86 protein-coding genes and 1 pseudogene (2 of these 87 cut by a window edge) are annotated in these 115,343 nt (G+C 46.4%); 34 read left to right on the top strand and 53 right to left on the bottom strand.

Translation table 11 applies throughout. The annotated features are described in order from the left end of the window. Both DFQ00_RS13495 and DFQ00_RS13490 read left to right on the top strand, forming a co-directional pair. Positions 1-2,165, top strand: the 3' portion of a protein-coding gene (locus DFQ00_RS13495; RefSeq protein WP_110897004.1) for an AraC family transcriptional regulator. Its footprint begins 172 nt before the window's first position; 2,165 of the gene's 2,337 nt are visible here — the last part of the coding sequence; the start codon falls outside the window, past its left edge; its stop codon occupies positions 2,163-2,165. Between the two features lie 25 nt (positions 2,166-2,190). Then, positions 2,191-3,840, top strand: coding sequence for an extracellular solute-binding protein (locus DFQ00_RS13490; RefSeq protein ID WP_244213832.1), 1,650 nt, complete (start codon positions 2,191-2,193; stop codon positions 3,838-3,840). A 307-nt stretch (positions 3,841-4,147) separates the two neighbouring features. On the opposite strand, the gene DFQ00_RS13485 is transcribed toward DFQ00_RS13490, so the two are convergent. Together DFQ00_RS13485 and DFQ00_RS13480 are read right to left on the bottom strand one after the other, a co-directional pair. Further along, on the bottom strand, positions 4,148-5,023 hold the full coding sequence (locus DFQ00_RS13485) for a hypothetical protein (protein WP_110897003.1): 876 nt from the start codon (positions 5,021-5,023) through the stop codon (positions 4,148-4,150). Between the two features lie 724 nt (positions 5,024-5,747). Beyond that, positions 5,748-7,865 carry a TerD family protein gene (locus DFQ00_RS13480; protein ID WP_110897089.1) on the bottom strand — a complete coding sequence of 706 codons (2,118 nt, stop codon included), beginning with the start codon at positions 7,863-7,865 and terminating at the stop codon, positions 5,748-5,750. 452 nt (positions 7,866-8,317) lie between these two features. Here DFQ00_RS13480 and DFQ00_RS13475 point away from each other — a divergent pair, with 452 nt between their 5' ends. After that, positions 8,318-8,662 (top strand): hypothetical protein, encoded by a 345-nt coding sequence (locus DFQ00_RS13475; protein ID WP_110897002.1) that lies wholly within the window; start codon positions 8,318-8,320, stop codon positions 8,660-8,662. A 132-nt stretch (positions 8,663-8,794) separates the two neighbouring features. On the opposite strand, the gene DFQ00_RS13470 is transcribed toward DFQ00_RS13475, so the two are convergent. From DFQ00_RS13470 to nikA, 6 genes are all read right to left on the bottom strand, one after another. Beyond that, positions 8,795-10,300, bottom strand: coding sequence for a malate:quinone oxidoreductase (locus DFQ00_RS13470; RefSeq protein ID WP_110897001.1), 1,506 nt, complete (start codon positions 10,298-10,300; stop codon positions 8,795-8,797). A 369-nt stretch (positions 10,301-10,669) separates the two neighbouring features. Continuing rightward, a complete protein-coding gene (locus DFQ00_RS13465) occupies positions 10,670-11,584 on the bottom strand; it encodes an ABC transporter ATP-binding protein (RefSeq protein WP_244213831.1) in 915 nt (304 codons plus the stop codon). Next, positions 11,581-12,381 (bottom strand): ABC transporter ATP-binding protein, encoded by an 801-nt coding sequence (locus DFQ00_RS13460; RefSeq protein ID WP_110897000.1) that lies wholly within the window; start codon positions 12,379-12,381, stop codon positions 11,581-11,583. The genes DFQ00_RS13465 and DFQ00_RS13460 overlap by 4 nt, the downstream gene beginning before the upstream one ends. Further along, positions 12,378-13,223 carry a nickel transporter permease gene (nikC, locus tag DFQ00_RS13455; RefSeq protein WP_425271023.1) on the bottom strand — a complete coding sequence of 282 codons (846 nt, stop codon included), beginning with the start codon at positions 13,221-13,223 and terminating at the stop codon, positions 12,378-12,380. Before nikC ends, DFQ00_RS13460 begins: the two co-directional genes overlap by 4 nt. Before the next feature lie 5 nt (positions 13,224-13,228). Then, positions 13,229-14,176 (bottom strand): nickel ABC transporter permease, encoded by a 948-nt coding sequence (gene nikB / locus DFQ00_RS13450; RefSeq protein ID WP_110896998.1) that lies wholly within the window; start codon positions 14,174-14,176, stop codon positions 13,229-13,231. Then, the gene (nikA, locus tag DFQ00_RS13445; protein WP_110897087.1) at positions 14,176-15,702 is read right to left on the bottom strand and encodes a nickel ABC transporter substrate-binding protein; all 1,527 of its coding nucleotides are present in this window, start codon (positions 15,700-15,702) and stop codon (positions 14,176-14,178) included. The genes nikB and nikA overlap by 1 nt, the downstream gene beginning before the upstream one ends. A 638-nt stretch (positions 15,703-16,340) precedes the next feature. Between nikA and DFQ00_RS13440 the strand changes: the two genes are divergently transcribed. From DFQ00_RS13440 to DFQ00_RS13385, 12 genes are all read left to right on the top strand, one after another. Further along, positions 16,341-18,860, top strand: a complete 2,520-nt coding sequence (locus tag DFQ00_RS13440) for an EAL domain-containing protein (RefSeq protein WP_167433704.1) — start codon at positions 16,341-16,343, stop codon at positions 18,858-18,860. A gap of 228 nt (positions 18,861-19,088) precedes the next feature. Next, positions 19,089-19,667: a GTP cyclohydrolase I FolE gene (gene folE, locus DFQ00_RS13435; RefSeq protein WP_110896996.1), complete on the top strand. Its 579-nt coding sequence runs from the start codon at positions 19,089-19,091 to the stop codon at positions 19,665-19,667. A gap of 38 nt (positions 19,668-19,705) precedes the next feature. Continuing rightward, on the top strand, positions 19,706-20,521 hold the full coding sequence (locus DFQ00_RS13430) for a 6-carboxytetrahydropterin synthase (RefSeq protein WP_110896995.1): 816 nt from the start codon (positions 19,706-19,708) through the stop codon (positions 20,519-20,521). Positions 20,522-20,524: 3 nt separating this feature from the next. Continuing rightward, on the top strand, positions 20,525-21,250 hold the full coding sequence (locus tag DFQ00_RS13425; RefSeq protein ID WP_110896994.1) for an SDR family oxidoreductase: 726 nt from the start codon (positions 20,525-20,527) through the stop codon (positions 21,248-21,250). A 20-nt stretch (positions 21,251-21,270) separates the two neighbouring features. Further along, a complete protein-coding gene (locus DFQ00_RS13420; RefSeq protein ID WP_110896993.1) occupies positions 21,271-22,197 on the top strand; it encodes an ATP-binding protein in 927 nt (308 codons plus the stop codon). Further along, the gene (locus tag DFQ00_RS13415; RefSeq protein ID WP_110896992.1) at positions 22,194-23,267 is read left to right on the top strand and encodes an alpha/beta hydrolase; all 1,074 of its coding nucleotides are present in this window, start codon (positions 22,194-22,196) and stop codon (positions 23,265-23,267) included. The genes DFQ00_RS13420 and DFQ00_RS13415 overlap by 4 nt, the downstream gene beginning before the upstream one ends. A gap of 101 nt (positions 23,268-23,368) precedes the next feature. Next, complete coding sequence (locus tag DFQ00_RS13410; RefSeq protein WP_208643781.1) at positions 23,369-24,889, top strand: HAMP domain-containing protein; 1,521 nt, start codon at positions 23,369-23,371, stop codon at positions 24,887-24,889. 21 nt (positions 24,890-24,910) lie between these two features. Next, positions 24,911-25,222, top strand: coding sequence for an STAS domain-containing protein (locus DFQ00_RS13405; RefSeq protein ID WP_110896990.1), 312 nt, complete (start codon positions 24,911-24,913; stop codon positions 25,220-25,222). A gap of 2 nt (positions 25,223-25,224) precedes the next feature. Further along, positions 25,225-26,049, top strand: a complete 825-nt coding sequence (locus DFQ00_RS13400) for a PP2C family protein-serine/threonine phosphatase (RefSeq protein WP_110896989.1) — start codon at positions 25,225-25,227, stop codon at positions 26,047-26,049. A 65-nt stretch (positions 26,050-26,114) separates the two neighbouring features. Then, the gene (locus DFQ00_RS13395) at positions 26,115-28,193 is read left to right on the top strand and encodes a FapA family protein (RefSeq protein WP_110896988.1); all 2,079 of its coding nucleotides are present in this window, start codon (positions 26,115-26,117) and stop codon (positions 28,191-28,193) included. A gap of 17 nt (positions 28,194-28,210) precedes the next feature. Beyond that, a complete protein-coding gene (locus DFQ00_RS13390) occupies positions 28,211-28,642 on the top strand; it encodes an STAS domain-containing protein (protein ID WP_110896987.1) in 432 nt (143 codons plus the stop codon). A 22-nt stretch (positions 28,643-28,664) separates the two neighbouring features. Next, a complete protein-coding gene (locus DFQ00_RS13385) occupies positions 28,665-30,512 on the top strand; it encodes a putative bifunctional diguanylate cyclase/phosphodiesterase (protein ID WP_174812195.1) in 1,848 nt (615 codons plus the stop codon). 34 nt (positions 30,513-30,546) lie between these two features. Here the strand turns inward: DFQ00_RS13385 and DFQ00_RS13380 are convergent, their stop codons facing one another. From DFQ00_RS13380 to DFQ00_RS13355, 6 genes are all read right to left on the bottom strand, one after another. Next, complete coding sequence (locus DFQ00_RS13380; protein WP_110897086.1) at positions 30,547-31,692, bottom strand: immunity 26/phosphotriesterase HocA family protein; 1,146 nt, start codon at positions 31,690-31,692, stop codon at positions 30,547-30,549. Between the two features lie 175 nt (positions 31,693-31,867). Then, positions 31,868-33,568, bottom strand: coding sequence for a histidine kinase N-terminal 7TM domain-containing diguanylate cyclase (locus tag DFQ00_RS13375; RefSeq protein ID WP_110896985.1), 1,701 nt, complete (start codon positions 33,566-33,568; stop codon positions 31,868-31,870). 461 nt (positions 33,569-34,029) lie between these two features. Beyond that, positions 34,030-34,800, bottom strand: a complete 771-nt coding sequence (locus tag DFQ00_RS13370; RefSeq protein ID WP_110896984.1) for an AAC(3) family N-acetyltransferase — start codon at positions 34,798-34,800, stop codon at positions 34,030-34,032. A 270-nt stretch (positions 34,801-35,070) separates the two neighbouring features. Further along, entirely contained in the window at positions 35,071-36,495 is a 1,425-nt protein-coding gene (araA, locus tag DFQ00_RS13365) for an L-arabinose isomerase (protein WP_110896983.1), read from the bottom strand. Between the two features lie 197 nt (positions 36,496-36,692). Continuing rightward, positions 36,693-37,388 (bottom strand): L-ribulose-5-phosphate 4-epimerase, encoded by a 696-nt coding sequence (locus tag DFQ00_RS13360; protein WP_110896982.1) that lies wholly within the window; start codon positions 37,386-37,388, stop codon positions 36,693-36,695. A gap of 2 nt (positions 37,389-37,390) precedes the next feature. Beyond that, entirely contained in the window at positions 37,391-39,058 is a 1,668-nt protein-coding gene (locus DFQ00_RS13355) for a xylulokinase (protein WP_110896981.1), read from the bottom strand. A gap of 441 nt (positions 39,059-39,499) precedes the next feature. Between DFQ00_RS13355 and DFQ00_RS13350 the strand changes: the two genes are divergently transcribed. Next, the gene (locus tag DFQ00_RS13350) at positions 39,500-40,591 is read left to right on the top strand and encodes a GntR family transcriptional regulator (RefSeq protein WP_110897085.1); all 1,092 of its coding nucleotides are present in this window, start codon (positions 39,500-39,502) and stop codon (positions 40,589-40,591) included. A gap of 130 nt (positions 40,592-40,721) precedes the next feature. Here the strand turns inward: DFQ00_RS13350 and DFQ00_RS13345 are convergent, their stop codons facing one another. The 4 genes from DFQ00_RS13345 to DFQ00_RS13330 form a co-directional block, all read right to left on the bottom strand. Then, complete coding sequence (locus DFQ00_RS13345; protein WP_110896980.1) at positions 40,722-41,933, bottom strand: sensor histidine kinase; 1,212 nt, start codon at positions 41,931-41,933, stop codon at positions 40,722-40,724. A 204-nt stretch (positions 41,934-42,137) separates the two neighbouring features. Further along, positions 42,138-45,863, bottom strand: coding sequence for an InlB B-repeat-containing protein (locus DFQ00_RS13340; protein WP_244213838.1), 3,726 nt, complete (start codon positions 45,861-45,863; stop codon positions 42,138-42,140). A 210-nt stretch (positions 45,864-46,073) separates the two neighbouring features. Continuing rightward, positions 46,074-46,943: a response regulator gene (locus DFQ00_RS13335; RefSeq protein ID WP_110896978.1), complete on the bottom strand. Its 870-nt coding sequence runs from the start codon at positions 46,941-46,943 to the stop codon at positions 46,074-46,076. Then, a complete protein-coding gene (locus tag DFQ00_RS13330; protein ID WP_174812196.1) occupies positions 46,918-49,284 on the bottom strand; it encodes an ATP-binding response regulator in 2,367 nt (788 codons plus the stop codon). Before DFQ00_RS13330 ends, DFQ00_RS13335 begins: the two co-directional genes overlap by 26 nt. A gap of 48 nt (positions 49,285-49,332) precedes the next feature. Between DFQ00_RS13330 and DFQ00_RS30155 the strand changes: the two genes are divergently transcribed. After that, positions 49,333-49,455, top strand: a complete 123-nt coding sequence (locus tag DFQ00_RS30155; protein ID WP_279630409.1) for a hypothetical protein — start codon at positions 49,333-49,335, stop codon at positions 49,453-49,455. Positions 49,456-49,602: 147 nt separating this feature from the next. Here the strand turns inward: DFQ00_RS30155 and DFQ00_RS13325 are convergent, their stop codons facing one another. Continuing rightward, positions 49,603-50,148, bottom strand: coding sequence for a 50S ribosomal protein L25 (locus DFQ00_RS13325; RefSeq protein ID WP_110896976.1), 546 nt, complete (start codon positions 50,146-50,148; stop codon positions 49,603-49,605). Positions 50,149-50,486: 338 nt separating this feature from the next. Here DFQ00_RS13325 and DFQ00_RS13320 point away from each other — a divergent pair, with 338 nt between their 5' ends. Both DFQ00_RS13320 and DFQ00_RS13315 read left to right on the top strand, forming a co-directional pair. After that, on the top strand, positions 50,487-51,950 hold the full coding sequence (locus tag DFQ00_RS13320; protein WP_244213830.1) for a hypothetical protein: 1,464 nt from the start codon (positions 50,487-50,489) through the stop codon (positions 51,948-51,950). Between the two features lie 159 nt (positions 51,951-52,109). Next, entirely contained in the window at positions 52,110-52,961 is an 852-nt protein-coding gene (locus DFQ00_RS13315) for a hypothetical protein (protein ID WP_110896974.1), read from the top strand. A gap of 151 nt (positions 52,962-53,112) precedes the next feature. Here the strand turns inward: DFQ00_RS13315 and DFQ00_RS13310 are convergent, their stop codons facing one another. The 4 genes from DFQ00_RS13310 to DFQ00_RS13295 all read right to left on the bottom strand — a co-directional run bounded on the left by DFQ00_RS13310 (position 53,113) and on the right by DFQ00_RS13295 (position 60,024). Next, positions 53,113-54,972, bottom strand: coding sequence for a hypothetical protein (locus DFQ00_RS13310; RefSeq protein WP_110896973.1), 1,860 nt, complete (start codon positions 54,970-54,972; stop codon positions 53,113-53,115). An 11-nt stretch (positions 54,973-54,983) separates the two neighbouring features. Continuing rightward, positions 54,984-57,275: a glycosyltransferase family 2 protein gene (locus DFQ00_RS13305; RefSeq protein WP_110896972.1), complete on the bottom strand. Its 2,292-nt coding sequence runs from the start codon at positions 57,273-57,275 to the stop codon at positions 54,984-54,986. After that, positions 57,275-58,369, bottom strand: a complete 1,095-nt coding sequence (locus DFQ00_RS13300; RefSeq protein WP_110896971.1) for a bifunctional glycosyltransferase family 2/GtrA family protein — start codon at positions 58,367-58,369, stop codon at positions 57,275-57,277. Before DFQ00_RS13300 ends, DFQ00_RS13305 begins: the two co-directional genes overlap by 1 nt. Before the next feature lie 383 nt (positions 58,370-58,752). Further along, a complete protein-coding gene (locus tag DFQ00_RS13295) occupies positions 58,753-60,024 on the bottom strand; it encodes an L-lactate MFS transporter (protein ID WP_110896970.1) in 1,272 nt (423 codons plus the stop codon). Between the two features lie 230 nt (positions 60,025-60,254). Here DFQ00_RS13295 and DFQ00_RS13290 point away from each other — a divergent pair, with 230 nt between their 5' ends. Further along, positions 60,255-60,983 carry a YheC/YheD family protein gene (locus DFQ00_RS13290; RefSeq protein ID WP_110896969.1) on the top strand — a complete coding sequence of 243 codons (729 nt, stop codon included), beginning with the start codon at positions 60,255-60,257 and terminating at the stop codon, positions 60,981-60,983. A 158-nt stretch (positions 60,984-61,141) separates the two neighbouring features. On the opposite strand, the gene DFQ00_RS13285 is transcribed toward DFQ00_RS13290, so the two are convergent. Further along, entirely contained in the window at positions 61,142-61,474 is a 333-nt protein-coding gene (locus tag DFQ00_RS13285) for a hypothetical protein (RefSeq protein WP_110896968.1), read from the bottom strand. Between the two features lie 185 nt (positions 61,475-61,659). Here DFQ00_RS13285 and DFQ00_RS13280 point away from each other — a divergent pair, with 185 nt between their 5' ends. Beyond that, positions 61,660-65,538 carry a chitobiase/beta-hexosaminidase C-terminal domain-containing protein gene (locus tag DFQ00_RS13280; RefSeq protein WP_110896967.1) on the top strand — a complete coding sequence of 1,293 codons (3,879 nt, stop codon included), beginning with the start codon at positions 61,660-61,662 and terminating at the stop codon, positions 65,536-65,538. Positions 65,539-65,659: 121 nt separating this feature from the next. On the opposite strand, the gene DFQ00_RS13275 is transcribed toward DFQ00_RS13280, so the two are convergent. Beyond that, the gene (locus tag DFQ00_RS13275; RefSeq protein ID WP_110896966.1) at positions 65,660-67,789 is read right to left on the bottom strand and encodes a 5'-nucleotidase C-terminal domain-containing protein; all 2,130 of its coding nucleotides are present in this window, start codon (positions 67,787-67,789) and stop codon (positions 65,660-65,662) included. Positions 67,790-68,275: 486 nt separating this feature from the next. On the opposite strand from DFQ00_RS13275, the gene DFQ00_RS13270 reads away from it, so the two are divergent. Then, entirely contained in the window at positions 68,276-68,902 is a 627-nt protein-coding gene (locus DFQ00_RS13270) for a hypothetical protein (RefSeq protein ID WP_110896965.1), read from the top strand. 117 nt (positions 68,903-69,019) lie between these two features. Here the strand turns inward: DFQ00_RS13270 and DFQ00_RS13265 are convergent, their stop codons facing one another. From DFQ00_RS13265 to DFQ00_RS13240, 6 genes are all read right to left on the bottom strand, one after another. After that, entirely contained in the window at positions 69,020-70,414 is a 1,395-nt protein-coding gene (locus DFQ00_RS13265) for an ADP-ribosylglycohydrolase family protein (RefSeq protein WP_110896964.1), read from the bottom strand. 1 nt (position 70,415) lies between these two features. After that, positions 70,416-71,378, bottom strand: coding sequence for a nucleoside hydrolase (locus DFQ00_RS13260; protein WP_110896963.1), 963 nt, complete (start codon positions 71,376-71,378; stop codon positions 70,416-70,418). Positions 71,379-71,388: 10 nt separating this feature from the next. After that, positions 71,389-72,324, bottom strand: coding sequence for an ABC transporter permease (locus DFQ00_RS13255; RefSeq protein ID WP_110896962.1), 936 nt, complete (start codon positions 72,322-72,324; stop codon positions 71,389-71,391). Then, complete coding sequence (locus DFQ00_RS13250; RefSeq protein ID WP_110896961.1) at positions 72,317-73,366, bottom strand: ABC transporter permease; 1,050 nt, start codon at positions 73,364-73,366, stop codon at positions 72,317-72,319. The genes DFQ00_RS13255 and DFQ00_RS13250 overlap by 8 nt, the downstream gene beginning before the upstream one ends. Next, on the bottom strand, positions 73,363-74,919 hold the full coding sequence (locus tag DFQ00_RS13245) for an ABC transporter ATP-binding protein (RefSeq protein WP_110896960.1): 1,557 nt from the start codon (positions 74,917-74,919) through the stop codon (positions 73,363-73,365). Before DFQ00_RS13245 ends, DFQ00_RS13250 begins: the two co-directional genes overlap by 4 nt. A gap of 132 nt (positions 74,920-75,051) precedes the next feature. Next, positions 75,052-76,137, bottom strand: coding sequence for a BMP family ABC transporter substrate-binding protein (locus DFQ00_RS13240; protein WP_244213829.1), 1,086 nt, complete (start codon positions 76,135-76,137; stop codon positions 75,052-75,054). 304 nt (positions 76,138-76,441) lie between these two features. Here DFQ00_RS13240 and DFQ00_RS13235 point away from each other — a divergent pair, with 304 nt between their 5' ends. Beyond that, a complete protein-coding gene (locus DFQ00_RS13235; RefSeq protein WP_110896958.1) occupies positions 76,442-77,203 on the top strand; it encodes an AraC family transcriptional regulator in 762 nt (253 codons plus the stop codon). 242 nt (positions 77,204-77,445) lie between these two features. On the opposite strand, the gene DFQ00_RS13230 is transcribed toward DFQ00_RS13235, so the two are convergent. The 3 genes from DFQ00_RS13230 to DFQ00_RS13220 form a co-directional block, all read right to left on the bottom strand. Next, positions 77,446-78,936: an aldehyde dehydrogenase family protein gene (locus DFQ00_RS13230; RefSeq protein WP_110896957.1), complete on the bottom strand. Its 1,491-nt coding sequence runs from the start codon at positions 78,934-78,936 to the stop codon at positions 77,446-77,448. A 153-nt stretch (positions 78,937-79,089) separates the two neighbouring features. Beyond that, positions 79,090-80,175: a 5-methyltetrahydropteroyltriglutamate--homocysteine S-methyltransferase gene (locus DFQ00_RS13225; protein WP_110896956.1), complete on the bottom strand. Its 1,086-nt coding sequence runs from the start codon at positions 80,173-80,175 to the stop codon at positions 79,090-79,092. 291 nt (positions 80,176-80,466) lie between these two features. After that, positions 80,467-82,206: an ABC-F family ATP-binding cassette domain-containing protein gene (locus DFQ00_RS13220; protein ID WP_110896955.1), complete on the bottom strand. Its 1,740-nt coding sequence runs from the start codon at positions 82,204-82,206 to the stop codon at positions 80,467-80,469. 253 nt (positions 82,207-82,459) lie between these two features. Between DFQ00_RS13220 and DFQ00_RS13215 the strand changes: the two genes are divergently transcribed. From DFQ00_RS13215 to DFQ00_RS13205, 3 genes are all read left to right on the top strand, one after another. Further along, entirely contained in the window at positions 82,460-83,434 is a 975-nt protein-coding gene (locus DFQ00_RS13215; protein WP_110896954.1) for a YndJ family transporter, read from the top strand. A 155-nt stretch (positions 83,435-83,589) separates the two neighbouring features. After that, a complete protein-coding gene (locus DFQ00_RS13210) occupies positions 83,590-84,042 on the top strand; it encodes a HEAT repeat domain-containing protein (protein ID WP_110896953.1) in 453 nt (150 codons plus the stop codon). A gap of 223 nt (positions 84,043-84,265) precedes the next feature. Beyond that, positions 84,266-86,290 (top strand): right-handed parallel beta-helix repeat-containing protein, encoded by a 2,025-nt coding sequence (locus tag DFQ00_RS13205; RefSeq protein ID WP_110896952.1) that lies wholly within the window; start codon positions 84,266-84,268, stop codon positions 86,288-86,290. Positions 86,291-86,616: 326 nt separating this feature from the next. Here DFQ00_RS13205 and DFQ00_RS13200 read toward each other — a convergent pair whose 3' ends face one another. Beyond that, positions 86,617-86,805 (bottom strand): hypothetical protein, encoded by a 189-nt coding sequence (locus tag DFQ00_RS13200; RefSeq protein WP_110896951.1) that lies wholly within the window; start codon positions 86,803-86,805, stop codon positions 86,617-86,619. A 461-nt stretch (positions 86,806-87,266) separates the two neighbouring features. Further along, positions 87,267-88,211, bottom strand: a complete 945-nt coding sequence (locus DFQ00_RS13195) for an MBL fold metallo-hydrolase (protein WP_110896950.1) — start codon at positions 88,209-88,211, stop codon at positions 87,267-87,269. A 171-nt stretch (positions 88,212-88,382) separates the two neighbouring features. Between DFQ00_RS13195 and DFQ00_RS13190 the strand changes: the two genes are divergently transcribed. The 3 genes from DFQ00_RS13190 (at position 88,383) to DFQ00_RS13180 (ending at position 90,373) form a co-directional block, all read left to right on the top strand. Continuing rightward, complete coding sequence (locus DFQ00_RS13190) at positions 88,383-88,796, top strand: MerR family transcriptional regulator (RefSeq protein ID WP_039310460.1); 414 nt, start codon at positions 88,383-88,385, stop codon at positions 88,794-88,796. Between the two features lie 847 nt (positions 88,797-89,643). Then, positions 89,644-89,865 carry a hypothetical protein gene (locus DFQ00_RS13185; RefSeq protein WP_110897084.1) on the top strand — a complete coding sequence of 74 codons (222 nt, stop codon included), beginning with the start codon at positions 89,644-89,646 and terminating at the stop codon, positions 89,863-89,865. A 106-nt stretch (positions 89,866-89,971) separates the two neighbouring features. Continuing rightward, a complete protein-coding gene (locus DFQ00_RS13180) occupies positions 89,972-90,373 on the top strand; it encodes a 23S rRNA (pseudouridine(1915)-N(3))-methyltransferase RlmH (protein WP_110896949.1) in 402 nt (133 codons plus the stop codon). Positions 90,374-90,387: 14 nt separating this feature from the next. On the opposite strand, the gene DFQ00_RS13175 is transcribed toward DFQ00_RS13180, so the two are convergent. Beyond that, on the bottom strand, positions 90,388-91,755 hold the full coding sequence (locus DFQ00_RS13175; protein WP_110896948.1) for a hypothetical protein: 1,368 nt from the start codon (positions 91,753-91,755) through the stop codon (positions 90,388-90,390). 168 nt (positions 91,756-91,923) lie between these two features. Between DFQ00_RS13175 and DFQ00_RS13170 the strand changes: the two genes are divergently transcribed. Together DFQ00_RS13170 and DFQ00_RS13165 are read left to right on the top strand one after the other, a co-directional pair. Next, complete coding sequence (locus DFQ00_RS13170; protein WP_110896947.1) at positions 91,924-93,177, top strand: hypothetical protein; 1,254 nt, start codon at positions 91,924-91,926, stop codon at positions 93,175-93,177. 2 nt (positions 93,178-93,179) lie between these two features. Continuing rightward, positions 93,180-94,382, top strand: coding sequence for a hypothetical protein (locus DFQ00_RS13165; protein ID WP_110896946.1), 1,203 nt, complete (start codon positions 93,180-93,182; stop codon positions 94,380-94,382). A gap of 40 nt (positions 94,383-94,422) precedes the next feature. Here DFQ00_RS13165 and DFQ00_RS13160 read toward each other — a convergent pair whose 3' ends face one another. From DFQ00_RS13160 to DFQ00_RS13140, 5 genes are all read right to left on the bottom strand, one after another. Further along, the gene (locus DFQ00_RS13160) at positions 94,423-95,532 is read right to left on the bottom strand and encodes a BsuBI/PstI family type II restriction endonuclease (protein WP_110896945.1); all 1,110 of its coding nucleotides are present in this window, start codon (positions 95,530-95,532) and stop codon (positions 94,423-94,425) included. 1 nt (position 95,533) lies between these two features. Then, on the bottom strand, positions 95,534-97,429 hold the full coding sequence (locus tag DFQ00_RS13155; RefSeq protein WP_208643780.1) for an HsdM family class I SAM-dependent methyltransferase: 1,896 nt from the start codon (positions 97,427-97,429) through the stop codon (positions 95,534-95,536). 22 nt (positions 97,430-97,451) lie between these two features. Beyond that, entirely contained in the window at positions 97,452-98,525 is a 1,074-nt protein-coding gene (locus DFQ00_RS13150) for a protein NO VEIN domain-containing protein (RefSeq protein ID WP_110896943.1), read from the bottom strand. Positions 98,526-98,659: 134 nt separating this feature from the next. Beyond that, entirely contained in the window at positions 98,660-99,997 is a 1,338-nt protein-coding gene (locus DFQ00_RS13145; RefSeq protein ID WP_110896942.1) for a hypothetical protein, read from the bottom strand. Between the two features lie 75 nt (positions 99,998-100,072). Next, positions 100,073-100,825: a restriction endonuclease gene (locus tag DFQ00_RS13140; RefSeq protein ID WP_167433700.1), complete on the bottom strand. Its 753-nt coding sequence runs from the start codon at positions 100,823-100,825 to the stop codon at positions 100,073-100,075. A 736-nt stretch (positions 100,826-101,561) separates the two neighbouring features. On the opposite strand from DFQ00_RS13140, the gene DFQ00_RS13135 reads away from it, so the two are divergent. Both DFQ00_RS13135 and DFQ00_RS29840 read left to right on the top strand, forming a co-directional pair. Further along, positions 101,562-102,161, top strand: a complete 600-nt coding sequence (locus tag DFQ00_RS13135) for a helix-turn-helix domain-containing protein (RefSeq protein ID WP_167433699.1) — start codon at positions 101,562-101,564, stop codon at positions 102,159-102,161. Positions 102,162-102,258: 97 nt separating this feature from the next. Further along, positions 102,259-103,296: pseudogene (locus DFQ00_RS29840) on the top strand (recombinase family protein); the annotation flags it as partial. A gap of 636 nt (positions 103,297-103,932) precedes the next feature. Here DFQ00_RS29840 and rlmH read toward each other — a convergent pair. From rlmH to DFQ00_RS13115, 5 genes are all read right to left on the bottom strand, one after another. After that, on the bottom strand, positions 103,933-104,412 hold the full coding sequence (rlmH, locus tag DFQ00_RS29835; protein ID WP_244213837.1) for a 23S rRNA (pseudouridine(1915)-N(3))-methyltransferase RlmH: 480 nt from the start codon (positions 104,410-104,412) through the stop codon (positions 103,933-103,935). A 703-nt stretch (positions 104,413-105,115) separates the two neighbouring features. After that, complete coding sequence (locus tag DFQ00_RS29510; RefSeq protein ID WP_146236164.1) at positions 105,116-105,361, bottom strand: hypothetical protein; 246 nt, start codon at positions 105,359-105,361, stop codon at positions 105,116-105,118. A 55-nt stretch (positions 105,362-105,416) separates the two neighbouring features. Beyond that, the gene (locus DFQ00_RS13125; RefSeq protein ID WP_090923561.1) at positions 105,417-105,584 is read right to left on the bottom strand and encodes a CxxH/CxxC protein; all 168 of its coding nucleotides are present in this window, start codon (positions 105,582-105,584) and stop codon (positions 105,417-105,419) included. Between the two features lie 344 nt (positions 105,585-105,928). After that, complete coding sequence (locus DFQ00_RS29830; RefSeq protein ID WP_244213827.1) at positions 105,929-106,450, bottom strand: hypothetical protein; 522 nt, start codon at positions 106,448-106,450, stop codon at positions 105,929-105,931. Between the two features lie 453 nt (positions 106,451-106,903). Next, complete coding sequence (locus DFQ00_RS13115; protein WP_110896938.1) at positions 106,904-108,187, bottom strand: S1C family serine protease; 1,284 nt, start codon at positions 108,185-108,187, stop codon at positions 106,904-106,906. Between the two features lie 603 nt (positions 108,188-108,790). Here DFQ00_RS13115 and DFQ00_RS13110 point away from each other — a divergent pair. After that, complete coding sequence (locus tag DFQ00_RS13110; protein WP_110896937.1) at positions 108,791-109,003, top strand: hypothetical protein; 213 nt, start codon at positions 108,791-108,793, stop codon at positions 109,001-109,003. Here DFQ00_RS13110 and DFQ00_RS13105 read toward each other — a convergent pair. The 6 genes from DFQ00_RS13105 to DFQ00_RS13080 form a co-directional block, all read right to left on the bottom strand. After that, positions 108,972-109,778 (bottom strand): MBL fold metallo-hydrolase, encoded by an 807-nt coding sequence (locus tag DFQ00_RS13105; protein WP_110896936.1) that lies wholly within the window; start codon positions 109,776-109,778, stop codon positions 108,972-108,974. The genes DFQ00_RS13110 and DFQ00_RS13105 overlap by 32 nt on opposite strands. Before the next feature lie 6 nt (positions 109,779-109,784). Beyond that, complete coding sequence (gene yycI, locus DFQ00_RS13100; protein ID WP_110897082.1) at positions 109,785-110,528, bottom strand: two-component system regulatory protein YycI; 744 nt, start codon at positions 110,526-110,528, stop codon at positions 109,785-109,787. A gap of 545 nt (positions 110,529-111,073) precedes the next feature. Further along, positions 111,074-112,363 carry a YycH family regulatory protein gene (locus DFQ00_RS13095; protein WP_244213826.1) on the bottom strand — a complete coding sequence of 430 codons (1,290 nt, stop codon included), beginning with the start codon at positions 112,361-112,363 and terminating at the stop codon, positions 111,074-111,076. Continuing rightward, on the bottom strand, positions 112,338-114,188 hold the full coding sequence (gene walK, locus DFQ00_RS13090) for a cell wall metabolism sensor histidine kinase WalK (protein WP_110896934.1): 1,851 nt from the start codon (positions 114,186-114,188) through the stop codon (positions 112,338-112,340). The genes DFQ00_RS13095 and walK overlap by 26 nt, the downstream gene beginning before the upstream one ends. After that, on the bottom strand, positions 114,188-114,910 hold the full coding sequence (gene yycF / locus DFQ00_RS13085) for a response regulator YycF (RefSeq protein ID WP_110896933.1): 723 nt from the start codon (positions 114,908-114,910) through the stop codon (positions 114,188-114,190). The genes walK and yycF overlap by 1 nt, the downstream gene beginning before the upstream one ends. A 268-nt stretch (positions 114,911-115,178) precedes the next feature. Then, positions 115,179-115,343: the 3' end of a peptidoglycan DD-metalloendopeptidase family protein gene (locus DFQ00_RS13080; protein ID WP_110896932.1), read on the bottom strand. 1,368 nt of this gene lie beyond the right edge of the window; the window shows 165 of its 1,533 coding nt (coding positions 1,369-1,533); its start codon lies beyond the right edge, outside the window; its stop codon occupies positions 115,179-115,181.

Here is a 115,343-nt window from a genome sequence, read left to right as displayed (position 1 = left end):
AAGGAACGGTACTAAAGCGAGTACAGCAGCTATATGTTGACCTGTCTCTTGATAAATCAGCGAATATTCGCCTTTTTGCAGACCAGTCAGATCGAAATGGATTAAATCAGGTGTTAGACCTGCAAGAGCTGCTTAAAGCCAAGGTGGCCGCAAACACCGATATCGTGCAAGGCATCCATCTCTATTATCCAGCACGTAATATTATGCTCTCTTCTCTCTATGGGCTGCGTTATAACGCGGACCGGAGTGAAGGGTCTGTTTATTATGCAGACTGGCTTCAGGAGATGCGCACCAGCAAACATAACAGTCTCTGGACGCCAGCGCGTCATATTCCAAAGGACATCTTCTCCAGCCAGACGAGTGAGAGTACCAATGACTTGTTTACGTATGCGCACAGCTATCCATTCCGCTCTACAGGGGAAACCAGTGATGTCATCATTGCCATTGATGTCAAGGAAGATGCAATCCATACGATTGTTGAAAATATGATGCCCTCCCGGTACCAGCATACCGTGATCGTGAACGCGGCTGGACATGCGGTCAGCAGGTTACAGCAACAAAGCTCCGGGCAAGCTGACATATACGCAGCAAGCCTTAGCAAAGTTCTTGAGCTAGGGCATGGCAAGGGCAGCTTTGATGAGAAGATTGGTGATGCACCTTATGTTGTATCTTATCAGACGTTACCATCAACCGGGTGGACCATCTACAGTGCAACCCCGTCCAGCTACTACTATGAGCAATCCATATTGATCCAGAAGCTTATTCTCGGGATCTGTTTAGCCGCGCTTTGTATTGGGCTGATCTTATCCGCTGTGCTTGTCCGGGCTAACTACAGTCCAATTAAACGTCTGGTGGGTCGAATCAAGGATCTATCTGTTGGCACCCCGAACGAGGTAACGAATGAATTCAGCCTGATCGACAATGCATTTCTTCATCTCAAGGATAAGGTGAACAACCTCGAAGAGACGATGATGGCGAACAGCCCGGCGGTCCGGCACAAAGCAGTGCTTAACCTGCTGCAGGGTAACCCGGAACAACGTCCCTGGAAAGAGGAACGAGCTGCTCTTGGCATCGCCAGACTGTACGCTGACTATTGCTGTATGCTGATGAATACAGGAGCGTCTGTTGCGAAAGGAGCGCTCGCTTCCCCTGAGGCCATTGCCAGATTAATGCATGGACTGGAATGCCTCTCGCTGCAAGATAGCCGCCTGATTGTGGAAGAACTTCCTGACAAAAGGCTTGCGGTCATACTCTGTACCGATGTAGCTTCAGAAGCATTATTAGACAAATTCTCGCAGCTGCTGCTCGCAGAGACACGCCAACTGCAGCAGCCGGACATTCAGCTGTCTACAGGCTGCTGGGTTAAGGACATTCGAGATATCCATCTAAGCTTCAACGAAGCACAGACACTGATGAAATATGCGTATTTCCTGCCCGAGGTGTCTATTCTCAAAGATGATTCTCTGCTTGAGCGGGAACACAGTCTGGAAGAGATTCCCCAACATCTGCTTGCGAGATTCAGGGACAAGCTTCAGAGCAGACAGCTTGGTGAAGCGACAGACACCATGGTTCAGGTGATTGAGCATATGCGGGAAGGAAAGTATCCCGCTGATTATTGCCACTTCATCTTGTCGAATATGGTATTTATCTATTCTGATGTAGCCAAGAACGTGCGCTACAAGCACCCCCTACAGTTCGGGCATCCTGACCTGTATCACGAATATACAAATATGCATGATATTCTGGCGTACCGTAGATGGCTGACCGACTCCATTACTACATTTATGGAGGAGACGGAGAATCGCAACAGTGATCGGGCCATCTCGACCATTGAGCTGGCGAAGCAATATATTGAGGCTAACCTGTCCGAAGACCTCTCCCTTGAGGCGGTTGGCACCAAAGTATTCCTCAGTCCCAAATATTTGAGCAAGCTCTTTAAGGAAGAGATGGGTGTCACCTACACCGACTATGTAACATCCCGGCGGATGGAGCAGGCTAAACATCTGATCGAAAATAACAACATGACGATCGACCGGGTTGCAAGCTCGGTCGGATACGGCACAACGGCTTATTTTATTAAACGATTCAAGGAAATGTATGGCTGTACACCAGGCAATTATGTACGCAGTCTCTCTTCGGCAACGATATCCGAGGCCAGATCATGAGCATGAGAAGGAGGGTGGGAGGAAGATGAAGATACAGCAGATGAAGGTGAATTATCGCTATCGCGCGTTCCTCACTACAGCACTGCTGACGATGCTGGGCGTTATTCTTGGCGGATGTAATCTGCTGAACGGAGCCACCGCCAAGGTTGAATCGCAGGAAGGCAGCACTTTATCCCCTCTTTCGAAACAATCCATAACCCATATCTCCTGGACGATGCATCAGAATCTTCCTGTTCCACAAGATGCCGAGATGTTGAAGCAGATCGAAGAACAATTCGGTGTGGATGTGGACATCTGGAATATGGAAAACAATAAATACGAGTCCCTTCTCGACATGAAGCTGGCTCAAGGCAGCATCCCTGACCTGTTTCGCATCCGGCAACCGCAGGATCTATTGAAGTACCAGCAGCAAGGGGTTCTTGCCGAAATTCCGGTGAAGACGCTGAACGATTATGCTCCGAACCTCATGCGTATCATCCACGAACAAGCTCCGGCTTACGAAAAGGCAGGAGTGATTGACGGTAAATATTACGGCATTCCCGTAATTAATCCTACGAACATTTACCGTACCCCTGTGGTGTATCGGCAGGATTGGCTGGATAAGCTGGGCTTGCCCGTTCCGCAGACACTGGCGGAGTTCGAGAAGGTCATCTATGCCTTTACCTTCGATGATCCAGATGGCAACGGCATTCAGGATACGTATGGCTTGTCCAGCGAAGGCATGAACGTGCTGTTTGGAGCCTTCGGTCAGATTGTTTTTGCCGATCAGCTGTACTTTGGAACAAAGGACGGAAAGAAGGTTATCGGTGCGCTGGACCCCGAGATGAAGGAGGCGCTGGCCTACCTGCGTAAATGGTACAAAGACGGCGTCATTGATCCTGAATTTGTGACGGGCGAGAATAAAGGCGGGTACAAACATCTGTCTCATGCGTTCATCAACGGTAAAATCGGGATGACCTCGATGGGCAACTACTACCACTGGATTCAGGATGGCGATTATGAGGATTGGCGCGCTGATCGTGAAGGGCATCTGGTGAAAAGTCCAGTACAAGCTGCATTTAATGTCAAAGAGCTAACAGCCAAGTTCCCAGATGCGCGAGTTGTATTGGGCAGGCCGTTTGCAGGACCACACGGACAACGCGGCTCCAAAGGGAACGACATGTTAATGAGCTTCACAGCAATTGGCGCTGATGCGGTTAAAGAGCCGGGCAAGCTGGAGTTGATTTTGCGCATTTTAGATGAGGTTAGTGCAAGTCCTGATCCAGATAAAGCGGCGAGCATGACCTACGGCGTGCAAAATAAACACTGGGTGTGGACACCCACCGAGCCCCGTAACATCGTCATCATGCCGCCCTATGACACCATGTTCGGATATCAGAATACGATTGGAGCCAATATCGGCATGACCGTTCCGCTGAAAGAGACGGGAGAGCGTGAGCAATGGGCCGCTACGCTACACCTCGATCAGGACGGCATTTATAATGCGCTGGAGGTCGCTACACCCGCTCTGGCTAAATATGGGGATTCGTTGATCCGATTAAAAAACAAAGCCTATATTGCGTTTATTACAGGCGAGCGACCGCTCAGTGAATTCGAAGAGTTCGTACAGGAGTTTATGTCCGCGGGCGGTGCAGAAGTGGTGAATGAAGCGAATGCACTCAGTCACACGCAGTAACAAAGAAAAAAGCAAACCGAACTACAGTGATGCCGAAACGCCAAAAACGCGCAAATAGCGCGTCACTAGCTCATTACATCTTAAACATACGAAACAATATTAATAGCTTTAATTGTGTTATGTTAGAAGCAGTATATTCATACAAAATATCAGAACAACAATAATTGCAAAACTGATACTAGCCCAAATTATATTCTTTGCTGAAGCTTGAGGATTAATAACTTTCGAGAAAAAATGAATAAATAAATAACTAAATACAGCAACTATAGCTAGAATCCAAGGTGCGTCTGTCATAATCCCAACCCTCTCATTTTAGAAAATCAGACTGTGTCCATGTCCATGTGTACGAAGTAGGTCTTGCTTCATCATAACTAGATCCTATGCCTATAGAAACTGAAGGCTCTTTAGAAAACGTGAATTCAGGGTCAGTTACAGCAAGCCTTTTATGAAAATAATTTCCCACCATAGAACTTGTAATCTTATTACCACTATTATCATGCCCTACTTGAAGTGTCATAGAAGCTGCTCCCTGATGCTCTTGTTGAAGACCTCTACTCACCAAGTTTACATTCCATCCAATTCCTGTACCAGGTTGAATCGTCTCATATCCCGATTGTGTTACACCTCCGGATGTATTCTTTTTATCCGTATAATATATTAACTTGTACCAATGTTTTGCAGAATTATTTACCACGGAATAGTTATTGTTCCATGCCAGCCCGTACTTATCCACCCTTGAGAATGAGGGAGTATACTTCCAATTCCAGTTATAATTCACTGTAAACTGCGCTATTCCTTTAGTGGCAGTTCTTATACGGCTAACAACAAGTGTATGAGAAAAATTCGTATCTTGTAGAGCTTGAAGACTAATTGAACCTGCTTTATCATCTAAGTCTGTAATGTTGTCCTTTGCTGTCTTGCTGCCCACATAAACTGCACCGTCGTTAACCAATTCTTTTTTCTGCTCAACTATAAGAAGGTTAATTATACTTTCTGGGTAACCATTCTCTCTTAGGTATTCATTTAATGTATCCTCATCCTCGTGTTCAATATTTCCAGGGCTTTGCCCCGCAGACGAGCTGGAGTCTATCCCTTGAGATGGAAAACCATCAGCAGCTAGTGCGACATTTGAGAAAGATAAACAAATTATTAATACCAGTAATAATGACTTGCGCAATTTCATAATTAATTCCTCCAATTCATTCATCATAAACTCATCTAAAAATAATGACTCCTGATGAAAAAACCTGCTTTTAAAACAACATTTAACACTGTATCAAAAGGAAAACTATAAATCATGATTCTAACATCCTAAATTTATCCATTATAAAGTGAGATGAAATTTAAGAATAAAGTACTATAAACATGCTACTACAGACTGTAAACATTACCTCTGATTAGAAAGTAATAATCACCCATATAACCCATGTGAATGACGATCTCATACTAAAAACAAGTAGCACTTCTCATAATCGTTAGGTTCTTAAACAAGTGGATTACTCGTTAAAATGCATACTGGCCGAGAATGGAATCCACGCTTGTATTTATACTCGCGTCTATGCTTACGTCTATACATGATTCTGCCTTTGAAATCGCTCTCGCATGTTGACCTGTGTTTTTGTTCATCATAGATCACTCCTTTGGAGAAGACAGTACCCCCCCTAGAGGCACGCCAAGGTTACTATAAAATGGAACTCATCGTCAATCAAGCGAACCTCTTGTTCGGTTCCTTGATAACTTCTGAGCCCGCCAAAAAAGAGCAGACCAATGGCTGCTCTTTCCTATCTGTCTACATGCTTCCACACGTATACTTCGTACACTCCATACGCCCTACTCACCGCTCACTATACTCTCTATAACTACAGATACAACCACTTCGCTCCCATCCATACCACACCGCACACCGTTCAAGCCAGATATTCCGCCATAATCTGCTCAATATCATACGGCGTTACCCCTTCATCGACGGCATAGATGGTGTCAGCCTGCTCCTTCGTGTCCACCAGTTCACCTCTCGCCTTCGCGTGCAGCAAAAACAAGTCGTACAAATCGGGTTTGCGTAAGGTCGTCATCGCTCTGCCCATCAGCACAATACCTTTCTGATGCCCCTCTACATTATTGTAGTAGTCCGGGTATCTCTTCAAAGCCAGATCGGTCCAGATGATCGTGCGTTCCACCAAATCCAGAATAACGGGAATGGCAATCTGCGTATCTGCGGTGATGTCAATCTTGTTCTCAACCGTGGATGGCTCATAGATTTCGCCCGAGCCGGGCTTCTTGCGCATCATCCAGCCTGCAAAACATTCCGGCAAGTTGCAATACGGATGGCTGGTGAAGGAGTGCAGTGTCGTCACCACATAACGCCCGCCATAATTCACAATGGACGGCATATGCAGATCAATAAACTCACTCGCCCCATAAGGCGCAGTCACTATATCACCGCTATGGACAGCCTTATATTTTACAGACCGCAGATTCGTGTACGAGATATGCTCAACGTAATTCCAGTGCTCGTCATACATTACCGCCGATAGGTCAATATCGACACGCCCTGTAGGTGTACCGTCCACCTCGCCCTCCTTCCACCAGCTGAAGAAACGAATCGTATCTCCCTCCCCCATCGGGATGCGGCTTCCTCTCACAATGGTTCGTAAGGCTTTGCTCGCAGATCGTTGTGAAAAAGGAACCAGATAGCTCTGCAACCGTTCATCCACATACGTCTTGCCAAGTGAAGGGAATTCAGCAAATCGCGTGATCAACGCCTGCTCACAGAGCTGCACCACTTCCTGACAGACCGCCTCGCTCACCATAGGCAGCTCATTCGGGATGCCAAAGGCCTTCGCCACATGGCCTTTCGGGAAAAAGACCCTCAGATCTGACGCTTCATTTCGCTGGGCGAAATGCCGCCTCACCTGTAATAACACGGGCGTGGATACCTGTGCAGCGACCTCGCCAAAGGCCAGCAATACATATTCTTCATCCTCTGTGATGCGCAGCATATGATCCAGCTTTCGCGCGAACTCACCCGGACGCTGGGATAACAGGTCGATCAGGCTCCAGATATTACGGTACTGGAATGCTAATTCCACGCTACCGTTGAAGGTTGAGAACGGCTTGTTGTTTCGCAGGATATCAAAAGCCGCCTGGCTCCGCGGATACCGAAGCTTGTATTCGGATGGGTGCAAAATTTCCCCAAGCCGAATCCAGCGATCCTTGTAGCGCAGCATATCCTCCGTGATGAAGCCGCATTGCTCCAGCAAGCCGAGGAGCAGGCGGCGCTCACGGCGTTTGAATTTACGAAAAGGCGTGGCGGTAGCCAGACTGACGTCCCCCTCCGACCAGGATACCGCGAGTCGGAGCACATCGCTTGCCGTTTTAAAATAAGACCCGATGCGTTCTATGCTTGCCAATTCATATTTCAACAGCACCGCAACGACAAAACCGACATTCTCCTTAAACGGAATCTCTGCAGGCAGTATGGCCTGGGTATCACTCGGCTCAGCATGCTTGAGCACACGCTGGATATCTTTCTTGTCTGTATCAGAGATGGAGCCCTTCGCTTCAATTAGCTGACGAATCAGCTTCAGGAACGCTGGCTTGCTTCCCAGGTCAATGACTTTCAGCTTCCTCTTCTCCAGCAAAGGAGATCGCTCACCAGCAGCCCTAACGGAAGGCTCAAAATCGTCCATCGTAAGATGTGTCAGATAATGAAAAATAGCATTCAAGTACAGCTCCGCTTCGTGCTCGTTCATGACCTGTTCCGGGAATCCCGCGTACATCGGTTTGTACTCCACATGGGCACCGACCATCACTTTAAGGTCTTTCACAAGTTGCTCCACCAACGCTTCAAACTGCTCCCGGGACAGTGTCCGCATGCCCTGCAGCAGCTCACTAGAAAAGGTAAACCCGAGAGACTCTATATTTTTGAGCGCGGTTGCCAGCACTTGATTAGGCAGTCGATGCTGCCGCTGTTCGTCAGGTTGAATCATAAGCTTGCCGGCTCTGCGGACGTAGATACTGTTCATTTTTACATTGCTGTAGTCCACAAGATGATCGACATGGATATTCCAATGGTTCGTGTTACTGTTCATGATATTATCGTTATTTTTGTTGTTCATGATCAAAGAGTCCAGGAAAGCCAAATCCCTATATAACATGAAGGGTTAGCTTTTAGAAGGAAGGAATTTGATAGCCTGGACGCCTCCTCTCTGAATTGAGATCTTCAGGAGAGCGGCGACCCTAGAATCTCCAATGATGTGTAGAAGGAAGGATCGCCATAGCCTGAAGGCCAAGGGTTCAATGTTCCGAAGTTCGTCACCCGAACCTTTGGTAAACTCATCATCTCAGATGTTGGATTCCATGAGCAGGGCGAAAGTATTACGACATATAAAATGCAGGTAAATTTTACAAAACACACAGGAATGATTAAGTAGCATGTGGAATATGATTCATACTATATTTCTAAGGAGTTGAGGAGATGACTTCACACCAAGAAGTTATAGACAATGCACCCAGTCGCAGTAACTACACAGGGGAAGAGCATATTGTATACATCGGGAAAATTGCAAAATACAGAAGGTTAACCAATCAAGGGATCTCTAAAAATGAGGCTTCAGAAACATGTGCGCAGGAGATCATAAGAGATGAAACAGGGCCAGAGCAGGTTTTGGAAGAACGTTATAACAACACACAGGATGCGGTTAGTTCATTTGCTGCACATGTTAGACGTATGGAAGAAGTCTGTGCGGGAGAGAGCGGTCCCCTCAAATATGCTAGTTGTCATACAAGTGAAAAAACCTTTTACGGCATACTGCCAAGGTAGTTTATGATTAATTAATTTTCAGTACATGCGCATCCTACATCTCACTTGCATCTTACATAAAAGCTCTACAAGACCAAAAAAGAACCAGACTGGGATGATCACAGTCTGGTTCTTCGCATTATAAGTACAACATTACACATGCAATGTCTGCTTCTCATCCGACAGTCCAAGTGCCTTCGCTGTAGACAGGTTCACTTCACGCAGCAGTTCTACGTTCTCCGCGAGCGAGATGCCATAAGACGGAATCATTTCTTTGATCTTTGGCTCCCATGCTTTCATGTTCTGCGGGAAGCAGCGCTCCAGAATCTCCAGCATAACCTGAACGGCTGTCGAAGCACCCGGAGATGCACCAAGCAGAGCCGCTATGGAGCCATCTGCCGCAGTAACAACCTCGGTTCCGAATTGCAGCGTGCCTTTGCCGCCTTGAACGGTGTCTTTAATGACCTGCACACGCTGACCCGCCAGCACCATATCCCAATCCTCGCTCTTCGCGCTTGGCACAAAGTCACGCAGCTCCTTCATGCGCTGCTCCTTCGTTAACATGAGCTGTTGAATGAGGTATTTGGTGAGCGAGAGCTCCTTCACACCCGCCGCGAGCATCGTTAGAAGGTTATGCAGCTTCACGGATGCGATAAGGTCTGCGTTCGATCCGGTCTTCAGGAACTTCGGCGAGAAGCCCGCGAATGGCCCGAACAGCAAGGACTTCTGATTGTCGATATAACGTGTATCCAGATGCGGCACAGACATCGGCGGAGCACCGACCGAAGCTTTGCCATACACTTTGGCATGATGCTGCTCCACGACTTCCGGATTTTTGCACACCATGAAAATACCACTTACCGGGAAGCCCCCGATATGCTTGCCTTCCGGAATGCCTGATTTCTGGAGCAGATGCAGGCTTCCACCGCCCGCACCAATGAACACAAATTTCGCCCGGTGGCGCTCCACGGCTCCGCTCGTTAGATTTTTTACAGTCAGCTCCCATGACTTATCGCTCTTGCGCTTCAAACTTTTCACGCTATGTTTATAGTGGACTTCCACCTTTTGTTCTTGTAAATGCTTCAGCAACATACGCGTTAAAGCACCAAAGTTAACGTCCGTGCCGGAGTCAATTTTGGTTGCTGCAATCGGCTCATTGCTCGAACGTCCTTTCATCATCAGCGGCATCCATTTCGCCAGCTTCTCCAGATTGTCCGAAAACTCCATGCCCGCGAACAGCGGATGGTTAGACAACGTGTCATATCGTCTTTTCAGAAATTGCACATTGCTTTCGCCATGCACATAACTGAGATGAGGAATCGGCATAATGAAGTCCCTCGGATTACGAATCAGACGACTGTTCACCAGATAGGACCAAAATTGCTTGGAAACCTGGAACTGCTCGTTCACCTTAATGGCTTTGCTAATATCTACGGTTTTGTCTGGTCGTTCAACAGTATAGTTAAGTTCGCACAGCGCAGCATGCCCGGTTCCGGCATTATTCCACTCATTCGAGCTTTCTTCTCCTGCGGTGGCAAGCTTCTCAAAAACCTTAATATTCCAGTCTGGTGCCAATTCTTTCAGCAAAGTTCCCAAAGTTGCACTCATAATTCCGGCACCGATCAAGATTACATCTGTACTCGTTTGTCCCTGGCTCATGTTTACCGTCCTTATATCCTATATTTGCCAAAAGGATGTAAGCGTTATCCGATTTGGCATTGGCTGCAAGCCCACTCTTCACGGGTTCACGCCTTGTCTGAATGAATATAACCTTGAACTAGTTTATCAATAATAGTGAGCAATTTAAATATGCAATTTCAAGATATTTGCTATTTCCTCAGTATACGCTAGTTTGCCGCAGATCGTTAGCCCGGTTATAGGCCTGAAAGATTTATTTGTTCAAAGAAAAAAAGGAACTCCGTATATGTTGGCAAAAAAAGACCGAAAGAGCCGCATGCACAATCACTCTCGCATAACGGCTCTTATAATAGAAAGAAGTCGGCCCATACGCTCATACGCGCTGTGCTCTCAGAATATCGAAATCAGTTCCTTCGTATACGGGTGGCGTTCCTCGGAGAACAACGCTTCGGAGCCAAAACGGTCCACAATGCGTCCTGACTGCATAACCATGATGTGTTGGCTCATCCGATGCACCGCCGCCAGATCATGCGAGATGAACAGGTAAGACAGACCGAGCGATGTTCGCAGATCGGTGAGCAATTGCAGGACGGCGCCCTGCGAAATGACGTCCAGGCTGGCGGTCGGCTCATCCAGCACAATCACATCTGGCTCAATGCTGATGGCTCTTGCAATCGTAACACGCTGCCGCTGCCCGCCGCTCAGCTCATGCGGATAACGGTCTCCCAGTTCACGCGGCAGCTCCACCGCCTCCAATAGCTGGCGAATGTACGCCTCCTTTGATGTATAGGTAAAATGAGATAGCTTGGCCTCTCGGCCAAGCTGCTCGTATGGATCAATCAGGGAAGCACCGATGGTAAGCTTCGGATTCAGTGCGGCAGAAGGGTTCTGGAAGACAATCTGAATCCGCCGGCGATACGGGCGCAGATGACGTGAGCGCAGCCGGGCGATATCCTGCCCGCCCAGCTGGATCAAGCCTTGATCCGCATCCTCAATGCGCAGCAGGCAACGAGCAAGTGTACTTTTGCCACAGCCACTCTCTCCGACAAGTCCCAGGCATTCGCCACGGTTCAGGCCGAACGAGATATCCTGAATCGCTGGATGCTCTGCTCCGGCATAGGTGCGGGTGAGCTGCTCCACACGCAACACGACTTGGCTATCCAAGCTGACTTGGCCAACAGTAGCTGTAGCTCCATCTTCACATGCACCTGCTCCTGTACCAGCTGAAGCGGCTCTTCCAACCTGCATGCCAGCCTCTTCCAACGGGTCTAATCGCTTGATTGCCTCCTGTACCGTGTTTTTCACTCCGCACCCACCTCCTTCAATCCAGATTTTAATTTGCTACTCAGCACAGGGGCCGCATGAATCAATTGACGCGTATACTCGTGCTGGGGATGATCCAGAATGCGGTGCTTGCCGCCTGATTCCACAATCTGCCCTTCCTTCATTACAGCCAGACGGCTTGCGTAGCGACGCACATGCCGCCAATCATGGGTGATAAACAGAATCGCGCAGCCCGTCTCTGCCTGCTTGCGTGCGAGCAGCTCCAGCACCCGATGCGCAGACATGCTGTCCAGCGCCGTTGTTGCTTCGTCGGCAATCAGCAGGCGCGGGGAGAGCAGCAGCGATGTAGCGATGGACGCGCGCTGCAGCTGACCGCCGCTCAGCTGAAACGGATAACGACGCAGCAGCTCCGGGCTAAGTCCAACGGACTCCAGCGCTTCTGCAGCACGCTTTTTGCGAATAGCAGCAGACTTCTCTCCGTGCACCTTCTGATATTCATCAAAGTGTCCACCAATGCTGCGGAATGGCGTGAATGCCCCCTGATAGTCCTGAAAAATATAGGATATATCACGTCCGCGCAGTGCACGCATCTCCTTCGGCTTGCGCTCCAGCAGATTGCTTCCCTCGAACAGCACGCGTCCAGAGGCGTGCAGATTAGGCGGCAGCAGTTGACCGATTGCCTGCGAGAGCAGGCTTTTGCCGCTGCCACTCTGTCCAACGAGCGCCATGAATTCCCCTTCGCGAACGGCAAGGGACACGCTGTCCACAATCGTTCGTTCCCGGCTGAAGATGCTCAGTTCCTCTATGGAAAGAATCATGACTGCACCTCCTTTTTCACATCAAACCGATCTCTCAGGTAGTCCCCCAGCATGTTCGCCAGCAGCACCACCGAGACAATCGCCAGCCCCGGAAAGACCATCAGCTCCGGTCTGGATTGGAAATATGGACGCGAGTCATTCAGCATCGCACCCCATTCGGGTGTTGGTGGTTGGGCGCCAAGTCCGATGTAGGACAGGGAAGAGATCAGCAGAATGATTTTTCCGAGATCGAGACTTGCCAGCACCAGCACATGTCCCGCAATATGCGGCAGAAGATGTTTGGTCATAATACGCGCATCGGACAGGCCGTTCGTCCGGGCAACACGAATGTAGTCCTTTTGCGACTCCGACAGGACTGTACTTCGCACGAGACGCGCATAGCTCACCCATTTCACAATCACAATGGCCAGCACCAGATTGCCGATGCCCGCACCAAGCAGACCACTCAGCACAATGGCTACGATTGTATCTGGAAAAGCGAGAAACGCATCCGCAATGCGCATGAACAGCTTGTCGATCCAGCCGCGTTTATATCCCGCAATCAGGCCAACCGGAATACCGATGAGCAGGGCCGCGCCGAGCGCCAGCAGACTGTACCCCAGCGTCTGACCCCCGCCAAGCAGCAGGCGGGTCAGCACATCACGGCCCAGATGGTCCGTGCCGAGTGGATGTATTGCACTCATCCCCAGCAGCCTGCCACGCAGATCAGTCAGGGTATGATCATGTTTTAATACGAGAAAGGTGTACAGAGAGGCCGCGATAATCAGCACGGCAAACAACACGCCGATGATGGCCTGCCAGCTATGCTTTTTGGCTTTGGCTCGCTGCAAACGCACGCGCATGGATTTCATCGGAGGGCCTCCCTTTCCTTCAATTTCATCTCAGGATTCAAGTAACGATAAGACAAGTCTACCGCCGTGTTCACGAGGAATACAACAATCGCCATAATCAGGATATATCCCTGAATTAACGGATAATCCCGCTGGCGAATGGCATCCACCACCAGCTTGCCAATCCCCGGATAAGCAAACAGCACTTCAATCACAACGACGCCGCCGATCAGACTGCCCAGACTGACGCCAAACACCGTAATCACCGGGGGCAGACTATGCCTGAAGGCATGCAGGAAAAAGATGCGACCTTCCGATAACCCTCTGGCCCGGGCAGAACGCACAAATTCCTGGCTCAGCGAGTCAAGCAAGCTGGAACGCAAAAGACGCACATAGACGCTGGATATAGCAAGTCCCAGCGTCAGTGATGGCAAAATAAGTGAGGTGAATCCGTCCCGTCCCATCGTGGGCAGATTACCGAATCGCACGCCGAACAAGTCAATCAGGATAAGCCCCAGCCAGAAGCTGGGCACTGCTGCACCGACAATGGACAATATTCGGCTGCCTTGATCAATCCAGCTGCCCCGATAGAGTGCCGACAAGGAGCCAAGCGGAATGGCAACGGTCAGCATCACCAGCAGTGCACCCATGGTCAGTTCGGCTGTTGCCGGAAGTGCACGCATCAGCGTCTGCATGACCGGCTGACCTGTCGAATAGGACACACCGAAATCCATTTTCACAAAATCAAGCAGCCAGTTGCCGAACTGCACCGGAAGAGGGTCGTTAAAACCCATCTCTTCCCGCAGCGCTTCGACTTGCTCTTGACTGACCGATAGCTCGTCTACGTTCAGAATCGTCAGCACCGGATCACCCGGAGCCAATCGAATGAACAGAAAGCTCACAAACATAATGAAAAGCAGAAATACAAATACCTCCAGAAACTTGCGGAGCAAAATGCGAAGCATTACATCACATCCAGCTTGTTGGTGATCATGTAATATTCACTGCGCGTCGTGACCCAGTTCTTCACCTTCTTGCCGTTGTATGCCACGATTGTCGCCGGATGCAGCACAAAGGAATTCAGCACGTTATCATGTACATAATTCGCTGCCTTCTCAGCCAGTTCTGCACGTTTCTTAGGCTCAACCGTAAGGTTCAATTCATCAATGATTTTCGTCAGTGCCGGGTCCTCTGATCCGCTGAAGTTCAGCGCACCCTTCGGATGGTATGTCGCATTCAGGTAGTAGCCTGCATCTCCGCGCGGAGCGGTCAGATTACTATATGTGGCGATATCCCAATCCCGGTTCGAAGCCATATAATCTTCCGGTGTATCAATCTGGCGAATCTGAACATCAATCCCGATTTTCTTCGCATCGGACTGGAACACTTGAGCAATCAGCGGCAAATCGGCGCGTGCTGGATACGTAAGCAGTGTTAGCTTTAGTGGTTTACCATTTTTGGTCATTACACCGTTCTGCTCCGTATAACCCGCTTCGTGTAAATATTTCACAGCCGCATCCGGCCCGGATGCCATTGTAGTGTCCTTATATTTAGGTGCAAACGGCAGCGATGGCAGGAACGGCCCAATAGCTGGCTCACCATAGCCAAGCAGAATCGTATCCACAATGCCTTTGCGATCAATCAGCGCGTCCAGTGCACGTCGCACATTCAGATCCTTAATGCTCTCCCGCTGCATATTCATCGTTAATTGATGTACACGGAACGTGGATGTGGACTCGACCTTTATCCCGTCAATTGCTTTAAGGGATTCGAGGCTTTCCACTTCCGGGCGGTAAACGATGTCTACTTGTCCCGATTTCAGAGCAAGCGAACGCGCGTTAGCATCTTCGTTGAATGCAAACGTCACCGAATCCAGCGGTGACGCTCCGTCCCAGTAACCATCGTAACGCTTCAGCTCCAGCTTGCTGCCTGCTGTGAAGGAGGTCAGCTTGAACGGACCTGTACCGACAGGCTTGTTTACGATGTCCGGCTCACTTACATCAATAATTGCCGTGTTCGGGTTAACCAGCTCCGATGCAAACTCCGGGAACGGCTGGGTAGTGGTAATCTCCAGCTTGTTGCCATCGGCTTTGATGGAATCAATTTTTAATGCATTCTGAATAGCAGTGTTTTCTTTCAGCGCCCGCTCGAGAGAAGCTTTAACCGCATCTCCTGTCATGGGCTTGCCGTTCTGGAACGTCACGTTATTGCGCAGGTTAATTGTCCAGTGCTGACCATCCTTGCTCTCCCAACTCTCGGCGAGCCACGGTGCAACAGTCAGGTTGTCCTCGTCCAGACGCAGCAGCGTCTCCGTAATGCCTGCACGCAGTGGCACATAGCTTGAATCCACATGCGGATCAAGTGAACTGGTGGAGAAATTATATAAGAAGTGAACGTTTTTATCAGCTTTGTTATTGGTGCTATCCTGCGCCGCAGGAGTAGATGCGGATGTTCCGCAAGCACTGAGCAGTACAACTGCACTCAGGGCCATGGAGATTAGCGCCAGTAATGGCTTCTTTTTCTTAAACAAGGTAATGCCCCTCTCTATTAATCGTAATCCTTACTATATGAACAACGAGTATCATCATATCGTAATGATTACGTTTTGACAAGATAAAAAAGAGAGGCGGTTCAACAGATTAATTTTCCTGTTTTTTGATGCATAAAATAGGGGCTTTAATTCATCTGCAACTTGTTTCGTTTCATATGGATGAAGATTGAACTCCCGAACACGAATCGTATATAGTTCCTTGGAACCTTCATATTAGTGAAATCTTTCTAATAAATGTAATAATAAAGGAACAAACGATTACAGAGTGAATTGTATATGAACTGGTTACATATCTATTGCTCCTCAATAATGAAACTCAATAATGAAAAGCAGTATATGGCTGGAAACATAACAGGCTGTATGGTACTGGCTTATTCGGATAACAGTGTCAAGGTAGCATTTAAGCTGTAGTAGCTCAATTCTACAGTGAATATCTGGTTGATTAAGGAGGTTGTTGCGCTAAACCAGCCATTCGGGCGGAGTCCACTTCATTATGTGTGGAGAGTAAGTGATCCGTATTGTGCAGTTCATTTTATCCTGTAATGGAAGGTTAATCTTAATGATAAGGAGTGAGCATATTGAACTCAGAAGTGAATGCTAATATTTTAATTGTGGATGAAACCCCCTCACATATACTCATTCTGCAAACGATTTTGGAGAGTGAATCCTATACGCTATACACTGCCAGGTCCAGTGCAGAAGGTCTGGCCTGTGTGCTGCAGCATGATTTTGCGGCAATTTTGCTGAGTGTCGAGATGTCCGAAATGAACGGTTTCGAGATGGCACGTATTATTAAGGCTGGAGATCGAACACAGCACATTCCGATCATATTCATCTCAAGCAGCCCGCTAAAACAAGAGGAAATCTGTCACGGGTATGCTATTGGTGCTGTAGATTATATGGTCAAGCCTATTGAGTCCCTGTTACTCAAAGCAAAGGTGAAGAAATTCGTTGAATTATTTCAAAGCAATCAGAAGCTTGCCCATCAGGCCAAGGTGCTGGAAGAGAAGTCCCGAGAGCTGGAACGCATCAATGATGAGCTTTCGGCCGTCTCGATGGAGCTTCGTGAATCGGAGGCTATGGCTAATGTCATTTTTGCCACTTCCCTCGATTCGATGATTATTACCGACGAGCATCGGGTGATTCTGAAGATCAACCCTGCCGCTCAGCAAGCCTTCATGTATTCAGAGGAGGAGCTGCTTGGCAAACATATCAGCGTGCTGCTGAAGTATGAGCGTGAAGAATGTGATCGGTTCTGGGATGAGATGGGCGCATGGCGCTTCAAACATCCAAGAGAGATTGATGCCGTGCGCAAAGACGACTCCTCGTTTCCTGCCGAGGTCATGGTAGGCACTTGTTTTGTTCAGAATAAAGTTATCCTGGCCTGCACCTTTCGTGACATAACCAATAAAAAGAGATCCGAGTATCTCATTACACATATGGCCTATCATGATCGACTCACCGATCTACCCAATCGCAGCTACTTTAATGAGCAGATGCATATTTATATGTATAATGCCCGGCAGAAAAACGAACCGCTCGCGCTCCTGTATCTGAATCTGGATCGGTTTAAATATATTAATGATTCCCTCGGACATAAAATTGGTGACCTGCTGCTAAAGCAAATTGCCGAGCGTCTGAAAGCAACGATCCGGGAGGAGGATTTTATCGCATGCTTCGGAGGGGATGAATTCAACATCATTCTGCCACGAACCAATCGAGAGCAGGCGATCAGTGTTGCCGAGGACATTCTTAACGAATTCAGGCAGTCATTCTTCATTGAATCCTATGAGCTGTACATCACCACCAGCATCGGTATGAGTGTATTTCCATATGATGGCGAAGAGGTATACAGCTTGCTCAGCAATGCATCTGCGGCCCTCTACCGGGCGAAGGAGCAAGGCAAGAACAGTCTCAAGCTATATCATACCGGCATCAATATTCAGACTTATCGAGCGTTCATTCTGCAAAATGATCTCCGAAAAGCCATTGAACGAGACGAGCTGTCATTGTACTATCAGCCGAGATTAAATCTGGAGACGGGCAGCATTGACAGTGTCGAGGCACTGGTTCGTTGGAATCATCCTCATTGGGGGCTGATTCTTCCCTCCGAATTCATCCCGATCGCAGAAGAAACCGGCTTGATTGTTAACATGAGTGACTGGGTGATGAGAACAGCATGTGTGCAGATTCGGCAATGGAAAGCAACCAAGCAGGCCACTCTCAGCCGTTTACGGGTATCTATCAACTTTTCTGCGCAGCAGTTTATGCAAAGAGATTTCTTCGATAAGCTGGAGGCGCTGCAGCAAGATACAGGAGCCAACCCGGAGGATATTGAGATTGAAATTACCGAATATACGTTGTTCGGAGGAAATCCCGATATTCTAAGCAAGCTGAGCATACTGCGAGATATAGGAATCTCTATCAGCATTGATGATTTCGGTGCAGGATACTCCTCCCTGAATTGCCTCATGAATTTTCCAAAGGATACGCTCAAAATAGATAAATCAATTATTCAACGCTTGTCAGACAAATCTTCGGACAGCATTACGATGGTATCCGCGATTATTACTCTGGCCGGCAGCATGAATATGTCCGTCATTGCTGAAGGCGTCGAGAATGGGGAACAGCTGCAAATTCTGCAACGAATCGGCTGTAAAGCCATTCAGGGCTATTTATTCTGTCCGCCCGTTCCGCCGGAGGAGCTTGAGCACTTTATCCAAAACTATGACCAGCCAGACCAAGCGAATCAAACGTACATAGCTGCTCACATGACAGGTCTGACCAGATATGCATCCTCCGCAGAAGCCATACAAACCGATGCGAAGCTGAATCAGTCCATTCTGCAAGCCGCCATGAAGCGCACAAGAGAACGTTACGGCATCTCGGCAAGAGAAACGGAAGTGCTGGAGCTGCTGGTTAAAGGGCTTAGCAACCGTGAAATCTCCGATCAGCTGTTTATTAGCGAGCATACGGTCAAAAATCATATTACGCATATTTTCCAGAAGCTGAACGTATCGGACCGGATGCAGGCCATGTCTTACATCAATCAAGCATGTATGGAAGAGAGTCGCCGGCTAAACACACTTATGGAGTGAATTTCTGCAAATAAAATATAGAAATAGAATAAATCGCCTTAATTTCGGCGGTTCATATAGGACCTATAGGAACATTGTGCTATGCAAATAGCCATATTCCTATTTTTTTTTGCCTAAATTAAGAGGTTCAGGTGATAGTGTGATTTTCTTTTCAGGAACATAATCTCCTTTGGGAGTTAAAACGACCAGCTTCCACATGATGATTATGAAGTTTATGGGGGAACAAGAATGAAAACAGTAGAACAAACCACAGCAAGCAACACTGCACTGGAGCAATCCATTCGAACGATATTACAAGAGATTGGAGAAAATCCGAACCGTGAAGGGCTGCTGGACACACCTGCTCGTGTAGCCCGGATGTATCGGGAGGTATTCTCTCAGGTAGGCGTAAATCCCGAGAATGCACTGACGACCACATTTGAGGAAAGTTATGAGGGTAGCATTCTCGTTAAGGATATATCTTATTTCACCTTTTGCGAACACCACCTTATCCCCTTCTATGGCACCGCACATATCGCCTACATTCCCAATGGAAAGATTGTCGGATTAAGCAAATTTGCACGGCTGGTTGAACTTACGGCAGCACGGCCTCAAGTACAGGAACGGATGACCACTCAAATTGCTGAAGCCATCTGGAATGTGCTGAAGCCCAAAGGTGTGATCGTATCATTAGAGGGCACGCATCTCTGTATGTGTGCAAGAGGTGTGAAGAAGCCCGGATCGGCTACAGTCACCATCGTGAAAAAGGGTGTTTACGCAGAGCAAGAAGAGTTATGCCAAGAGTTTCAGCGTTCACTGACCCGATAATTGATGATCTGATCAAAAACTGAAAGGAACGATGAATAATGTTTCATCTATCACGGCGAGTTGAATTCTCAGCCGCTCATGTCTATCACGTACCCAGTTGGAGTGAACAGCAGAACAAAGAGGTTTTCGGAAAATGCAGCAATCTTCATGGACATGGACATGATTACAAGCTGGACGTTGTCGTTCGAGGAAAGCTCAATCCGCAATCGGGTATTGTGGTGAACACCACCGATATCAAAAACACAGTCAATGCCATGATCGAAGAAGAGCTGGATGGCAAATTTCTGAACCGCGAGCATGACCACTTCCAACACCATATGCCTACTACCGAAAACATGGCGCTGTATATCTGGGACAGATTGAATGAACAGTTTGACGATTGTGAGCTGCAGCAGATCAAGCTGTATGAGAATACAGAGCTAAGTGCAGAAAAGGAGCGACACGCCTTGCCTAGATTAACGAGAAAATATCATTTTTGCGCCTCTCATCGACTGCATAGTCCTTTGTTATCCGATGAGGAGAACCGGCAGCTGTTTGGAAAATGTAACAATCCCCATGGACATGGTCACAACTATGTACTCGATGTAACTGTCCAGGGTACGCCTGATGCAGATACGGGCATGATTATTCATTTGTCGGAGCTGGATAGCATTGTAGAACGTGAAGTGCTGGATCGGTATGACCACCACCATCTGAACCTGGATGTAGAGGATTACAAGGATCTGAACCCTACGTCCGAGGTTGTCGCTATGGTGATCTATAACCTGCTGAAGCCGCACCTTCCACAGCTGTATCGCATTGGACTATGGGAAACGGATAAAAACTACTTCGAATACTACGGATCGGGAGCGTGAAGCATGCTGACCTACTCCGAATCCTGTTTTAAAGGAAAAGTCATTGCGGTGACGGGCGCGAGTCGCGGTATTGGACGTGAAACCTCACTGCTATTAAGCCAGCTGGGGGCAAGTCTCATTGTTGGATCACGCAGCAAGCAGGAGTTAGACACATTAGGGAAACAGCTCAAGGGTCCTATGCTTTCGTTGCAGCTCGATGTGACGGAAGAATCGTCGGTTGAGCGTTTTGTAGAAGCAGGCACGGCCCACTTTGGAAGTATTGATGCGGTTGTGCATTGCGCGGGACTCGGCACCTTCGCTCCCCTTCTGGAAACGTCCACGGAGGACTTTGATCGAATGATTGCAGTCAATCTGCGCGGCAGCTTTCTGGTGAATAGAACCTTCGGGAAACATATGGCTGACAAAGGCTCTGGCAAAATAGTCAATCTCATCTCCATCGCCGGTAAAGCTGCACTGCCTGGATGCGGCGGGTACTCGGCCTCCAAATACGGGCTACTCGGGTTGTCCCGCGTGCTTCAAGCGGAGCTGCGCGGCAAGGGGGTCGAGATCATCTCCGTACTTCCCGGCGCTACAGTAACTCCATTCTGGGATGGCATGGAAAGCACGCCCGATCTAACAGGTATGATTCCAGTAGAATCACTGGCCCGTCATATCGTCTATCTCCTGACTCAGCAGAAAGGGGCCTACATTGACGAGATCACCATTATGCCTGTACTTGGCATCTTGTAAGAGGAGGACGCCAGGCAATTATGGATAACTGGTTACAAAAAATATTTGGTCGGAAGCACGCCACAGCCATATCGGATGCTTCTTCCGATGCCGAGCCTTTGCCTTCGCTGTATGCCTATCACCAGCAGTTCATACTGGAATGGCTGTTCAAGCGTATGAAGCTTGAATTACAGAACAGCCACACCAACGAAGAGCGCTCCGGTGAGGATTTGTCTCTTAGCCCCGTGCAGCTCACAGCAGAAGAAACTGCCCAGCTGGAATATTTGGCTTCCAGCCTGTTCAACTGGCTGGGCAAAAATGATGATGTATATCTGAAACTGAGGCAGCTCAAGCTGGGTCCCGTCTATATGGATCTGATGCTCGCAGTATATGAGGACGTTCGTGAGTATACTTATTTGTTTGCAGACAAAACGCAGAAGGAAACGGCTGCTACGGAATCGGCGCAGGAAGTATGGCATGTGTACCGTGATGTCATCTATGCGGCGACACAGCAGAAATTCAAACTCATTCAGGCAGAAGAAATCGGGCCATACCGACAAGGCACATTGATTCTTGAAGTGCCGATTCAAGAGCGATCGGACATCCCTCGCGCCAGGGAGCTTGCTAAGGAACGTCTGCTTCTCACGGGACAGCCTCTCTCCAGAGTAATGAATAAGCTGTTGCTTATCTCTGAAGCAATCACCAATATACTGAAGCACGCCAGTGAAGGAACGCTGAGTATCGTCCAGACGCCTGAGGATATTCACGTATTCGTAGCAGATAATGGACCAGGCTTTGAACTGAAGCTGCTACCCTATACCATCCTGATGGAAGGATATTCTACCAAAAATTCGTTAGGGCAGGGATTCACGCTGATGTTAAAGATGGCGGATCAACTGTTACTGGCAACCTCTGATCAGGGATCAACCCTGATTTTAATTTTTCACGAAGAAGGTGCAACTCATTGAAACTACAATCAAATACTGAAGTTATTGAACGCATGCTGCGAATGTGCAAGCTTGTCGATCCGTTCTGGGATCGCTGGCAGATCCACGGCATGCCGATGCAAGAGATCACTGCTGTACGAAATACCCTTCATTCCGTTCAAGATTGGACAGCCGGATGGACTGACGTATCCCGCCGTTGGGAGAAAACAGCGAAGGAGCACAGACAGCGCCAGCAGCTAGCTGATGCGGAAACGGCTTATCGCACCGCCTCTCTGGCTTCGAATCTTGCGCAGTGGCTCGACCCGGAAAGAAATGGCAACAAGTTATACAACTACAGGGAGTGTATTCGTCTGGCTAAGCTGGCAGATGTCTGTTCACCTATTGAAACACGTTATATGGAGCTTACCGTAGATAGACGCTTATGCGCTGGCAGAGTGAGAATTCCCAAGAACCCGATCGGTTCAATTATTCTGGTGAATCCGATTGATTCCAACAAGGAAGAGATGCATACATATGAGCAGGACTTTCTGAATTCCGGCTATATTACACTCAGCTTTGACGGACCCGGCCAAGGAGAAACGTTTGTCATGAACCAATTGAGAGGAACCCAAAATACGTGGGAACAATTCATTAACGGAGTTATCGCTCTATCCGCCAGACTATGGATTGATCTGCCCATTTATCTGTTCGGTACAAGCCTTGGTGCCACTTGGGCGCTGTACGGAAGCAGCCATGCGTTTGTTCAGAAAACGGCTATCGTCAGCCCAGCAGTAGAATTCGATCGTATGCATATTCCTTCGTATTTCCTTCCTCGAATGGGGTTCAGCTGCTCGCTGGACATGGAAGATATGGCCCTGCCCTCCGTTCAAACGATGACCTTTCGCAAGCCGATCTATCTCTTCCACGGCCAGCAAGATTTAATGGTGCCTAGTCAGGAGATTTACAACCTGTTTGATCGTTTTCCAGAAGGTAGAAAATTGCGAGAGTATGCTAACGAGGGACACTGCTGCAATCTGCAATTAAACGAGATTCGGAAAGAAGTTTGTGACTGGTTCGCGGCCTCAGGAATGGATGAGGTAAACCGAATATGAATTCTCGTAAACTATGGTTATCACGGCTTCTATCACCGATAAATCGACATTTGGATTTTCAAAACTCACTGCAGCGAAAGTTTTTATCCCGCATCTTTATCGTGCTGCTCATTATTTTCCTGCTTTCGGGGGCCACGCAGTTTTATTTCATTCACCGGCTCATTGAGCAGGAGACTCGCAATCAGGCATCAATGGTGGCAAGCAGCGTCAATAACGGGGTTCAGGAGACACTCGTTGCCTCCGCTGCGATTGAACACCAGATTGATCTCAAGCTTGTTTCGTATGCACGCCATATATCCGAGATATTAAAGGATACACCTGTGGATCAGATTACCGAAAAGCAACTGCAGGCTATTCAGCACAAGCTGCAAATCGCCGGTATCACTCTCTTTGCTGCCAAAGGAGACGATGTCGTGGGCATCGCGTCTACAGACCCGCAGGAGGTAGGCTTCAGCATGCGAAAAATCGGCTTTTACGAAGCTGCTGTAACCTTGCTGGCTGGCGGCAAGCCTCCTGTGCCCGGAGCTACACTGCTGGAGAACAACATCATTGTATTGCCGATCGCCCAATCGGCCACACATGAACAGGCACCGACGTTTTACAAATTTGCTTATTATCATCCGCTAGGTGAGAGCTACGGTATCAGTTTATTTATCGAAGCCAATGAAGTGAATCAATTTACCAGTGAGACTGGCCCGGACGCCTGGATGTCCAAGATCCGGCAGGATAATGCTTATGTTGCAGAAACAGCCATTCTGACACCCAAAGTATATGTAGATCCTTCCTTGGAGAACAACATCTATCCTCCTGTTAAAAAGGTTGTAAGCGGGGAATTCAGGTATCAGTCCGCCAAGGACGAGCGCACGCTCAAACAGATGGCAGAGCACCCCACGGTGCAAGGCTATACCGAGCAAGTGGAAGGACGAAAGCTATACAAAGCCTATGTGCCTATGGATTCAGGCCAAGTTATCTATATTGCGCTGGACGAGGGTAAAATCAGCAACCCGCTCTATCGGAATTTGCTCATCTCGATCCTGTTCAGCTTTCTGTCATTGCTCGCTTTATTTATGCTGACGGCTCGTTTTTTCACACAAATCTATAAATCCATTCAGAAAATCATATCCCAGATTAAAGAGCTGGAGCAGGGCAACCTGACCATACGCAGTCATCTGAAGGATAAGGGCGAGCTGGGTGACCTGTCCGGTACAGTCAATACCATGGCGGAATCTCTGCATCAGTTGCTGCGCTCTACCTACGATCATGCAACCATTATGCAGCGCATGTCGGTCATGCTGGAAGCGGAGGCCGATCAGTCGGTAGATAAGGCACTCTACCTGTCGATTAACGCCACAACCGAGATCAGATCTTCAACAGCCGAGATTGAGTATATTCTGGAGCTGATGAAGGAACGGGTACAGGCTCAGTTAAATGAAACGGAGTCGAACGAGATTGTGCAGCATATCGACGAAATTCGTAACGTCATTCAGGACAAAACGAATTCTGCGACCGTTATCTCCATTACCTTGTCCGATCTGCTCAAATCACTGCACAAGCAATCCAGTGAGCTCTCGGAACGATCTCAATCCCTGCTGAAGAAGCTGGGCAAATTCAAATTTCATTAATACATCCAAGGAGGTCATTCAATGCATCTACAAGTTGAAACGGTCTTCGAGGAGTCCGAATATACGATCATGCTAAAAGGATTGGTGGATTACTCTACCATTGATCAGTTTTCCTTCCATCCTCCAGAGCAGACCTCACAAATTACTCTGGATCTGAGTGAGGTTGAATTTATTGATTCTACCGGAATTGGCACGATTCTCTCCGTCATCCATTATGCTGGCGAACGACAGATTGGTGTCGAGTTTGAAGGTTTGAATGACGCAACGCAAGAGCTGTTTGAGACCCTGGGAGTTTTCAAAATTATGGAGGCTCTTTTGAGGGAGAGGTGTTAGCGATGAAGGGTTCTAACATGGAGTCAAGTCAAAGGATACATGAGCAATCTCAAGATGCGGTGCTGTTGCGTGAAATACATCTGGCGAAAAATATTCAGCAGCGATTGTTGAATGGCGCGAAACCTCTGTTATCGAATGGTGCGATATCGGGGATATCGCTGCCGGCACGCATCATCGGCGGAGACTATTTTGACTTTTACCCGCTACCGGATGGGCGCCTCCGATTAATTATCGGTGATGTCATGGGTAAAGGAATTCCCGCTGCGATGCTGATGATTCTCACCCGGGGAGCATTCCGCAGTGCTGCCGAATCAACGGCAGGACCTGGAGAAACGTTAACCGCCATGAATAATGCCTTGTATGGCGATCTTCGAACGTTGAATTCCTTCGTCACAGTATGCTGCGCAGACTGGGACCCCTCTTCGGGACAGTTCATCTATGCGAATGGTGGTCATAATGCCCCTATTCTGGTGAGAACAGATACCGAAGCAACAGAGCTGCCCACGTTGAATGGCATTATGCTGGGTGGTTTGCCGGGGCAAGCTTACGACGAGAAAGAGATTCACTTGAAGGCGAGTGACCTGCTGTTCTTTTATACCGACGGCGTGGTCGAAGCTCAGAATCGGGCGAGTGAGATGTACAATCTGGAACGTCTATTATCTCTGCTGCACAGCCATGCGGACAAGCCCATTGCCGAGATCGAGAACACTGTTGTCCGCACACTGGAGGAGTACACCGAAGGATTGCCACAGCGAGATGATATAACCATTGTCATGCTCAAGATGGGAAACCATCTGGGTGAAGATTTGAGCGATACCGCACCATAAGGGATGGAATATTCAAGTCAAGCACGATGTAGCCACAGGCATGTAAGGGTTAAGGAGGAAACACGATGGGCAAAAAGGTAGTTGCCAAGGGCAGAAGCATTCAGGAGGCCGTAGCTATAGCACTGGATTTACTTGGGGCAAATAAAAATGATGTGGACATCGAAATTTTGGAAAATGAACGAAAAGGACTGCTGGGGATGATGGCCAAGCCGGCAGTTGTTCAGGTCACTACAAAGCACGCTGATCCCGCAGCGGATAAAGTACCACCGAATGAAATTTTAGAGCAAGCAACACTTGGGCAGCTTGCCAGCTCTATAGAACTGCTGCATACGGATGACGATGCTGAAACGATTGATGCACTGCAGATCACCGATCACAGCGGGGAGCGTGATTTAGCTGGTATGGTATGGGTTCAGGACGGCATGGTGTTCAGCGAGTCCGCAGAGGATAAATTCCCGGTGATTGCGCCTGGGGAGGGCGTAACACTTCTGAGGAACGGTCAGCTTATTGAAGGTGCAGCGATTGTATATGATCAGGACCAAGTAACCATTGAGATTGCGGATGAGGTCGTTGACCCTTTTTGGGAGATCACACTCTCCGAGGATCGTATGGAAGCAAGGCTTTTCGTGAAGCCGGGGTATCACATTCTTAAACGCATTCTTGATAAGGACCCGTCCAACTACGTTCTTGTCGAGATGGAGGAAAAGCGAGTACCGACGGTGATCAGTGATATCGAGGTCATGAGCAAGCTGAGACAGCTCAATGTCGTGCATGGAATCGAATACGATCAGATTGCCAACGCCTGCTTCAGCGAAACGGAAGGCACTTATGTTATCGCTCGGGGCACACCCTATACCGTGGGGAAACATGGTTATTTTATGCCACTTCAACAGACCTTTATTGTCAAAGGTGTCAAAGAACGCTCCGACGGAACAGTCGATTATCGCCATATTCAGGAATTCCCCTCGGTTGACCGCGGTCAAATTATCGGCGTGGCTGCCCCGCCAGAGGCAGGCTATCCAGGCATCACCGTTACCAACGAACCTGTACTCCCGCCGGAAGTGTACCCTGTCGAACTGAAAGCAGGCATAGGGGTTGAACTTGCAGATCAAAACAAAATGGCCGTAGCTCTGGATGCGGGGCACCCGGATATTCAACAGGTTGGACATCAGGCCCGAATCTCCATCATTCCCCGGCTTACCATCAACAAGGATATTGATCTGGAGACAGGTAACATCGACTATATCGGCAATATCGAGATTCTGGGTTCTGTTCAAGACGGCATGACCGTGCAGGCGGATGGCAATATTTTTATCAGTAATCATGTGAATATGTCCACCATATCTGCGGGTCAGTCCGTCATCATTGAGAAAAACATTATTTCCAGTGTAGTGACCGCGGGAAAAAGCAGCATCATCAAGTTGCAATTGCAGGAACCTCTGCAAATCGCAGTCATTCAGATGAGACAAATGACAACAGCAATTCAGCAGCTATCCACAGCGTCAGCCTTCAAGGCCTCCTCCTTTGAACGAACAGGACTCGGGCCCCTGCTGAAGATTTTGTACGACGGAAAGTTCAAGGCACTGCACAATGCTGTTACAACAGTCGTGCAAACGATCGACAATCATGCAGACATGCTCGGACCCGGCTGGAAGCAGCTTCGCACCCGACTTGAGGAGGGTTTTCTATCCAACCACTTCTCCAACCTGAATTCAGCGGAGGACATCATCTTTATGATTACGGCTGCAGAGGAGCTACTGGAAGAAACGAAGGACACCTCGGCGAAGGATCGTTTCATCCGTACAAGTTTTGTTCATAATAGCCAGCTCTACTGTTCGGGAGATATTCTCGTTACTGGCAAAGGATTATACAACTCCAAGGTTCATGCAAGCGGGCTTGTGGAAGTCAAAGGATATGTTCGCGGAGGAGAGATTTACGCCGAGAAGGGAGCTATCATTGATCAGGCCGGAACCAAGGGCGGAACACCCACCCGAATCAGAGTGCCTGAGCACGAAACCATCCGCATAGGAATGGCGATGCAGGATACACGCCTTCAGATTGGCAGCGCGGCGTATACGTTCACCGATACAATTCAGGACGTGGTCGCATCCGTCGATAGTGATGGCAGGCTCATTTTATATTAAGTAAAAGGGGAAAACCGATGTTTAATTATGCACTTATACAACATGAAGCTCAGATAACCGTAGCCTTGCAAGGAGATATTGATCTGGATGTTACTGAGGTGCTACAGGAGGAAATTGCACCGCAGCTTGTTCCCCCGATGCAGGTTGAATTTGATTTCACAGATGTGGCCTTTGTTGACTCTTCTGGCATCGGATTATTGATCACTTTGATTCAAGGCTTGAAAGAGCGCGGTCAAAAGGTTCTCATTCGGCATGTGAAACCGGAGGTACAGTATATTTTCACGTTGCTTCAGCTGCCGCTCATTCTGGGGGAAGATGTATTCGATGACCAGCCGCAAGATTCAGAGGAGCGGGATTCAGAGGAGCAGACCCCGTTCCCAGACGATAACGATCATACAGCTGACCTCACGGAGATCGCATCAGAAGGGGATGACACCTGTGATGTTTAACATAAGCAAGGTAATTCAAAGGGTGGCTAAGCTTCTACGGCGTAAACCTGAATCTGCCGACAGCCAGGAAGCCTTCTTAGGAACAGACGGGGATACGTCCAGAATGCTACAGCTTCTGGAGGGACTCCCAGGGGGGCTGGTTACGGTGAATGCGCAATGGATTATCACGCATTGGAACGCGGGGGTGGAGAAGCTGACAGGGGTAAACAGAGCACAAGTCACGGGCAGACCTCTGCACAGTATGTTGCCTGGATTGCTGCCCACGTCAGCGTATACCCAGCTTCGAAGTGCATTGATCTCACAGCAGCGCACACGGTTTGAGGTCTTCTGGGACAAACGCTCCACCTGCTGGCGAATAGAGGCCATCCCCTTCCATAGCGGATTGGTATTATGGATCGAGGATATTTCCGAGCTAAGGCATGCCCGGGAGCAGAAGGAGAACATAACGTACTACGATCCCTTGACAGGACTAGGCAATGCCCTGTTACTACGCAAACATGTGGAACAACAATTACAAGTACAGTCAACGAAAAGATATTCATCTGGACCATCGGAACGTACCTCTTCCGTAATATCAGACCCAACCACCTCTCCCCTGCATGCACTGCTGCTGCTCGATCTGGATTACACAGACGAGGTGTTGCAGCTATCGGGATATGAGGCGAGAGGCACACTAATGAACAGAGCGGCACAACGTCTCAGGCAGCAAATGACAGATCACGATGCGCTATATCGTTATGATGAGAAGACGTTAGCCATGCTGATCTCCAGACCGGATGACGTGCAGATGAAATGTGCTATACACCATATACTACAATGGCTCGAAGCCCCTTTTGTGCTGCAGGATGAAAAGAAGACGGTACAAGTCGCCGCAGGCCATTCCCTTGTAACTCCAGCGGTTCGCCGTCCAGATGATCTGCTACTGGAAGCCTACATCGCCCTGAAACGCGCCAGAACTAGCGGCAGAAATACATCCCCTACCTTGGCCTTCGGCTTTAGCTCCAGTTCCGGCTCTACTGTTGCTGCTAAGAGTAAAGACTGGCTCCACCAGCAATCATCTGTGCTGCTGTTGAAGGAGCTGAAGCATGCCAAGGCACGCGGCGAGCTGTCCCTGCACTATCAGCCACAGGTGGATGCTCAAACAGGATGCATCACTGGCAATGAAGCACTGCTGCGCTGGCACAATCCAGTCCTTGGACATGTATCACCCGGAGATTTTATTCCACTTGCCGAAGAATCCGGCCTGATCGTAGCTATAGGTTACTGGGTGCTGCGCACAGCTTGTATCCAGAACAAACGATGGCAGGAGGAGACCGGGCTGGACTCGATGCGCATCGCCGTCAATGTATCGCCCCGCCAATTACATGAGCCCGGATATGTCTCTATGGTTCGGAAGGTGCTGGAGGAGTCTGGACTTGAACCGCAGGCACTGGAACTGGAGATTACCGAAGGTATGACGCTGGATGTTGCACGGACCCTGCCCATCTTACAGGAGCTGAGAACATTAGGTGTACGCATCGCCATTGATGACTTCGGCAAGGGCTACAACTCCATGCGTTATCTGCAACAGCTTCCTATTGATACGTTGAAGATTGATCGCTCCTTTATACAGCACTGCGCCTCCAATACAAAGGATGCCGCTCTTGTGCGGATGATTATCTCCGTTGGACAAGAGCTGGGACTTCGAGTTCTAGCCGAGGGTGTTGAGGAGCAGGAGCAGATGAGTCTGCTGTTGCTGCATGGCTGCACACAGGCCCAAGGTTATCTGTTTAGCAGACCTGTCCCGGCGGCGGAATGGAGCTCCACTCTGTCGACACTTCAAGCATCACTGGAGCCATTCCAAAGCACAGGCGGTCAGTCCATCATGTAGCTGACCGCCTTCTTTATAGGATCTGATCACATCGCTAGAGGCGATACTTTCTTTTGACATAGTCGATATACTGTGTGCGGGTCAAAGCCCACGTTTTCTGGCAAAATTCATCATACGTCGTGTCCTCAGATAATCCAAATTCCTCGAATGCCTGCTTCCGCTCCTTCGCATACTGCGGATGAGCTAAATCCCTCTCGTACATACGCTCGGATGGCGGACCAAAGCATTCGGTGGTCAGACCCGCGTAAGCTCCGTGATTCATAAAATTCCGATTCAGCTTGAAGGTCGTTTGCTCCTCTGGTTTATGTAAAGTGCCCAAGCCCCAGCTCAAACGGACTACACGCTCATTCGTCAAACTGGCTGTCGGTCCATAGCCTATAGGGAACAGGATATCCTTTTCCTCCAATGGCTTATGGAACACAAGCTCATATCCTCCACGTAGAAAGGAATCATCCATTACAATCCTTGTCGTCTCCGACATAGGGGCAGCCAAAATATCCTCCAGGGAAGGGGATCGCTCTGTGGTTTTCCATAAGAAGGGTCTTACAAACAGCGGCATCGTCATGACCGATCTCCAGATGCTCTGCTCGGCAAATAAATGATCCTTCTCCATCTGACGCAGATTGCCAATCACAAGCACGTACCCGTCTGTATGCAAATCCAGCTCCACTCTGAAAATATCACCCGGCACCGCCTGATAACGTTGGTTTGGCATATGTTTCAACCGATCCAGCTTGCGGTTATAGTCATCAGGCACGGTGCCCGGAAACTGCTCCAGCCAGGAGATGATCTCCTCTTTGCAGGTCATATGAGCACAATCGGAGATCGGTAGACTCACGCTGTTGCGGCTATTGTACGCTGTAACGTAGCTCTTGCCATCATGCGATCTGATGCCAGCGGAGAACGTAACTCCTTCTGCCTTGAAGCCGGATACCGTTGTGTAGGTCAGCTTTTTCTCCTTGCCTCTGCCCGTTTTCGGTATCACAAATTGCCGATCGCGCACCTCAATGTGCACATCCTCCTCCATATAACTCTCGGGCAGACTCGATATTCGTTTACGAATAATGTCTCCATCAAAATAAACATAGTAACCCTGCTTGATGTCTACCCTATCCCAGTGCGGCTCAACGGGATCAAGTCCAACATATGCGCGGTTCTCATTGCTCAGCCATGCGTCCACAAAAAAACTCCCTTCCAAAATCATACTGCCCTGTCTTCCTGATTAGCAATCGTCCTCTAATTTAGGCACAAACGGGAACAGGAACGGAGCTCCTTGCTCTGTGATCTCACCTCGTATCGGATTATATTGGGTTTCAGGGTTGTGTTAGTCAGCCCCGCAATCCAATTTCACCACATCACATCACGCCCCGCTCCAGCACCCCATGCTCCACCCGGTTACGGCCCTTCTGCTTCGCCTGATACAGTGCCTTGTCTACCGCATCAAAGAGCTGGATCAAATAACCCTCGCCATCCTCGGGCACATCCTCATACGTAAAATCCTCAATCGACAAAATGCCGATACTCATTGTAATAGATACACTGCCGATCTCATGGTTCACAGCCATCCGGTTGGATTCAACGGCCTTCCTTACACGCTCCGCAATCTCTATCGCGAGGTCATGCTCCGTATGCGGCAGGTAGATCATGAATTCCTCTCCACCGTAGCGAGTGAGAATATCCGTACTGCGTACAGAGCCACGGACCGCCTCTGCGGTACGTACAAGCACTTCATCGCCAATGACATGACCATAATGATCATTAATCGCTTTGAAATGGTCGATATCCAGCAGCATCAAGGAAAAAGGCGTTTTATATTGCAGGTTCGTGAGCACTTCATGATTCAGATGCTGCGTCAGGTAGCGGCGGTTATAACACTGTGTCAGGCTGTCGGTGAGCACCAGCTCCTCCAGCTTGCGATTGGCCTCAGACAATTCCTGACGAATCCGATCAAGCGCCTGATTGCGCTCCTGCAGCGTCTCGTTCTGCCGGTGCATCGTTCTGGCATAGAAGCGCTCCTGTGACACATCCTGAAATGTCAGCAGATACCCGATAGGTATAAGCACAGCATCTAGAATCGGAGATGATTGCACAATGAAGTGGCGAGCTGCCTTTTCCTGCTCCATGATCACTTCGATCTTGGAAAATATATTTTTTTTCATCCGATATTCGTTCAAAAACAGGTCGGCTTCTACCCGATCCTCGACATGTACTCCGGCCAAAAATTCCTCCATATTCCACATGTCGCCCACATGTCGCTGGACAAAAAACTTGGAGGCCTTGTTCACCTCTACAATAACTTCGTTCTCATCCAGCACCAGGATGCCATACGGAATCGTATTAATGACGTCTTCATGAGCGATGGAGACAAGGTCGAAGACGTTGTACCTTTTGATGACATATACAAAGAACAGGTCGGACAAGAAAATTCCCAAGGACGTCAGGCCCGGAATAATGGGCAGCCAGCGGCTCAACAGTACATTAAGAACGGCATCAAGTGTCGCAAACATCGCCAGAACAAAAATGCCCCATAGGGTGATTTGGACCTGCTTTTTAATCATGACGGGTGTCTTGGACGAGAATACGGCCCGAAACATAATCACAAGTGAGACCAGGAAATAACTCACCAGAATACACATGACCACCCAGAACCAAGGACCGTAAGCACGGTCGATATAACCACCATCCAGCGGCATGACAAAATCATGCCAAGGGTTCGCCACAACCCCAATCGCCCCGATCACAGCGGGCACAAACAGAAGCACAAGCCTGGAATTACTCAGCCGCTCTGCATAACCCGTAATAAACAGCGTCAATAGCAGCCAACCACTCCCCAGTAGAGAAACTGCAACAAAAGCGAGCAAAACATAGAACAACTGCAGGCCCGGATTATCGGTTAACGTTACCGCAAACTGACAGAACGGCCACATCATCATCAAACTGTGAAACAAAAAATAAACCTTATGTAAGCTGGTAATTCTAGCCGTAACAAACACATACACGCCCACACCGAACAATAGTACGAATAACGAAAGGTCATACCACACTAATGGGTTCACGTATCTTCTCCTTCTTGGATGCGACAATCATTCCATGGTTAATCAGGAATCATTCCGACATGTTGCCATACGTCGATACTTCAGTAAAATCAATGTATATAGGACACAACTACTACGCTTCTATTTTTCTATTGGTTAAATTACCCATATCGTACCACACCCCTGATACGCTGAGTAGCCCATTCACTGGAAGCCCGACCAGCCTCTGATTGAAATTACGATCTATTTTGCACTTTTATGAACGATTTTGAAGGCTATACATCAAAAAACGCCCAGCCTTCAGCTGAGCGTCAGCAAAAGATAAGCATCTATTGATTGAAAAGTAAGCTTTAACATCGGCAACCTCGCTTATGTCCGTACTGCTTCTACATTACTTTTCTTCGTAATCTGTCCATGACTTGCTCATGATTCTGAATTCGGAATCCTTGCTCACACCTCATGATCGACGCCTTAATCCCGCTTCACTGTGCTTTCAGCAATGGCTCATTATCCGAGAACAGGTCTGGATTATCTCTCAACATCTTCGTAAGCACCTCGGTTGTTCTGGAAGCATCACATACGCTGGCGACGGCATCGCCGAAGCTTCCTTTATGCATGGCACCTGCTTGAACCAGCACCTCATCTACTTTCCAGAAATGCTCTGACCAGGATAGTCCGCAATGTCTGCGTGAAGGTACGGAAATTTTAGTTCCATCTGGCAAAACGGTGTACAGCATCTCATGTTCATCGGTCATTCTTCCAGGAATATCTACCCATTCCTCAATACCATGTATAAACGTATTCCGTTTCAGGTCCACGCCCACCAGCAGAATCGTCGCTTTGCGATCGAGCAGCTTGCCCCATGCAGAACCACGTGCACACGGGGTATCGAAGAGATGATCGTCCTGTGTGAACGCACGCGCATCTTTCCCTAAAGCGGCTACAGAGTGAGTCGGATGCCAGGAACGGACAACGTTAGCACGCTTGCGGAATAACTCCGGCAGAATGCCAACACAGCAGGAAGAAGTTTCCACGTGGAACAATGGGTTGTCTTTGTTAATGGTCGACCACGTATGTGTAGGCAGCACAAGTAGCCCGTCCTTCATATAGTCACTGAGCGCATCCAGCACGGTATCTGCACCGCCCTCCACATCGCCCATACTCTTCATGGAAGAATGCATCAGCAACGTACCGTGGCGATCTATGCCCAGCGCATCCAGCTGAGCCGTCAGACTTTCATATGTATGTGTCATCTTGGAATAACCTCCTTTCAGTCATTATAGCAAAATAACAGCATAATCAGGACCACCCGTCCAACGGGTGGTTTCCGGCCAAACCACACTATATTCGTACAATCCGTGGTGTTGGCTACAAATTCAATGACAAACCTATCGAGGTGGAGATGGCTGATTAGTCTGTTAATTAGTCAGATGTCGATACGACAAAAAAGCCGGGGGAACCCCCCGGCCTTACAAACGAGCTTATAAACATATCCATGTACAAATGCAATTGATGCATCCTGATTACTTGATAATAACGTACTCCAGGTTCACCAGCTTCGCATAGGTTACGACCTGATCTGTTGTCAGATTCAGCGATACCACCGTGTGATGTCCGCCACCATTTTCGATCCAGGCTTTCACTCCGTCCTGGAAGTTCGGCTTCACGGTCCACAATACACGTGCGACTGGCAGATTTGGAGCTGGCACCGTTGGCTCGAAGGCCGATACTTCGTTGATCAGCAATTTGTAATGCGTACCGAAGTCTGCCATGGATACAACCACACCTTCTCCAGCTTTGCCGTCAAATACGAGACGAGCCGGGTCTTCGCGATCGCCAATCCCCAGTGGAGAAACGATGATTCTTGGTTTGGTGCTGGCGAGTGTCGGGTCAACCTCAAGCATATGAGATTGCAGAATGGCTTCCTGACCTGCTGCCATTTCATACGTGTAATCTTCCATAAAGCCTGTGTTTTCATTGTGGGCCATAATTTTCAGCAAACGATCCAGTGCGGCTGTTTTCCAGTCCCCTTCACCCGCGAAGCCGTAGCCTTGCGCCATCAGGCGTTGTACAGCCAGACCTGGAAGCTGCTTCATGCCGTGCAGGTCTTCAAAGTTCGTTGTGAACGCCGTGTATCCACCGTTATCCAGGAAACGTTTAATCGCAATTTCATAGCTTGCCTGTACACGTACGCTGGCTTCCCATGCTTCCTTGCTGTTAGTGCCATAATCGAACTCGTACAGGTCTGCATATTGCGAGATCAGCTCATCAATTTCTTGCTCGGTTACATGGTTCACGTACTCTACAAGGTCACCAATGCCATAGTAGTCTACCGTCCAGCCAAACTGGATTTGAGCTTCTACTTTATCGCCTTCGGTCACACCTACGTTACGCATGTTGTCGCCAAAACGAGCAACTTTGATATTAAAGCTCTCATTGTACGCAACCGCTACGTCCATCCAGTCCGCAACCTGCTGCTGCACTTCCGGGCGCTCCCAATAGCCAACAACAATTTTGTTTTGTTTTCTCAAACGGGCATTGATGAAGCCATACTCGCGGTCACCGTGCGCCGCTTGGTTCAGGTTCATAAAGTCCATATCAATCGTTGCCCATGGAATGCTCTCGTTATATTGCGTGGCCAGGTGAAGAAGCGGCTTTTGCAGCAATTTGGTACCGCGAATCCACATTTTTGCAGGTGAGAAGGTATGCATCCATGTGATCACACCTGCTACCTCGTCACGGTAGTTGACCTCTTTCATAATGCTGGTGATTTTATCTGCGGTTACAGCCAGGTCCTGCAATACAAGCGGGTAAGGCAGTACGCCACTTGCATTGAGGGCATCTGTAATTTTCTGTGCGTTCGCTTTAACCTCACCAAGTGCTTCTTCTCCGTACAGATGCTGTGAACCGACAACGAACCAAAATTGTTTTGCTGCTGTTGCTGACATGGAATCATCCTCATTTCGTTAGATTATAGTTGGATAAATTGCGTTACACCGGGCCACTGCGATTGCAGTACCCTCTTCCGAGTCGCTGGTTACCCTCGGATTTCTTTTACTCCCCTCCTAAGGGGGAAATCCGATGATAAACGCGAACGCTTCACTTCTTCAGATTGGTTCTGCACTCTCCGTTAATTGGTGTAAATTCACTTCTGCCCGTAGTACGCGTCCTTGCCGTGTTTACGAAGGTAGTGTTTATCCAGAATGCCTTGCGGCAGCTCTTTCGCAAAATTGTTCAGCTGACGAGCGTACAGGTTCATTTTGCACACTTCCTCCAGCACAACACTGTTCACCACAGCTGACTTGGCGTCCTTGCCCCATGTAAAAGGTGCATGACCATGCAGCAGCACTGCCGGAATCGCCATGACATCGAGTCCGCGCTGTTCAAAGGTTTCAATAATAACGCGGCCTGTCTCGGCCTCGTAACCACGGTCAATCTCGACCTGATTCAGGAAACGTGCACAGGGCACAGCTCCGTAAAATGTATCGGCATGAGTAGTTCCCATCACAGGCACATCCAGACCTGCCTGCGCCCAGATCGTTGCCCATGTGGAGTGTGTGTGCACAATACCGCCGATCTCCTTGTAGTGTTTATATAGAACAGCATGGGTTGCTGTGTCCGAAGAGGGTCTCATCTCCCCTTCAACCACGTTACCGTCGAGATCGACGACAACCATGTCGCTGGCTTTCATTTTGTCATAATCGACTCCGCTTGGTTTAATGACGAACAGACCGCTTTCCCGATCAATTGCACTGACATTACCCCAAGTGAACTTCACCAGTCCGTGCTTGGGCAGCTCCAGATTGGCCTCGAATACCTCTTGCTTCAATTGCTCCAACATGTTTAGTTTCCTCCGTTCTCTACCAGATGCTCTACAGCGGCATGCTCAATGGCAAGTCCGCTCCGGTAGCGTTCGATAAATGCTTCAAATCCCTTCACATCGGCTGCTTCCGGCGCCACTTCGACTCCCTCCACATCCTTGAACACCTTCTGCTCCAGGAAAACGTCCAACGTTTCTTGCTCACCTTTATTCTTCAGGTACGAAGCCAGCAAAGCCATGCCCCATGCCCCGCCTTCACCAGCGGTAGACATCACAGATACCGGAACGTTCATAGCTGCAGCCACAATTCGCTGTCCCACCACAGGGGTCTTGAACAGACCGCCATGCGCCAGAATGCTATCAATCGCCACCTGCTCCTGCTCGGTCAGAATATCCATGCCGATCTTGAGCGCGCCGAAGGCACTGAACAGATGCGTGCGCATGAAATTCGCCAGGTTAAACTTGCTTTCCGGGGAGCGGACGAACAACGGACGCCCTTGCTCCAGTCCTGTAATATTTTCGCCAGAGTAGTATCCGTAGCTGAGTAAGCCTCCCCCATCCGGGTCGGCCTCAAGCGCCTTGTTAAACAGCACGCTGAACAGCTTGCCAGAATCGGCCTCCATGCCCATCGCCTGAGCGAACTCACGGAACAATCCAATCCAAGCATTCAGATCACTGGAGCAGTTGTTGGCATGTACCATGCCGACAGGACTTCCATCTGGCGTAGTTACCATATCAATCTCTGGATACACGCTGGACAGCTCCTTCTCCAGAACAATCATTGCAAAAACGGACGTGCCCACCGAGATATTGCCTGTCCGTTTCCGTACACTGTTCGTAGCAACCATACCTGTCCCGGCATCACCCTCAGGTGCACACAGTGGTATCCCTGCGGTCAGCTCTCCTGACGGGTCAAGCAGCTTCGCTCCGGCTTCCGTCAATGCACCTGCATGGTCTCCGGCGAGGTACACTTTAGGCAGCAAATCCTCAACCTTCCATGGATAACCCTTACCAGCAATATGCTCATCGAACTGTTGGATCATTGCCGGATGGTAATTATGTGTGGTCTCATCAATCGGGAACATACCCGAGGCATCGCCAATACCAATCGCCTTATTGCCTGTCAGCAGCCAGTGGATATATCCCGCCAGCGTGGTCAGATAATTGATCTGAGGTACATGCTGCTCTCCATTCAGAATCGCCTGATACAGATGGGCAATGCTCCAGCGCTCAGGGATGTTGAACTGCAGCAGCTCCGTCAGCTCGCGTGCAGCCGCACCTGTCGTTGAGTTGCGCCATGTACGGAATGGTACGAGCATTTCCCCCGCCTGGTCCAGCGCAATATATCCGTGCATCATCGCCGAGAAGCCAATCGAGCCCACTGTCGTCAGCGAAGCACCATACTTCTGCTGCACATCCTGCTTCAACTCACGATACGCCGTCTGCAACCCTGTAATAATGTCCTCCTGATTGTACGTCCAGTACCCATCCTTCAGCAGGTTCTCCCATTCATAACTGCCGGAGGCAATCGTTTCAAAATGCTCATCAATCAAGACCGCTTTAATGCGCGTTGATCCAAGCTCAATTCCAAGCGAGGTCGCGCCCTTGGCAATCGCCTCTTTCACATTCACCTGACTCGTCACTTCCGCATATCCCCTCTCTGGTCGCCATTTACGTCCGAAGAATGGCATCTAATCAGCCGCAAACTATCATACAGCGCAGCTCCACTTACGTTCATGGCTATATTCTATTTCAGCATTCCAAGAATGCGCTTTCCTGTTCTGACAGCCTTAGTATATTTTTTGTACGTACATTTGTCAATGAAATATACAAGTTATACTCACATTACATTTATATGATAAAATACGTATTCACATCAACGCATTTCTGTAAATTTACATCGAGATGATGCTAGGTCTAATCCGATAAATTCACTCCCGGTTGTACGTATCTTTTTGTAAAATGTACGGTTTTGCTTGCAAGTAAAGCGAATCATGCTAGAATATGTACGTACAACTTGAACATTACATCCGGGAATAGAACAACCCTCCCGGTTGTTCTGTGATCGAGTGTTCGGGCCATATCCTTTTCGCCCCGTATCTATAGAAGCTACAATGAAAGAAGTGGACCTTGTGAAGCCTAAATACCAAATCATTATAGACGATATAAAAAGCCATATTTTATCCGGCACATACAGCGTTGGTGAACAGATTCCTACGGAATCTGCATTGCAGGACAGCTATAACGTGAGCCGCCAGACGGTACGGAAGGCTATTTTGGAGCTGTCCAACGAAGGATTTTTACGCAGCGAAAAAGGATCGGGCACTTATGTCAGCCATCAATACCGCTCGCGGACCGGCGGCAGCTCTGCCAAAAAGACCATTGGTGTTATCACCACCTATATCTCGGATTACATCTTTCCATCCATTATTCGCGGTATCGAGCGTCGTCTGAATGAGGACAACTATTCTTTATTGCTGGCCAGTACAAACAACGATGTCGCACAAGAGAAAAAAGCACTTGAAATGATGCTGTCCTACGGTGTGGATGGGCTGATTGTTGAACCGACGAAAAGCAATCTGTACAACCCGAATATCGCGTATTACCTGTCATTTAAGGAGCAGGATGTGCCATTTGCCATGATTAATGCGTTTTATGAGGAATTAGAGGTGCCGTTCTTCTGTCTGGATGATGTGCAATCCAGTTATCTCGCCACCCGTGAATTAATCTCCAAAGGTCATACCCAGATTGGAATCATCGCCAAAATGGACGATCTGCAGGGCAAATACCGGATGAAAGGGTACATCAAGGCACTGGGAGAAGCGAAGCTGCGGTTCACCCCTGAGCATGTGCTCTCGTTTGATACCGCGTCGAAGCCTGATCTGTCCGCAAATGTGACCGCCTATTTGCAGGACAATCGCGATGCGCTTACCGCGATTGTCTGTTACAACGACGAGGTTGGGCTGGAGGTCGTGCATGCCTGTCGGCAGCTGGGTATTTCAATCCCCGAAGAACTGTCGATCATCGGCCAGGACAACTCCTACATTGCCAAAAACGCCAATATCCGGCTCACCACCCTCACTCACCCTCAGGAGCAGATGGGCAACGATGCCGCCGACTGGGTAATCCGCAAGTTGCAGGGCAAGAAGGACTTGCCCGACCAAACCTACTATCAGCCTGAATTGGTGGAGGGTGAGACAGTGAAGGAGATGGAAGTGGAGTAAATTTGCATGTCAAGCAAAACGGCTGCCAAGTGGCAGCCTTTAATTTTTGTGTGTAGTGTGTAGCGGCGGCTCTCAGCCAAGTCATAAGACCAGACAGGCACGACTTAACCGATCTCTATCCCTCATTCGATTAACCGTCCATAGCCTGAAACGTAAGAATGACTGTCGTTCCTTTCCCCTTCTCGCTCAGATATTTGATGGAACCACCAACCTTCTGCACAATGTTGAAGCAGATCATCAGCCCAAGTCCGGTTCCATTCGTTTTGAGCGAGTAGAACGGTGTACCCAGAGCCTTTACCTCTTCCTCTGTCATGCCGCAGCCTTGATCTATAATTTGAATCTCCACCGTTTTCTTCACACGTCTTGCGATTACATGAACCATGGCCCCCGTATCCGAGGCTTCAAGGGCGTTCTTGATGAGATTAATGACAACCTGTTTGAACTCAATCGCATTCATGAGAATTGCACAGTCCTCACCCGCCTGAATATCAATATGCTTGCTCGATAAGGTCGCATACGACCCAAGCAGACTCGCGACGCCTTCGAGCACCTCTCGTACATCCACCTTCTCCACCTGCAGCAGCTCTCGATTAGGTTTGGCAATGGACAGAAATTGAGAAGTGACCTGCTCAACCGTATTCAACTCATCAATCATTAGCGCAAACTTCGATCTATCCGAAGTGTTGAAGTCCGTATTTTCGCGGTAGAGCTGCAGGAACCCCCTTACGACCGTAACCGGATTCCGAATTTCATGAGCTACCGCAGCGGTCAGATGTGCAACCATTTTGAGGCGTTCCGATTGTTGAACCTGTTCCAGATACAACTCCTGCTTTCGTATGCGATCAAAGGTCAGATAGAAAATCAGAAACAGGAGCAGTTGACTGGCAACAATGTTAATCAAATTGCCAACCAAGTCTGTATGTATATAAGCATACGTCGTGTCCTGCTTATGAATATACAACGTCACGATGACCAGCAAGATCACATTCAGACTGAGCGAGATATAGAACAACTTGAAGTCATAGAACAAAATAGCGAGTGCCGGAAGCAGACAGATCATAATGTAGGTTGACCACGTCTGAGGATAGGCTAATGCAAGTGTATAAAAATAGACAAACCCCAGCAATATAATGCTCATTCGAAAAGCAAACGTCTCATAGCGGGGGTAGATGATTAAACATACGGGTATAATTACAACGCATAATAAATGGATTACATAGCTGGATGTAACAGCCTCAAGCTCTGTCGTTGACAAGACTAAACCAGCTACCATTAGCGTGATCATCATAAACATAGATATGTAATACGTTTTCCTGTTCACTGGACTGTGCAATTCTTTCATGCATTCACCACCTTAGTTCATGAATGATTACATATATAGTATTGTAGCTTATTTTCTATATTTTCTTCCACGGATGAGAAATATTTTATTCTAAATTATGAAGCAATACAAACAGGCTACGTGGACGATCAGCCCACGTAGCCTGTTTATTTCACTCTGTTGGTTAACATCCGTTTTCATTCACAATCGGTAACGTTGTTGCTTCTACAAAACATGCTCGATGAACCGTTTGAACATTGCCGCAACTTCTGCCCGTGTAGCTACATTCTTCGGAGCAAAGGTTGCGCCTGCACGTCCGGTCATAATGCCAGTCTCCTGCATGTACATTGCAGCCTGTTCAGCCCAAGCAGCAATACTGGAAGCATCTGAATACGTCAGTTGTGCTTGGCTCAATGTGTTTGCATCCTTCAGCTTCAGGAAATCAGCGAAGCGATAGAACATCGCGGCCAGCTCTTGTCTCGTCACTGTGCGGTTTGGCTCGAATTTACCGCCGCCAACCCCTTGAATAATTCCATTTTGATACGCCCAATCAATATAAGCACCATACCAGCTATCATACTGAGTATCCGTGAATATCCGCGTTCCTTTTGTCTCAAGCGGACCGTAGCTACGTTCGTACATCCGCCCGATGACCGTTGCCAGCATAGCTCGTGTCATGCCTGTATTTGGCGAGAATTGCTGTTTGCCTGTGCCCAGGAAAATCTCACGCTCTGTCACAAACTGAATCGGAGATGCACCCCAATGCCCAGCAATATCTGTAAACGCCTTAGGGTTAGGCTGGAATAGCACGTTAGCCCATGATGGAGCAATATACTTCATCATTCCCGAATCGTCAGCAGCAAAGCCGATGAACAGCTTCTGATTATCTGAAGTGTAGTAATAAGGCAGGCCAGCGTTGGCAGCATTCTGGGTATCACCTTGTTTTTTGGCAAACACTACCTGAATACTGTGTGCAGCCTTCACCTGGCTGAGCGTGTAGCTTGAGACAGCACCTACACTCACGCCATCAACCAGAACATCCGCCACGATATAACCTTCTTGCGGTGTGAACAGGAATGTCTGCGAAGCACCTTGTGCTACTTTCACTGTTCCATTTGGAGAGATCGTTCCTCCTTGCGAGCCAGTTACGGTCACGGTGTAGCTAACACCGCTGGATGCTGCACCACCACTGCTTCCTCCTGCGCCACCACCTGTATTGCCTCCATTGCTACCATTGCTGTATGCAATCGCATACGTCGAGAAGTTCTGAGAGAAAATCGTTAGTTCTTTATCCGTAGGATCAATCATAAATCCTTCTTGTGCTGCCATCGTAGTGGAATACGGCAGTTGATTCATTTTCGCAGCTGTACCTTCGTGATAACGATACAATACCACATCATTTTTGCCTGTGAGGTCCACGGGAACGATGATTTTCAGCAGCTTGCCCAGCGTTGGAAGTGGTACTGTTGTATCGTTCTGAGTCACACTATCCGTCAGCGTTTTAAATAAAGACATATCCAGATACATATCAATGACCCGATTGCCCGCAATAGCTTGAATAGACGAAGCACCGACCGCAGCGCCTGCTTCCTGCTTCTCTACCGTCAGCTTGAATTTCACAGCTCCACCCAGATCCACCTGAGTCTTATCCTCGGCAGTGAATGACGCAGAATCGTTAAACAGATCATTCAGCTTGTCTACTACAACGCTAGGTGTATTTGTACCCTTCACTTCAAGAGCCGTGTTCTTCTTGCCTTCTGGCAGGATAATATACTGGTCTCCAAAATTAAAGTTGCCACCCTTCACAACGACAATCAAGGTAACCAACTGATCTCCTTTAGTGACTACAAGGTTATACGTGCCGTTCGGTACGCCCGTAACCATAAAGTGCCCGTTTGCATCTGTAACAGCTGTGCTGCCAAACTGCACATTTCCCTGTACAACCTTCACCTGTGCACCGGGCACGGCTACAAACGGATTTGCATCATTAATGACCGTACCTTCAATGCTGTATACCTGCTTCTCCCAACGTGCATAGAGCTTCGTATCCGCAGATACTTGTTCATTCAGCTGCCATGGCTTCGTCAGAGCAGTATCCTTGTACCAGCCAACAAAGGTGTACCCGTCACGTGTCGGCGGCTCAGGCATAGTCAAGGTTCCCCCATGGAGGACTTCATCCTGTACATCATAAACATTGCGGTCACCGTCGTTATAATAAAAGGTGAATGAATTGGTCCACTTCGCATATAACTTAACCTTGCCCTCGGTCCCCGAACTGATCTGGGTAATCGGCTCTCCCGAAAAATCACTCTCTCTATACCACCCTGCAAACCTTGCTCCAGTTAAGGAAACCTGTGTAGGTAATGTCAGATCAATCCCTGGATGATATCCCTTCACATCACCACTCAGAATAGTTCCATCATTAAGGTAGAATTCGATTGGATAAAGCGGTTTAATATCGACCAGCGCATAATCCGATTTAAACGATGTCTCCGTGGCCTTGATCCGTACGATATATTCATTAGGTTTAAGATTCGTCACACGACTGCCTGTGATATTTCCCCAAACCTCTGCTTTACGAGACTTGTACTCCATCGTGCTGTCCACAAGCGTAATCGTGCCGTCTTTTCCATTCAGCGTCGCTTCGTCTGTATGGCCGACAGAAGGTGTTTTCGGTCGCGCTGGGATGTCCAATTCCTGTGGGTCACTATCCTGCGTGTTGCCGGGGACGCCTTGCTTCACAATGGATAGCGTAGTATTAAACCAGCTTTCATCAATGGCTATCTCACCGGATGAGTCTGCCGTGATGCTGTTATTGTTAACTAGGTAGATGGCTCCAGGAGCTAAACCTTGCAGGCTTTCATAGATATAGTTAATGCTTGCCGCAGGTTTAGTCTCCTTTTCGAGATTTTCCTCACTGTATTGTGCGTATACAACGGTATCCGTGTTGAAGATGTAATCCGTTGTAATTTTGGTTCCACCGGTTCTAGCGGTATACCAACCTTTAAACGTTAAATCCTCCCGACTTGCCAAAGGTAAAGTTTCAAGCTTACCTGAACCATTCGTTTTCAGGCTTGAGGTATCTGTTTGACCACCACTAGCATCAAAAGTAATTTTACGTGGTGTTGTCAAATGGTATCTGTACTCGGTATCCCCTGACATAGCGTGCTTCACGGTCGGAATAAGTTCAGTCACTACACCGTCCGTTACAAAATTTTGAATTAAATTTTGAGCACCATCATTATAGTAATTTGAAGTGAAGTATCCACCGGTAATACTCCAATATTGTGGGTCCAGTGTACTTCCACTCCAGATGAGCGCAGCATTTTTGTTGTATGTTCCAAGGTATCCACCAGATACGGTTACATATGCTCCCATCCCTGCATCCAATGCTTCAGATCCATCCGCATCGAAATAACCGTATACAACCCCTCCGCTCATCTCGAATTGTGCTCCTGGATCGTGAGCAAACACGCCTTGTCCCGCTCCAATAATACCGCCTGAGAGCAACTTAACCTTTCCATTCTGACCCACGTTCAAGCCAGATCCCGAACTCGAGCTGTTAACATATTTGATATAACCACTCTCTCCAGCAGAGCTATCCTGAATGGTCAATGTTCCTGCCTTGGCAAAAATAGTTGAGGCTTCTTGTGTGTCACCACCTAAGCCGTAAGCATCCCGGGTTAAGTTGAAGCCGTTCAAGTCCAGTGTTACACTTACTCCCGTCCGATCATACGCAATGTTGCTCTCTGTTGAAACGTTAGCAATCAATTGAATTGTTTGTCCGTCAGTTGCCTCATTTAAAGCCTCTGATAAATCCCAATACTGCTTTATCGTTGCTGTATTTACTGCAACATATTCCACAGGCTCCGCTTGGACGCTTGTCCCCCATCCACCAAACAAACTCAGCATCATCACCATAATCATGGTTAGGCTCAGCCACTTTTTCATTGTGTTCACGATTCCGTTGTTCCCCTCTCTGCTCTCTGAATTTGTCCATCATGTCTGATGCCCATTCTATAGGAGGCCACTCGCAAAACACTCGCAAAAAAAGACAAGAATCTACATATTCTGCAGATCCCTGTCTTGGATAAAGGGTGTGTTATACAGTCAAGGTTAACTCTTTATAACGTACAACTGAAAGGATATATTAATTCCAGGTTATTTCGCAGCCTTCTTGAGTTGATGTACCTGCCTCCTGTAGGTTTCTCTCGTAATATCGGACCATAACCAGTCTTCGCCTTCAAGATATTCACCACGATAGACCGCAAGCGCTTGCCCTCTCGCCTCATCTGAAGCAGTCTGATCAAACTGGCGCAGGGCTGACTCAAAGGTCCGAAGATCCCAATCCGCGTCTAACACCCGCAAAATGTACCGATCATTGGCGTATTCAATCTTTAACTCGGTGCAGCCCGCAGCCTTCAGGTTTTTACGCATGGCATATAACGAGGTTTGCAAATATGCCAATGCCCGTTCAGGCTCATAATGTCCCCACTGATCATCACACAGCTTATACTTGGACAACCAGCGCCCCTCATGCTGCAAAAAATAAGCAAGCAGCTCTCGCGACTTGGACCGAGCCCATTTTATGGACATCTGACCATGCTTTACTTCAAACGGACCGAAACTGTGAATAGCCCACCTTCCATGAAGTGGTTGAGGCTTCTGGGAAGCCAGCTTGACCAGCTTGTCTACCGCTTTACGGATTCGCTCCGGGCGAATCGGCTTGAGCAGGTAGTCGATGGCACTTACATCAAAGGCCTGTGCAGCATAATGATTGTAGGCGGTAATAAAAACAATCTCTGCCGCTATATTGTCGGCACCCAGCTGCTCTGCCAGCTCGATTCCGCTCATTCCGGGCATTTCGATGTCCAGGAAGATACAGTCCGGTTTTAACATTGGAATCTCCTGCAGCAGCTGGAGAGGGTCTGTATAGGTGCCGATGATCTCAACTCGTTCATCGGTCTCAAGCAGTGAGGCTAACTCATTCAAGATAATAGGCTCATCATCCAGCAATATGGCTCTGATCATCGTCTGCCTTCCTCCCCGTGTTCAATGGTATTTGAAGTGTAACCGATGTGCCTTCGCCCGTCTGACTCCAGATATGCATGCCAATACCATAATGTAAAATCAATCTGCGCTGAATATTCATCAGACCGACGCCAGATCGGGTTCCCGGCTGATCCAACAGCTTCTGCAGATGCTGCGGTTCAATGCCAACACCATTATCCTCTACTTGGATCAGTGCTGTATCCTCTTCACGCTTAACCGTTAAACGCACCAAACCACCTGCATTTCGAGTCATAATGCCATGGCGAATGGCATTCTCCACCAAAGGCTGTATGATCAGCATGGGAACCTTCAACTCGATACTCTCATCAATGTCATATTGCATATCAAGTCTCGACTGGAACCTTTCCTGTTCAATGGATACATAGGCTCGCACTGTAGCAAGTTCATTCGCAAGAGGCGTGAACTCGCCATCAGAGTCAAAACGAAAGCTTCCTCGCAAATAATCGGACAGGTCGTAGAGAAGTCCCTTCGCCCTTACAGGATCTACCGTGCTAAGTGCCGCGATGGTACTCAGCGAGTTAAATAAAAAATGGGGTTTGATCTGAGCCTGCAGGAATGAGAGCTCCGCAGATATCCGATTTCCCACCGATTCTTTGAGCTGAACCAACGTTTTCACCCTCGACTTCAGCTCCAGCGATTCAAATGGCTTCGTCAGGTAATCGTTAGCTCCCGCCTCGAATCCAATCTGCAAATCCTCAGGTCTTGCTCTTGCGGTCACCATCAGCACAGGCAGATCTAATGGTTGAAAACGTCCACGTATGGTGCGAAGCACCTCATACCCCGATATTTTCGGCATCATTACATCAAGAATGACCAGATCATACTGAGCCTTCTGCTCTAATTTGGCCAGCGCCGACATTCCGTCAGGAACAGCGGTCACATCATATCCATCGTTGTCCAACACATGGAATAATGCTGCGAGACTTGCCGGGTCATCATCCACGGCCAGAATAGAGTAGCTCTTTTCTGTTCTGTGACGTTTGGTCGTTAAAACGGGCTTCTGACCAAGAGGGGCCGAGCTTGTAGCCGGCTGTTTCCCGTAAACCTTCTCCTTACGTTCCCTACTCACTGGAAGAGTAAATCGAAAGGTGCTTCCCTTCCCCTGCCTGGATTCAACCCATATCCTTCCTCCTTGGAGTTCAACCAGTGTCTGGGTAATGGATAGTCCGAGTCCCGTACCCCCAGCCTCCCGTGTTTCGGTAGAATCCAACTGGGTGAACGGCGTAAAGATATCCTCCAGATGCTCCTGGGGAATTCCTATACCGGTGTCCTGTACCCATATCTCGATATACTCCTGTTTAAGCATAGCACCGGTTCGAATATGCCCTTGCTGCGTGAACTTCAATGCATTGCCTACCAAATTATAAAAAATCTGATAAAGACGCTCCTCATCTGCATATACTGCCGGCATTTCTGTTGGAATGTGATTAACGAATTCAATAGATTTGCCGTCATTCAGCTGACTTATGACATATAAAGAAGCATTAGCAATGGAATGAAGATCAATGGCTCGCGCTTCCAGCTTCATTCCTCCGCTTCGCATACTGGAAATATCCAGAATATCGTGAATAAGGCGATCCAATCTGCGCGCTTCTGACAACACGGTCCGAAGGTTATGCTGCTGGGATGAATCTTCAAGAGTATGGTTATTCTCCAGTACCGAGTTTGTAATGTTAATGATGCCATTAAGCGGTGTGCGCAGCTCGTGGGAGGTATTCGCCAGAAACTGATCCTTCATCCTGTCTAGTTTAATCAGTTCCTTGTATACCTGCTCACTCTGCAAATTCAGATAGACGATTAACAGTGAAAATGCAAGGGCAACCCATAACACGCTTAATCCAAAAAACATACTTTGCAGCACTCCTGCAACCAATGGAGGTAACGCAGCGAAGAGCAATGCCCGGAATTCCTGCAGAGATACTTGTTTTCGTTTCAGAATAACCAGCCCGACATAATAAAACAGATAGATATAACACAGGGCGGGCATGAGCAAAAAATACGGCCCCCGGTGATATACCTGATCAGCATCAACATAGAAAAGATAATCCCCGAACAAGCTACCCAGGGAGAGCAGCATATTCAAGGCCATAGGCATACAGATGACGACAGCTGTGATCCTGCTCATGCCCTGCCGATCATTCCGCCGAATGACGGCATCGAGATAAAATATCCACAGTGCCTCCGGCACCGGATTCAGGATGTAAAACAAACAGATCACAAACGGAAGGAGCCAGCCTGCAAGGGCTGAATCTGCACCTGTCAGCATGTTCAGCACCATCTCCAGCAATAGCAAGGACATGTTGGATAACAACAGCGCGAGAAAAACATTTCGCAGCTCCGACTTTTCATGATTACGCCTGTACATATGTATACAGATAATGAGCGTTATAATCAGACCTATAACAGAGGTCTGAACGTAGTACAGGAGCGGCATGCTGCTCCCCCTTTTCAGCACAAGTATTTTATTTAGATAGATTAAGTTAAAAAGCGGGTGCAGACAAGAATAAAAACAGAATAAAAAGGAAATCAAAATACCCCAGCTAGGTTAGCTGAGGTATTACATTGAATTTGAATGAAGTTGACTTGATCGAAATCTATTGTTTAGGTGAGCTATGCATTACGGTTTAACCACAGAGAGAAGTGATTCGTTGCCTTCTGAAATAACGGTGACTCCCGGTGCAAACGCGGCATCCTTCACATGAAGTGTTTCTCCAAGTTCCATGCCGCTAATATCAAACTCCACCACTGCTGGCAAATGGCCTGGCAACGCCTCGACTTCAATGGCAGCCAGCTGAATCTGCACAACCCCGCCCTGCCTCGTGCCCGCCGGGGTTCCATTAAACTTCACAGGAATCTTCGTGCGCAGCACCTCACCGGTCTGTACCTGCTGAAAATCGACGTGAATCAAATCCTTTGTAACCGGATCACGCTGCAGATCCTCCAGCAGCACGGTAAGTGAGGGCTTTCCTTCAAACTGCAGCTCAATGAACCCGGATGCACCTTGCTTCAACCATTTCTGAAATTGAATTGAAGGTATATGGATCATCTCATTTGCTGTGTTTCTTCCGAAAACAATAGCTGGCAGACGGCCAGACTCGCGCAATTTCCGAAGCCTGGATGGTTTTAATTTGATGCGGTTCTCCGCTTGGATATAAGTAGTCATGCTATGTTCGCTCCTCTGCATTCAATGATATTGGGTACACTTTTCATCAACCACCGATCCCCTAAGGGGGCTAAAGAGAGAAACATAGCATCACCACCTCCACACTGCACCGAATAATTTTTGTAATACATTAAATGTAAAAATCCCAAAATATACAGTAAGGCACTCTACTGGAAATAGTAGAATGCCCTTGGGATGCCTACAGCCTATCATAGAAATCTTCTTTTGTCGATTCAACTACTAGATGCACAGACAAGAATTCTTCACTTAACAACCCGACATAAATGGTATATTATAGAATTGTAGCAAATAATTATAAGAAGAGAGGAGTTTACACTTTGAAAAAGACACTCTCCATGGTCATCGTCCTGAATCTGTTTCTTACCTTTGCTTTTGGCTTCAACGCTTCAGCTAACAATGATGCTGATGAGATGGATTTGCCAGAGAAACGCATCACAGAGCAGGTGGTACAGCCAGATAAGGAAATCATCACTGAACTGACTCAGACCCCCACAGCACTGGATTCTTCCAGAATGGAGGAGCACCAGTTCAACGCTCCCGTGAACCTGAATAATAGCGCTTCCACTTCCAAGATGCATAAGGAACAGAGCCTGCTCTCCGCTCCACAATCGGTGAACACGTCCGCCGCAGCAGAGACAACGACATATACGGGCTACATACAGGAGGAAGGAACCTCCACCACCCTATACCCTGTCTATGTACAGCCCGGACATATTCTGCAAGTACAGATGGATAATCCGGCATCTGCACAGCTCGACTATGATCTCTATCTATATGAATTTGATATGTCTACAGGCAACTTAAATCCGAATCCAATTGATTACTCCATCTATGGAACATACCTGATTAATGATGGAACCGGACCCCGAACTTTATCTGAAAATGTAGGCACAAAGAATAACACCTCGAGTGCCAAGGCTTACTTAATAGAAGCCTACGGCAAGGTTGGCGGCAGCATTAACGAGCCGTTTATCCTGACTGTCTCCACAAGCTCGACGTATGATGCCTATGAGACAGACGAGAACGCACTTCGTGCCTATCCGCTCACGATCGCCGCTGGTGGCTCTACACTTGCAACCCGCTCCATTAATTCGGAGATCGACCAGGATTGGTACAAAATTACCGTTCCTGAAAGCAGAAACTATGATGCCATGCGCATCACGCTGGATCAGGCCTCTACCACAAACGGATACAAAGCAGAGTTATATGGTGCGTTAAGCAACAATCGCATGGCCCTGATGCCTGTTGTGAACGGCAATGTGTCTCTCGGTACTGGTACGTATTATTTAAAGGTCTATACAACAAACGCTTATTCGGATAACAACTATTCACTGCATCTTCAACCTGTATTACGTGCAGATAAGGTGGTGATCACAGGGTACAACTCCAACGGGGGCCCTAACGATTATCCCTCTTACGCTTATGGCCGTTACTATCGGATTACAGGAAATAGCTTCACAGTAACCGGCGTTGCCGCAACCTCGGATAACTACGCTGTTGCCAATGCAGAAGTCGAAGTCATCTGGATCAATGATGCCTGGTCTGAAAGCAGCAACAATCGCTATCGAAGCGCCAAAGTGATGACCAACAGCAGCGGACAGTTCACCGCCACCTTATCCCTCCCCCCTTCTGCTGGAAGCCTCAGTCAATACTTGCCTGGCGCTATAAGCTTTACACACTATTATGATCTTTGTGCCGTGGCAGCGAAGGTCACGAATCGCCCAAGTGCCAATGATTCAGATATTGTTTATCATTTTGCATACAGTATCTACGGCGGTTAAATCGAAATGAGCAGAGCAACGAGCGGTTAACGAAACCGTTCGTTGCTTTTTTAAGTCCATATCTATTCAAAATATGGAATATTATTCCGATAACAAGAAGAGACACATATGATGTGAACATCATCATTGAAATCATTTTACGAATAGGGGTGTTTATGAATGAAGGTTCAACACACAACTCTGTTTGATCTCAAAGCATACATTCAATCCAGACCACCGACAGAGCGTGCAGATCAACCAACGATGGTCTCAGGAAAATTGGACTTGTCCCATAACACAGATACCGTAGAGATCAGCACCGCTTCCAGACAGCTGGCCTCGTCTGATGTCGTGAATCATGCGGCACGCTATTTTGGTACCGTGCAGATCAATGAATCGCTGGAGCGTTCCCTCCAGGATCAGTCTCCAGAGGTGAGAGAGGCGGTATACGGCATCATTCAGTCCAATTTCATTACCGATGTTACAGAAGAAGACCAACGATCCGCATTACTCGAACTGGGTCTTGCACAAGCCAAATACATAGCGGATAACTACATGAAGGGCGATCAGGCAGCAGCATTTATGGATACAATTCGTCAGATTGGAGCCATCTCCACTACAAGAACGATCAACCCTGAAACCAAACAAATCCAATACGCCACTCCGCCCCAAAAACCTGTAGGTGCACCGGAAGATTATGTTGACCTCAATTACATGATGCGCAAGTTCCAGCCTGATACCTTCAATAAACTTCAGGATGCCATTGTAAACGGGAAGGACTGGAGCCGCATTCTTACGGATTTTGCGAAGAAGGCATCTACTAATCAGGAATGGTTGAAGGAATATCGTGAGGCAGCCACTCAGCCCTCAGGCAGTCTACCTGCGCGGAACAGATTTGAGCATGCGGATACGACTCGTCTGAGCTCATTTGCCAGTACGGTTCAGGATATCATCGCTCAGCTGAATTCAACAAACAACACGTTCCTGACAGACAATTTACAGGCATTTATCCGCAAGCTCGGATCACAGTAATGATAACCTGACATAAGCACACCATAATAAAGGCGCTGCTCACAATCCGTGAGTGCGCCTTTATTTATTACTCCCTCTAGCCATGTAACATGGCATAGACCGCGATTTTATTTTCCCCGCATGGGTGACAACTTCGTAAAGAAGCTTACACTCACGTCAGCGTCAGCACAATTTGATCACCAGAACGGGTGATTTTATAGATTCCTTTTTGCATATCAATGCCGTAGTGTTTCTTCAGCAGCCATTTGGCGTTAAGATCGGTCTCAACCACCACCAGGTAATCGTAATTACTCAGCAAGTTGTCCATATTATCCTCGTAGAACAGCACGATACCGTCCACATTCGGTGCGTACAGGAAATATCGACCGACATATTGCATGTAATAGCTGGTCACCTGCTGCTCGCGATCTGATCCGTAGAACAGATATCGGTTCATATCCTCCTTGCCGCCCGTATACCAACGATCCCCCGTCACCGTATGGACTTCATATGGGAGTGTTTTATCATATGTTTTGGTAATCGAGATCATACCATTGTATTCCGACAGAAGCGTAGTAGCGGCGAGTGCCGTACAGGCGATAATTCCCTGTTGGTATCGCCTCTTGGACTGCACCGACTTGAATGCCTGATGATCAGGCACCTCACCAATGCGATAATGAAATGTACGCTCAATATCTACGGCAGCACAGAGCACCAACCCACCTGCGAACAGAACGACAATACTTGATGCATAACGCTCATACCCGGCCAGCCGGATCGCTTCATCCAGTGGCATGGAGAACAGATACAGCGCCAAAATACCGGCGTAATACAGGATAACCACTACATCGAGTGCAATCAGTACTTTCCACAGATTCCACTTCTTCTTCAGCACCACATAAGCCACAATGGAGGCCGCAATCGCCGCAATCTGAAAGATAACAAGACCCAACACGGGTCTGGTCGTGATATCTACGCTGGATTTCAGGAACAACACCAGAATCTCCCACTTCTGCTCTGCTGTTTTGCCTGCTTTAAGCGCTGCGGAAGCCCCCTCAAACTTGTTGTTCACCCCGTGGAATACCGTTGCCATACGCCAGCTCCAGCTGAAATAAGGTAACAGTGACCCTGCAATCGTACCAAGTACAGCAAGACCCACCTTCCAGTTAGAGCGTTGCTTGTGAGCGAGCCACATATAAACAAGAAAAATCAAGCCGATGGCCGCAAAAATAATACCTGTGCTTTTGATAATGGTTAACATGCCTGCCAACGGAAGAATGATGAGACAAGCTCGCATAATATCATGACGATACTGGTATATAGCGGCTATCATTGCCAAAGCATAGATCGGAAGCAGGAAATCAACCAGCAGGTTGGTGATACGAATCGTCAGGTTGAAAAAAGACAAGGTGGACAAGCCGAATCCCAGGAAGGCATACAGCAGAAATCTTTTTTTCTCCGACACAATTCCAAACATCGCATAGAAACATGAGAAGATCAGCAGTCCCTGCGCCAGCAGCATGATCGGCTGACCATGTCCCATAAACCGGCAAATATAATAGATAAACGATGAGGTGCCGAGCGGATAGTTTTTAAACTCAATCAGATCAGAGTCCGGCGTAGGAAACGCATTGGTGCTAAGCATATCCTTCACGACAATCGCCCAGTGTGAGAAATTATCGTAGTGTGTCAGTTCCGTCTGAAACAGAATGATCAGAAAGATGAAGACCCCGCTCAGGAAACTTAGCTGAAATAACGAAAAGGATAGTGACCCTGCCCCACGTTTGCTCTGATACAAAGCTCGAATTACTCCGCCTCTGAACAGCAGCAATCCCCCCATCAGCAAAATTATACTGCCCGGAAAGAGCTGCCCTGCCAACCCGGCAAAATAGACGATACAGGCAATAGCCGAGAACACAAATATCGGAATAAACTCCCACCGGATGGACATGACTTTACGGACAAACTGCATATAGCCGACCATCGACACGATGAGTAAAATGCCCATCACAAGTTGAAGCAAAAACAGCATGTCTATCTCTCCTAACCCTCTTTGGTGAACCGCTCGGTTTGTGGATGAATCAAATCACTTAGCAATTGATCAATCAAACCACGCCCCAGGATCTCGTCTATATTCTCTACGGAGAGAAGCACTTCACGTTTGTTCGCCGTTGTTTTTCCCGTATGCTTCAAGATCACTTCGATATTACTATACGTATAAAAAGTAACCTCTGACCCCTCTGTGATGTTACCCTGCAGACTCGTCGCAGAGAAGAAACGATAGTTAAAGCTGAGCAGTGTGCAGCTCGCATGGTTGGTGAACGTCACAGGAAGATGAAGGGAAAGCCGTGGCATCTTCCGCTGATCTGATTTCTGTCGTACAATCCGTTTTTTCACGTTGCGCATCATATCATCATACGCGGTATCCCACAGATTCATCTGCTCCGGCAGCGAGTGCTTCCGATCATAGATCAGCTGCATATAGTTACGGTTGTCTGTTTCACTGATCGTATGGACGGTTGCTGAGTAACGCCAGCCGTCTCCATCCGCTTTGACATATACAATGACAGCCTCGAGATTCGCCTCATATCGCTCCGATTTCACAACCAGAGAGATCGTCTTCTGCTCCGGCAAGTAGATCGGGTACGGCACATAGAAGGCAATGCCATTCTCGGATAAATCAACCGTTCTTCCCTCGTAGCGAAGGGTACTGTCTGGATATCCAATCGTTACATGCTCCTGTGCGCGAATACGCTCATTCTCCCGGTATGCCCGGCGTCCGATCATGAAGAACAGCGCGTAAAGCAGCGCAATCATATTGTGAACAAGCCAGAAGATAATAATACTGCTGAAAAACAATGCGATACCATACTTGCCATTAACATATCGGACGATAGCGGCAATCGACAGCAAGAGCAGCAAAATATGCGGCAACGCATATTTCATCGAGGCAATCCACTCGCGTCCGGTGGAACGGCTTTTGTTCGTCACCTTGAACTTCCGCTCACGGATGCCGACCGTTTCGAGAATGACCGGCCAGATCAGATAAGGCATGAAGATTGTATCAATAACCTGACTCCAGCGCTGATTCCGTATGTTGCTGGACAGATAACGCATCGACAAGCTATAGAAGAAATACGACGGCAGCCAGAAGATCAGAATCTGCCAAAAGGTTGTATTCACGATCTGAAAATCAAACAGCGCAAACAAAATCGGAGACAGAATAAAGACCAGCCGATTAAAAAACGACCACCAATACAAAAAGCTGCTCACATACGTCACCCTCGTCCAGAAAGGCAGCTTTCTGGAGAATGGTGCACGTGTGTTTTGCAAACTTTGAATAATTCCCCTTGCCCAGCGGATGCGTTGCTTGATCATGCTCGGAATCGTGGTTGTCGTCTGACCCGCAGCCTGAACCTCCTGCGTGGCATACGTAATATAACCTTCCTGCTGCAGACGTATGCTTGTCTCAAAATCTTCTGTAATCGTATTGAGCGGGAAGCCGCCGATATCCACCATGCCTTGCCGGGAAATCACTGTATTACTGCCTGTATAGGCTACGGCATTGGACGCATTACGCAAAATGTTAACCTCTCGCGAGAAGAAATCCTGCTCATTCGGAATCCCCTGCTCCGCATACAGATTAAACTGGAACAGGTCCGGGTTATAGAAACTCTGAGGTGTCTGCACCAGTCCAAGCTTGAAGGTAGGGTCCATCTCATCCTCACGCCGGAGTCGCCATTGTCCGTTTTCCTCTATAAAGGTGGATAGCAGGAAATACGGAACGGTTTTCATCAGAAATGTGTGTTGTGGAATCATATCCGCATCAAAGGTCGCAATCAGCGGAGAAGACGTCTTGCTCAGCGCATTGTTCAGGTTGCCCGATTTGGCATCCTTGTTGCCGGGGAACCCCAGATATCCTACGCCAAACTGCTTCGCCAGCTCCTCCACTGCAGGTCTGGCACCATCGTCACACAGGTAAATGTGTACCTTGGATTTGTCGGGATAATCCATAAACGTACAGGCATTCACCGTTTTATATAAAAGATCGACGGGCTCGTTATGTGTAGCAATAAACACATCGACGTGCGGATAATATTCGTCCGGGATGACCGGGAAATCGAGCTGCGCCCGTTTCTTCTGCATCTTTTGAAAAAATAATTCAAATGTCGTACCTACCGTAACCGTCTCTGCCATAATAAGCAGCATGCCAAAAATAACATTCAGCACCCCTTCTCCCCAAGGGAGCGTGAAGAACGTACGCCAGACCAGATAGATTGTCATAAGAATCATCGTGATGATGAAAAAAACATTTTGTCTTTTCTCGTTTTGCACTACTCCCGCTTCCTCCTTGCTGCAAATACCCACCTCCGCTGCAGTTGAAAGCTTAGCAGGAACAGAAGAGCGTCACAGACAAACTTCGCCGCTTTCTCGTCAACCTGGAGTAAGGTATGGAATAAATATACACCGGTGCTCGACAGTACAATGATGAGACCGCACAATGTTAGATAACGCCATAGACTGCCCCTGCTGTCTTCCTTGCGAAACACAAAATGTCGGTTCAGTACATAGTTCATCACGATGGATATCACACGTGCAATCACGGTAGCAAGCAGAATTCGTAAATAATGCTGATCTCCCATAATCGGGCGTAGTGAATCAATTAAAAACCAGGCAATGCCCAAATCCACCACAGAGCTAGCCACCGACGATGATATAAATCGAAAGAAATTCGAGAACAGCACACCCATCACCCGCGTACTATCCTGAATGGCTTTGAAATGCGTGCCAGCATTACCATTCTCATAGATGACCTGAATAGGTACAGTATGAATAGCAATCCCCGACTGAATGCAGGAGATCAGCATCTGCAGCTCATACTCAAACCGCTTGCCGCGCACATCCAGCATAAAGGGCAGCAGCCCTGTACTAAACGCACGAAGCCCCGTCTGAGTATCAGACAGCTTCTTGCCATACAGCAGAGCAAAAATAAAGGAGGTCATCCGATTTCCGAACAACGACTTGGGTGGAATGTCACCCGCACTGAAATCCCGAACACCGAGCAGTAAGTCATTCGGACGTCGTTTGGCTTCCTGTGCAATGCGATACACATCCTCCGCAGCATGCTGTCCATCAGAATCCGCTGTAACAACATAGTGAGCATCACCGTAATGCTCGGCAATATACCGGAAACCCGTCTTCAGCGCCTCACCCTTTCCCCGATTCTCAGCATGATGCAGGAGGGAACATCCATTATATTCCAAATATTCGAAAATGTGCTTGTAATTCTTCCCGGATCCATCGTCTACAATTACCAGTTTTGTAAAACCATATTCTTGTAACTCACGTACGTAGGATAAAAGTCTATCATCTGGTTCCAGAGATGGAATAAGGATGATCGTTTCGTCCTTTTCTTTAGCTATAATCATCCAAAATTAGCCCCAATTCGCCATATTTTGATCCAACATTTGCTACACTTCTCTATTAAAATCTTTTATGAATATAGGAGAGTATACCACTGAAAAGGTGGACCGTAAACGAGCAATTTTGTAATCTAATGGTAAAAATGTTTCACTTTTGTGAAAACGAGAAATAGTCATTACAGACTATATCTCTCCATTAAACTGATCAATGAGACATATAATGAAAAAACCACCTGTTAATTAAACAGGTGGCTCGTGTTATAACATATATTTGCTCCGCCGCTTATTGGCAGGATACATTATTATGATCCAACGCAACCGTTTTATACTCACGGCTTGCCTGCTTTGAAGTTACAAGCCCGGTTTCGACTGCAAGATCACATCTGTGCTTAATTAGCCATCACGTTAGGAGGGCTCATTGTCTTGTGATCCTGACGTTTAACAGCCCATTTGTATACAAATGTAAGAATGAATCCAGTCAGACCACAGATGGCTGCAATAACAAAGGCTCTCTGATAACTACCATCCGCACTATACACACTTCTCATAATAGATGGTCCGAAATATCCTGCCAGTGCAAAACCGATAAACATGATTCCGTAGTTTACACTGTTGTTCTTAGCCCCGAACTGATCGGCGGTGAAGCCAGGAAACACTCCCATCAAAGCTCCAAAGCTCAAACCGATCATGGAAATACCCATATAAAATGTAACTACACTGCTCTCTCCAGACAAGTACAGCAGAACCAGCCCGGCTACAGATAGCAGAGACGTAATGGCGAGAGTGTTAACACGTCCGATTTTGTCAGAGACATATCCCGCCAGAATTCGTCCGCCTGTGTTAAACAGCGCCAGAACAGAGACGACGGTTGTTGCTGCTGCAGCCGATAAACCCACCATTTTCTGAGCAATTGGCGAGGCTTGAGAGACACACATCAGTCCGGCAAACGCCCCGCTGATGAGCAGTAAAATCATCACATAGAAGATCGGGCTTGCCAGCATGCCTTTCCAGTTCTTATCCTCTTTTAACGTACGGCCAACGTTGGCAGCTTGAGGAGTCCAGCCTGTTGGAACAAAATCAGCCGGGCATTTCTCGATAAAGAACGAGGCCACACAGATAATGATAAGAAAGGCGGTTCCAATAATAAAGAAGGCAGAGGTTACACCCGAGTTGCTGATAAACATATTAGCAATTGGAGGAATGATAACAGAGCTTAATCCATAGGCAGCTGTAGTCACGCCCCCAACCAAACCACGTTTGTCTGGGAAAAATTTAATGGAGTTGCTGATGGTGCAGCCATAAATCATACCTGTTCCGAGACCAAGCACAATCCCGTAAGCGAATACCAGAAAACCTACTGACGTTGCGAACCCGGATAGAATCATACCTCCCCCGAATAAAATACCGCCAACGAGGATGACTTTTTTGGGCCCAAATCGGTCATTGATCCATCCACCCGAGATCATCGTAATCGGTCCTACTGAATTACAGATGGTGAATACAATAGCCAAATCCCCTGGTGTTAATGTACGCCCGGTAAGACTACTTAAATAAGCTGCCATTGGAGCAGCAAATACACTCCACGCATAGATGGAGCCAATACATAGATTAATGAAGCAGCTTGCAATCAGAATAATCCATCTCTTTTTTGTCAGTTCCACTGAGATCGTATCTCCTCATGTTTGTATTGTGAATTAATTCACTAATTTACACGATGAAGTGTAGCACAGCTTTACGTATACAGCTATGACAACATGTATATCTTTTATAGATATTTTTTGTAGTGGCAAACGAGGCAGGGGCCTATCTTTTTAGACGAATGACAGCTTATGTAAAAAACAGGTTTGATTTAGAATAAGATGAGCGTTCTAGACCCTTATCAAAGGCTGTGATGTCAATGGTATTCCAACGGGACAAATGGCTACAGTATCGGGCCCTCAGCAGTGTACCTTTAATTACCGGGCAACTGCCAGAAACACAGTTGTTGGATAAAGAAACACTACACCGTATGCTGCTGCAACATTCAAGTGTAGTTCTGAAACCCTGCAACGGAAGGTATGGCCGAGATATCGTATTTATAGAACATCTGCCATCCGGCAGCTATAGGATTCGTAACGAGAATAATACCCATACAATACAGAATACAGACGAATTATTGTACTGGCTTGCTGAAACCTACAAGGAACGTGAATATATTATACAGCAGCGTCTGCATCTGGCCCGAATCCAGCAGAGACCATTCGATCTTCGAATCATGGTTCAGCGCCAAAAGGATATTTCTTCTCCATGGACTGTAACCGGCACCTACGCCAAAGTTGCCTCACGTGGATATCTGGTCACCAATGTAACTAATCGTACGATCCCTGCGCTTAAAGCGCTGCATTTAGCCCATATCGGCGGGCGAAAGCTGCTTCATCAAGTTGAACGGACTTCACTGCTGGCAGCCAAGGCTTTAGAAGTGCACTATCCTGAACTGAGACAAGTCGGTTTCGATATCGGGATTGATACAAAAGCTCGTATCTGGATTATTGAAGGCAACTATCGGCCCGATCTTCGCCCATTCCGGCGCTTGAAGGACGCTTCGGTGTATCGCCGGATATTGTGGTATCAGAAGCATTAATCCACAGCTTCGTTATGCAAAAATGTTACAGAGTTTCATCAGCCAAAGAAAACGACTCACCATTCCTAGATATGGCGAGTCGTTCTTTTGTTGTTGTAGCAAGCCGATTCATTGAACCGATAATAGAGCAACCTCTACTCCAATTCCCACCGATAACATTACTTCCGGCAACGACGTCTTGGTGTACCTACAACACGAGTAATCTTGAACTGATTTGGTCCCACCTGTATGATGGCAAACTGGCTGTAGGATGTGCCCGAGGACGTGTAAGGCTCAGCTTCAATATTTCCATATGGTGTTCTGACTGTTGCGGTAATTCTCTTCACCAAACATACTCCGCGCGAAGAAGCCTGCCAAGACTCGTCACGCTGCACCACATAGTTATCATCACTGCAAAAGAAGGATACATATTCTACTTTCCCAAAAGCGTTATACGGTGTGGAGTTATAGATACGAACCAGCGGATAACTCTGAACTCTTCTCGTTCCCATTCTCAAAACCTCCTTTATTTTGATAGTTTATTAGATGCAATAAAGTGATTTTGGTAAGGGATAGAAGTGCACAAGGCAGAAAAAGTGTGTTTGTCCAACAACCATGAGCTTGTTCTATCTAGTTTTCAGAGAATGTTAAGAGCTCCATGATATCTTTGAGATAATAATGCTTTGGAGAGGATGAAATGAACATGCATCACAACCCGGAGGACTCTTTTCAAAAGAAGGTAAAGAAACGGGGATGGATACAAACAACTGCCATCATGCTGGTCGTACTACAGCTGTTCGGTCTGTTCGGATTATCAGGCCGTTCCTGGGCCGATTCCGTTAGCTTTGCTGGAGGAAGCGGTACGCAAGATGATCCATGGTTAATTGCAACACCGGAACAGCTTGACAATATTCGGACACTTCAGTATCCCACCGACCATCCTGATTATTTCTATCATTATTACAAGCTGATTGCAGACATTGATCTGGATGTTGCCCCTTACAATCAAGGAGCAGGATGGACAGCGATCGGAACCAGTGGAGCACCCTTTACAGGAAGCTTTGATGGAGATGGACATATCATTTCCAATATGAAGATTAATCTTCAAGACGAAAGATATAAATTCCGTAACGGTTTATTCGGCGCAACGAAAGATGCTACGTTTCGAAATCTTGGACTAGAAAATAGTGTTGTGAGCTCAGGCTCGAATTTTGCTGGCAGCCTTATCGGTGAAGCGATTAGCAATACCAATATCATCCAGGTATATGCGATAGGTTCTGTTCGGGCAGATAATTCTGCAGGCGGACTGATCGGTCTGTTAAGCGGTCCTACAACTATAGAAGATAGTTATTTTATGGGTAGCGCAGAAGCAAGGGTAGGGGCAGGAGGGTTAGTCGGATCGACTTGGGGCAATCCTTTGCAAGTGAAAAAATCCTATGCTGCAGCTGAAGTTAAAGCACAAGTTACTGTTACTGCTGGCGGCTTAATTGGCGATGATGGAGGTAAAGACGCAACTATCACATCATCATACTACGATCAAGACATTTCGGGCATAAGCGATACCAAGAAGGGCCAGCCTTTAAGCTCTTGGGCAATGAGACAACAACAGACTTATAGCGACTGGAGCTTCGTCGATCCCGGCATCTGGTCTATGGATGAGAATAAAAACGATGGCTATCCTTATCTGAAGTTTCAGAACTTTACTGACATTACAACTACTTGGACCGACATCACAGGTAAGGCTGTATTACGCAGGCCGCTTGGTATTGCGGTAGACAACCTCGGTAATCTGTATGTTGTCAACTACCAGAGCAACAAAATAATGAAATATTCCAATGAAACAAAAGAGTGGAATGATATTACATTTAATGAAATATTTGATTATCCAACAGGTGTAGCTGTGGACAAATTCGGAAATGTGTATGTGGCAGATCGCGGTCATTTAAAAATAAAAAAGCTGCCCGTCGGTTCTTCTGAGTGGCTCGACATCACGGGGAAGGAAAGTATAGATGCGAATGGAATAGCTGTCGATAGCGATGGCAATTTATATGTTGCAGACAGTTATGCTAAAATAAAGAGTTTATTGAATGGAGAAAAAAACTGGGTAGATATCACTGGTACAGAACCCTTCTCTACTCCATATGGCATAGCTATTGACGGTAACGGTAGTATTTACGTGACAGATACAAGTACACATAAAATTAAAAAACGGTTACTTGGAGCAAGTGAGTGGATAGACATTACAACTAGAGGGAACTTTTCTAACCCGGCATCCGTAGCAGTGGATAATACAGGAACGGTGTACGTAGCCGACGCAATTACCAACAAAATCAAAAGATTGAAAAACGGTGCAGTACGATGGGAGAACATTACTGGATCGGAAAGCTTCCTTAACCCTTATGGCATGGCCACCGATCGTTTCAATAATGTATATGTGACAGATTTGGAGCATTCCAAACTTAAAAAATTATCCATGACACCTGCAGCAAGCCCATCTGGGGGGATCGTAACATCAGGTACAACCGTCACACTGACAATAGGTATTAATGGAGCAACCATCTATTACACAACTGACGGCACTGAACCAACGATTAATAATGGCACGATATACAGCAGCCCTATCCCTGTCACAGACGGCATGACCATTAAAGCCATTGCTATCAAGCCAGGTATGAATAGTGAAGTGATGACGGAATCCTACACCATCAAGCAACAGGCTGGGAAGCCTACTGCTAATCCCGCTGGAGGTTCTGTAGCGGAAGGTACAACAGTAAAGTTATCTTCAGCTACGGATGGAGCAATGGTCTATTATACAACGGATGGTACTGTGCCAACCACAGAACAGAGTAGTCACTATGTTGAACCGATTCCCGTGAAAGACGGTATGACGATTAAAGCCATCGCTGTAAAACAAGGCATGGATGATAGTGAGCTTATGACTGAAACTTACACCATCACACATCAGGCTGGTAAGCCAGTAGCTAGCCCTGCTGGGGGAGCTGTAGCAGCAGGCACAACGGTAACGCTGAATTCGCCAACCGAAGAAGCAACGATTTATTTTACAACCAATGGCAGTACACCTAGCATCCACAATGGCACGATCTACAGCAGTCCCATTCCTGTTAAGGTCGGCATGACGATCAAAGCGATCGCTGTAAAGCAAGGCCTGAGTGATAGTGAAGTGATGACGGAGACTTACAGCATTAAGCAACCAAGCGAGCCTGGGGGGAATTCATCTGGTGGCACTGGATCTGGTGGATCAACGGGTGGAGCATCCAGTACACCTAGCACTCCAGCGAGCACCGTTGTTCCAAGCAACAATCCGGGCTTCCCTATTCTAGTTGAAGGTAAGCAACAGGAGGGCATTGCATCAGCGTCCTCCACAAAAGAGAGCGGAAAAACACTGCTTACTGTGAAGGTAGATACAAGTAAACTGACAACACAGCTTGCCAAGACTGAAGACAAGCCGGTTATTGTCATCCCGGTAACATCAAAGGAAGATACTGTGTCTACAATGTTGACAGGAGATGCCATAAAACAGCTGGAGAACAAACAGGCTACTTTGGAAATTCGCACACCAGCGGGTAATTATAAATTGCCAGCCGCCGAAGTGCTTATTAACCAATTGGCTACACAGTTTGGACAACAAGTGAAGCTTACAGATATCACTCTTCATGTAGAGATTGTGTCCAATGACTCTGCCAAGTCCGCACTTATGAACAATGAAGCAGGCAAAAAAGGTTTTACTGTAGTCGCACCTCCTGTTGATTTTAAGGTTACTGCCTCGTACGATAACAAAACAGTAGAGGTTAACAAGTTCAGTTCCTACGTTGTACGGGAAATTCCGTTGCCGGATGGCGCAGACTTAAGTAAAATCACTACCGCCATTGTATTGGATGAAGAAGGAACGATTCGCCATGTGCCAACATACGTAACAACTCGCGATGGAAAGCATTACGCTGTTGTGAACAGCTTGACCAATAGCACATACTCACTCATCTGGCATCCGATGGCCTTCTCCGATGTGGGGTCTCATTGGGCTAAAGATGCCGTGAATGATATGGCATCCAGAATGGTCGTTAATGGGGTGGATACGGCTCATTTCAACCCGGATGCCGCCATTACACGCGCTGAATTTGCTGCTATTATGGTACGTGCGCTAGGTTTGCCTGATCAAAAAGGCAGTGCTCCGTTTAGCGATGTATCTTCGAGCGATTGGTATGTCGGTGCTGTAGCACAGGCTCAGCAATACGGGATCATTCAGGGCTATGAGGATGATATGTTCCACCCATCCCAGACGATTACCCGAGAAGAGGCTGTCGTCATTCTGGAGAGAGCAATGCGTATCACCGGCTTGGAGGCCAAAGTTTCAGCGGCTACGTCGGATAATGCATCCCCAGCATTTAAAGATGATCAACACATTTCTTCATGGGCCACTAGCAGTATTGCTAAAGGTCTGCAAGCGGGTCTGATCACAGGTAGAGCAACTGGAGAATTCGCTCCAAAAGCTTCAATCACTAGAGCTGAGGTAGCTGTGATCATTCAGAGACTGATGACAAAGTCAGGTCTGATCTAATCCCCTACCCGATGGGCTAACAAAAAACACATCCTTACTCGGCTGTTGCCGTTAAGGATGTGTTTTTGTTTTCTCCTATACGATCAGATTGTTTGAAATGGCGCTCTGATCACATTTTACATTATGAAGCTTTCGCCGCAACTGCTTTTTGAATCAATGCTTTAGCATCATTCGTCGAAAGAACTTGCTTAGGCTCCAGCATTTTTTTGTCTGTTGCACTGAAAATGCCTTTATCAATCAATTTTGCCATCGGTTTAACCGCATAGGCAGATACCGCCTTGCTGTCTTCAAAAGCAGCGATAATTGTTGCCGCATTTGCCTCGGATGCCGGGCTATTCACGAGTTTTGCCAAAATCGTAGCTGCCTCTTCGCGCGTAATCTCACGTTCAGGGTAGAAGTTGCCGCCATAGCCTTGAATAAAACCGGCTTTGGATGCTTCTGCGATTGCATCTGCATATGCAGCATTAGCAGCAACATCCTTGAACGCAGGTGCTGTAGATACAGCATTAAGCTTCAACATATCAACGAGTGCAGTTACAAATTCAGCACGAGAAATAGGTTCATTGTTTACAGGTGCTGGTGTTTCTGTTGGCTCTGTAGTTACAGCCAGGTTTGTAATACGGCTTTCTTTTTTGGCTTGAATCTCGCCGCCTTTAAATGTATCAACGATGTACTTGTAGAACACATCCAGATCAATCGGGCCTGCCAGAGAGGATTTCGCATCCAGCAATACCTTATAATTGTCTCCACCTGCGGCCATGAAGTTGTTTACAACAGCTGTATATGATTTGTTTGCATCAATCGGTGTACCATCTTCCAGACTCAGACTCGTTACACGTTCAGCAACCGGTTTGCTGAAATCAGCTGTATATTTCAAACCAGCGATTTGCAATGTTTTGGTGTTCGGTGTACCGTCTGCATTGGTGCCCCATTGCTGCTGCAGCAACGTTTTCACCTGTGCACCTGTCAGTTCCAGCTTCACCAATGTGTTACCAAAAGGCTGGATTTTAGCCAGGTCTGCAAAGGTTACATCACCTTTTGGCAGGTCTGCACGGATACCACCTGGATTCATGAATGCAAAGTCAGCCTTGCTTGCTTTATCTCCAAAGTCCGCTTGACGCATGGCATCTGCAATCAGATTACCCAGTGGAGCTTCATTATTGTAAGCATCTGTACGCAATACAGAGCCATCCGTTGTACCTACTGGCTTGGTCAGCTCAGGGTGCTTGTCCAAAGATTTTTTAATAATCGCGAGGGTCTCCGGGTCTTGCTTCACACCCTCTTGGAATGTTGTTGTTACGGTAGCTGATTTCTCAGTTACATCCCCGGTAGCAGGATCAATCATCAGCTTGATATCTTCAAATGCCGTACCATAGGAGTACGCTTGAACGATCAGCTTGCCATTCACTACACCGTTAGCCAGAGCATGGTTATCCCCTGCAACGATGACGTCAACCGGAGAATTGGCTGGCAGTGCATTCGCCAGATCAGCAGCTTCGCCCTTCGTAACCCCATCCTTCGTGGACGCCGGATCATGAGCCAGAACGATAATCGTCTCTACCCCTTGGTCCTGCAATTCTTTTGCATATTTATTAACGGCAGCAACCTCTTCTTCAGCGCTCAGGAAACGCACACCTGCAGTGCCCGCTGGAGACACTTTGTTTGGCGTGGATTTGGTCACGAGTCCGATGAATCCGATTTTAACGCCGCCGACTTCTTTAATGACATACGGCTTGATCAAAGGTTTGCCTGTGGACGTTTCAATTACGTTGGCATTCACATAATCAAATTTAGCTCCGGCATGGGTTACTTTACCTTCTTTCGGATCAAGACCACCGAAGATTTGTGCTTTCAATGCTGCGATCCCTTGGTCAAATTCGTGGTTACCCAGTGAACCCACATCAAAGCCCATCATATTCATCCATTCCATTGTAGGCTCATCGCGGTCAAGGGACGAGACTGGAGCCGATGCACCCACAGAGTCTCCGTTGTGGAACAGGATAGAATGCTCATATTTCGCACGAGCTTCTTTGAGATAGGTTGCTAGAATTGGAGCCGATCCTGCCTTTTTGTCACCAACGATAGACGTTGTATCCAGTTGGCCGTGAAAGTCATTGATTCCAATCAAGTGTACTTCTACTTCTTTGCCTGCGGCAGAAACCGAACCTGCTCCGCCAAATAATTGTGTGAGTAATAATGCAGTAGCAGCCACACGAATGGTGCTTTTCCCCAGAACTTTTTTCCAAGACATGAGTAAACATAACCCCTCTCCAATTTCAGATCCTGAAATATTTTACCATAGTTCAATTCATAAAAGTCATAGATTATATTAAATCTCTGTAAAAATTTTTACAAAAATGATAGACCTGTTGATATTGATATATATGTATTTTAAAACTTGTAGTTGATATAATGGAATAAAATGTTATATATTCAAGTTGAAGCATCTTTATTTCTCTGTTATATGAATAATTCTCCACCCTCACTCTCCTGCAATTACTTCACAACACGCCAAGCTCCTATCATATATTCTGGTATTTGATCTTCCATTAAAGGAGGTGACCCTGAGAGCACTGTACATATTGATTTTCCGTTCATCTATCTATACTGGCGGAGGTGTTGATTGCTCTTTCACCACTCCTAACCGAACGCTATGCCGCATTATGCAATAACCGTAAGCGTTTATTGTACTACGCATCTCGCTTCAACCATTCTAAGGGATATAGGAGTGTGTCCAATGAACAAGCTGTTTTTTCCAAAATCTTTCCGCATTTTAATCGCATGTTTGCTGATTCTAGCCTTTGCTGTACCTGCAACAGCTTCCGCAGGTTATCTTGGAGATAAACTCCTGAGCGGGCAGAGCATGCAAAGAGGAGACTATCTTCTGTCCCAGGATGGCAGATTCAAAGCTATTTTTCAGGATGACGGGAATTTTGTAATCTATAAGAATGGTTCTTCCATCTGGAGCAGTAATACGAATAAGAACGGAATCACTACGTTCACCTTTGAACAAGAACGAGGGAAACCTGTGATCCATGGATATGGTTCCAAGTGGGCAACAGTTTACCAATATGCTTATCGCTGGGGTTTCAATCCGGCCAATGGTAAGTACGAATATTATTGGGGTCCGGGCCTTGACAACATTTTGGTATTCGACACGACTAAACAGGTAGACGCTTGGGTTGCGAATACCGAAGCCTGGATTCCAGGCCACCACGGCAGTACACTGCCAGTAAATACACCGGGTGATACTTTCATCATGCAAAGTGATGGTAACCTGGTTCTCTACAACACTACCCTGACCAACGAATATTATCCGAACAGCTGGATTCCTGTCTGGGCTTCTAATACAAACGGGCGGTAATAAACAACACAAAATGAGCCTTGGAGTAAGCTGATCGCTCCCAAGGCTCATTACATAAATCACAGATCAGACCCGCCCTTATATTCCTGCGTTCTGTGCATCAGTGCAACTGTATTTCTATTTGCTACCTGCTTGCTCGCGAAGCTTCAGAAATACTTGGTAACTGCGTTCGGCACAGGACGAGATGGACACGGGGTCAAACCCGACCAGATCGGCATACAGCGTGTCATGCAGCGGAGCAGTCCAAGACTCTGGCAGCTGTGCTGCACCGAGACGTGCTCCCATGATTGAACCTACCGTAGCTCCATTACAATCCGTATCCATCCCGCCATAGACAGAGGTCACGACTGCTTTCTCAAAATCATTGCCGCCATACACCAGCGATGCTGCAACCAGCGCCGCATTGTTGTTTGTGTGCACAGCATCATAATGGCTGAACGTATCCCAGATTCGGCTAACCAGCTCCCGCTCACTGCGGGCCTGAAGGCCAATCTCCACACCTTGCAGCACATCTGCTGCCAGGCGGCTTGTTTGTGGAATTTCACTCAGGCCAATTTCCACAATACGCTCACTGCTATCTTCAACAAACGATGCTGCGATCATCGCAGCATTCAGCATCTCGCCATAAATGCCGTTCTTCACGTGAGAGAAGGAAGCATCCCGCCACCCGAGTTCGGCAGCCAGCTCTGGCCGCCCGGCTACACCGTAAGCCAAGCCGTCAGCGCGAATAGCAGCGCCAATCCACTCACGGTATGGATTAAGGTGCATGCGTACACGCTCCTGACGCTGCGCCCAATCGGCAGGTTTATCCGATTTCAGATGCGAGGTCTCCTGGGCAAAATTCATATAGCTCTGTGTCTCAGCCGTACACACCTGACTGTATGTCAGGCGGTGATGCCACAGCTTGCCAATATCCCACGAATCCCATTCCAGCCCCTTTTCCTCCAGCAGAAGAAGGCCCAGAAGAGTATAGCGGATATCATCGTCACTCTCCATAAAACGGATTTTCTCTCTTACACTCAAAGGCCCCAACGCTGTCAAGCTCAAGCCATATTCCTGCTCTGCGCTCGAATGCTCAGGGGTATAACCCTGAATCGGCCAAGCCCCCGCTCCCTTGAACCACAGCTCAATATTCTCCCAGCCCGGACGACCGTCCTTGCCATACAGATAATCCGGGTGCTCCAGTGGCTTGCCGAGTGCACAACCGACGCTTCGTCCGAGCCATGCTCCGTAGAACTTGTCCCGCCATACCTGCTCGCTCCAGTTCGCCTCAAGCACTCGTGGCCCATGCGGGCGTAAACGGTGAATATCCTCAAGACTTGAAGGTTCTACATAAGGAAAATCAGCGGACACCTGAAGCTCCATGAGTTCCTGGTACAATAACATCAGCTTGCTCTCGTCATGCGCGGATGCTTCCCACTTTTGCATAAAACCCTGCGTATTACAGCCCTCTTCGCCACGTTGAATGACCTCCAGGCGCACCGTCTCACGCAGGTCTGTCCAGCCAGCCATCCTAAGATTCTCCTTGAGACACTTGTTGTATATATCGGGCGTCTAGCATCGCGAGCGCATCAAAGAGAAGACGAATAAAGGCATCACGGTCAACATCCATAAGCACGTTCACATTAGGCTGTCGATCGGTCTTCGTCCGCAGGTCGCCCACCGTCATCCCGCGTGTATATGTTCCCTGCGTCTCAACCGTGACATCCAGCATTTTGCTCTGGAACAGCTGCGGCTGCAGCAGCCAGGCAATTGCGCACGGATCGTGCAGCGCATTGCCGTGATATCCCATCTTTTTGCCGAAAATAGAATAGAAGTCCAGCAGCTCTCCCACCAAAACAGAGACCGGGCCGCGTGTTTTCAAAGCCTCGATCTCATCATCGAAAATAGCCGCTTTATCGGTCACATCAAGCCCGCTCATCGTAATCGGAATGCCCGATTCAAACACAATCTGAGCCGCTTCCGGGTCCACATAGATGTTAAACTCCGCAGTACGGGTCACATTCCCGTAGGCAATGCCTCCACCCATCATTGAAATGCCAGCAATACGGGATTTCAGCTCGGGATAGGCCCGAATCAATGTGGCAATATTGGTCAGCGGGCCAATCGGCACAAGGGTAACGGGCTCATCCGATGCGAGCAGAACCTCGCGAATAAACTCAACCGCACCCGTCTCTATGGGACCAAAACGGCTTGGCGGCAGCACAGGACCATCCATTCCCGATTCCCCATGAGCCTCCTCACCCGTCACCAATGTGCCAAGTAACGGCCCCCTCGCTCCCTTCGCTACCGGGATATCCGCGTCTACAAAGCTGAGAATTTTGAGCGCATTATTCGTAATTTTCTCTAATGTCTGATTCCCGCCTACGGTAGTAATGCCTTTAATCTCCAGCTGCTCCGGGTGAGCAAGCGCCAGCAGTATAGCGATAGCGTCGTCATGACCCGGATCACAGTCAATAATAATAGGTATCGTCATAAGTCTCTCCTCAGTTCGTTTTTTGGGCCAGCTTGCGCCGTTTTTTGCGTGTCTCGGCAATCGCATATACGATCAGACCGATTACCGTGGCTGCATATGGCAGGGTACCGATAAGCTCCGCGGGAATTTTAAGCACCTGCAGTGCATTGGCCAGTGCCTCCGCTCCCCCGAAGAGCAGTGAGGTCAAGGCTGTGCCTACCGTTGTACTGCGTCCCATAGACTCCGCTGCGATTGCAATCCAGCCTCGTCCCGCGATCATGTCTCTGGTGAATAGAGACAGATATCCCATCGACATGTATGCCCCGCCCAGACTGGCAAAGAATCCACTCAGCAGCAGCGCGGAGTACTGGATTTTTACAACACTGACACCAACGGATTGTGCTGCGTGCGGATTCTCACCGACGGAGCGAATCTGCAATCCGAGCGGTGTACGTTTTAACAGGTAATACACAGCAATGACAGCCAGGATGGATACATAGGTCAAAATATGATGTCCTGACAGGATCGGACCAAGCACCCGAATGTCCTGCAGTAGCGGAATATCTATGCTCGGCAGCACCTTGCTCGGCAATGACGTAGATGATCCTTTGTCACCACTTAGCAGGTACAGTAGAAATACCGTTCCGCCTGATGCAAACATATTGATCGCCACACCACCAAGAATAATATGGGTTTTGAATTTTAATGTGAAAAATGCAAGCATCCCGGCAATCGCCGTACCCGATAACACTGCACCAAGCAATCCGATCCAGGGACTAGCCGTGTATGAGCTGACGACAACCCCCGCCAGTGCGGACACCAGCATAATGCCCTCCATACCGATGTTGATGATGCCTGCCCGATTGGAGATCAGGGCACCTAATGCTGCGAACAGGATCGGTGTCGTTACCCGCAGTACGGAGAATGCAAAGTCAGTCGTTAAAATAACGTTCAGCAGGCTATTCATGGAGCTTGGCCTCCTTCAGGAGCATGCGATTCTTCCAGAATTTCAGGAATTGCTCCGCAGAGATCAACAAAATGATGACCGCTTGAATGATTGATATCATCTCTGACGGCACATCGGACAGACGCGCCATCAGATCAGCCCCGATACGGATGTAGGCCAGGAAGAGCGCTGCTCCGATCACGGATAACGGATTGTTCTTCGCCAGCATGGCAACCAGAGCACCGTCCAGTCCATAGCCCGGCAGTGCGGTCCATTGGAAGCGATTATACATGCCCAGCACCTCGACCGACCCACCCATACCGGCGATAAATCCTGCGATCAGATGCACCAGAATGATAACCTTTGCTGTCTTCATGCCGGAGTAACCTGCAAAATCACGGTTGGCTCCCGTCATTCGCAGCTCATATCCCCATTTGGTGTGATACATAAAATAATGAGCAGCAACAATCAATACCAGTACGATAATGAGTCCGGTATGCAGACGTGTTCCCGGCAGTATTTTCGCGAGCTGTGCGGTCTCGGCAAATTTATAGGACACATTGGAGAACGCCTTGGCGTCTCTCAGATGATAATTAAGCAGGTACAAACCGATGCCAAAAAAGATGCTGTTGAACATCAATGAGGTAACGAGCTCATTGGCATTCCACTTGGCTTTCAAATAACCTGGGATCGCGGAGAGAAGTGCACCAACAATTGACCCTGCCCCGATGGCCACGATCGGATGCATGATTCCATTCATGCTTAGATGGATTGCCAGCACAGCTGCCACAATACCAGAAATATAGAAGATTCCTTCAGCACCCAGATTAAACATGTTGGTTTTAAACAGAAGGGACACCGATAATCCTGTAAACATAAGCGGTATCGCCATTTCCACCACGTTGCCCATACGGCTTAACGTTGACAGCGGCTCAAACAGGAAGATACGAATCGTCTCCACAGGCTGGCTGCTGACGAGCGAAATAATAATAAATGCAATGGCCAGCGATATGAGAATAACGGCTGCCGTACGGTATACTTCAAAATACTTTAATCGCATCATGGGGATGCCTCCTCCTCATACTGCTCCTGCTGACGACGAATACCAAGCATGTAAAGGCCCAGCTCCTCTTCGCTAACACTGGAAGGTGAGTCCAGCCGTGCCGCAATCTCGCCTTCGTACAGCACGAGCAGTGTGTCACTCATCTCCAGAATCTCATTCAAGTCTGCGGAGACCAGCACGATTGCACAGCCTGCATCCCGCAGCTCCAGCAGCTTCTGATGTATAAACTGCGCCGCTCCAATATCTACTCCGCGCGTAGGTTGCTCTGCAATGAGCAGTAACGGCCCGGTAGAGCATTCACGCGCAACGACCACCTTCTGCATATTGCCGCCAGATAACATGCCGATGGGCTGTGACGGGCCGGAGCACCGAACCTTGAATTCCTCGATCAGGGAACTCGCCAGCTTCTGAATGGATGACATCCGCAGTAGCGGCCCTCTATTCAGCGACTTGGATCTATACTGGGTGGAGATCAGATTGTCCGCAATACTTGCCTCACCAGCCGCCCCCTGTCGCATCCGATCCTCAGGAATATAAGAAACACCAAGACCACGGATCTCACGAATCCCTAGATTCTGAATAGTTCTGCCCTGTACCTCGACCTTACCGCCCGCCAAACGACTGGTCAGACCGCCGGTCAGTGCCTCCACAAGTTGACTTTGCCCGTTGCCCTCTACACCTGCAATGCCGACGATTTCACCTGCACGAACGTTGAAGCTGATATTCGACAGCAGGGGCTTGCCTTCCGCATCGACTGCACTCAGCTGTTGTACCGACAGGACAGGCTCTCCATACTTGTTCTGCGTTTTGTCATACTTGAGCACAACATCCCGTCCAACCATCCGTCTTGAGATTTCCTGCTCCGACACATCTGCAATGTTGAATACACCTTCTGTGCGTCCGCCCCGCAAAATGGTAATGCGATCGCAGAGTTCCTTCACTTCCTTCAGCTTGTGCGAGATAAAAACAATCGTATGACCCTTCTGCTTGAGCAGCTTCAGCTCCCGGAACAGCTCCTCCGTCTCCTGTGGAGTCAGCACAGCCGTAGGCTCATCCAGAATGAGTATTTCTGCACCGCGTAATAGCGCCTTCAGAATCTCGACCTTCTGCTTCATGCCAACGCTTAAATCCTCTACCTTGGCACGGGGATTCACGCTCAGATTATACTTTCGGGCCGTTTCCTCCGTCAGGCGAACCGCTTCCGCGTAATGAATGCCGACTCCACGTCTTGGCTCCATGCCAAGCACCATATTCTCGGCAACGGTGAAGGAGGGAACAAGCATAAAGTGCTGATGCACCATGCCAATTCCGAGCGCAATCGCTTCTTGCGGATTGCCCAGCTTGATCTGTTTTCCTTTTAACAAAATTTCGCCCTCACTCGGCTCCTCCATGCCAAACATCATCTTCATCAGCGTAGATTTGCCCGCACCGTTCTCTCCCGCGATGGCATGAATCTCTCCCTCCTGCAAGGAGAACTGTACATTTTGGTTAGCGACCACCCCATTGGGGTATACCTTCGTAATATTACGCATTTCCAACAGCGCGCCGGACATGGATAGACAGCTCCTCTCTACTGGCAGTTTGCACAAAAAATGTACAGCAGAGAATGCAGCAATTTGCATCACTACATCTCCCGGCTGTACAGCATTAATGTCAAATATCTCTCATTTATGAAAATGGAAGGCTTATGGCTTCACACTATTACGAATCGCTTCAATCTCGGACGTCTCCATGCCCATTGCATTGGATACGTTAATTTCTTTGTTTTCAAGCTTCTTCTTGATCTCTTCAACTTTAGCCTGCAGATCCGCAGGGAATACACTCTTATAGATGTCATTCTCTGCAATGCCTACGCCGTTCTCGACAAAGCCCATCACCTGACGTTTTCCTGTCTCCAGCTTGCCATCCTTAGCCTTGGTTACTGCTTCGAGAATGGCTGTATCAATCTTTTTGATCGCAGAAGTAATGATCAGGTTGGCTTTGTCGGGGTCTGTATCTTTCAACAAGGCAGCCTGGTCAGAGTCTACACCGATAGCGTATCTGGATTTTTCCTTCGCGGCATCAAAGATACCCAGTCCAGTACCACCTGCTACGTTGAAGATCACGTCGACTCCAGAGTTGTATTGAATAAGTGAAAGCTCCTTACCTTTGGCCGGATTGACGAAATCGCCCGCATAGGACACCGCAACCTTGATGTCAGGATCTACGTATTTCGCACCTTCAATGTAGCCTACGAGGAAAGCATTGATGCCCGGAATGTCCATGCCCCCCAGAAAACCGATGACGTTGTCCTTATTTGCATTAGGCATGTCCGATTGGGTAGCAAGTGCGGCAACAGCACCTGCCAGGAAGGATACTTCGTTGGTAGAATAGGACATATTATACACATTGGCTGGAGCTTCCTCGATATCGGTATCATAGTTGATGAACGTCTTGTCAGGGTACTGCTCAGCAGTCGCATTGAACATCTCTGTAATCTCCGAGCCGCCAGATATAACAATGTTCCAGTCCTCGGCAGCAATATCGTTAAACGTTGGCTCCCACTTCGTTTTGTCAGTACCCATCTCAATGACCTTGGTCTGGGCACCAAGCTCCGACTTGACCATCTCCAGTCCATGATTGGCAGCGTCAAAGAAAGATTTATCGCCCAAGGTACCTGGAATCAACAGCACAACCTTCAGTTGATCGGTCTGTTCGCCGCCAGAGCCAGCTGTACTCGCTTCTCCTGTTGTTCCTTTTGTACCACCACATGCAGACAGAAGCAGTAACATGGCGACCATACAAATTACGAATGCATTCTTTTTCATCTTCTTTACTCACACCCCTGTTTGTTGTTAAAATCATTGATAATCTGTAGAGCAAACAGCCTAGCTTTAATAAATTGGGAAATTCACAACCTGATTTTGAACTGTAATGCGTTTTCTTTACTTCAATAACCGAACGTATAAACAATTAATTTCATTTAACATTCGTTTATGAGTATGATCATAACAAAATTCAGCATTGATATTTATCTGATTTCGGTCACTTTTTTGTATGATTCGGCTAAATGTCGAAATTAGGGGGAACGCAATAATGGATCAAGTTCTATATGTTGTCAGAGCCGAACATGCCAGGTTCACGCATATCATCCCTCATCACCATGAATGTTATGAGCTAATCTACTATTTTAAGGGAAATGGAACGTCCATGATTGGAGAGCACAGCTACCATTTTCAGGCTGGTACGTATGCGCTCATCTCTCCCCATCAGCAGCATGATGAGGATCACCGCGGGGATGCGGAGGTGCTTTTTGTTGGATTTCAGACCGATCTGTCCGAGATTGGAGAGCTTCAGGGCATGCATCAGGATGACCGGGAGCACAGCATCCACAACTACATGCTGCAGCTGAACACCGAATATACAAGACGTGGTGAGGGAACACAGGATTACCTGAACGACCGTCTGCATCATATGCTGCTGCACCTGCTGCATCGGGGCGGTAACAGTATGTATCCGCTGTTCTCCGGGGACCGGCTCCAGCATGTGCTCTCTTATATGAACGAGCATTTCACACAGCGGCTCTCCATTGAAATGCTGGCAGACATGTCGGGCTACAGCTATGATCGCTTCCGGCACCTGTTCAAGGAGAAATACGGGGCCTCCCCTTCTCGCTATATGCTCATCAAACGCCTGGATTACTCCAAGCACCTGTTAGCCAGCACACAGATGTCGATCTCAGACGTCTCCGCCGAGTCTGGCTTTGTGAATGATGCCCAGTTCTGCAACATGTTCAAACGAGAAACCGGCATAACGCCGCGCTCTTATCGCAAAAGCTTACAGCTTAAAAGCAATTAAGCGCCACCGGAAGGCAGCAAAAAGCCGAATGCCCCAAGGGAACATTCGGCTTTTCTTTATTTTAGACGATATGATGAGCTTTGACTTCTCTTATTGAACTGTAGTACCGTTGGTGCTCTTGCTCTTTTGGCGTAGATCCTCGTTTTTTCTCCGCAAAGATCAGTAACAAAGCGCAAATGTAGATTTACAGCATGTTCAATTCCCTGTACGATGTCGTTAGTTGTGTGCTACAACATTATAATTTACTCTGGTATATACGGAAGATCGAGTGTCTTCGGAACGTTGATCACATGCTTTTCCGTATACGTACGGATACCCTCCGCGCCGTATTCACGGCCAATACCCGATTGCTTGAAACCACCGAATGGGAACCGAACATCAAGCCCCTGCACAGCAGCGGTATTAATCATCGTTGTTCCAGCTTCGAGTTGACGTGCCAATGAGATAGCATCCTCTTCTTTTCCCCACACAGAACTGGTCAATCCATATATGCTTTCATTGTGTAGCTTAATGACCTGCTCCTCATCGTCAAATGGCAGAATCGGAACCGTAGGACCAAACTGTTCCTCCACGACAATCGGATCAAGATAATCACAATCTAAAACCAGTGTAGGTTGCAAGTAGTAACCTTGTTCAAACAGCTTCCGGTCAAGGATGTGACCGAGAGGGATGACCTTGGCCCCGCGCTTTTGCGCACCTTCAACCAAACTCTGCACATACTCTCTCTGTTTCAGGTTATTAACAGGACCAACCGTCGTATTTGCATCAAATGGATCACCAATTCGAATCCAGCGATTGGCCGCCTCTATATACTTTTCCACAAATTCATCATAAATCGAACGGTGCACATATACGCGTTTGGCAATCATACAGATCTGACCTGCTGTCAAGAAATTAGAAATGACAATCCGGCGCATAGCTCGCTCATCATGAACATCAAAGCTGTCCAGGAAGATAGCCGCATCATTACCACCAAGCTCCAGCGTCATATCCTTAATCGTTTCCGCCGCCGCTTTGATAATATGCTTCGCTGTTGCGGTTCCACCTGTAAAGGCGATTTTCGTAACAAGAGGATGACTTGTCAGTTCAACACCCACATCGGCATCACCATAAACGACATTGATTACACCAGCCGGGAACTCACTCGCAATGATCTCGGCCACCTTCGCCGCCGCCAGTGGTGCATATGGACTTGGTTTAAGCACAATCGTGTTGCCCGCAAGTATGGCAGGAGCGATCTTGATCGTAGATAAGGCAATAGGGTAATTCCATGGACTAATCGCTGCCACCACACCGATTGGATCATACGAAAGAATCGTTTTACCGTGATCATGCTCTTGGATCTCATCCGCCAGTACCGATTTGGCCTCATTACAAGCAAACTCCATCCACATTAGCGAGACAAAAATCTCACCGTGTGCATCATACAGAGGCTTACCGTGCTCTCTAGACAGCAAATGCACAATGTCATTCTCCGCTGCTTTAATTTTCTCTATCGCCTTGCGCATCCGAATAATGCGTTCATCAATGGAGGTCTGCTTCCATGTTTTAAAAGCCCCTGCCGCCGCTTCAATAGCGGTGGCTGCTTGTTCTTTTGTAGTGACAGGAAAATAGCCTACGATTTCAGATGGGTTTGCTGGATTTTCTTTTGCTAACTGCGAAAGGGATTGTATATGTTGACCGTTAATAAAGGCTTCAACTGTAACTGTCTCTTGATCTGCTTGAATCGTCATGAAATCCCCTCCGTTATTTAGATAAGATGAACCAATGATTTTACACAAGCCACTCCGATGTAGCTTTCTCTCAGAAAGCTTTTAACTCCGCTTTTTCAGGTTTTTTCTGTCGTCTCCGTTAATGTGTAAATGAATTCAGCTTATGAGAACTCATTAACTCCATACTTGCTCTGCAATTTCCTTAACATACCGAAGTTTACGCCATTGTTGTTCTTCGGTTAGAATATTGCCTTCTTCGGTAGAAGAAAAGCCGCATTGTGGGCTCAAGCAAAGCTGATCAAGAGGAACATAGGTTGCCGCTTCCGCAATCCGGGCCTTGATTTGCTCTTTATTTTCTAGCTCGCCGGTTTTTGATGTGATTAAACCAAGCACGATTTTCAAATCTGTCCGATTTACATATTTTAATGGCTCAAAACCACCTGAACGCTCATCGTCAAATTCTAAAAATAAGCCATCCACGTTTAAGCCTCCAAAAATAACCTCAGAAGCGTAATCGTAACCACCCGTTGAGAAATAGTTGGATTTATAGTTACCACGACAAATATGCATCGTCACAACCAAATCTGCCGGTTTATGGGACAAGGTTTCATTAATCATGCGCTGCATCGTTTTCAGCTCTTCCGCCGGTTCCAAACCTTTGGCGCGCAGCTTATCGTGACCAGCCTCTGAGAACAGGTCTGCCCAAGCTGTATCATCTAATTGGAGGTATCGACATCCCGCGTTATAGAAGGCTTGAATGGCTTTTTGATATGCTGCAATCGTATCCTGAAGGAATTGCTCCCGATCCTTGTAGCTATTCGCACCTTTTTCCAATCTATAAATAAGCATATTCGGGCTTGGAATGGTCTGTTTCGCTACGGCTTCACCTGCATGCTTTTTCAAAAATTCAAAATGCTCCACAAAGGGGTGCGTAGAGAAATCAACTTTTCCCACAACCCGGATTCCACCCTTGCGAGTCTTCATGTTATGGAACTGAGGCCCGTCAATTTCCTCAAACAGCTCTACGCCATCCAAACCACCCAGGAAATCAAAGTGCCACCAGCTTCTGCGGAACTCACCATCCGTAATAGCGAGTACGCCATTTTCTTTTTGTTTCTCAATCAATCGGATAATCTCTTGATCCTCGACATCTCTTAGTTCCTCATATGTAATCGTGCCAGCTTTATATTGTTCACGTGCCTGACTCAAGTTCGCAGGACGTAGGAAGCTTCCAACATGATCGTTACGAAATGGTATCATAGAAAAATCTCCTTCTAACTTTTAGTTTCCTGAGTATAGCATGATCAAAATGATTACCCGTAATATGAAAAAAGCATGACTGGTCATAGCTTTTAGCAATAACAGAAAGACCTCAACAAGCAAAAAATCCACAACCTCATAGGGTAGTGGATTTATAGGGTGGAGCGAAATGCTGTTCAACATAATGACCAGTTCATGTGAACTGGAGAACAAACGTAACGTAATCATTTGGAATTCAATCAAAATTGGGATACGGAGCTTGGTTCATTTGCTGAGCGCCAGCATGGATGATTATAGCCGCTTAATAATTCCTTCCAGCTCATCAACCAAGCCTTTTGCACGTTCAAAATCCGTATCCTTCAACGCCAACTCGATTTGCATTTCAACAGCCTTTTTCTTTTGCTCATTTTCCAAATAGTCTTTGTTGAAATGACTGGCGTAAATCATTTGTCTGAACTTGCGCATACTCATTTTTCTAATCGTCTTGTTCTCAATAATAAGTACATAATCCATACCATTTACGACCGAATAGAAATCATGGGAAATCATGAGGATCGCGCCCTGATATTCTTCAATGGCTTTCTCCAGTGCGATCTGCGTATAGATGTCCAGATGGCTTGTTGGTTCGTCCAGAAGCAGCAGGTCGGCCTGACTCGCAGCAGCTTTAGCCAATTGAAGTATATTTTTTTCGCCGCCGGACAGTGATTCGATCTTCTGATCCAGAATTTCACCTTCAAAGCCGTAGTTCACAAGATAGGCTCTGATCTCATCATACGTTTCAAACCCGGCATCAATGAAATCATGGAGGATCGTATTTGTATCTTTCAGCGTTTCGCCTTGAAGCTGCGATAAATAAGCCACCTTGACACTGTCATTGATGTTGATGGAATCGTGATGGTTTTTGAAGATATCCCGGAGCAACGTCGTTTTCCCGGTACCATTGGGGCCAATCACGGCCACTTTATCTGTAGATTTGATCTCGAAGCTCACATCTTGCAAAAGTAATTCGTCAAAGGAAATGCTATAATTATTTACCTTTACAGCGATGCTGTCTTCGACTTTATGATTCAGATCAAATCGAATATTCGGCTGTTTGATATCAACAAACGGTGCTTTAATTCTGCGCGCTTCCAATCGTTCTTGGAATTTCACTCTGGCTTTTAACGCTCTTCCTCTGGAAGCTTCCGAATTAATCGTGGCAATCGCTCTGAGATTTTCAATGACACCATCGTATCTCTCAATCTCTTCCGCTTCAGCGACAGCGATTTCTTGCAGCTCTATCTTCGTCTGAAGCAAGGAGAAATTGTACTCGATATATCGTCCATCGAACTCCTGGAGTTCCATATTTTCGAGGTGAATGATTTTGTTGAAACAATGATTCAGAAGATAGCGGTTATGCGTAACGACTAACAGCATTCCTTTGTGGGAATTGATCAATTTTTTAAGAGCATTAAGATTTTCAAAATCTAGAAATACATCCGGCTCGTCCATAATCATCAGTTCCGGACTATTGAGCATTTCCTTCATGACTTGAACAAGCTTGAATTCCCCGCCGCTTAGGGAGGATACACTAACATCCTTTAGCTTCATGAGGTTGGCCAAGTTCAACTGTTTAAGAATGGTGCTTTCATAATCATCACCGCCCATTGCATCCAGCGCATCCAAAGCCTCTTGAACCCTTTCCAGCAGTGAATCCATATCCGATGTGGTTTCCATTTCCGCATAAATGGCAGTGATTTGATCCTGAAGCCTGATAAATTCTTCCCCGATATATTCAAAAACCGTCATTTCTGTTGTAGGGTCTACCTTCGAGAACTGACTCACATATCCGATTCTATAATCAGGGTCAATCTCCAGCGTCCCCTCGAACAAATGCCTTTCCGGGTCCATCAGAATTTCGATCAGCGTACTTTTTCCACTACCGCTGGTGCCGATAAAGGCGCAGTGCTGGCCCTCTTCGAGGGTAAATGAAATGTTTTTATAAAGTTCTTTTTGCGGGAAAGAAAAAGATAGATTTTCAACTTTAATCATGGTGTTACCTTTCCTGGTATCTAAATTAGTTTGATTATGGTGTGGGATTGTTACAGAATACAAGTTTGAGGTTTCGATTCTCAGCGTAACACTGATTGGGGGCGAGTACAATTGATTTGTATATCCAAGCCCCAGGCAATACACTGCAGATAAATGTGTTAAACTAAAACGAGAATTGCCTATCCACCCTAAACAACGCTATACAGGCAAATGTAGGCAAAATATACTCCATACATATGAAGAAAGGACCGCCATGAGTCGTTTTCTGAAGCAACGAATGAGTACATTATTAATGCCTGTGATTCCCGGTGCAATCCTGACTATTTTTATATTTTACTTGGATTATTTCCAATTCAAGCTGGTTGAAAAATTTATACTGTTTGCTGTATTCGTCATTGTACCTCTTGTCATCTTGCTTTTGAGATATGATGAAAAGAATAAACAACAACGAATGGTTTATGCCCTTATGCAATGGCTTCAATATCCTGCTGCGCTACTTACCCTATTTTCCGTTATGAGTAATAAGATGTGGGGATACGAAGGCACGTCAATACCAGGCATGCTCTCCCTTGGCTGGCTGGTGTTCACATTACTACTTGGCATCTATGGCATAAGCATTATTGTGATTGGTCAAGGAAAAGCAGCAGAAATAGCGATTGGCGCGGGACTCGTTTATTTTTTTATCGGAGGCATCTGGTTTACCTTATATCAATACCAACTTGACCTCTTCGAAGCTAGTGTTGCAACACACGCGTTAAGCTCGGTCCACTTTCATTTTTCATCTGCAATCGTTCCGATTTTTATTGGTGCACTGGGACGAATCATGACGAAAAAAAGCTGGTATCCTTGGATCGTTGCCATGGATATTATCGGCCCCCTATTGATTGCCTTTGGTATGATTTTCTCCAAACCAATCGAGTACGTGGGTGTCGCTTTGTTCGCCTGCAATATTGTCGTTTACACCACGTATCTGCTTTCTTATTTGAGAAAAAACGTATTACACCCTAAGGCAACCTTCTTTTTAGGCCTTTCCTGCATGGCCTTTTACACGGTTATTGTGCTTTCTATTTTGTATCCGCTACTGAAAAATATATTTGCCTTAACCATACTTGATTTCATTCCCATATACGGAGCACTACACGCATTTGGTTTTGTCTTATGTGGACTCATTGGATGGGTGTACATGTTAGACTCTATTCAGAAAAAAAACAATTTTCAAGGCGAATAGGTTGGTTGATACATCTTGGAAAATTTGGTGAATGTGATTTTAAAATAACCCATCGGCTTTAATGAAGTAGTTAAGCCAGGTTCGTGTTATAATGATGTTTACCTGATTAACATTCATCATTCTGCCGAGATGGCGATGATTAAGGAGATAGAACTTTGACGAACAAGCATGATATTGGAGCAGTTAACGAACTACCGGAAAACTTTGAAGAGCTCAAACGAGCGGCTAATCGAACAGCAAGCTGGAGAGACAGACTGAATGCGGTGAACGAATTGGGAAACTGGGATACCGTCCCTACCATACAGTTACTACATTTTGTTTTGAAAAATGATCAAGTGTTTCAAGTGCGTGAAGCCGCATATCTCAAGCTCAAGCAGTTGGATGAAGATGTACCCATGCCTGCCAAAAACAAAGGCGATCTGTTTAAAGGTCTTAACAAAATTTTGCTGCGCATTAAAAAAAGCCTGCCTGAAGGTCACACATTTGAGCAATTTAAGGAAAAACTGCAAAAGACACGTCTGGATATCTATGATACTTACGAGGGCGACAAAGATGCTGAGTTCGACTCCTGGCTCCATGGAATTTGGGAGACACTAGGCAGAAGATAACCGCCGTTCACCTTGTAATAGCCGAGTGCAAAATAATAGCCAACTAAACAGCCACTCCAAACATTGGAGTGGCTTCTTTATTTCTTCAGAGTCATCTGCATCAGATAAATGTCACCCGAGCACCTGTTCATAAAACATCCATCTTCCTATCTCTCCCATTACATTTATTTTCTAGTATAATAACGGAATACAATAATAATTTTAAAATAGAAGGAGAGTTGTTATGGAATATCATGTATCCGTACATGGGAATGATCGGGGAAAAGGAACAGCGGATCAACCTCTTCGTACTATATCACGCGCTGCGGCTCATGCCATGGCTGGTGATACGGTTATTGTTCATGCCGGAGTATACAGGGAATGGGTTAACCCGGCTAATGGGGGAACAGCAGAGCATCGAATTGTATATCGCTCCGCAGGAGACGGAGAAGTCGTCATCACAGGAGCTGAACGCATTACCAACTGGAGGTCTGAAGGAGACAACGTTTGGAGCACAGAAGTGCTTAATTCCATCTTTTCCGTTCGTAATCCCTTTGAAGTGGAACTCAGTGGAGACTGGTTGTTTGACGGGCCCTTCCCGATTCATCTTGGCGATGTCTATTTGGACGGCAGGTCATTGTATGAATGTGATAGTATTGAAAGCGTTCACAATCCTAAGGTTTGGCCCGAAGCCAAATATCCCAAGGATTCATTGTTAACATGGTATGCCGAGGTTGGTTCTACGACAACAAAAATCTGGGCCAACTTTGGTGGAAAAGACCCTCGTACGGAAGATGTAGAAATTAATGTCCGTCCGTATTGCTTCTGGCCTGAGAAACCGGGACTCCATTATATAACCGTAAGTGGCTTCACACTCCGTCAGGCTTCTCCTCAATGGGCACCGCCTACGGACTACCAGGAGGGTTTGATCGGACCCCACTGGAGCAAGGGCTGGATTATTGAAAACAATATCATCAGTGAATCCAAATGCGTTGGTATTAGCCTGGGCACCGCAATCGGTACAGGTCATGGCAGATCGTTGGAGAAGCATAGTAAAGGCGGGACTCAACGGGAGCAGGAGGTTATTTTACGCGCATTACGCTCCGGCTGGCATAAGGATAACGTCGGCAGTCACATCGTTCGAGGTAATGTGATTCATGATTGTGAGCAGGCAGGTATTGTGGGTCATATGGGAGCAGCCTTCAGCCACATTGTTCAGAACCGGATTTATAATATTCACCACAAACGGCTCAGACACGGTGCCGAAGTGGCGGGAATTAAACTGCATGCTGCACTAGATACTCAAATTAACGAAAATATAGTGTATAGCTGTTATCGTGCGCTTTGGCTTGACTGGCAGGCACAGGGTACCCGCATCAGCCGTAATGTATTTTTTGACAACCTTTCGGAAGACCTCTTCGTTGAGGTTTGCCACGGCCCGTATATGGTTGATCATAATCTATTTCTCTCTCCGATGAATTTCAGAAATATGGCCCAGGGCGGGGCGTTTGCCCATAATTTGTTTGCAGGCCGATTCGTCGTTCGTTCCGAGATTACGCGAATTACGCCATACCACTTCCCGCACGAGACAGCCATGGCCGGATACTCCAACATCACTGGAGGCGACGACAGATATTATAACAATATCTTTTTGGGTGATAACGACGCGAATAAGCCGCCTGTGCCCATCACCTTCTTTGAGCATCTTCCCCTTAAACCAAGGGATGCCGTTGGAGAGGACGGGAAGACGGTCATGGATGGTGTGCCGGACAATTCCATTTGCTATTTGCATGCTGTCGGACTTGGCGGCTACGACGAACACCCGAATGTGAAAGATAAGAAGTGGTGGGAATACACCAAAGAGGAGCTTCTTGAGCTTGGCGATGCCGCGAAGGATTTCTTCATAGGCAATGCCGTTCTTCCGGTAGCAATGGGTGGCAATGTATATCTCAACCATGCGCTTCCAAGCACTCACGAATCCGATGCGAAGATACATTCACAGAAGGGCATAAACGTTGAGATTAATCCTGAGCTGGGTAAGGTGCACATTCAGCTCCATGAGCCCGAGTTGCTTCGGGGCACCGCTGCCATGAGGGTCACCACGGACCTGCTCGGAAAGTCGTATCACGCCGATATGAAGTATGAGGAACCCGACAGCACTCCCTATCGCCTTGACTCCGACTTTTTCGGCACAAAGAGACCCGATGCAGATGTTACACCAGGTCCTTTTGAGTTAACCGAAAGTGGTCGTGTTGAGTTTGAGATTTAGATTATTATTTTAGTTTATAATGAGGGCCCAGTCATTTCAGGTGACGGGGTCTTTTTTGTGGGTAAAGCCTCTATTCCGATAATCGGGATAGAGGCTTTGGTTGGTGAACCGATCTGCTCGTTTCTCTCTGAGGACAGCACCTTTCTTCCATTTGTAGTAACCTGCACGCGAAATTTCAGCCATTTTACACAGCCAAACCACAGGTGCCCACTTGCTTATTTCTCGAACAGACTGGCACCGGGCTTCGCAATCCAGCTTTCCTCTCCGTGCAAATTTGGATTGAGCTTTTTTAGATATTCTACCTGTGCTTTCAGATAAGCATTTTATTATTCTGCACTACTACAATGCTTCTTCGTCCAACGTCCACGGTAATCCTCAAAACTCTCTCCATTTTGGCTTTTACGAACCCATGTAATAATCTGGCTCTCGCTCTTCATCCCAACCTTCTTCATGATCGAACTGTACGCCCAACCTTCTTTCACTCTCAGACGAACAGCTTCTTTCTTCGCTGACATAACAAAAATTCCCTCAGATATCCAGTGAGTTTATAAATTTCCGCGAGATTCAATAAAGTGAAAACCTATTCCCGCCTAGCAACTCGCTATGATAAATTAGCTTGCATGCTCAAGGCTTTTTGGTCTGGCAACCACCATGGTGTGGCTTGTCTGAGTTTGTAGACAATCTAATAACACGGAGAAGCAAAGAAGCATCGAGCGAATGCAAAGAATCTTCGAATGATTCAACAAGTTATGGAATCTGATAATCCGGATTTATTGAAGTTTTTGAAATTACATACAACTGTTATTCTTAATGACGAACTATTTTCTGAAACTGATCCCTTTAATGGGCCATCATATTAACAATATCCATTAATACGGTTTACCGTATCATCTATAGAGCGAAATCAAAGGCGCCCATCTGGGTGCCTTCTTCACGTAAATTATAGGGTATACTTCAAACAGCATTGCTTGTTGTCTCATCTGTTGTTTTGAACAAGCATACTGTTAAAGAGCCAACGAAAGTTCCATCTGAAGTACTGGGGCAGATGCCAATCCTCATAGCCTTTTAACACCCCTTGTTCTAGCCAGTAAGACTCTGATTCCCCGCTTTGTACAGCTCCAGAAACATAAGTGATCGTTGTCTCCAAAAAGCGTATGACATCCGTGATTCGATCTGAAGTAGATACATCTCCGTGTCCTGGAACGATAGTATCGACCTTGAGGTCTTTGCGAATGCGTTTAAGGATGCGTATCCAAGCGTATGGATTACCGTAGGGTATGACCGGAATGGTTTTAGTCGATATTAAATCACCAGCGATCAAAGTTTGCTCTTCTGGAACGTACACAACAGCATCACTTAAAGAATGACCGCCTCCGTAAGATAAAACCTCGATTGTTCGCTTTGTTCCTTGAATGACGAGTTTGTCGTCAAAAGTTATCGTGGGTATCACCCTGCAAAGGGAAGGGATGGCATCATAAAGGGCTCGCTGTACGGAAAGATCATAGTCGATTTCAGTTAGCATATGGGGATCTCTTTGATTTAAACGCACATGATTTAGGCTAGTTATTAACTTTTGAATATTTTGCTGCATCAATTCAATATTCACTTTACCCATATCAGAAAGCAAATCTCTTGTCCAAACGGTAGATATAAATTCGCTCTTCATAAATTCCTGATTGCCGTTGACATGATCTCCATGAAAATGTGTATTCACTACATATTTAACCGGTTTGTTTGTTAATTGTTCAGCAGTATGACGTAACAAAGCACCCGAATGCGGCAGGTTGGTTGTATCCACTACAACAGTTAAATCCCCAAGATCAATAATTGCTGCATTCCCTAGAGAACCGCTACCTGGAACCGAAATAGCCCCCCAGATACCATCTGATGCTTGTTGAATTGTGAAATATTCGTTGTTCATTGTTACACCCCTTTAACTTTTAGTAAAGTTAACTTACAAGTTAGAGTCAACTGGAAGTCAATAGATTATTCAGGGTGAGGTTAGGGTCAGTTGTAAACATTGGCTTTGAGTTGACTGAAGGCTGTATACTATTCTTCAATATCAGCATTAAAAAGGAGGGACAGAAATCGGATGCTTACAATAAGTCAAGTGTCAGAAAAAACAGGATTAACTCCTTATACGATTCGTTACTATGAAAAAATCGGGGTCCTACATGAACCCAAGCGTAGTAATGGAGGGGCACGTGTCTACAAAGAAAGCGAGGTTTCCTACATTCAATGTCTAAACAAACTTAAAAAACTAGGCTTATCACTTGAGGAGATTACGGAGTTTACTCGTGAGGGCTGTGTAATGGATAAAATTCAACAAGGGGAGAATCCTTCTAATTATAATCCCACTCTAAAAAAGCGGATTGAAATCCTTGAGAAGCATCTGATGGGACTGGAATCCAGGCGGCAAGAAATTGATTACATGATTTCTCTCGCCGAAGAGAAACTTACTCTATACCAAGAACTTACGAAAGAAGACATAGTAAATACTAGATAATTGCGGCGTTATCCTAGGAGAACACTGCAATTGCGGCAATTCCTCTGACTGAACTCGAAACAGCTCACTTTTAGCGTACAATGTTGAATTACTATATTCCCGATTTCGGCAACCAGGAAAAAAAACGTTTCCTCGCTGTAGTGAATGCCAGATGTCTGTTTAATAGAGGAGTTGTCGATACTCCCTAGTAAATAACTTAAATAGGGGGTAATGACGATGTGGACCTCATTAAGCAGTAACGATAATATGTTTACGGAAATGGATGGGTTGGGCTAGACGCTCTCAACTGAAACCGATGGTGGAGTTCGCGCCTTTCTCTTTGCGGCTTGGATCAGCCCACTTATCCCTTCCAGCAAGCCGTTGGTCATGCGACTGTGAAACAATGCAGGAGATCTTCTTCGTGTCTCTTTAGGTTTTGGAGAGACAGGCATTATTTTTGGAGTCGTAATTGGCGGCGTTATCTATTTAATACATCATCTGCAGCACAAATAAACTCACACAAGCCCGTTTGCACAACGTTCCGACCCGAGTATGACCTACCCCGCTCCTACGGTCCACATGATGCAAATACAGGCTCCTGTGAGTTTTTCTACAAAAAACTTGCCGTTACTTGTGGTACGGTTCACCGTATCTATTGATAGGGTAAACTCAGATTACTTACCATTACAGTAATTTATACTTGAAAAGAGAACAATATCGCAGACATGCCCTAACCATCGTGTTGGCATGTCTGCTTGTTATGTCTAAAGCGTCATCGACATGGTATACTAATACAATCAATTTGGAGATGCTGCTGATGAACGAATCCACATAAAGCAAGGTAACGGATACGTTGCAGTTTCTTCAAATGGATGCCGAGACCCGCCAATTGCATGAATATAGACAGAGACATTTGCATGATAAAGCTTCTATTGAGAGTGTAATTGCTGAAGGAGAGACTCGCGGCGAACAAAAGAAGGCACTTGAGATGGCTAAAGAGCTTCTGAAACTTGGAGTTGAAGTCTCAATTGTTGTTACGGCCACGAAACTGTCTATAGCGGAAGTTGAAGCCCTGATGATACCTGACTGATTATTCTACTGATAGCCAGCTGTTTAGCAGACCATTTCCTCTAACTAATTGATCAAACAACTAAACAAATAATGTACTCCATAAAATCTAATGATGAGGTATTAACATGAAGTTTAAGGTCTTTGCTGTAGGTGACAAAATAGAAAAGTTTTATCTTGAGGCTATTAAAGAATATGAGAAGAGATTAAGCAGATACTGTGATATAAAATTGATCCACATAAAAAAAGAGGAGCAACTTCAAAGCAAACTCAGGTCGAATTCCTTTGTCATTGCCGTCTCGACTACTGAGCAGCCCATTTCATCAGAAGATCTTGCATCCAAAATAGATAATTGGGCTTTGACAGGCTCCTCGGATGTTTCCATTGTTATAGGTGGAAACGATTTCCCCCACCATGATATAGTGACTTTAAGTCAGATGGAGATGGATGTTGGCTTAAAAACAACTATACTATTCGAGCAAGTTTATCGAGCATATAGGATCATAAATAATCATCCTTACCACAAGTGAAAAAATTATGTAGGTTATTCGTCATTATCATTAAAATGCAAACAGTTGATTATTCCAGTTCCCCAGCTTTTTGCACAATCTTGATCGGGAACAGGTTTAGACCGTCGTTCAGACCAACAATCCAAATCACTAAGCATTCGAATAGCTAATGAAACTGCTTCTTGTTTATATATTTTTGAATCTATGATATCACTATGCCCGAACTCTAATCTGAACGTTTCTAAATCAGAAATATATTCGTATTCGATTGAGTGACTTTCATTATTATCCATAGTTGTATTGTCCAATGCGGATAGAGGTTCTTCTATCCAATGTTTATTTACTTTCCCCCTTTGATTTATAAAATCTCTAATGTAGTTATATTCCTGCTCACAAATGTCACACGTAGCAGCAATATGCAACGCCCAGATGGCGTTGTAAAAAACAATCTTATCAGGATGCCCTTTCATCCTTTCTAGAATTTTAATACTTTGCTTGAGTATATATTTCACGCCATCAGACTGATGTTTAAATAGAACCGCTAACATACCTAAATAAGCCCCTGAACAATCTTCAATGAACTCATCATAATCTCTACTCAAACCAAAATATGGACCAATCATCTCCATATAGCTACTGTTCTCTTGCCAGTCCTTGAACATAAAAAGATATGCGTTATCTCTCTTGACACAAAATAAAACAGCTAAATAAATTCCATTAGAAAAATGATACGCTATATAATCTTCATAATTATCATTACAATTAAAACCATTATTCATTTTTTTATCCAAGAATCTAGTGAACTCATTGTGCATGCTCGGAAGTTGTTGAGCCAAATCTGCATAAATTGGAAAAATTTCGTTCCAACTTTGCTTATACAAATTTTCTATGTGTACAAGCACATCTGTTATATTAATCTCTTCCCAATATTCACCAAAATTAAATAGCTTCATTAAGCCCTGTATATTAATATACTTATTAATTCTCCTATGCTGTGATATCACATCCAGTATCAATTTGTTCAAATCCCCTTTGCATATCTCATAAATCCTATAGTTATTTCTTCCATATTGATACTCGAGATCCTTAAGTACCGCTGGATCATCACCAGATTTTACAAAGATATGAAAAAAGAATAGTGGCTTCTCAAAATAATGATTCGACTTGCTGAATATCTTAAGTGGATTCGCTGCTGAAGCATTAGTTAAATAACTTTCCACTTCGAAAATCATTATTGGATAGTTAGTATCTTCTTTATCAATAAACCAGGCTACATCTACTGCTTGATGGGTTTCTCCTTTTTTCACAGGAGATTCGGAAATAACATGATAATCAAGTATAATGCCCAGCTTTTGAATAGCCGCTATTAGATCAATACCTTTCGCTAAAGTATGTATCCCCACTTATATCAGTCCTTTCCTTTTAAATTGTACTTAAATTCAAATATTTAGTGTCTGCTTACTTAGCTTCAAGAATTTCACAATCTGTAGTATAGTGTATCTTATTAGAAAATTTTAGTGGGTGGTGTAGATATGAATGTTGCAATTCGCTCTAACATTGAATGATTGAAAATGATAACAGAAGAGATATGGCAGGACGTGCTAGAAACAGATTGCGAGGGAGTGAAAAATAGGCTTCTTATTGAAGACGATTACATTAAATTATTGGACTCGCTCCCTAAACAGATCAAAATTTCTATTTTAGAACCCTTTGGTGTATCAAAAACAAATGAACTCCCACGGCCTCTAACTAGTCTGACGAAAATGGATATCTTATCAATTGGCTATCTCAAAGAATTTACTTCCCAATTAACCGGGGAGATAGCTATAGAATATCTTAAAGAGGGACTAGTCCAACGTGGATTATTGGAAGAAGTTGAAAAGGCAAACAAATTGAATCGCACAATCTATGCCTTTATGTTATCACAAATTGATATAGAACTATTACAGATGAGCTATTTAGTCAGCAGATGCGAGAAGTTTGCTTATGAAGAATATCTTCTGTTAATGGATATGGAGACCATATCAGATCCACTCAAGCAAGCTGAATTACGCCAGATAGAGCAAACGGGAATTGTAGATCCCACAATCACTACTGATCTTGTTAACGGCATATTAGAACGTTATGAATTATCTAATTCTACAAATTTGTCAAGCACTTGCTTGAAAATTCTCCACTATAACAATGAAATTTTAATTTTTATCCTTCGAGAATCTCAACGGGGAGGCTTAAGAACTTTTCAGAAATACATTGTAGATATGAATGCGGATCTAATAGTTTTTAGATTTAGCCCAACTCTTAAAGATCTTAGAGTGCGAGCGGTCAGTATCGTAAAAGAAGAAGTCTATCAAACCATTGCAAATAATATTATCATTAATCTTGATCAACGGCTGCCTGCTAACTATGTGAAACGTAGCAATGGTAACTCTTCTGAAGTATTTCAAGCATTTCTCCAATCCCTATTGGTCGATAGTGTTCCTGGTGTACAACTTAATTTAATTGAGTTTGTCGCCCCACTTCCCGGAAAACCTTTAATAACGGTTGAAAAGAAATCTGGAGAAATCTCCTTGATTCAATCGCTTGAGGATACGTCTAGAAATGTAACATTATCCCTACTTATTCCTGATTCCACTGTGAAAAAAGTAAAGGTTTCTTTCATTATTAATAAAAAATCTCATATCTTCACCTTCTATTTCTCAGAAGTCTCAGAACAAATTTACATCACAATATCTGGTACTGGTGGAGGAACTCAAAAAAAGAGGAATTTAATATCCTTATTACATGATTATACTGACGCCCGTATAGTAGAATCTAAGGAGAAGTAACTATGTTAATTCCAGTATTAGGGACACGTTATACCGACGACCTTCCATCATACATTATAGACCTCAAAAATAATAACTATATTAATTTGAATAAATTCATAGAACTTGATTGTATAGGAAGAGAGAGTATCAATATTGGAAAGAGAATGATAGGTTGTAGACAAAAGACCATCTTATCTGCTGAAAGAGAAATTGATTTAGTTGAGTGCTCTCATTGTGATAATAATTATATCGAAGAAGAATTTGCTCTCTGCTGTAACACTTACTTTGAAATTACTTCTATTAATTATAGCAAAGTTTTTGAAGACACTTTAAAAATAATTCAATCGACTGGTTGTAAATTACTAAGCATTGATAATCGAACTGGTAATTATTTATTACAAGTTGAAAATCGTCAATATCTTTTAGTTCTCGAGGGAGAAGCAACTGACTTCTTATCTATATCCAAAGCTATTCAAGAAAAAGATGGTCTCATCTTTATTAAACTAGTTGAAAACAAACTACCTACACTTCCTGATACCATTGTCACTATATCAGCAATAGATATAATTACTTCTGGGTTTGAAAAAGAAAAATTCAGACTTCGTGATTTACCAAGTGCCCAAACTGTTATTGAAAGCATTCAAAAAATTTCTCTTATTGAAGAAGAAATATTAAACAAAAGTTCATTTATTACTTGGCAAGCGGTTGAAAATGAGCTAACTAACTTTTTCTTAGATAAACTCCGCTCCCAACAAGTTCAACTATACAAATACAGAACGATGTTGGACTCGTATCCGAGATTCAGGAGGATCCCGGTCAACGCTGCTGGTGCAGGTAATGCTGATAAACTTACTATTGACCTCTTAGATTATTTAGAAGAAGTCATTAAAGGCGACTTTACAGCAGATGCAAAATGTTATACTACAACAGCCGTTGACCATCACACTATTGAAAAAGTTCAGCACCATCTTTCTAAAGATAAATTTAACTCAAAAAGAATTTTAATATTAGCTACTACAAATAAAGTAACATGCTGGGATGATGTGCATGACTATAAAATAACAACTGGCCAGTATCGATTATTAATATTCTCTGCGAGGATTATTGCAGAAGTAGTAGTCCACCTTGATTTTGCAGATGAGTTCTTGTCTCTCCTCCAAAGTTGTGTATCTGCCGGTAATCAAATCAAGATAACAAAGAAGAAAGGCACTAAAACTCCTTAATATCTTAGGTGTTTTAGTGCCTTTACTTATTAAGTCGAATTCAATTGTTTCTTAAAGTTTGAAGTATATCTCCTAAAGATATATTACTCTGATCCGCACCCTCATGCATGTATATAATAGAATTGGGCTCAGTAGCATACCAGACAAATGTATCCCAAGCAATCGAAGGAGTAAGTTTTTTACTAACCCCATCCGTTCTATCTCTAAACGCAGTAACAAAAGTATAGTCTTTTCCACTATAGCCTGCTTCCTCCGCTATTGAGATAAGCTCTAACTTCCGCCTATCTGAAATTGGTCCATCTGTTGCAACGCATTCAACAAAAACAATGAGCGGTTCTCTCCGGCCAAGATCAACCATTATAATATCTGGTAGTACCTTAGTTACATCAATATGAAATCCAATTGCAGCACAAATCCTATCGTCATTCACAACAATTTTTTTGGCCGACTCACTAATTAATAGAACAGCAGGCTCTTTAAGAAAAACCTTTGCCATCTTCTCAACCACAGCTTTTGCTATATCAGAGCTCGGACCTGGAGATAGCTTCCTCACTTCGCCATTTGGCAACTCTACTAGTACACCATCATCAATTGATGTTCCCATATTTTTCGAAATAGCAATCCTTGCTCTTGCAATGGCTGAAAGATTTAACTCCTGCCAATTAGCAATTGCTTGAATGAGCTCTTCTTCGGAGAGTTCAGTATTAAATAGTTCCACAAAATCAGACTGTAAAGTATATCTAGGTGCTGGTGATGTAGTAGCAAGCCCACTCTTTTCAATAATAGCTCCGAGATGAACAAGCGTTCGAATTGTCTCATCACGAATTGATTCACGGGTATTTTCTTTGTACCATCTGCCCGGAATATCTCTTTCTTTCTTTTTTCTATTTAGATTATTTTCAAGCCATGAGTACCTTGCCTGCTCTTCTTTTATCTGGGCTTGCTCATCTGTCATACAAGTGACAATTGCAGGTCTGATCCAGTTCTGCCCCTGCACGCTGAATGAATACAGCATCACAAATATAGTTTTAGCACCTATCTCTCTCAGTATATATCCGTTTGGGTCAAGACCTTTGGTAAAAATCAAACCTAATCTTCTTGAAATTTCTTCAACACTCGGTACTTCAGTCGAAAGCCAGTTATATCTCATTTTACCCTCCAAGATTATAAGCCTTCAACACAATTTGCTCTACGCATCGGCTTAAGTCTTCATCACTAATCTGGTTTGAGTTGTGTTGTTGTATGAAGTCTTCAATACTCAAAACTTTCTTTAATGGTGGTAGTGGCAAAGCATGCAGTTCCGATGCTGATACTGCAACACTTCCGGATATGCATCTGAATATACGATCTACAATAGTAGTACTTAGAATCAAAGATAATGCTTCTGGTGAAAGTAATTGCTTATCAACCGAATGAATCATATTAACATGATTTTCAATGACAGCTCCATCCCACTCTGACAAGAAATCTTGAGGAAGTACTGTTGATATTAGACGTCTTTGTTGTTCTTTTGACGTGGTCCGTTGTAACAACACTACCGGCTGTTTGCAGACAAGAAAGTCTTGCTCATCTTGTATATTTATAAATTTCGGTTTTTTATTTTTATAATCAAAAGTAAAATTTCCATTTATTATAGAATGTGACCAAATTATTGGAAATGATCCAACTTGAGGTACATTATCGAGTTGTTCCTTGTGTCGGTTCCACACCAGTGGCCCAGTTGATACTTTATATCCATAGTCTTTAAGTGTCGTTTTCATTTTATTGAGTTTCTTAATCAGTTTAGTCTCAGAACTATCTCGCGGGAGGAACCACGGACTCGTTCCTTCATTTATTTGAAATGTTCCTACTCTATTCACTCTGTAACCCACAGTATCTGTTTTAATATTATGAATGCTTGTTTCTTTGGAATCATTTGGACCAAAAACAGTTAAGCATGTTTCTTGTAAAACCTCATCAAACACACCGGAACGTTCTGTAATAAAGTCAATGTCTAAGGGAGGGGCTTCTTGCATTAGCAAGTTTCTTAAGTTAGAAAAATACTGCCCCCCCATAAATGAAGTTGGGGTTACAAAACCAATGAAACCTTCTGCCGACTTCATTCTCAAAGCAGCATCGATGAATAAACCGTACATATTCGCATGACCATACAGAGACCTTGAATATGCCTCTCTAAGTTCCTCATTGAGAGTGACACGACCATAAGGAGGATTACCCACAATGAGCTGATAGCTCTTGTTTTGCTTCAATGCATATTTTATTGTATCATCATGCCGTACGACATTCTTCATCTTACGACCAATTAAACACGCGTCTTGATATGTCACTACATCGAGCATCACTTGTGTCAACCACCCAGCAAATTCATCAATCTCTATCCCTGAAAGATGATTTTCCAGGTGCCTAATTCTTTCTTCTGCTGGTATACATTTTATTCTATGGTCACCTAAAATTCGATTTGCGACAGGAACTAAGAACGCTCCACCACCACATGCAGGATCCAGAATGCTGTCTTTAGACCAGTTAACACCCTCAGAACCTAAGAGATCCAAAAGCCTTTCTGCTATGACCGGAGGCGTATAATAAATACCGTATTCAGCTTTGTATTTCTGAGGTAGCAAATACGTGTACAATACTCCAATGTAATAGCTGCACTCTATAATTGAGAGAGTAGACAAAAAGCCAGCAATTTCTTTTGCCAGTTTGTTGCTCTCTAAATCTAACTGCATTCTTTTGTACTTACAGCTTCTAAGCTCAAACTGTTTCTTTGAATCAATAATTCTCCATAGTGCTTTCAATACCAGAAAACAAAATGATGGAGAAAACAACATCTCATACTCTTTATTAGTTTCAACATGTTTTCTTTTATTGTTCAGTGCTTGCGATTTATAGGTATCCCAAGATGGTTTAGTTATTACATGTGAAATTTCATTTCTTAGCGGCATTAAATCACCATCTTTTTTAGTAGTCATATAACCTTCTTTGTATTCGACATACTTTACTGTCTTTCCTGCTCTATCAACCAAATTACTTATATTACCTTCCACTAGATAATGTTTTTTAGATGTCCTAAATTATTGAAAGAGTAAATGCACTCGGCGTTAACGTAAGCTCTCCATCTTCAAACTTACCAAAAGGATCTTGGATGATAACAATGTCACGATGATCTTCCTGATCAATATTAGTAATCCGATACAAGTAATATTGCTCTCTGTACTTCTTTGCTTTATTCCACTCATTTGAGGTGATTTCAAATTTCATCGAGCTACCCGCACTGGTTTTACATTCAATAAAGCGTGATCTTCCATCAAGCTCGTATGATAATATATCATAACCCGCACCACAGTCAAACAAACTCACATGTCTAACTGCATCAGCTAAATCTACTCGCCCTACTTCAATTAAACGCCGCCGCTCAATCTCTACTACAAATTCTTCTCCCTTAAGTCCTGTAACTTCCCATTTTTCACGTTTTTCCTTAAATGCTTCTGCACTAATACTTGTCAGAGTATCTTCATCATCTACAGATTGGGATGGGTCTTCTGCATTTGGGTATAGGTTAATCCCACGGTTCCCACGGCAATATGCCATGATAAGGGCAACCTTCAGAAAGTTTTTTATGAACCCTGCAGTTGTTTGACCATACAGCCATGCTCTTGTCTGACTATCATAAGTTCCAATACGCCATCGTGCAGCTCTATTATTGGGCTCAACGAGTAGCCCCTCCTGATCGAGAAACAAACAAGCCTCTTCTTTTATTCTCTCATTTGTTTGCCGTACATCCAACCCATCACGGGATGATTGACCAGATACCTTAACGATTTGTTCAATTTCTACGATTCGCTCTGGTTCGAGTAATCCTACAGTATTGCAGTGAAAGCAAGTAATTTGATAAGCTCTTAAATTAGGTGTTCTTACTTCTATACGATGATGATTAGGATTATTAACTGAGTACCAGTATTGTATTTGCAGCACATGCTCTTCATTAGGCAACTCTACATCGTATTCCAGCAAGCTATCTTGGTCAAAGAAGCTATCACGCAAAACAAACCTGACATCAACATCACCAATGCATGTTTCAATCTTATCAGGTGCCTCTTCAATGATCTTACTGTTAAATGCTTCAATATGTTCTGTAGTCATTCCTACTCACCTTTACTAATTACTGTTGCTGCTCGTAGCAATAAATCCGATTATAAAGCCAGTTAAGATAAATTTCCAAGACTCAATCACTCGTGAACGACAAAATGAGATTGTCCTCTGAATTAAATGATTTGTTAACGAAACTTCCTCTTTTCAAACTCTAACCGTTGTAGCTGTTCTTCTAATTCTTTTATCGATTTAGTAAAGAGCCACTCATTTCCTTGATCAAAACTATCCGCAGCATACAAGTACATGTTATCAATTGTAGCGTAGATGTTCTGGCACTCTTCACTGAAGTCCTTACACTCAGATGGTGGTATTGGCACGTCTCCAGCCTTCAGGTACAACCGATTAACTTCAGGTTTGAATGACAAAATGCACTTGACAAACTCTCCTTGCTCTATGCTCCCCGAGTGATATTTTTCGAACTGCTCTATTGCTTTATGAGCATATGGAAGCATCTCACCTATAAGTGATTCACACGATTCAATAACTTCTTCTTTTGATCCAAAGTGATTTTCGAAAAAGCTCTTATATGGCTTGTACTGGTCATTCCATTTGATTTCAATTCCCTCAAATGTCTCATCCCCACCCAGAGCAATTGGACGATAGGGAGCAGATAATCCAGAGTCAATCCATGATGAACGGCATACCCAGTTGGTTGTTTGAACATCTTCATGATCATGAGCGATGTAAAGCCATACAACATCTGCAATAGTATTGCCCCATCTTGCTTTAATACGTTCATTTTTGTGATATGTGCTTTTCTTCAATTTCAAGGTTGCTTCTTGAATAATTGTTCTGATTATTTCTCTGGGATAATGCCGATCTAACCGTATAATTGCACTGTATCTTTTTGCCATAGCAGTGCTGTTATCCATCTGTTGCACAACGGTATATCTTGCTTTATCCCTTGTCTCCCATTCCAGCTTTAGCCCTGCATCCCGTTGATGTCCGGCAGTGCAGATTCCATGCTCGTTATAGGGCAACCCGTCTTTGGCACATATTTTTTCATATGCAATGAACAACCGTGCCCAGTCATTTACATCAACTATTAGATAATCACAGCCAATATCCATTGCTGTAGTTATAAAATCCCTTTGTGCATCGTCATAAATATTGCCTACTGCACCAAAAACAATCAAACCAATATCAGGTAGTTGCCTGAGTTTCAAGAACTGGTGGGACACATCTCTGCTGGTCACTTTTTTGTAGCTTTTCCCCTTTAAAACGAAGGCGGCGTTCTTTTTCGCTCCACGTACACACAAAGTTGTCAGGATATCAGCAATTTCAACAGGGCCATGCGGGGTGTTGTTCGGATCATGAAGAATGTCCCTCGTGAATTGCTCCAGTTCCGCCTCTTCATCCAGTTTTGCCACGTTCCCCATAATCTCATCGTTGATAGACCCATCGGGAATTTTGATAACCTCATAAAATTCATCAATCTCATGTATTTTTATTAGTCTTCCCATAACATTCCTCCAAAAGGATAAAGGTCACGCAGGTGCATTCCCTTTGTTTTGTCTGATATTCATTGCCAATCGTGCTTATTCAATCACATACTCTTCCATTAGCTCGTCATGATTCAATATATATGACAGAACTTGACCATTTTCTTGGTTAGGAGCAAAAGGGATTAATATAAATCCTACGTCCTGATGTTTTGTAATGGATAGAAGTATTTTTAGTTGATCTTGATTTAGCCCTCTAACAGTAAAATCCTTTGACGGCATTGCTTCACAGTATTGCTCTGCATGATTCTTTGAATAAAATAGCGGAATCCTCATTTTAACTCTGTCATCATTTACAGAATGATATGTACCTGTTATTTCACCCGTTTTATCAACCTCCATTAATGCCCAAAAAGGCTGACCAATCACGCTTGGCTCAGGCAAAAGAGCTCGTTTAAACTGCATTGCAACAACTTGTGTAAATGTTGGAAGATCATCAAGCGTCATCAATATTATTCCTGTTCCATTTGCATATGTACTAGCTCCAGATTGATACCCGGATGCTGAAACCATAATCCCCATTAAATTATCTATATCAAGGATTTTTGATTTGAACTCGCCTACTTTTCCCTTATCTATTGGTCGACTATGGTTTTTACATTCAATAGCTACTCGGTGCTTAACATTTGCTTTTGTGAATTCGTAGTACACGTCGAACTGATGAGAGGCTCCTGTCTTTCCCAGAATGGTAACGTTTTTTGAAATTAGTACAGTTTTATCTTCAAGTCTTAAAATAGCAGAGTAAACCTCATGCACAAAAGTTTCAAATGTTATACCTTTATTAACCATAGATGTCGGCTCCCTCAGATTATAAATTGCTTCGAATACTCTTTTGATGTTCATAAGCAGTAGATCCTTTTATTAAATGGTTTTGGTTGTGACAAGCAGTATTCTTTAACTTTCTCCGTCACTGGCTTACCAAATGCTGCACACACTCATATAGATCATCATCAGATGTGGGCTACGATTTCCCTATAGTTTCGAGAAGTACCTATCCTTCGCCACAATAATCTACAATACATACCAAGATATTACAATATCATTTCGACGAGGACAACATGATAGAGAATATATTATTCAGAAAGAGATCTTGTAACGTGAATTGGGAGTGGAATTATAAATATGCTGGACTTATCGCTCGCTACCCCACATAAAAGTAAAAAAGATGAACATTCTAAGGAATTCAGTGTTCATCTTGCCAATTACATCAGCTTTAGCTTGATTGCTTATTTATATATCATCATTTTTTCAATTTTGTAACGTCACTTCTGGATTAAAGACTAAATCCATCCCTTTTGGAACGCATACCATACAAACCAGATAAAACCTGCCAACAGCAAGGTATGGAACGGAGCCTCTCTCAGGCAATAGAGAACGAATCGAAGTACATAGTAGACTATCCATAATCCGAGAAGATACAGTGGCCATGTAAAGATATGCTCATACCAGAATGACTCGATTACTAACCGTGGCTTCAGCCAATGTTCTATAATCGTTGTAAAGCATTCCAGAAAGGGTGATTTTTGTGGCTAAACGAACAATAACTGCGGTTGAATATTTTGCTCTTAGAGAAAATGCACTTGGAGAACGCATTCGCTTTTTTCGTGAAGAGACAGGGAAACTGAATTCAAAGGAGGATTATTCGACACGAGCAATCAGCAAACGATTAGGAGTAACTGCACAGTCCATTACTGCAATTGAGAGAGGTGAATCTAAAAATCCCTCCTTTCAGCTAGTTCACGGGTTATCCAGAGAGCTACACGTCCCAATTGAGGCTTTCACAGATGAGTTTTATCAAGGTGACATCCACCTGTTTGAAATTGGAGTTGTCGATGAGAATATCGAGCTTGAAGATACACAGGTTGCTGGGCTTGACCCTGCTTTATCCGCAAGTTTTCACTTTGGCTGTTATGTATACCAGGCCTTTCAGGATGGACAGATGCGTTTCGTATATAGCAAAGAAACAAAGAATACCGTCGATTACAAAGCCTTTGTGGAGAGCCTTTCCCGATTTGTCGCCGAAATCGAAATGCATTCCTATTCTGGAGAGTTATTAGAGCTGGATGACACGCTTGCTTCACCTATTAAACATGCAGCTTCTTTATTCAAGGCAAGCTTGGAGTAGCCCAAAGCATTTCCCATTTTGAGCAAGGATTCTTGGAATCAAGTCTTCAATGATTTTTTAGCAGCTTCTCAGCAAGCAGATAAGGGAGAAATGAAAAATGACTAAAATTCGAGCCGTCATCTATGCCCGTGTCAGTACCGAGGAGCAAGCCAAGGAGGGCTTCAGCATCGCTGCTCAGCTGGCAGAGCTACAAAAATATGCCGAGCAGCATAATTTTGAAATTATTGATCGTTATGTTGATGAGGGAACAAGTGGAAAGAATATTAAGGGTAGACCTCAACTTATTCGCTTACTAAAGGATGCCGAAAAACAAAGATTTCAAATTGTTATGCTCTATAAGCTGGATCGTTTAGCTCGAAAGCTACGAGATCAGCTAGAAATAAGCGATACCCTTGTTAGCTTCAACATCAAGCTAATGAGCTTAAAGGAGAATTTCGATACATCAACTCCAACAGGAATGATGACCTTTCAGATGTTTGGCATGATTGCAGAGCTGGAAAGGAGCAATATTATAGAGCGTGGAAAGCTGGGGCAGCATCAGCGAGCACGAGAAGGGAAATACAACGGCGGAGTTGTGCTGGGGTACGACAATATGAATAAGGAGCTCATCATTAATGAAGCTGAGGCTCTTATTGTTAAAAAGATATTTGCTTATGCTGAGCAAGGCCTGGGACTTAAGGCAATCACTCGTAGATTAAATGAGAATGGTCACCGTTCGAAAAAAGACAAGCCCTTTTCAACAAACAGTATAAAAACTGTTCTTAACAATCCCATCTATATCGGCAAGATAAGATATAACCAGCACGAGAATTGGTCTGAAAAACGTCGGAAGGGAAAGAATCCTGATTATATTTTCACAGATGGAATCCATCAACCAATCATCTCTCAGGAGCAATGGGATAAGGCTCATACTGTTCTACAAAAACGCTCCTATAATCCCTCTCGCTCTCATACTCCCTACATTCTTAGTGGAGTTATCAAGTGTCCTGTATGTGGTCATGGTATGGTTCCAGCTCGTTCCAAGGGTGCAGCCGGAGAACAGTATCGCTATTACTCCTGCGGACAATTTCACAATAAGGGTGCTACCGTTTGCAAATCAAATATGATTAAGGCCGAGGTAGCAGAGCAGCAAGTCCTTGGTGAGCTGCACCGGGTTATTGCCCAGCCACATGTACTCCGAAAACTGGTTGACCGAATTAACGAGCTTCGTTCAAGCTCCGAAATCCCAAGAGCAGAAGAGCAGAAGGTATTAGAATCTCAAATAGCCAAGCAACAACGGAAAGTCAAAGGTGTTAAGGACACCATATTAAATCATCCTGACCTTGCTGATATGTTTAAACCTGAACTGCTAAAATCCAATTCTGAGCTTCAAGCACTCCAAAGACGATTGGAAGAAATGCTATCGGAAACATCTGACCTCGACAGCAAACCCATTGATTATGACTCACTTTTCATACTGCTAAGCAAAGTGCATGAGGCTATCGCTCACGCAGAAAAAGACGAGCAGAAGGCACTGCTTCGCCTATTAGTCAAAAGCATTCATATTTCTAAGGACAAGCCCTCAAGAAGAGAAAGTCGTAAAGTGGAGAAGATCGTTCTTACTTTTGACTTCACGATTGAAGGGCTTCACACTGACACGGCAGAGCTAATGAAAAGGGTTAGTCAATACAGCGACTTTGTTGCTCCGCCAGACCCAAATACGCTGGATTTTCTTAATAGCAGTCAGGAAATTTCCTACGGGGACTTAATGAAGTCCCTTTTTATTTTACCCTTAAAGGCGATACGGTTCACCGCGATTGATCTTCACCGCGCGATAAATCTGCTCCACCAGCACCAGCCGCATGAGCTGATGCGGCAGGGTCATGCGCCCGAAGCTCAAGCGCTGCTTCGCGCGGCGCAGCACCTCATCGGAGAGCCCATGGCTCCCTCCGATGACAAACACGACATGGCTCGTCCCATACGTGCCGAGCTTGTCGATCTCCATAGCCAGCTCCTCGGAACTCCAGAGCTGGCCATCCAGTGCGAGCGCGACGACATGCGCCTCGCTCTTCACATGCGCGAGAATGCGTTCACCCTCGCGCTCTTTTACCGCCCTTACCTCAGCTTCGCTCAGGGTATCGGGCGCCTTCTCGTCTGCGACCTCGATCATCTGAAACTTGATGTACGGGGCGAGACGCTTGGCATATTCCTGAATGCCCAGCGTTAAATATTTTTCCTTCAATTTGCCTACGCCAATAATTTGAATCAACATATGATCATTCCTCCTGAATCGTCGTGCTTGCACGCAACCTATATATACAATCGCATCATTCACCCATACAAAAGTTACTGAAAATCCCCTTCATCGCATGCCCGGCTCTCCTGGAACAATAGGATATGTATTTTGACCGAAGCGTGCACGTACATTATATAGCTAGTGTAGCATCTCTCATGTGTCCCTGAGAACATCGTCTACAATCACAGTAGCGCGGCTCTCCATTCACCGCTTCCCGTTCGCACCTTTTCTTCTTCATACCTGCGAATTCATCATATATATGTAACTATTCTTATTCTTTTCAGCATCCTGAGAAGTACCCGCTCATTCCAGCTTCCAACTCTAACGATCACCACAAACCTTATTTGGCCGGACTCGCCTGCTTTTAAAATCTAACGATCCCAGCAGACGCTATCGCGCCAGATTCGAGAGCTTTTCATCCTGTTTATGGCGATTTCGTCAGAATAACGTCTCCACGGATCGTTAGAATTTCAACCCTGCTCATTTTGCCCAAATAAGCCTTCTCATGATCGTTACAATTAGCATCAACTAACCGCTCTCTTAAAACCCGTCCAACGCCCGGCCCGTTATGTGCTTACCATTCCTCAGCTCACATAATGCCACTCTGCGTCTTGTCGCTCCCGCTCACACTTGCACCTTCGCAACTATCTGCTTCTTCCCCTGCGCTTACCACTCACACTCAAGACGAGCTACTCCTTGCTTCTGCCCTTCTCTTGCCACTTTCACTCTCTTCGCTGACACCGACTCCGGCCATCCCTTGCCAATAACTTGCCCATTCACTCGTCAGCATACGCTCCCGCCACAGCCGCTCCCCACAAATGCAAAAAGAGCGCTCAACACGCTCTCTCTGCACCTTGCTCTGATGTTCATACCGGATCGAACCAAGCCTAACGCCAGAAGCACCCGTAACTGCTACGCCATGCACAACAGCATCTATAGCAACATTGGATAGCGCTCCTGGCGGCCTGCTCTACAGTACGCTAAACGACGAGGAATTCCGCGTGCTGATCGCACTCGGCGCATTTGGCAGGCGGGTCCCAGTCGGCAAATTCCGTCTCCTTCAGATCCACGATATCCGGAGCGTCCTCATATTCATCCACAAACATGTCGATGGCAATGTCCACGTGTTCTTTGCATACAACGTACATCCGTCAAACATCCTTTCTGTCACCAGCTATGTTCCCGATTCACAGACCGCTTATCCTACAGGATAGCCACTTCTCAGTTCTATCACACCTGCCGCAGAAAAGAAACCCCTACATCGCAGATCGGAGCAAAACCCTGCCACCTATGTACTCCAATGCTTCTTGATATTGTACACACACTCATCTTTCCCGCACTGACTCTACTGTATCGTGCATACACATCTCTCCCCCGCCTACCGTTGCTGTATTAGACAGGCAACTCATGCGCTAAACAAAAACAGGAGAACGGACCCTCTCGTCCAATTCTCCCCTTGTTACGTTCCAACTTTAGAATTTCAACCACCGTCTTATTCCAATCCTGACTGTGCCTTCGTGAGCAGCTTCCCGCCTTGAAAAGCAATCACTGCGTTACCACCATTACCGGCCGCGCCTTTATAGTTATAGACGACCATATTCTCGGCCTCACTTAACGCTTCGCCTTCGCCACCAAGAATGTCGATCACCTTTTCCACGGACATGCCAACCTCCAGCTTCTCATACTGGGCAAACGTAATCAGCACCCCGTCTCCTTTTCCAGCAGAGCCGTTATTGCCTACGCCGCTCGATGTCTGACCATTCGTACCCTGTCCAGCCACGATAGCTGTACTGATTTCTGTCAGCTTTTTCTCCAGTGCGGCGATTTTTTGCGCCTGCTCATCACTTTTAATGCCCTGTTCAGTCAGCTTTTTCTCCAGTCCCGCGATCTTGTCCTGTAGCGCACTCGTATCTACAGGTGCAGCTGGAGTGCTCTCCGATCCACAAGCGGACAGCATCAGCATGGATAGGGCCAAGCTCGTGCCGCCAAGTACCTTTTTCTTTAACAGATTCATCTCGAATCCCTCCATTTTCAGATTAGCCAGCCGAGTCTCACGTTATACAGCTGTTATTTGCATCAACGATCTATGTAAACACATTGACATTAGTTTACCATACAGGCTAACAAATGTATCTGCGCCTTTGGCTCCGGGACTTCCTGATTAGACGCAACACGGGCATTCATCACATTCTACATATTATGCAGCTCGAATGATGCACGCGACCAAACCAAATGCCCACCCACAATCACATCTCCAATTCCATCGCCGTTCGTTCTTCTGTCATCACGATACCCTGTCTTACTGGTATGCACGTCACGGCGAACAAAGACGCCTTCCCCAAAATATACTTTCTCATCTTCACGTCAACCCAGTACAGCCTCAATATAAAAAGAGTGGTCAGAAGTCCTGATCACTCTCTCTATGGTTGCCTTGTTCTCACGATCATTCAATTCAATTCCAGAAGCCTTACTCTGGCTTATCTGTCAGCTTCACCGACAGCTTCTCCGCTTTGCCGTCCCGATAGAACGAGACCTCTAGCGTATCGCCGATCTTTTTCTTATCGTACAGGAATTTTCGCAGATCAAGCGTGGAGGTAATTTTTTGCCCATCAAATTCCGTAATCACATCGTTCAGCTTCATGCCCGCCTCGGATGCCGGGCCGGAAGCCTCCAACACGACCACACCGCTGTCCACATGAGATGGCAGCTTGAGGTCTTTGCGCTGTTCGTCATCCAGTGGAGCATATGGATTGCTCAGATCAACGGTATATACCCCCAGATAAGGACGGGAAACTTTACCGTTCAGAAGCAGTGAATCCACGACTTTCATCACTTCGTTCATCGGAATTGCGAAGCCCAGACCCTCAACGCCGGTGTCCGAGATTTTCATCGTATTGATGCCTACAACTTTCCCGTCCAGATCAACCAAGGCTCCGCCGCTGTTGCCTTCGTTAATCGCCGCATCCGTCTGAATTACATTCTGCTCCCAGTCGTACACCCCGTCCTGGTTGATAGATACCGGCAGAATACGATCCGTATAACTCACGATCCCGGATGTCAGCGTACCGCCAAGACCCAGCGGATTACCGATAGCCAGCACCGTCTGTCCACGCTGCAGCTTGCTGGAATCACCAATTTTAGCCGCTACACCCAGTCCTTTATCGTCCGTGGACAGTACCGCGATATCGCTCACTCGATCCTTGCCCACCAGTTTAGCTTTATGAGTTTCGCCGTCCACGGTCACGATCTCCAGATCACTGGCACCCTCCACCACGTGGTGATTAGTCATAATGTAGGCTGTGCCATCTTCTTTTTTGAAAATAACCCCGGAGCCCAGCGCGGAATCCTCCATCGACAGGCTGCTGCCTGTTTTATGATTCACGATGCTGACTACAGAAGGACGTACATCTGCGGCCGCCTTGATAATGCGGTCGTAAGGATCAGCCACCTGTGCTGTCTGTGCCACTCCAGCGCCTTGACCGGCAGCATTGGCCAGTGGAAGCTGTGCCGAGGGCTGGCTAATGAAGCTGAACAACGTTACCGTCACGATGGAGCTAATCACCGAGCTGATCACAGCGACCTTGATCGTCGAACTAAGTTCCGAGCGTGAGCGCGATCTGCGTGGATTGCTCCAGCGATCACGACCGCGTCGTCCGCCTCCCGGACGGATAATCTGAAGTTTGCCTTTCTGTTCAGGTTCGGCGCGTCTTGATACCTTGGTTGAATAAAAATCATCTCCAAACAATCCCATCGTGATCCTCTCCCCTTCGTTGTCACGCATCAAGACCCTGACTGCCGCCCAGTTATTACATGAAAAAAAGAGAAGACTCCTCCTGTTCCCCATGCCTTATTTGCATTTTCACAAAATGGTCCTGCACTTCGCCCCAGCCCGGAATCAATCCCCCGGCAACAAGCGTTTATATACAACAGAATGGCACTCCATCCTGTGTGCTCTATCAATCATGCTCTCGCACGCTGCGAGATTCGAGATTCCATTTCATACGCAAAACAGCCAAAATCACAATGCTCCTTATATACTAAACACTTTAAATCCCAAAAAGTTGCATAATTACGTAAATAAACGTAAATTTTCTCTAATAGCTCACTTAACAATAAAGGTCCATAGTATTTATCACCACAAAACTGGGTGTGCTAAGCGCCATTTTCATCCATTTATCAAACTTTTTCATTTTAATTCACCGTAGGAGCAGCAAGCTATAACGCTACAGTTTTAGCATACACACCCTGCCCGGAGAATGTTAGCGGCAAAAAGAGGAATGTTTTCCACCAAGCCTGACTACAATAATAGTAAAAGAACAATTCAGAGCTTCATAGAACGAAGGAGGATTCCACAATGGAACGCACGCGATCGCTCACCGCTATGGACGAAGTGCATATGGCGGCCAAGCTCGCCGATCTCAAAGAAGAGCATTACCGCAACACACTGGCGCTCAGCACCATCATTGAACTGCTTATTGATAAAGGCATCCTGACCCGTGAGGAAGTGGAGCGCAAAGCTATCGAGCTCGACAGCTTTATGGCTCACCCACCCTATCCCATGGTGTAGGACGATCATAATAAGTATCACACAGCTTGAACTCATGGTCCCGATAGAAACAGCCACGGCTTTCCATCGCATCACGCACCGACATTTTTGCCAAATCCATCATGTTGTGATCCCGGCTGAGATGTGCCAGATACGTACGCTTGATCCGTCCGTTCATCAGTTCACTAAGCGCCGCTCCTGCTGCCTCGTTCGACAAATGCCCGATGTCGCTCAGAATCCGGCGCTTGGTGTTCCACGGATAACGTCCCATGCGCAGCAACTCCACATCATGATTCGCCTCCAGCACCAGCACATCCGAGTCCGAGATGGCATCGCGAACCTTGTCACTCATATAACCGAGGTCTGTCGCCACGGACAGCTTCTCGCTTCCATCGTCAAAGGTGTAACCCACCGGTTCAGCCGCATCATGCGATATCCCGAAGGACTCCACACGCAGCGAGCCAAAATCATGCTTTTCACCCGTTTCAAATATCCGCCGGTTCTCCTCAGGAATAGCGCCGACCGACTTCTCCAAAGCCGCCCACGTATTCGTATTTGCATAGATCGGTAAATTATATTTCCGAGATATCGCGCCTAGTCCTTTAATATGATCCGAATGTTCATGTGTCACCAGAATGCCGTCCAGTTCCGTTCCCGAAATCTCCCGTTCCAGAAACAGCGTCTCCAGCCGCTTCGCGCTTAGACCTGCATCAATCATAAGTGAAGTCGCCCCATGCTGAATGACTGTAGCATTACCTGTCGAACCGCTGGATAACACCGTAAAATATATCCCCATAACGCATTACTCCCCTGGTTTATCTGACTTGGGACTGAATACATCCCCACTGATGCCCTGCACGTACAACACCTCGCCACTTTCCAGCACGAACCGCCATGCTGGCATCGCTACCTGTATATCTGAGTTGAACAACTGGCCGTAATAGCCGAGCTGAATGTCTTTTACAATCGCATCGTTTGGCAAAAAGTTTTCGATCAGCGTGCCCAGCGCCTTGGACGCCGGAAGCACCTGCTGATCACTCTCCTCGGCGGTCGTAATCCGCACCGGAGTCTGATGATAACCCGTGATTTTCTGATCGCTGTAGAACAGCTCCAGACTCACGTTAAAGAGCGGCCATTTGCCGTCCACCAGCGGGTGGAGCACAAAAGCCCCGTCCTCCGCCATCAGCTGGTCCAGCCGGTACGTGCCGATTTGCGGAATCTCCGCCTGCAGCGCATCGGCCAGCTCGCTTGGCGAGAAGATCAGCTTGCTGTCCACAGGCTTCTCCAGCTGCACTTTAATACCCGACTTGTCCTCTTCAATAAACTCATAGGACAGCTTCGGCAGCTTGGGCGTCTCATTCGGAATCGGCGCCAGCACCTGAATGCCCTTCTCTTCCATGGCCCGCTGGGTATTGTCCGCGAGTGAGGTGAAGTCCAGATTGGCTCCTGCCGTCTCCCTCGCATCTATCCAGATCTGATAGCCCAGCACCAGATTCAGCAGCAAAAAAGCATAGATTAATACATTTTTGGCTCGTCCCCAATCCAGAACCTTCACCTCCTCGTCAGCTGATGACCTTCGTGCCAAGTCCTTGCTGTACTCATACTTTTCTATGTCTTGTTTTATATTTTCAATAAGTCGTGCCGGGACACGTCAAGGGAAATTGACGCAGCAGAGGGCGAACAGGCGGTAAAAATAGACTTAAATACTTCAGTAGACTTCAAGACACACACTAAACCTTTTGTATGCACTGTTGTTTTTACTGTTGTTTGCGCTACACCCTAAGCTTCGAGCTCCAGCCTTGATTGGTTTGTTCAAGCAAAGCTGGTGGCAAGATGGGTTGTGTGATTCAAGCTATCGATCAGGAGAAGCCCTATTTCGTATGGATTCGCAGTTTTTCTCCATATTTGGCCCGTTTTTACCGAAATAGCGTCCCTGAGGATCGTTAAATTTTCAAAACTTCAAAAACCACCCATATAACGTCTCTGGAGATCGTTAGAGCTCCGCCCGCTTTGTCAGCACTCCCCGAGCAACTCGATCTGGTCACCTGCCTACCATTGACTGCTTTTTCGCGCTACACTCCCGCCAAATAGCTAAGATACTGTTGTTTCCTCGCCGTTACCGAACCGGATCACCCAGACCGGGATCAGCCGAAGACCGTCCTCCATTGCCGATGTGCGATAGGCCGGGTACACGTCCACAACCTTGCGATTCTCGCCAGCTACTTTTCGGATCAGATTTTTGAGCTTGTCCCCGCCAGGCAGCTTGATCGACTGTTTCGTTTCCGTACCCTCGTTCAAATATTCCAAGGATCGCTCATAACTCGACACCGTCTCCTGCTGCATCTCCATATTAATCGTGCCGAAGCGAAACTGCATGGAATCCAATATTGGAAAACTGCCATAATACTGCTGGAACTGAAGCTGCGTCTTATTGTCCGTCGACCTCAGCATCATGCGAGAACGCCCTTTCCAGCCGCCATGCTGGTTTACAAAATCTACTGCCGACAGCGCATCCTTGGACGCATCACTTTGTCCGGCAGGCGGTGCCGCCGGGTCCGTATAGCTGATCCAGCGCTGATACTGTTTCACCTGCAGACTGCGTTTGCTGTCGGTATATATCTCCGACCCATCCTTTTCCCGAATATTCCGGGTCATGCTTGGATCAAAGAACAAACTACGCTGCATCTGCTCCACCGTGAACTGTCCTGTCGGCACATCAGCCTCAATCGCATCCAGTGCCTGTGTCGGAATATAATATCCGCCTTCCATCTGCGTGTACGGTGTCCAGCTTGTTCCAAAATCAACATGCTGCTGCACATCCTGCACCGTCAGGTCTGCCTGCGCGGCCTCATAGACCACATCGCCCTTGGCACTGAAGAACAGCGCATGTGCCTTCGTATCATTCGGGGTTGTATATATGGCAATACGATTGATCGTCTCTCCCTGAAAAAGGGTATCCGTACCCAGACGCATCACCCGCTGAAGCAAAGCAACGGGCATGCCCTCTTTGAAGGATAACTCAAACCCCGGGCTTTCCTTGCGAATCTGATCCCAATTGACTGACTGTACATTGCGCCGCTGGAAATCCTCGAATGTCCTGCCTTTTAACCTGGAATAGATGAGCTGATAGAATGTATTGCCAGGATAAAACACGGTATGTTTGTCCTGACCCATATGAATAATCATCTGATCCGGGAAAATTAACTCCTCAATGCTACGCTCCTGCCCTATATTTTCGGTCTTCACATAGTTTGTTTCCGAGGTGACAATCGAATCGCCACCTCCCGGCAAACGATAGATCAGGAAGTAGCTCTGTACCAGACTGGCCACGACCAGAGCAGCAAGCACCAGAGATTTAATCCGTTCCTTCAAGGTGCTCACCCCCTTTATCACGCATTGGCAAGGTAAACGTTACCGTTGTGCCAACGTCTACCTCGGATTCCAGCGAGATGCTTCCATCATGGGCCTTTACAATTTCCCGGGCAATGGACAGTCCTAGTCCCGTACCGCCCATGCTGCGAGATCTTGCTTTATCTACACGATAGAACCGCTCGAATATGCGATCCAGATCACGTTGTGGTATGCCCATGCCCGTATCCGATACGGAGATGGCCAGCGTATGCTCATCACTACGCCGGGCTGCAATCGTAATGGTGCCGCCCTCAAGCGTATATTTCAGCGCATTGGATACAACATTATCCAGAACCTGATCAATCTGATCACGGTCCAGCGGCACGGGTGGAATATCATGTTCCACAGACAGCACAGACTGAATATCCTTTTGATGCATCTGGAAAGAGAACCGATCTGTCACTTCCTCCAGCATCTCCAAAATATCAATGGGCTGCTTACGCAGCAGTGCTTCCTTGGAATCCAGCCTCGACAGGTGAAGTAGGTCCGTCACCAGACGAATCATACGCTCCGTCTCATTCTGAATGACACCAACAAAACGTCCGGCAAGCTGCGGATCCTCCAAGGCCCCATCGTCCAGCGCTTCCGCATAACTCTTGATCGTAGTTAGCGGTGTACGCAGCTCATGTGATACATTGGCCACAAATTCACGCCGTGAGGCCTCCAGTTCCTCCTGCTCCGTTACATCCTGAAGCACCGCAATGGTGCCCGTGATCCCAAGCTCACGCCGATGCACCGGAGTGAACGTCATACGAATCACCACCGGCTCCTCCTGGCCTGCAGGAGCGATCTGGAGCAATGTGGAGCCTGTAAAACCGCTCGCCAAAGCTTCCGCATCCTCTGGATCAATACCAAGCAGAACCGCGAAATGCCTGCCTTCAATGTCGGACGGGCGCATGCCAAGAATGCTGCTGGCACGGCGATTCACCAGAATCACTTTGCCGTACTCATCTGTCGCAACAACCCCATCACTCATGTTGGTCAGAATGGAGGTCAGCTTTTCCTTTTCCTCTTCATTCTGAGAGAGAGCGTCACGCAATCTGCTGGTCATATAGTTGAACGCACGGCTCAGCTGACCAATCTCGTCTGTGCCAAATACCGGTGTCTGTTGATCAAAATTTCCTTCGGCAACCGCCGTTGCCCGCCGTGTCACTTCCTTGATTGGTTGCGTAATTGTATGCGACAAAATAACACCCAGCACCGCGGTTAATACCAAGGCTATCAGAATGCCGGAGATAAAAATTTTGTTGATGCCCTCCATCGTTGCGTACAGCTCATTCATCGAGGCGGCGATGTAGACTGCCCCGATAATTTTGCCGCCGGCTAATACCGGCTTGGCCACAACCTTTTTGCGAACATTATCCTCATCTACGATATATTCCTCATTGTCCCGAATGCCCTGCAACGCACGGCTGACAACGGTCTGTGTATTTTTGCGCCCGATATAATCCGAATGTGAGCTTAGCGAGGTTGTAAGCACCTTGCCACTGGCATCCAGCACCTGAATCTCGGCACCGTTAATGTTGAACAGATTGTTCACCAGCACACGCAGATTCTCCGTTTTGTCCTCGCCAGCCTCCGCTTCTCCGCCAGCCATCGTCTCACCTACCAGAACGGACAGCATCTCGGCACGCGCCTGCAAATCCTCCGTAAAGTTGCTGGTGAGCGAGTTCTTCATCGCACTGACAAAATAAACGCCGATCAACTGCATCGCAATCAGAATCAGCAACACATAGATAATAATTAATTTCGCCTGAATCGTTCGAAAGAACGAAAATCGCGCGAATCGGCCCATTATATCCCCACGCTTTTAGCACTGCGCACGAGATAACCAAGCCCCCGGCGAGTCAGAATCGTTTCCGGCTTGCTTGGATTTTCTTCAATCTTCTCCCGCAGCCTGCGGATGGTCACATCCACTGTACGTACGTCACCAAAATATTCGTATCCCCATACAGCCTGCAGCAGATGCTCCCGTGTCATCACCTTGCCGGAATGCTTGGCCATATAATATAACAGCTCATATTCCCGATGCGTCAGATCAAGCGGCTCGCCGCCCTTGTACGCCGTATACATATCCATATCAAAAGCCAGATCAAACAGCCGCAGCACCTGCTTCCCTGCTTCCTCAGGGGCTTCTACAATTGCTGTTGGCTTCTGCTGTCTGCGCATCTGGGCCTTCACCCGTGCAAGCAGCTCCCTTGTGCTAAACGGTTTGGTTACATAGTCATCTGCCCCCAGCTCCAGACCGAGCACTTTGTCGATCTCCCCGTCCTTCGCGGTCAGCATAATAATCGGCATTTCCAGATGAGCGCGTACCTCACGGCATACATCCATCCCGTCCTTGCCCGGAAGCATCAGATCCAGAAGCATCAGATCCGGTTTCTCGGATAACGCCAGCTCTACTGCACGAATACCATCAAATGCACAGATGACCTCGTAACCCTCTTTTTCCAAATTAAACTTCAGAATGTCTGCGATGGGCTGCTCGTCGTCCACCACCAAAATCTTTCCCTGCATCGGCTGAATTCACCCCTATATCCTGCTTGATCCGCCACTGGCGCTGTCTCTCTAATCTAGCTGATAGTTCATAAATCCATATCCTGTTTGTCGATTGTACCCAATGATCTATATTCTAGTTTAACATACCTGAGGCACAGTCACATCCTGATCGGGCCTTTGGAAGCCGTTTCCTTTAAAAATATTTCACATCAAAAAACAAGGCCAGCTATACAGCCAACCTTGTTCCCATGCCAGCATCACATATGTGATGTCCTGTGCTTTACAATTAATTCAGATACGTCATCGGATTTTCGGCACTGCCATTTTTGAGAATCTCGAAATGCAGATGTGTTCCTGTGGAACGTCCTGTATTTCCCATCACTCCGATGCTGTCACCCTTCTCAACCACCTGTCCAACGTTCACGCCAATGCTGCTCAAGTGACCGTACAG

Source organism: Paenibacillus barcinonensis (assembly GCF_003217495.1).
In the GTDB taxonomy this organism is placed as follows: domain Bacteria; phylum Bacillota; class Bacilli; order Paenibacillales; family Paenibacillaceae; genus Paenibacillus; species Paenibacillus barcinonensis.
Note: the sequence above shows the minus strand (reverse complement) of the source record. Positions and strands in the feature narration are given on the sequence as shown.

Excerpts from the sequence above, each read along its gene's own strand:
- DFQ00_RS13490 (WP_244213832.1), top strand. The coding sequence starts at position 2,191 with ATGAAGATACAGCAGATGAAGGTGAATTATCGCTATCGCGCGTTCCTC.
- DFQ00_RS13485 (WP_110897003.1), bottom strand. The coding sequence starts at position 5,023 with ATGAAATTGCGCAAGTCATTATTACTGGTATTAATAATTTGTTTATCT.
- DFQ00_RS13480 (WP_110897089.1), bottom strand. The coding sequence starts at position 7,865 with ATGAACAGTATCTACGTCCGCAGAGCCGGCAAGCTTATGATTCAACCT.
- DFQ00_RS13475 (WP_110897002.1), top strand. The coding sequence starts at position 8,318 with ATGACTTCACACCAAGAAGTTATAGACAATGCACCCAGTCGCAGTAAC.
- DFQ00_RS13470 (WP_110897001.1), bottom strand. The coding sequence starts at position 10,300 with ATGAGCCAGGGACAAACGAGTACAGATGTAATCTTGATCGGTGCCGGA.
- DFQ00_RS13460 (WP_110897000.1), bottom strand. The coding sequence starts at position 12,381 with ATGATTCTTTCCATAGAGGAACTGAGCATCTTCAGCCGGGAACGAACG.
- nikC (WP_425271023.1), bottom strand. The coding sequence starts at position 13,223 with ATGCGCGTGCGTTTGCAGCGAGCCAAAGCCAAAAAGCATAGCTGGCAG.
- nikB (WP_110896998.1), bottom strand. The coding sequence starts at position 14,176 with ATGCTTCGCATTTTGCTCCGCAAGTTTCTGGAGGTATTTGTATTTCTG.
- nikA (WP_110897087.1), bottom strand. The coding sequence starts at position 15,702 with ATGGCCCTGAGTGCAGTTGTACTGCTCAGTGCTTGCGGAACATCCGCA.
- folE (WP_110896996.1), top strand. The coding sequence starts at position 19,089 with ATGAAAACAGTAGAACAAACCACAGCAAGCAACACTGCACTGGAGCAA.
- DFQ00_RS13430 (WP_110896995.1), top strand. The coding sequence starts at position 19,706 with ATGTTTCATCTATCACGGCGAGTTGAATTCTCAGCCGCTCATGTCTAT.
- DFQ00_RS13425 (WP_110896994.1), top strand. The coding sequence starts at position 20,525 with ATGCTGACCTACTCCGAATCCTGTTTTAAAGGAAAAGTCATTGCGGTG.
- DFQ00_RS13420 (WP_110896993.1), top strand. The coding sequence starts at position 21,271 with ATGGATAACTGGTTACAAAAAATATTTGGTCGGAAGCACGCCACAGCC.
- DFQ00_RS13405 (WP_110896990.1), top strand. The coding sequence starts at position 24,911 with ATGCATCTACAAGTTGAAACGGTCTTCGAGGAGTCCGAATATACGATC.
- DFQ00_RS13400 (WP_110896989.1), top strand. The coding sequence starts at position 25,225 with ATGAAGGGTTCTAACATGGAGTCAAGTCAAAGGATACATGAGCAATCT.
- DFQ00_RS13395 (WP_110896988.1), top strand. The coding sequence starts at position 26,115 with ATGGGCAAAAAGGTAGTTGCCAAGGGCAGAAGCATTCAGGAGGCCGTA.
- DFQ00_RS13390 (WP_110896987.1), top strand. The coding sequence starts at position 28,211 with ATGTTTAATTATGCACTTATACAACATGAAGCTCAGATAACCGTAGCC.
- DFQ00_RS13370 (WP_110896984.1), bottom strand. The coding sequence starts at position 34,800 with ATGACACATACATATGAAAGTCTGACGGCTCAGCTGGATGCGCTGGGC.
- araA (WP_110896983.1), bottom strand. The coding sequence starts at position 36,495 with ATGTCAGCAACAGCAGCAAAACAATTTTGGTTCGTTGTCGGTTCACAG.
- DFQ00_RS13360 (WP_110896982.1), bottom strand. The coding sequence starts at position 37,388 with ATGTTGGAGCAATTGAAGCAAGAGGTATTCGAGGCCAATCTGGAGCTG.
- DFQ00_RS13355 (WP_110896981.1), bottom strand. The coding sequence starts at position 39,058 with ATGCCATTCTTCGGACGTAAATGGCGACCAGAGAGGGGATATGCGGAA.
- DFQ00_RS13345 (WP_110896980.1), bottom strand. The coding sequence starts at position 41,933 with ATGAAAGAATTGCACAGTCCAGTGAACAGGAAAACGTATTACATATCT.
- DFQ00_RS13340 (WP_244213838.1), bottom strand. The coding sequence starts at position 45,863 with ATGAAAAAGTGGCTGAGCCTAACCATGATTATGGTGATGATGCTGAGT.
- DFQ00_RS13335 (WP_110896978.1), bottom strand. The coding sequence starts at position 46,943 with ATGATCAGAGCCATATTGCTGGATGATGAGCCTATTATCTTGAATGAG.
- DFQ00_RS13330 (WP_174812196.1), bottom strand. The coding sequence starts at position 49,284 with ATGTCCTTGCTATTGCTGGAGATGGTGCTGAACATGCTGACAGGTGCA.
- DFQ00_RS30155 (WP_279630409.1), top strand. The coding sequence starts at position 49,333 with ATGATTACGCCTGTACATATGTATACAGATAATGAGCGTTATAATCAG.
- DFQ00_RS13325 (WP_110896976.1), bottom strand. The coding sequence starts at position 50,148 with ATGACTACTTATATCCAAGCGGAGAACCGCATCAAATTAAAACCATCC.
- DFQ00_RS13315 (WP_110896974.1), top strand. The coding sequence starts at position 52,110 with ATGAAGGTTCAACACACAACTCTGTTTGATCTCAAAGCATACATTCAA.
- DFQ00_RS13310 (WP_110896973.1), bottom strand. The coding sequence starts at position 54,972 with ATGCTGTTTTTGCTTCAACTTGTGATGGGCATTTTACTCATCGTGTCG.
- DFQ00_RS13300 (WP_110896971.1), bottom strand. The coding sequence starts at position 58,369 with ATGATTATAGCTAAAGAAAAGGACGAAACGATCATCCTTATTCCATCT.
- DFQ00_RS13290 (WP_110896969.1), top strand. The coding sequence starts at position 60,255 with ATGTCAATGGTATTCCAACGGGACAAATGGCTACAGTATCGGGCCCTC.
- DFQ00_RS13285 (WP_110896968.1), bottom strand. The coding sequence starts at position 61,474 with ATGGGAACGAGAAGAGTTCAGAGTTATCCGCTGGTTCGTATCTATAAC.
- DFQ00_RS13280 (WP_110896967.1), top strand. The coding sequence starts at position 61,660 with ATGAACATGCATCACAACCCGGAGGACTCTTTTCAAAAGAAGGTAAAG.
- DFQ00_RS13275 (WP_110896966.1), bottom strand. The coding sequence starts at position 67,789 with ATGTCTTGGAAAAAAGTTCTGGGGAAAAGCACCATTCGTGTGGCTGCT.
- DFQ00_RS13270 (WP_110896965.1), top strand. The coding sequence starts at position 68,276 with ATGAACAAGCTGTTTTTTCCAAAATCTTTCCGCATTTTAATCGCATGT.
- DFQ00_RS13265 (WP_110896964.1), bottom strand. The coding sequence starts at position 70,414 with ATGGCTGGCTGGACAGACCTGCGTGAGACGGTGCGCCTGGAGGTCATT.
- DFQ00_RS13260 (WP_110896963.1), bottom strand. The coding sequence starts at position 71,378 with ATGACGATACCTATTATTATTGACTGTGATCCGGGTCATGACGACGCT.
- DFQ00_RS13255 (WP_110896962.1), bottom strand. The coding sequence starts at position 72,324 with ATGAATAGCCTGCTGAACGTTATTTTAACGACTGACTTTGCATTCTCC.
- DFQ00_RS13250 (WP_110896961.1), bottom strand. The coding sequence starts at position 73,366 with ATGATGCGATTAAAGTATTTTGAAGTATACCGTACGGCAGCCGTTATT.
- DFQ00_RS13245 (WP_110896960.1), bottom strand. The coding sequence starts at position 74,919 with ATGTCCGGCGCGCTGTTGGAAATGCGTAATATTACGAAGGTATACCCC.
- DFQ00_RS13240 (WP_244213829.1), bottom strand. The coding sequence starts at position 76,137 with ATGTTACTGCTTCTGTCTGCATGTGGTGGTACAAAAGGAACAACAGGA.
- DFQ00_RS13235 (WP_110896958.1), top strand. The coding sequence starts at position 76,442 with ATGGATCAAGTTCTATATGTTGTCAGAGCCGAACATGCCAGGTTCACG.
- DFQ00_RS13230 (WP_110896957.1), bottom strand. The coding sequence starts at position 78,936 with ATGACGATTCAAGCAGATCAAGAGACAGTTACAGTTGAAGCCTTTATT.
- DFQ00_RS13225 (WP_110896956.1), bottom strand. The coding sequence starts at position 80,175 with ATGATACCATTTCGTAACGATCATGTTGGAAGCTTCCTACGTCCTGCG.
- DFQ00_RS13220 (WP_110896955.1), bottom strand. The coding sequence starts at position 82,206 with ATGATTAAAGTTGAAAATCTATCTTTTTCTTTCCCGCAAAAAGAACTT.
- DFQ00_RS13215 (WP_110896954.1), top strand. The coding sequence starts at position 82,460 with ATGAGTCGTTTTCTGAAGCAACGAATGAGTACATTATTAATGCCTGTG.
- DFQ00_RS13205 (WP_110896952.1), top strand. The coding sequence starts at position 84,266 with ATGGAATATCATGTATCCGTACATGGGAATGATCGGGGAAAAGGAACA.
- DFQ00_RS13200 (WP_110896951.1), bottom strand. The coding sequence starts at position 86,805 with ATGTCAGCGAAGAAAGAAGCTGTTCGTCTGAGAGTGAAAGAAGGTTGG.
- DFQ00_RS13195 (WP_110896950.1), bottom strand. The coding sequence starts at position 88,211 with ATGAACAACGAATATTTCACAATTCAACAAGCATCAGATGGTATCTGG.
- DFQ00_RS13190 (WP_039310460.1), top strand. The coding sequence starts at position 88,383 with ATGCTTACAATAAGTCAAGTGTCAGAAAAAACAGGATTAACTCCTTAT.
- DFQ00_RS13185 (WP_110897084.1), top strand. The coding sequence starts at position 89,644 with ATGGATGCCGAGACCCGCCAATTGCATGAATATAGACAGAGACATTTG.
- DFQ00_RS13180 (WP_110896949.1), top strand. The coding sequence starts at position 89,972 with ATGAAGTTTAAGGTCTTTGCTGTAGGTGACAAAATAGAAAAGTTTTAT.
- DFQ00_RS13170 (WP_110896947.1), top strand. The coding sequence starts at position 91,924 with ATGATAACAGAAGAGATATGGCAGGACGTGCTAGAAACAGATTGCGAG.
- DFQ00_RS13165 (WP_110896946.1), top strand. The coding sequence starts at position 93,180 with ATGTTAATTCCAGTATTAGGGACACGTTATACCGACGACCTTCCATCA.
- DFQ00_RS13160 (WP_110896945.1), bottom strand. The coding sequence starts at position 95,532 with ATGAGATATAACTGGCTTTCGACTGAAGTACCGAGTGTTGAAGAAATT.
- DFQ00_RS13150 (WP_110896943.1), bottom strand. The coding sequence starts at position 98,525 with ATGACTACAGAACATATTGAAGCATTTAACAGTAAGATCATTGAAGAG.
- DFQ00_RS13145 (WP_110896942.1), bottom strand. The coding sequence starts at position 99,997 with ATGGGAAGACTAATAAAAATACATGAGATTGATGAATTTTATGAGGTT.
- DFQ00_RS13140 (WP_167433700.1), bottom strand. The coding sequence starts at position 100,825 with ATGGTTAATAAAGGTATAACATTTGAAACTTTTGTGCATGAGGTTTAC.
- rlmH (WP_244213837.1), bottom strand. The coding sequence starts at position 104,412 with ATGTTGATTCAAATTATTGGCGTAGGCAAATTGAAGGAAAAATATTTA.
- DFQ00_RS13125 (WP_090923561.1), bottom strand. The coding sequence starts at position 105,584 with ATGTACGTTGTATGCAAAGAACACGTGGACATTGCCATCGACATGTTT.
- DFQ00_RS29830 (WP_244213827.1), bottom strand. The coding sequence starts at position 106,450 with ATGAATCTGTTAAAGAAAAAGGTACTTGGCGGCACGAGCTTGGCCCTA.
- DFQ00_RS13115 (WP_110896938.1), bottom strand. The coding sequence starts at position 108,187 with ATGGGATTGTTTGGAGATGATTTTTATTCAACCAAGGTATCAAGACGC.
- DFQ00_RS13110 (WP_110896937.1), top strand. The coding sequence starts at position 108,791 with ATGGAACGCACGCGATCGCTCACCGCTATGGACGAAGTGCATATGGCG.
- DFQ00_RS13105 (WP_110896936.1), bottom strand. The coding sequence starts at position 109,778 with ATGGGGATATATTTTACGGTGTTATCCAGCGGTTCGACAGGTAATGCT.
- walK (WP_110896934.1), bottom strand. The coding sequence starts at position 114,188 with ATGGGCCGATTCGCGCGATTTTCGTTCTTTCGAACGATTCAGGCGAAA.
- yycF (WP_110896933.1), bottom strand. The coding sequence starts at position 114,910 with ATGCAGGGAAAGATTTTGGTGGTGGACGACGAGCAGCCCATCGCAGAC.